General features: G+C 65.0%; 108 protein-coding genes and 1 tRNA gene (1 of these 109 cut by a window edge). 65 read left to right on the top strand and 44 right to left on the bottom strand.

All coding sequences use genetic code 11. The features are described from left to right. A protein-coding gene (gene solA, locus J2W23_RS24660) for an N-methyl-L-tryptophan oxidase (RefSeq protein ID WP_307650618.1) crosses the window boundary here: on the bottom strand, positions 1 to 327 show its beginning. The gene continues 912 nt to the left of window position 1, outside the view; only the first 327 of its 1239 coding nucleotides appear in the window; it begins with the start codon at positions 325 to 327; its stop codon lies beyond the left edge, outside the window. A 133-nt stretch (positions 328 to 460) separates the two neighbouring features. Between solA and J2W23_RS24655 the strand changes: the two genes are divergently transcribed. Next, positions 461 to 1018 (top strand): NADPH-dependent FMN reductase, encoded by a 558-nt coding sequence (locus tag J2W23_RS24655; protein ID WP_307650617.1) that lies wholly within the window; start codon positions 461 to 463, stop codon positions 1016 to 1018. Positions 1019 to 1105: 87 nt separating this feature from the next. On the opposite strand, the gene J2W23_RS24650 is transcribed toward J2W23_RS24655, so the two are convergent. After that, entirely contained in the window at positions 1106 to 1753 is a 648-nt protein-coding gene (locus J2W23_RS24650; protein ID WP_176657224.1) for an FMN-dependent NADH-azoreductase, read from the bottom strand. Between the two features lie 131 nt (positions 1754 to 1884). Between J2W23_RS24650 and J2W23_RS24645 the strand changes: the two genes are divergently transcribed. From J2W23_RS24645 to J2W23_RS24595, 11 genes are all read left to right on the top strand, one after another. Continuing rightward, entirely contained in the window at positions 1885 to 2853 is a 969-nt protein-coding gene (locus J2W23_RS24645; RefSeq protein ID WP_307650616.1) for a LysR family transcriptional regulator, read from the top strand. Between the two features lie 77 nt (positions 2854 to 2930). Continuing rightward, positions 2931 to 3572 carry a peroxiredoxin gene (locus J2W23_RS24640; protein WP_307650615.1) on the top strand — a complete coding sequence of 214 codons (642 nt, stop codon included), beginning with the start codon at positions 2931 to 2933 and terminating at the stop codon, positions 3570 to 3572. A gap of 131 nt (positions 3573 to 3703) precedes the next feature. Continuing rightward, positions 3704 to 4279 carry an RBBP9/YdeN family alpha/beta hydrolase gene (locus J2W23_RS24635; protein WP_176657226.1) on the top strand — a complete coding sequence of 192 codons (576 nt, stop codon included), beginning with the start codon at positions 3704 to 3706 and terminating at the stop codon, positions 4277 to 4279. Then, a complete protein-coding gene (locus J2W23_RS24630; protein WP_176657227.1) occupies positions 4276 to 5292 on the top strand; it encodes a sulfate ABC transporter substrate-binding protein in 1017 nt (338 codons plus the stop codon). The genes J2W23_RS24635 and J2W23_RS24630 overlap by 4 nt, the downstream gene beginning before the upstream one ends. Continuing rightward, a complete protein-coding gene (gene cysT, locus J2W23_RS24625; protein WP_176657228.1) occupies positions 5293 to 6180 on the top strand; it encodes a sulfate ABC transporter permease subunit CysT in 888 nt (295 codons plus the stop codon). 1 nt (position 6181) lies between these two features. Further along, the gene (cysW, locus tag J2W23_RS24620) at positions 6182 to 7084 is read left to right on the top strand and encodes a sulfate ABC transporter permease subunit CysW (RefSeq protein ID WP_307650614.1); all 903 of its coding nucleotides are present in this window, start codon (positions 6182 to 6184) and stop codon (positions 7082 to 7084) included. 24 nt (positions 7085 to 7108) lie between these two features. Continuing rightward, entirely contained in the window at positions 7109 to 8206 is a 1098-nt protein-coding gene (locus tag J2W23_RS24615; protein ID WP_176657230.1) for a sulfate/molybdate ABC transporter ATP-binding protein, read from the top strand. Next, positions 8203 to 8706, top strand: a complete 504-nt coding sequence (locus J2W23_RS24610) for a disulfide bond formation protein B (RefSeq protein ID WP_307650613.1) — start codon at positions 8203 to 8205, stop codon at positions 8704 to 8706. The genes J2W23_RS24615 and J2W23_RS24610 overlap by 4 nt, the downstream gene beginning before the upstream one ends. Positions 8707 to 8907: 201 nt before the next feature. Beyond that, on the top strand, positions 8908 to 10074 hold the full coding sequence (gene macA, locus J2W23_RS24605; protein WP_307650612.1) for a macrolide transporter subunit MacA: 1167 nt from the start codon (positions 8908 to 8910) through the stop codon (positions 10072 to 10074). Further along, positions 10071 to 12053, top strand: a complete 1983-nt coding sequence (gene macB / locus J2W23_RS24600; protein WP_307650611.1) for a macrolide ABC transporter ATP-binding protein/permease MacB — start codon at positions 10071 to 10073, stop codon at positions 12051 to 12053. Before macA ends, macB begins: the two co-directional genes overlap by 4 nt. After that, positions 12046 to 13437, top strand: coding sequence for an efflux transporter outer membrane subunit (locus J2W23_RS24595; protein ID WP_307650610.1), 1392 nt, complete (start codon positions 12046 to 12048; stop codon positions 13435 to 13437). The genes macB and J2W23_RS24595 overlap by 8 nt, the downstream gene beginning before the upstream one ends. Here the strand turns inward: J2W23_RS24595 and J2W23_RS24590 are convergent. The 4 genes from J2W23_RS24590 to J2W23_RS24575 are packed head-to-tail and all read right to left on the bottom strand — an operon-like array spanning position 13428 to position 16850. After that, complete coding sequence (locus J2W23_RS24590; RefSeq protein WP_176657235.1) at positions 13428 to 14204, bottom strand: glycosyltransferase family 2 protein; 777 nt, start codon at positions 14202 to 14204, stop codon at positions 13428 to 13430. The two genes, J2W23_RS24595 and J2W23_RS24590, sit on opposite strands and share 10 nt — an antisense overlap. Beyond that, positions 14171 to 14971 (bottom strand): lysophospholipid acyltransferase family protein, encoded by an 801-nt coding sequence (locus J2W23_RS24585; RefSeq protein ID WP_307650609.1) that lies wholly within the window; start codon positions 14969 to 14971, stop codon positions 14171 to 14173. Before J2W23_RS24585 ends, J2W23_RS24590 begins: the two co-directional genes overlap by 34 nt. A gap of 53 nt (positions 14972 to 15024) precedes the next feature. Beyond that, entirely contained in the window at positions 15025 to 16059 is a 1035-nt protein-coding gene (locus J2W23_RS24580) for a chorismate transformation enzyme, FkbO/Hyg5 family (RefSeq protein ID WP_307650767.1), read from the bottom strand. A gap of 2 nt (positions 16060 to 16061) precedes the next feature. Then, positions 16062 to 16850 (bottom strand): class I SAM-dependent methyltransferase, encoded by a 789-nt coding sequence (locus J2W23_RS24575; protein ID WP_307650608.1) that lies wholly within the window; start codon positions 16848 to 16850, stop codon positions 16062 to 16064. A 117-nt stretch (positions 16851 to 16967) separates the two neighbouring features. Between J2W23_RS24575 and J2W23_RS24570 the strand changes: the two genes are divergently transcribed. The 9 genes from J2W23_RS24570 (at position 16968) to rng (ending at position 24655) form a co-directional block, all read left to right on the top strand. Next, entirely contained in the window at positions 16968 to 17693 is a 726-nt protein-coding gene (locus J2W23_RS24570) for a YebC/PmpR family DNA-binding transcriptional regulator (protein ID WP_307650607.1), read from the top strand. Between the two features lie 34 nt (positions 17694 to 17727). After that, positions 17728 to 19026, top strand: a complete 1299-nt coding sequence (gene purD / locus J2W23_RS24565) for a phosphoribosylamine--glycine ligase (RefSeq protein ID WP_176657239.1) — start codon at positions 17728 to 17730, stop codon at positions 19024 to 19026. Next, positions 19026 to 19943, top strand: a complete 918-nt coding sequence (gene hemF / locus J2W23_RS24560) for an oxygen-dependent coproporphyrinogen oxidase (RefSeq protein ID WP_307650606.1) — start codon at positions 19026 to 19028, stop codon at positions 19941 to 19943. Before purD ends, hemF begins: the two co-directional genes overlap by 1 nt. Further along, entirely contained in the window at positions 19940 to 20566 is a 627-nt protein-coding gene (nadD, locus tag J2W23_RS24555) for a nicotinate (nicotinamide) nucleotide adenylyltransferase (RefSeq protein WP_307650605.1), read from the top strand. The genes hemF and nadD overlap by 4 nt, the downstream gene beginning before the upstream one ends. Next, entirely contained in the window at positions 20566 to 21243 is a 678-nt protein-coding gene (rsfS, locus tag J2W23_RS24550) for a ribosome silencing factor (RefSeq protein ID WP_307650604.1), read from the top strand. The genes nadD and rsfS overlap by 1 nt, the downstream gene beginning before the upstream one ends. Further along, complete coding sequence (rlmH, locus tag J2W23_RS24545) at positions 21240 to 21707, top strand: 23S rRNA (pseudouridine(1915)-N(3))-methyltransferase RlmH (protein ID WP_042579728.1); 468 nt, start codon at positions 21240 to 21242, stop codon at positions 21705 to 21707. Before rsfS ends, rlmH begins: the two co-directional genes overlap by 4 nt. Beyond that, positions 21704 to 22384 carry a phytanoyl-CoA dioxygenase family protein gene (locus J2W23_RS24540; protein WP_307650603.1) on the top strand — a complete coding sequence of 227 codons (681 nt, stop codon included), beginning with the start codon at positions 21704 to 21706 and terminating at the stop codon, positions 22382 to 22384. The genes rlmH and J2W23_RS24540 overlap by 4 nt, the downstream gene beginning before the upstream one ends. Before the next feature lie 2 nt (positions 22385 to 22386). Beyond that, positions 22387 to 22989: a Maf family protein gene (locus J2W23_RS24535; RefSeq protein ID WP_307650602.1), complete on the top strand. Its 603-nt coding sequence runs from the start codon at positions 22387 to 22389 to the stop codon at positions 22987 to 22989. Positions 22990 to 23128: 139 nt separating this feature from the next. Beyond that, positions 23129 to 24655: a ribonuclease G gene (rng, locus tag J2W23_RS24530; RefSeq protein WP_176657245.1), complete on the top strand. Its 1527-nt coding sequence runs from the start codon at positions 23129 to 23131 to the stop codon at positions 24653 to 24655. 15 nt (positions 24656 to 24670) lie between these two features. Here rng and msbA read toward each other — a convergent pair whose 3' ends face one another. Next, complete coding sequence (msbA, locus tag J2W23_RS24525) at positions 24671 to 26455, bottom strand: lipid A export permease/ATP-binding protein MsbA (protein WP_307650601.1); 1785 nt, start codon at positions 26453 to 26455, stop codon at positions 24671 to 24673. Between the two features lie 253 nt (positions 26456 to 26708). On the opposite strand from msbA, the gene tolB reads away from it, so the two are divergent. The 5 genes from tolB (at position 26709) to J2W23_RS24500 (ending at position 30219) form a co-directional block, all read left to right on the top strand. Beyond that, positions 26709 to 27935 carry a Tol-Pal system beta propeller repeat protein TolB gene (tolB, locus tag J2W23_RS24520; protein ID WP_218104374.1) on the top strand — a complete coding sequence of 409 codons (1227 nt, stop codon included), beginning with the start codon at positions 26709 to 26711 and terminating at the stop codon, positions 27933 to 27935. Positions 27936 to 27959: 24 nt separating this feature from the next. Continuing rightward, positions 27960 to 28475, top strand: coding sequence for a peptidoglycan-associated lipoprotein Pal (gene pal, locus J2W23_RS24515; RefSeq protein ID WP_176657248.1), 516 nt, complete (start codon positions 27960 to 27962; stop codon positions 28473 to 28475). Beyond that, entirely contained in the window at positions 28475 to 29224 is a 750-nt protein-coding gene (ybgF, locus tag J2W23_RS24510; protein ID WP_013541146.1) for a tol-pal system protein YbgF, read from the top strand. Before pal ends, ybgF begins: the two co-directional genes overlap by 1 nt. Positions 29225 to 29243: 19 nt before the next feature. Continuing rightward, complete coding sequence (locus tag J2W23_RS24505) at positions 29244 to 30092, top strand: tRNA threonylcarbamoyladenosine dehydratase (protein WP_307650600.1); 849 nt, start codon at positions 29244 to 29246, stop codon at positions 30090 to 30092. A 51-nt stretch (positions 30093 to 30143) separates the two neighbouring features. After that, positions 30144 to 30219: transfer RNA gene (locus J2W23_RS24500), tRNA-Lys, on the top strand. An 82-nt stretch (positions 30220 to 30301) separates the two neighbouring features. Here the strand turns inward: J2W23_RS24500 and J2W23_RS24495 are convergent. Beyond that, positions 30302 to 31186 (bottom strand): LysR family transcriptional regulator, encoded by an 885-nt coding sequence (locus J2W23_RS24495; RefSeq protein WP_307650599.1) that lies wholly within the window; start codon positions 31184 to 31186, stop codon positions 30302 to 30304. Positions 31187 to 31406: 220 nt separating this feature from the next. Here J2W23_RS24495 and J2W23_RS24490 point away from each other — a divergent pair, with 220 nt between their 5' ends. Genes J2W23_RS24490 through J2W23_RS24475 form a run of 4 tightly spaced genes read left to right on the top strand, consistent with a single transcriptional unit; the run spans position 31407 to position 36327 of the window. Continuing rightward, the gene (locus tag J2W23_RS24490) at positions 31407 to 32480 is read left to right on the top strand and encodes a TauD/TfdA family dioxygenase (protein WP_307650598.1); all 1074 of its coding nucleotides are present in this window, start codon (positions 31407 to 31409) and stop codon (positions 32478 to 32480) included. Then, complete coding sequence (locus J2W23_RS24485) at positions 32477 to 33877, top strand: MFS transporter (protein ID WP_307650597.1); 1401 nt, start codon at positions 32477 to 32479, stop codon at positions 33875 to 33877. Before J2W23_RS24490 ends, J2W23_RS24485 begins: the two co-directional genes overlap by 4 nt. Positions 33878 to 33905: 28 nt before the next feature. Then, the gene (locus tag J2W23_RS24480; protein WP_307650596.1) at positions 33906 to 35081 is read left to right on the top strand and encodes an ATP-grasp domain-containing protein; all 1176 of its coding nucleotides are present in this window, start codon (positions 33906 to 33908) and stop codon (positions 35079 to 35081) included. After that, a complete protein-coding gene (locus tag J2W23_RS24475) occupies positions 35062 to 36327 on the top strand; it encodes an ATP-grasp domain-containing protein (RefSeq protein WP_307650595.1) in 1266 nt (421 codons plus the stop codon). The genes J2W23_RS24480 and J2W23_RS24475 overlap by 20 nt, the downstream gene beginning before the upstream one ends. Before the next feature lie 9 nt (positions 36328 to 36336). On the opposite strand, the gene J2W23_RS24470 is transcribed toward J2W23_RS24475, so the two are convergent. Next, the gene (locus J2W23_RS24470; protein WP_307650594.1) at positions 36337 to 36717 is read right to left on the bottom strand and encodes a hypothetical protein; all 381 of its coding nucleotides are present in this window, start codon (positions 36715 to 36717) and stop codon (positions 36337 to 36339) included. Positions 36718 to 36743: 26 nt separating this feature from the next. Then, on the bottom strand, positions 36744 to 38321 hold the full coding sequence (locus J2W23_RS24465) for an ABC transporter substrate-binding protein (RefSeq protein ID WP_307650593.1): 1578 nt from the start codon (positions 38319 to 38321) through the stop codon (positions 36744 to 36746). A 160-nt stretch (positions 38322 to 38481) separates the two neighbouring features. Here J2W23_RS24465 and J2W23_RS24460 point away from each other — a divergent pair, with 160 nt between their 5' ends. Genes J2W23_RS24460 through J2W23_RS24450 form a run of 3 tightly spaced genes read left to right on the top strand, consistent with a single transcriptional unit; the run spans position 38482 to position 42203 of the window. Beyond that, complete coding sequence (locus J2W23_RS24460; protein WP_307650592.1) at positions 38482 to 39465, top strand: ABC transporter permease; 984 nt, start codon at positions 38482 to 38484, stop codon at positions 39463 to 39465. A gap of 34 nt (positions 39466 to 39499) precedes the next feature. After that, the gene (locus J2W23_RS24455) at positions 39500 to 40471 is read left to right on the top strand and encodes an ABC transporter permease (protein ID WP_307650591.1); all 972 of its coding nucleotides are present in this window, start codon (positions 39500 to 39502) and stop codon (positions 40469 to 40471) included. Position 40472: 1 nt separating this feature from the next. Next, positions 40473 to 42203: an ABC transporter ATP-binding protein gene (locus J2W23_RS24450; protein WP_307650590.1), complete on the top strand. Its 1731-nt coding sequence runs from the start codon at positions 40473 to 40475 to the stop codon at positions 42201 to 42203. Positions 42204 to 42333: 130 nt separating this feature from the next. Here J2W23_RS24450 and J2W23_RS24445 read toward each other — a convergent pair whose 3' ends face one another. Both J2W23_RS24445 and J2W23_RS24440 read right to left on the bottom strand, forming a co-directional pair. Then, the gene (locus tag J2W23_RS24445; protein ID WP_307650589.1) at positions 42334 to 43857 is read right to left on the bottom strand and encodes an amidase; all 1524 of its coding nucleotides are present in this window, start codon (positions 43855 to 43857) and stop codon (positions 42334 to 42336) included. A gap of 26 nt (positions 43858 to 43883) precedes the next feature. Continuing rightward, positions 43884 to 45491: an ABC transporter substrate-binding protein gene (locus J2W23_RS24440; protein WP_307650588.1), complete on the bottom strand. Its 1608-nt coding sequence runs from the start codon at positions 45489 to 45491 to the stop codon at positions 43884 to 43886. 248 nt (positions 45492 to 45739) lie between these two features. Here J2W23_RS24440 and J2W23_RS24435 point away from each other — a divergent pair, with 248 nt between their 5' ends. From J2W23_RS24435 to J2W23_RS24425, 3 genes are read left to right on the top strand one after another with little or no spacing between them, the layout of a single operon-like run. Continuing rightward, positions 45740 to 46813: a putative FMN-dependent luciferase-like monooxygenase gene (locus J2W23_RS24435; protein ID WP_307650587.1), complete on the top strand. Its 1074-nt coding sequence runs from the start codon at positions 45740 to 45742 to the stop codon at positions 46811 to 46813. 14 nt (positions 46814 to 46827) lie between these two features. Next, positions 46828 to 47463, top strand: a complete 636-nt coding sequence (locus tag J2W23_RS24430) for a CMD domain protein (protein WP_307650586.1) — start codon at positions 46828 to 46830, stop codon at positions 47461 to 47463. A gap of 19 nt (positions 47464 to 47482) precedes the next feature. After that, the gene (locus tag J2W23_RS24425; protein WP_307650585.1) at positions 47483 to 48094 is read left to right on the top strand and encodes an alkylhydroperoxidase domain protein; all 612 of its coding nucleotides are present in this window, start codon (positions 47483 to 47485) and stop codon (positions 48092 to 48094) included. A gap of 27 nt (positions 48095 to 48121) precedes the next feature. Here J2W23_RS24425 and J2W23_RS24420 read toward each other — a convergent pair whose 3' ends face one another. Beyond that, positions 48122 to 49027, bottom strand: a complete 906-nt coding sequence (locus J2W23_RS24420; RefSeq protein WP_307650584.1) for a LysR family transcriptional regulator — start codon at positions 49025 to 49027, stop codon at positions 48122 to 48124. A 115-nt stretch (positions 49028 to 49142) separates the two neighbouring features. On the opposite strand from J2W23_RS24420, the gene J2W23_RS24415 reads away from it, so the two are divergent. From J2W23_RS24415 to J2W23_RS24395, 5 genes are all read left to right on the top strand, one after another. Beyond that, positions 49143 to 49535, top strand: a complete 393-nt coding sequence (locus tag J2W23_RS24415) for a RidA family protein (RefSeq protein ID WP_307650583.1) — start codon at positions 49143 to 49145, stop codon at positions 49533 to 49535. 174 nt (positions 49536 to 49709) lie between these two features. Then, positions 49710 to 50513 (top strand): MetQ/NlpA family ABC transporter substrate-binding protein, encoded by an 804-nt coding sequence (locus tag J2W23_RS24410; protein ID WP_307650582.1) that lies wholly within the window; start codon positions 49710 to 49712, stop codon positions 50511 to 50513. An 11-nt stretch (positions 50514 to 50524) separates the two neighbouring features. Further along, entirely contained in the window at positions 50525 to 52138 is a 1614-nt protein-coding gene (locus J2W23_RS24405) for an ABC transporter substrate-binding protein (protein WP_444875751.1), read from the top strand. A gap of 130 nt (positions 52139 to 52268) precedes the next feature. Continuing rightward, the gene (locus tag J2W23_RS24400) at positions 52269 to 52592 is read left to right on the top strand and encodes a hypothetical protein (RefSeq protein WP_176657266.1); all 324 of its coding nucleotides are present in this window, start codon (positions 52269 to 52271) and stop codon (positions 52590 to 52592) included. Positions 52593 to 52727: 135 nt separating this feature from the next. After that, the gene (locus J2W23_RS24395) at positions 52728 to 53288 is read left to right on the top strand and encodes a fasciclin domain-containing protein (protein ID WP_307650581.1); all 561 of its coding nucleotides are present in this window, start codon (positions 52728 to 52730) and stop codon (positions 53286 to 53288) included. Positions 53289 to 53299: 11 nt separating this feature from the next. On the opposite strand, the gene J2W23_RS24390 is transcribed toward J2W23_RS24395, so the two are convergent. Further along, a complete protein-coding gene (locus J2W23_RS24390) occupies positions 53300 to 54583 on the bottom strand; it encodes a hypothetical protein (RefSeq protein ID WP_307650580.1) in 1284 nt (427 codons plus the stop codon). Positions 54584 to 54789: 206 nt separating this feature from the next. On the opposite strand from J2W23_RS24390, the gene J2W23_RS24385 reads away from it, so the two are divergent. Beyond that, positions 54790 to 55380 (top strand): GAF domain-containing protein, encoded by a 591-nt coding sequence (locus tag J2W23_RS24385; protein WP_176657269.1) that lies wholly within the window; start codon positions 54790 to 54792, stop codon positions 55378 to 55380. A gap of 21 nt (positions 55381 to 55401) precedes the next feature. On the opposite strand, the gene J2W23_RS24380 is transcribed toward J2W23_RS24385, so the two are convergent. Beyond that, the gene (locus J2W23_RS24380; RefSeq protein ID WP_176657270.1) at positions 55402 to 56112 is read right to left on the bottom strand and encodes a helix-turn-helix domain-containing protein; all 711 of its coding nucleotides are present in this window, start codon (positions 56110 to 56112) and stop codon (positions 55402 to 55404) included. 67 nt (positions 56113 to 56179) lie between these two features. Here J2W23_RS24380 and J2W23_RS24375 point away from each other — a divergent pair, with 67 nt between their 5' ends. Together J2W23_RS24375 and J2W23_RS24370 are read left to right on the top strand one after the other, a co-directional pair. Beyond that, a complete protein-coding gene (locus J2W23_RS24375) occupies positions 56180 to 56422 on the top strand; it encodes a helix-turn-helix domain-containing protein (RefSeq protein WP_176657271.1) in 243 nt (80 codons plus the stop codon). Positions 56423 to 56425: 3 nt separating this feature from the next. Next, positions 56426 to 56659: a hypothetical protein gene (locus tag J2W23_RS24370; RefSeq protein WP_307650579.1), complete on the top strand. Its 234-nt coding sequence runs from the start codon at positions 56426 to 56428 to the stop codon at positions 56657 to 56659. Here J2W23_RS24370 and J2W23_RS24365 read toward each other — a convergent pair. The 10 genes from J2W23_RS24365 to J2W23_RS24320 form a co-directional block, all read right to left on the bottom strand. Continuing rightward, positions 56604 to 57113 carry a hypothetical protein gene (locus tag J2W23_RS24365; protein WP_307650578.1) on the bottom strand — a complete coding sequence of 170 codons (510 nt, stop codon included), beginning with the start codon at positions 57111 to 57113 and terminating at the stop codon, positions 56604 to 56606. The two genes, J2W23_RS24370 and J2W23_RS24365, sit on opposite strands and share 56 nt — an antisense overlap. 58 nt (positions 57114 to 57171) lie before the next feature. After that, on the bottom strand, positions 57172 to 59142 hold the full coding sequence (locus tag J2W23_RS24360; protein ID WP_307650577.1) for an ABC-F family ATP-binding cassette domain-containing protein: 1971 nt from the start codon (positions 59140 to 59142) through the stop codon (positions 57172 to 57174). Positions 59143 to 59286: 144 nt separating this feature from the next. Further along, entirely contained in the window at positions 59287 to 60168 is an 882-nt protein-coding gene (gene prmB, locus J2W23_RS24355) for a 50S ribosomal protein L3 N(5)-glutamine methyltransferase (RefSeq protein ID WP_307650576.1), read from the bottom strand. Further along, positions 60165 to 61340 (bottom strand): succinyl-diaminopimelate desuccinylase, encoded by a 1176-nt coding sequence (dapE, locus tag J2W23_RS24350; protein WP_307650575.1) that lies wholly within the window; start codon positions 61338 to 61340, stop codon positions 60165 to 60167. Before dapE ends, prmB begins: the two co-directional genes overlap by 4 nt. Before the next feature lie 16 nt (positions 61341 to 61356). After that, positions 61357 to 62505 carry a PilT/PilU family type 4a pilus ATPase gene (locus J2W23_RS24345; RefSeq protein WP_176657276.1) on the bottom strand — a complete coding sequence of 383 codons (1149 nt, stop codon included), beginning with the start codon at positions 62503 to 62505 and terminating at the stop codon, positions 61357 to 61359. Between the two features lie 59 nt (positions 62506 to 62564). After that, positions 62565 to 63398: a 2,3,4,5-tetrahydropyridine-2,6-dicarboxylate N-succinyltransferase gene (gene dapD / locus J2W23_RS24340; RefSeq protein ID WP_176657277.1), complete on the bottom strand. Its 834-nt coding sequence runs from the start codon at positions 63396 to 63398 to the stop codon at positions 62565 to 62567. 52 nt (positions 63399 to 63450) lie between these two features. Continuing rightward, positions 63451 to 64671, bottom strand: coding sequence for a succinyldiaminopimelate transaminase (gene dapC / locus J2W23_RS24335; protein WP_307650574.1), 1221 nt, complete (start codon positions 64669 to 64671; stop codon positions 63451 to 63453). Positions 64672 to 64771: 100 nt separating this feature from the next. Next, the gene (locus J2W23_RS24330) at positions 64772 to 65410 is read right to left on the bottom strand and encodes a LysE family translocator (protein ID WP_307650573.1); all 639 of its coding nucleotides are present in this window, start codon (positions 65408 to 65410) and stop codon (positions 64772 to 64774) included. 24 nt (positions 65411 to 65434) lie between these two features. After that, a complete protein-coding gene (gene argA, locus J2W23_RS24325) occupies positions 65435 to 66781 on the bottom strand; it encodes an amino-acid N-acetyltransferase (protein ID WP_176657283.1) in 1347 nt (448 codons plus the stop codon). 40 nt (positions 66782 to 66821) lie between these two features. Continuing rightward, positions 66822 to 68810 carry an AAA family ATPase gene (locus J2W23_RS24320; RefSeq protein ID WP_307650572.1) on the bottom strand — a complete coding sequence of 663 codons (1989 nt, stop codon included), beginning with the start codon at positions 68808 to 68810 and terminating at the stop codon, positions 66822 to 66824. 383 nt (positions 68811 to 69193) lie between these two features. Between J2W23_RS24320 and hrpA the strand changes: the two genes are divergently transcribed. Then, positions 69194 to 73060: an ATP-dependent RNA helicase HrpA gene (hrpA, locus tag J2W23_RS24315; protein ID WP_373423980.1), complete on the top strand. Its 3867-nt coding sequence runs from the start codon at positions 69194 to 69196 to the stop codon at positions 73058 to 73060. A 52-nt stretch (positions 73061 to 73112) separates the two neighbouring features. On the opposite strand, the gene J2W23_RS24310 is transcribed toward hrpA, so the two are convergent. The 8 genes from J2W23_RS24310 to lptF all read right to left on the bottom strand — a co-directional run bounded on the left by J2W23_RS24310 (position 73113) and on the right by lptF (position 79178). Further along, positions 73113 to 73271 carry a DUF3309 family protein gene (locus tag J2W23_RS24310; protein WP_093432360.1) on the bottom strand — a complete coding sequence of 53 codons (159 nt, stop codon included), beginning with the start codon at positions 73269 to 73271 and terminating at the stop codon, positions 73113 to 73115. A 99-nt stretch (positions 73272 to 73370) separates the two neighbouring features. Continuing rightward, positions 73371 to 73823 carry a DUF3592 domain-containing protein gene (locus tag J2W23_RS24305; protein ID WP_307650571.1) on the bottom strand — a complete coding sequence of 151 codons (453 nt, stop codon included), beginning with the start codon at positions 73821 to 73823 and terminating at the stop codon, positions 73371 to 73373. Between the two features lie 12 nt (positions 73824 to 73835). Beyond that, positions 73836 to 74204: a rard protein gene (locus J2W23_RS24300; protein WP_307650570.1), complete on the bottom strand. Its 369-nt coding sequence runs from the start codon at positions 74202 to 74204 to the stop codon at positions 73836 to 73838. Positions 74205 to 74238: 34 nt separating this feature from the next. Then, positions 74239 to 75414, bottom strand: a complete 1176-nt coding sequence (locus J2W23_RS24295) for a pyridoxal phosphate-dependent aminotransferase (protein ID WP_307650569.1) — start codon at positions 75412 to 75414, stop codon at positions 74239 to 74241. Between the two features lie 140 nt (positions 75415 to 75554). Continuing rightward, positions 75555 to 76496: a CysB family HTH-type transcriptional regulator gene (locus J2W23_RS24290; protein WP_007832298.1), complete on the bottom strand. Its 942-nt coding sequence runs from the start codon at positions 76494 to 76496 to the stop codon at positions 75555 to 75557. A gap of 62 nt (positions 76497 to 76558) precedes the next feature. Then, positions 76559 to 76936, bottom strand: a complete 378-nt coding sequence (locus tag J2W23_RS24285; protein ID WP_307650568.1) for a sirohydrochlorin chelatase — start codon at positions 76934 to 76936, stop codon at positions 76559 to 76561. Then, positions 76933 to 78042 carry an LPS export ABC transporter permease LptG gene (lptG, locus tag J2W23_RS24280; RefSeq protein WP_176657290.1) on the bottom strand — a complete coding sequence of 370 codons (1110 nt, stop codon included), beginning with the start codon at positions 78040 to 78042 and terminating at the stop codon, positions 76933 to 76935. Before lptG ends, J2W23_RS24285 begins: the two co-directional genes overlap by 4 nt. Beyond that, positions 78039 to 79178 carry an LPS export ABC transporter permease LptF gene (gene lptF / locus J2W23_RS24275; RefSeq protein WP_176657291.1) on the bottom strand — a complete coding sequence of 380 codons (1140 nt, stop codon included), beginning with the start codon at positions 79176 to 79178 and terminating at the stop codon, positions 78039 to 78041. Before lptF ends, lptG begins: the two co-directional genes overlap by 4 nt. A 21-nt stretch (positions 79179 to 79199) precedes the next feature. Between lptF and J2W23_RS24270 the strand changes: the two genes are divergently transcribed. The 4 genes from J2W23_RS24270 (at position 79200) to J2W23_RS24255 (ending at position 82903) form a co-directional block, all read left to right on the top strand. Continuing rightward, complete coding sequence (locus J2W23_RS24270; protein ID WP_307650567.1) at positions 79200 to 80720, top strand: leucyl aminopeptidase; 1521 nt, start codon at positions 79200 to 79202, stop codon at positions 80718 to 80720. After that, positions 80717 to 81160: a DNA polymerase III subunit chi gene (locus tag J2W23_RS24265; RefSeq protein ID WP_307650566.1), complete on the top strand. Its 444-nt coding sequence runs from the start codon at positions 80717 to 80719 to the stop codon at positions 81158 to 81160. Before J2W23_RS24270 ends, J2W23_RS24265 begins: the two co-directional genes overlap by 4 nt. 1 nt (position 81161) lies before the next feature. After that, complete coding sequence (locus tag J2W23_RS24260) at positions 81162 to 81557, top strand: hypothetical protein (protein ID WP_307650565.1); 396 nt, start codon at positions 81162 to 81164, stop codon at positions 81555 to 81557. Positions 81558 to 81694: 137 nt separating this feature from the next. Beyond that, positions 81695 to 82903 carry a branched-chain amino acid ABC transporter substrate-binding protein gene (locus J2W23_RS24255; protein WP_307650564.1) on the top strand — a complete coding sequence of 403 codons (1209 nt, stop codon included), beginning with the start codon at positions 81695 to 81697 and terminating at the stop codon, positions 82901 to 82903. A 96-nt stretch (positions 82904 to 82999) separates the two neighbouring features. Here the strand turns inward: J2W23_RS24255 and J2W23_RS24250 are convergent, their stop codons facing one another. Further along, positions 83000 to 83389, bottom strand: a complete 390-nt coding sequence (locus J2W23_RS24250) for a response regulator (RefSeq protein WP_176657296.1) — start codon at positions 83387 to 83389, stop codon at positions 83000 to 83002. Positions 83390 to 83493: 104 nt separating this feature from the next. Then, the gene (locus J2W23_RS24245; protein ID WP_307650563.1) at positions 83494 to 83850 is read right to left on the bottom strand and encodes a hypothetical protein; all 357 of its coding nucleotides are present in this window, start codon (positions 83848 to 83850) and stop codon (positions 83494 to 83496) included. 455 nt (positions 83851 to 84305) lie between these two features. Between J2W23_RS24245 and J2W23_RS24240 the strand changes: the two genes are divergently transcribed. Continuing rightward, the gene (locus tag J2W23_RS24240) at positions 84306 to 85586 is read left to right on the top strand and encodes a tyrosine-type recombinase/integrase (RefSeq protein ID WP_307650562.1); all 1281 of its coding nucleotides are present in this window, start codon (positions 84306 to 84308) and stop codon (positions 85584 to 85586) included. A 290-nt stretch (positions 85587 to 85876) separates the two neighbouring features. Next, complete coding sequence (locus tag J2W23_RS24235) at positions 85877 to 86248, top strand: type I restriction endonuclease subunit M (RefSeq protein ID WP_307650561.1); 372 nt, start codon at positions 85877 to 85879, stop codon at positions 86246 to 86248. A gap of 30 nt (positions 86249 to 86278) precedes the next feature. Here J2W23_RS24235 and J2W23_RS24230 read toward each other — a convergent pair whose 3' ends face one another. Next, complete coding sequence (locus tag J2W23_RS24230; RefSeq protein WP_257863624.1) at positions 86279 to 86581, bottom strand: helix-turn-helix domain-containing protein; 303 nt, start codon at positions 86579 to 86581, stop codon at positions 86279 to 86281. A gap of 189 nt (positions 86582 to 86770) precedes the next feature. Between J2W23_RS24230 and J2W23_RS24225 the strand changes: the two genes are divergently transcribed. The 3 genes from J2W23_RS24225 (at position 86771) to J2W23_RS24215 (ending at position 90107) form a co-directional block, all read left to right on the top strand. Beyond that, complete coding sequence (locus J2W23_RS24225) at positions 86771 to 87901, top strand: hypothetical protein (RefSeq protein ID WP_307650560.1); 1131 nt, start codon at positions 86771 to 86773, stop codon at positions 87899 to 87901. Positions 87902 to 88030: 129 nt separating this feature from the next. Further along, on the top strand, positions 88031 to 88906 hold the full coding sequence (locus J2W23_RS24220) for a hypothetical protein (protein WP_307650559.1): 876 nt from the start codon (positions 88031 to 88033) through the stop codon (positions 88904 to 88906). 448 nt (positions 88907 to 89354) lie between these two features. Then, the gene (locus J2W23_RS24215; protein ID WP_307650558.1) at positions 89355 to 90107 is read left to right on the top strand and encodes a hypothetical protein; all 753 of its coding nucleotides are present in this window, start codon (positions 89355 to 89357) and stop codon (positions 90105 to 90107) included. 198 nt (positions 90108 to 90305) lie between these two features. Here J2W23_RS24215 and J2W23_RS24210 read toward each other — a convergent pair whose 3' ends face one another. The 3 genes from J2W23_RS24210 to J2W23_RS24200 form a co-directional block, all read right to left on the bottom strand. Beyond that, positions 90306 to 92603 carry a phage/plasmid primase, P4 family gene (locus J2W23_RS24210; RefSeq protein WP_307650557.1) on the bottom strand — a complete coding sequence of 766 codons (2298 nt, stop codon included), beginning with the start codon at positions 92601 to 92603 and terminating at the stop codon, positions 90306 to 90308. Further along, positions 92600 to 92911, bottom strand: a complete 312-nt coding sequence (locus J2W23_RS24205; protein ID WP_307650556.1) for a helix-turn-helix transcriptional regulator — start codon at positions 92909 to 92911, stop codon at positions 92600 to 92602. Before J2W23_RS24205 ends, J2W23_RS24210 begins: the two co-directional genes overlap by 4 nt. A gap of 120 nt (positions 92912 to 93031) precedes the next feature. Continuing rightward, entirely contained in the window at positions 93032 to 93895 is an 864-nt protein-coding gene (locus J2W23_RS24200; RefSeq protein WP_307650555.1) for a hypothetical protein, read from the bottom strand. A gap of 611 nt (positions 93896 to 94506) precedes the next feature. Between J2W23_RS24200 and J2W23_RS24195 the strand changes: the two genes are divergently transcribed. The 9 genes from J2W23_RS24195 to J2W23_RS24155 all read left to right on the top strand — a co-directional run bounded on the left by J2W23_RS24195 (position 94507) and on the right by J2W23_RS24155 (position 104959). Next, the gene (locus J2W23_RS24195) at positions 94507 to 95340 is read left to right on the top strand and encodes a hypothetical protein (RefSeq protein WP_307650554.1); all 834 of its coding nucleotides are present in this window, start codon (positions 94507 to 94509) and stop codon (positions 95338 to 95340) included. 521 nt (positions 95341 to 95861) lie between these two features. After that, a complete protein-coding gene (gene dndC / locus J2W23_RS24190) occupies positions 95862 to 96989 on the top strand; it encodes a DNA phosphorothioation system sulfurtransferase DndC (protein WP_307650553.1) in 1128 nt (375 codons plus the stop codon). Then, a complete protein-coding gene (locus tag J2W23_RS24185; protein WP_307650552.1) occupies positions 96982 to 97194 on the top strand; it encodes a DNA modification system-associated small protein in 213 nt (70 codons plus the stop codon). Before dndC ends, J2W23_RS24185 begins: the two co-directional genes overlap by 8 nt. A 20-nt stretch (positions 97195 to 97214) precedes the next feature. Further along, the gene (gene dndD / locus J2W23_RS24180) at positions 97215 to 99284 is read left to right on the top strand and encodes a DNA sulfur modification protein DndD (protein ID WP_307650551.1); all 2070 of its coding nucleotides are present in this window, start codon (positions 97215 to 97217) and stop codon (positions 99282 to 99284) included. Continuing rightward, the gene (locus tag J2W23_RS24175; protein ID WP_307650550.1) at positions 99281 to 100825 is read left to right on the top strand and encodes a DNA translocase FtsK; all 1545 of its coding nucleotides are present in this window, start codon (positions 99281 to 99283) and stop codon (positions 100823 to 100825) included. The genes dndD and J2W23_RS24175 overlap by 4 nt, the downstream gene beginning before the upstream one ends. 17 nt (positions 100826 to 100842) lie before the next feature. Further along, a complete protein-coding gene (locus J2W23_RS24170; RefSeq protein ID WP_307650549.1) occupies positions 100843 to 101370 on the top strand; it encodes a hypothetical protein in 528 nt (175 codons plus the stop codon). Between the two features lie 15 nt (positions 101371 to 101385). Further along, positions 101386 to 102597: a DGQHR domain-containing protein gene (locus tag J2W23_RS24165; protein ID WP_307650548.1), complete on the top strand. Its 1212-nt coding sequence runs from the start codon at positions 101386 to 101388 to the stop codon at positions 102595 to 102597. Positions 102598 to 102746: 149 nt separating this feature from the next. Next, positions 102747 to 103544: an NYN domain-containing protein gene (locus tag J2W23_RS24160; protein WP_307650547.1), complete on the top strand. Its 798-nt coding sequence runs from the start codon at positions 102747 to 102749 to the stop codon at positions 103542 to 103544. A gap of 279 nt (positions 103545 to 103823) precedes the next feature. After that, positions 103824 to 104959 (top strand): IS3 family transposase gene (locus J2W23_RS24155; RefSeq protein WP_373423979.1). Its coding sequence is split into 2 segments (ribosomal slippage): positions 103824 to 104079 and positions 104079 to 104959, totalling 1137 coding nucleotides; the frame shifts between segments, so codons are not numbered across the junction. A gap of 44 nt (positions 104960 to 105003) precedes the next feature. On the opposite strand, the gene J2W23_RS24150 is transcribed toward J2W23_RS24155, so the two are convergent. The 4 genes from J2W23_RS24150 to tnpA all read right to left on the bottom strand — a co-directional run bounded on the left by J2W23_RS24150 (position 105004) and on the right by tnpA (position 108041). Further along, entirely contained in the window at positions 105004 to 105507 is a 504-nt protein-coding gene (locus tag J2W23_RS24150) for a hypothetical protein (RefSeq protein WP_307650545.1), read from the bottom strand. Then, a complete protein-coding gene (tnpC, locus tag J2W23_RS24145) occupies positions 105504 to 107219 on the bottom strand; it encodes an IS66 family transposase (RefSeq protein WP_307650544.1) in 1716 nt (571 codons plus the stop codon). Before tnpC ends, J2W23_RS24150 begins: the two co-directional genes overlap by 4 nt. An 85-nt stretch (positions 107220 to 107304) precedes the next feature. Further along, on the bottom strand, positions 107305 to 107643 hold the full coding sequence (gene tnpB, locus J2W23_RS24140; protein WP_307650543.1) for an IS66 family insertion sequence element accessory protein TnpB: 339 nt from the start codon (positions 107641 to 107643) through the stop codon (positions 107305 to 107307). Next, positions 107640 to 108041: an IS66-like element accessory protein TnpA gene (gene tnpA, locus J2W23_RS24135; RefSeq protein WP_256220320.1), complete on the bottom strand. Its 402-nt coding sequence runs from the start codon at positions 108039 to 108041 to the stop codon at positions 107640 to 107642. The genes tnpB and tnpA overlap by 4 nt, the downstream gene beginning before the upstream one ends. A gap of 283 nt (positions 108042 to 108324) precedes the next feature. On the opposite strand from tnpA, the gene J2W23_RS24130 reads away from it, so the two are divergent. Beyond that, entirely contained in the window at positions 108325 to 109464 is a 1140-nt protein-coding gene (locus J2W23_RS24130; RefSeq protein WP_307650542.1) for a hypothetical protein, read from the top strand. Between the two features lie 442 nt (positions 109465 to 109906). Beyond that, positions 109907 to 110335, top strand: coding sequence for a hypothetical protein (locus tag J2W23_RS24125; protein WP_307650541.1), 429 nt, complete (start codon positions 109907 to 109909; stop codon positions 110333 to 110335). Between the two features lie 20 nt (positions 110336 to 110355). On the opposite strand, the gene J2W23_RS24120 is transcribed toward J2W23_RS24125, so the two are convergent. Further along, positions 110356 to 110616 carry a hypothetical protein gene (locus tag J2W23_RS24120; RefSeq protein WP_307650540.1) on the bottom strand — a complete coding sequence of 87 codons (261 nt, stop codon included), beginning with the start codon at positions 110614 to 110616 and terminating at the stop codon, positions 110356 to 110358. Positions 110617 to 110911: the final 295 nt, after the last annotated feature.

The following is a 110911-nucleotide window of genomic DNA, read 5'->3' as shown; positions in this document are numbered from 1 at the left end:
GTGCTCGGCCACGCGGTCGCGCGGGGCTAGGACAAGGCCGCCGGTGGTGGTCATCAGCGGCGTGCCGGTGCGCGCTTCGAGCTCGCGCCAGATGGCGTGCGAGCGCTGCACAAAGGGCACGTACTCGTCGCCTTCGCCGACGGCCAGACGCGTGATGCGCGAATCGCCGTGCGAGGAGCCCTGGTCGTGCGGCGGCGCGAATTGGTCGATGCCCAGCACGCGGGCACCGCGTTGCGACAGTTGGTAGAGCGTGGCCGCGCCGAGGGCGCCGAGGCCGACGACGATGACGTCGTAGTGGGTGGAGGAGGAAGAAGAGGGCTGGGTCATGGCCTCCAGCATCTTTCAGGGCGCGCGACGGCACAAGAGCTTTTCCGGAAAAGGTCATGGGCTATTCGCATAATCGCGTTCGTCTTTCGGACCTTCCCTCCAGACATCTCATTCACACCAAGGAGTTTTACCCATGGCCCAGACCCGGATCGCCGTCGTTGTCGGCAGCCTTCGCAAGGATTCGTTCAACCAGAAGCTCGCGCTCGCGCTGGCCCATCTCGCGCCCTCGGACTTCACCTTCGAACACGTGCGCATCGACGACCTGCCGCTCTACAACCAGGACGACGACGGCAACCAGGCGCCTGCAGTGAAGCGCCTGAAGAGTGAAATCGCCGCCGCGCAGGGCCTGCTGTTCGTCACGCCCGAATACAACCGCTCGATCCCCGGCGTGCTGAAGAACGCCATCGACCACGCCTCGCGCCCCTACGGCCAGAGCGTCTGGGGCGGCAAGCCGGCCGGCGTGCTCGGCGTCTCGGTGGGCGCCATCGGCACGGCGCTCGCGCAGCAGCACCTGCGCAACATCCTGGCGTACCTCGACGTGCCCACGCTGGGCTCGCCGGAAGTGTTCCTGCAGACCAAGGACGACCTGTTCGACGACAAGGGCCACATCGGCAACGAAGGCTCGAAGAAGTTCCTGCAGGGGTGGATGGACAAGTACGTGGCGTGGGTCAAGAGCCATTCGGCTGTCTGATCGACGACGAACCCATGGGGTGCCGACAGGCGCCCATGAAAAAGCCGCCCGAGGGCGGCTTTCTTTTTTTTGGAGCCGAGTTTTGGCTCAGGCCACCTGGGCCACATCCTTCTGGTTCGCGGCTTCAGCCGTCGCCACCAGGATGTCCGAACGCGCAGCGGTCAGCGCGGCGGCCTTGGGCTCGTCACCCATCGCCACGCCCTCGGCACGCACGATGCGCACGTCGGTGATGCCGAAGAAGCCGAAGACCACCTTCAGGTAGCTCTCCTGGTGCTCGGCACCCTGGCCCCAGTCGCTGGTCGAGTAGACGCCGCCGCGGCTCGACGCCACGATCACGGTCTTGCCGCCGGCCAGGCCCACCGGGCCGGTCTCGGTGTACTTGAAGGTGCGGCCGACCTGGCCGAGACGATCGATCCAGGCCTTGAGCTGGGTCGGGATCGAGAAGTTGTAGAGCGGGGCGCCGATGACGACCACGTCCGCTGCCAGGAACTGGCTCACCAGCTTTTCGGACAGCGCGTTCTCGCGTTGCTGGGCTTCGGTCGGCTCGGCCTGCGGGCCGGTCTTGATGGCCAGGGCGTCGGCGGTGAAGTGGCCCGGGGCGTCGACGGCGAGGTCGAGGTATTCAACGGTGGTGTCGGGGTGCGCGGCCTTCCAGGCGGCGACGGTTTCCGCCGTCAGCAGGCGGGAGGTCGAGTAGGCACCGAGGATGCTGGAGTCAACGTGGAGCAGCTTCATATCAATCACTTTCGTGTGGATGGTGTCGGCGCTCAAAGTGGCCGGCGTTGGGAGAATTCTATTTTTGGGTCGAGTTATTGATAAGTAGCCAAAATTTGCATAGATCGTCCTGATTGCAGGACAATCCGGCCATGCAAGACCTCAACGACATGGTTTTTTTCGCCGAAGTGGCCGAGCGGGGCGGGTTTGCCGCGGCCAGCCGGGCGCTCGGCATTCCCAAGTCGCGGCTGTCGCGCCGGGTGGCGGAACTGGAGGAGCGCCTGGGCGTACAGCTGATGCAGCGCAGCACCCGGCGCCTGTCGCTCACGCCGGCGGGCGAGATCTACCTGCGGCACGCTGCCGCCATGCGCGATGCGGCGCAGGCCGCGGCCGAATCGGTGGCACAGGTGCAGAACGAGCCGAGCGGGCTGGTGCGGCTGAGCGTTCCGATCACGATGGCGTACAGCGGGGTGGCGCAGTTGTTGCCGCTTTTCATGGAGCGCTACCCGGCGGTGCGGGTCGACGTGCGGGTCATCAACCGCCCGGTGGACCTGATCGAAGAGGGCTTCGACATCGCGCTGCGCGTGCGGCCCGTGGTCGAGGAAAGCGCCACGCTGGTGGCCAAGATCCTGGGCACCGGCCGCGGGGTGCTGGTGGCCAGCCCGGCGCTGATGGAGCGGCAAGGGCCGGTGGAGGTGCCTGCCGACCTGGCGCGGCTGGACACCATGGCGATGTCGGTCAACGGCGACGGCCGCGCCGAATGGCGCCTCACAGGCCCCAAAGGCAAGGTCTACGTCCACTCGCACACGCCGCGCTACGTGGCGGACGACATCGCGACGCTGCAGATCGCCGCTATCGCCGGCATCGGCGCCACGATGCTGCCGGGCTACATGTGCGCGGCGGACATCGAGGCGGGCAGGCTGGTGAAGGTGCTGTGCGACTGGGGGCCGGAGGAGGCCGTTGCGCACATGGTGTTCCCGCCGCGGCGCGCGCTGGTGCCGGCGGTGCGGCGGCTGATCGACTTCCTGTTCGAGCACCTGCAGGGCATCGAGGGTGAGCCTTTGCTCAGGGCGGATGGGGAACCCTGCAATTCCCACCCCGTTATGCGGAAAGCGACATAACCAAACAAGTAGATATTCGTTTGTCATCCTTGCCGGGCTTCGCACAATCCAGGGCTCCCATCCATTCAGGAGCGACCATGGCTACTCTGCGACTCGGCGATACCGCCCCTAATTTCACCCAGGACTCCAGCGAAGGCCCCCTCGACTTCTATCAGTGGGCCGGTGATTCGTGGGTCGTGTTCTTCTCGCATCCGGCCGATTTCACGCCCGTTTGCACCACCGAACTGGGCAAGACCGCGGCGCTGTCGGGCGAATTCGCCAAGCGCGGCGTCAAGCCCATCGCGCTGAGCGTCGACCCGGCCACCAAGCACAAGGAGTGGATCGGCGACATCAACGAAACGCAGAACACCACGGTCAATTTCCCGATCATTGCGGACGCCGACCGCAAGGTGGCCGACCTGTACGACCTGATCCATCCGAACGCCTCGGCCACGGCCACCGTTCGCAGCGTGTTCATCATCGATCCGAAGAAGGTGATCCGCACCACCATCACCTATCCGGCATCCACCGGCCGCAACTTCGACGAGATCCTGCGCGTGATCGACTCGCTGCAGCTCACCGACAGCCACAAGGTGGCGACCCCTGTGAACTGGAAAGATGGCGACGACGTGGTCATCGTCCCCAGCATCCAGGACCCGGTCGAACTCGCCGAGCGCTTCCCCAAGGGCTTCAAGGCCGTCAAGCCTTACCTGCGCATCACGCCGCAACCCAATAAGTAAGAGCCGTCCGTGAAAGCTTTGACGCTCCTTCCAGGAACACCGTGGAACCGGCTTTGCCGGGCCACCGGTGTTGCCCCCGGTGAGGGGGTTGGCGAAGCGACACGAAGTGCGCGAAGACTGGGGGAGAGCCAATGATGACGCGCGTCGTCATCGTGCCTGGTTGGCGTGACTCCGGGCCCGGCCATTGGCAGAGCCTGTGGGAAGAGCGCATTCCGGGCGCCGCGCGGGTGGTGCAGGACGACTGGGCCTCGCCCAAGCGCGACGCCTGGGTGCCCGCGCTCGCCAAGCTGGTGCTCGAGACGCCGGGCCCTGTGGTGATTGCGGCGCACAGCCTGGGCTGCATCGCCACGGCGCATCTGCCGCCCGAAGCCGCCGCCCGCATCCAGGGCGCGCTGCTGGTGGCACCGGCCGACCCCGAGCGCCGCGCCGTGCTCTCCGACTTCGCGCCCGTGCCGTACGCGACGCTGCCGTACCGCAGCATCGTGGTGGCCAGCAGCAACGACCCCTACTGCCCGATCCGGCTGGCAGGTGCATATTCGCGGGCCTGGGGCAGCGAATTCGTGCGCATGCAGAATGCGGGCCACATCAACATCGATTCGGGGCACGGGGACTGGCCGCTCGGCCTGGCCCTGCTCCAATCCTTGACCGACGAGCCCGCCGCCTGGTCGGCGGGCCGAGATTTTTCAGAAACCTTGGCAACCACATGACCTCCAGAATCAAGACCTTCGTCGCCGTGCTCGCGCTGGCCTCCTCCGCACTCGCCGGCAGCAGCGCCTTCGCACAAGGCACGACGCTGCTGAACGCCTCGTACGACGTGGCCCGCGAGTTCTACAAGGACTACAACGCAGCGTTCGTGGCGCACTACAAGAAGGCCACCGGCAAGGACGTGAAGGTCGACCAGTCGCACGGCGGCTCCAGCGCGCAGGCCCGCGCGGTGGCCGACGGCCTCGATGCCGACGTGGTGACCATGAACACCTCGACCGACATCGACTTCCTCGCCAACGCCGGCGTGGTCGCCAAGGACTGGACCAAGAAATTCCCCGAGAACGCATCGCCGACCACCTCGACCATGCTGTTCCTCGTGCGCAACGGCAACCCCAAGGGCATCAAGGACTGGGACGACCTGGTCAAGCCCGGCATCCAGGTCGTGATCGTCAATCCCAAGACCGGCGGCAATGGGCGCTACGCCTACCTCGCCGCCTGGGGCTACATCAAGAAGAAGGGCGGCACCGACGCGCAGGCTGCCGAGTTCGTGGGCAAGCTCTTCAAGAACACGCCGGTGCTGGCGCGCGGCGGCCGCGATGCCACCACCGCCTTCCTGCAACGCAACATCGGCGATGCGCTGATCACCTTCGAATCGGAAGTGGTCTCGATCGACCGCGAATTCGGCACCGGCAAGGTCGACTCGGTGTACCCGTCGATCAGCATCGTGGCCGAGAACCCGGTTGCCGTGGTCGAGCGCACGGTCAACAAGAAGGGCACGGGCGAACTCGCCAAGGCCTACCTGGATTGGCTGTACTCCGAAGAAGCGCAGGAAATCGCCGCCAAGCACGCGCTGCGCCCGCGTTCGCAAGCTGTGCTCAAGAAGCACGCCGCCACCTTCAAGCCGCTGCAGCTCTTCACGGTGCAGGAGCTGTTCGGCAGCCTCGGCGAAGCGCAGAAGGTGCACTTCAACGACGGCGGCCAGTTCGACAAGCTCTACACGCCTGGCGCGAAGTAAATGAGCGGCGCAGTTTCTTCGGCGCTCCCGTCCGCGGGAGCGCCGCTTTCGCGTGCGAACCGGGCAGGAGGCGCCAAGCGCGTGCTGCCCGGCTTTCACATCACGCTCGGCTTCTCCATCCTGTACCTGAGCCTGATCGTGCTGATCCCGCTGTCGGCGCTGGTCTTCAAGACCTTCACGCTGACCTGGGACCAGTTCTGGGTGGCCGTGACCGCACCGCGCGTGATGGCCTCCTACCGCCTGACCTTCGGCGCCTCGCTGCTCGCGGCCATCGTGAATGCGGTGTTCGGCCTGCTCGTGGCCTGGGTGCTGGTGCGCTACAAGTTTCCGGGCAAGCGCATCGTCGATGCGCTGGTCGACCTGCCGTTCGCGCTGCCGACGGCCGTGGCGGGTATCTCGCTCACGGCGCTGCTCGCGGGCAACGGCTGGATCGGACAACTGCTCGAGCCGCACGGCATCAAGCTGGCCTTCACGCCGGCGGGCATCGTGATTGCGCTGATCTTCATCGGGCTGCCGTTCGTGGTGCGCACGGTGCAGCCGGTGCTGGAAGACGCCGAGAAGGAACTCGAAGAAGCCGCTACATCGCTCGGCGCGACGCGGTTGCAGACCTTCACCAAGGTGATCTTTCCGTCGATCGGGCCCGCGTTGCTCACCGGCTTTGCGATGGCCTTCGCGCGAGCGATCGGCGAATACGGCTCGGTGATCTTCATTGCCGGCAACATGCCGATGATCTCGGAGATCACGCCGCTCATCATCATCGGCAAGCTGGAGCAGTACGACTATGCGGGCGCCACCGCGGTCGCGTTGGTGATGCTGGTCATTTCCTTCCTGCTGCTGCTGGTCATCAACGGCCTGCAAGCCTGGCAACGCCGCAGGGCAGGGGCCTGACATGAGCGCACCTTCCAAAATCATCCGCCGCGCGCAGGCCGGCACCACCGAATCGGCCTGGGTCCGCTGGACGCTGATCGGCGTTGCGCTCGCGTTCATGTTCCTGTTCCTCGTGCTGCCGTTGGCAGCCGTGGCAACCGAGGCGCTGCGCAAGGGCGTCTCGGCGTACCTCGAGGCGCTGAAGGAACCCGACGCCTGGAGCGCCATCCGCCTCACGCTGATCACGGCCGCCATCGCGGTGCCGCTGAACCTCGTGTTCGGCGTGGCCGCGGCCTGGGCCGTCGCCAAGTTCGAGTTCCGCGGCAAGGCCTTTCTCACCACGCTGATCGACCTGCCGTTCGCGGTGTCGCCGGTGGTGGCGGGCCTGATCTACGTGCTGGTGTTCGGTGCGCAGGGCTGGCTCGGCCCGTGGCTTGCCGCGCACGACATCAAGATCATCTTCGCCGTGCCCGGCATCGTGCTGGCGACCGTGTTCGTGACCTTCCCGTTCATCGCGCGCGAACTCATTCCGCTGATGCAGGCGCAGGGCACCGACGAGGAGCAGGCCGCCATCGTGCTCGGCGCGACCGGCTGGCAGACCTTCTGGCGCGTGACCTTGCCCAACATCAAGTGGGGCCTGCTGTACGGCGTGATCCTCTGCAATGCGCGCGCCATGGGCGAGTTCGGCGCGGTGTCGGTGGTGTCGGGCCATATCCGCGGCCAGACCAACACCATGCCGCTGCATGTGGAAGTGCTCTACAACGAATACCAGTCGGTGGCCGCATTCGCCGTGGCCTCGCTGCTGGCGATCCTGGCGCTGGTCACGCTGGTGATCAAGTCGGTCATCGAGTGGCGCCATGAGCGCGAGATGAAGGCCATTGCCGAACTGCCCCCCGAGCGTCCCCCGGAAGCCACGGCCGCCTGAGCGAGAAAGAACCGAGAAGAAATCATGAGCATCGAAATCCGCAACATCAGCAAGCAGTTCGGCGACTTCCGCGCGCTGCGCAACGTGAACCTCGACGTGGAGTCGGGCGAGCTCGTCGCGCTGCTCGGCCCCTCGGGCTGCGGCAAGACCACGCTGCTGCGCATCATCGCGGGGCTGGAGACGGCCGACACCGGCAGCATCCTGTTCTCGGGCGAAGACACCACCGACGTGCATGTGCGCGAACGCCAGGTCGGCTTCGTGTTCCAGCATTACGCGCTGTTCCGCCACATGACCGTGTTTGAGAACGTCGCCTTCGGCCTGCGCGTGAAGCCGCGCAAGGAGCGCCCGAGCGAGTCGCAGATCAAGGCCAAGGTGACCGACCTGCTCAAGCTGGTGCAGCTCGACTGGCTGGCCGATCGCTACCCGTCGCAGCTCTCGGGCGGTCAGCGCCAGCGCATCGCGCTCGCCCGTGCGCTCGCCGTCGAACCCAAGGTGCTTCTGCTGGACGAGCCCTTCGGCGCGCTCGACGCCAAGGTGCGCAAGGAACTGCGCCGGTGGCTTCGCCGGCTGCACGACGAGCTGCACGTCACCTCGATCTTCGTCACGCACGACCAGGAAGAAGCGCTCGAAGTGGCCGACCGCGTGGTGGTCATCAACAAGGGGCAGATCGAGCAGGTCGGCTCGCCGCAGGACGTCTGGGACAAGCCCGCGAGTCCTTTCGTCTACGGTTTCCTCGGCGACGTGAACCTGTTCCACGGCCGCGCCGACAACGGCCAGGTGCAGCTCGATGGCATGCGCCTGGATTCACCCGAGCACAGCGGCGCGCGCGACGCCAAGGCCATGGCCTACGTTCGGCCGCATGACCTGGATGTGACGCGTTATGTGTCCGGCGCCACCGGCATCGTCGCCACGCTGTCGCGTGCGATCGTGGTCGGACCGATCGCGCGGCTGGAACTTGAGCCCACCGAATCGAATCCTGATAATCCGGGCTCCGGAACCATCATCGAGGCGCAACTCCCTGCGCAACAGTTCCGTGACCTGGGCTTGAAGGAGGGCGACACCGTCGTCGCCAATCCGCGCAAGGCCAGGGTGTTCGTAGAAGAAGATTGGGTGTCTCCTTGATCGATTGGTACTTCGGCGCGCCGCGCCGCGCGCTCGGGCTGATCTGCCTGGCCTGTGTCCTCATGCTGGCCTTCGGGCTGTACCTGCAGCACGTGGTGGGGCTGGAGCCCTGTCCCATGTGCATCGTGCAGCGGTATGCGCTGGTGCTGGTGGCCCTCTTCACGGGGCTGGCCGCCATCTTCCGCAGCCGCCCGTTGCAGGTGACCGGCGGGGTGCTGGCGCTGGTGTCGGCGGTGGGCGGCGCCTACACGGCCGCCTCGCAGAGCTGGCTGCAGTGGTACCCGCCGGAAGTCGTGTCCTGCGGGCGCGACCTCTACGGGATGATCGAGACCTTTCCGCTCAAGCGGGCGCTGCCGATGATCTTCCGCGGCGGCGGCGACTGCTCCAAGGTCGATTGGTCGCTCTTCGGCCTGACGCTGGCGAACTGGTCGTTCGTCGCCTTCGTGGTTCTGTCGCTGCTGCTGATCACGCTGCTCTTGCGCCGCCGCACTGCGCGCTGAGCTTCTTTCTCGCTCTCCCGAATGGCGTGGCCCGCTGTCCTGAAAAGGGCGGCGGGCCACGCCGCTTTTCAGGGTGCGCCGCCGAGAACAATGGCGCGAAGCAGCCCTTTCGGGGAACTCCCTCTTTAGCTGGCCTTCAGAAAGCGGGGCTAGGATCGTTTCGCTCCTTTCCCGCAGCCTGTTTCACTTCCACCTCATTGCATGCCTAACACCCCCCCGCGGCGATCGCGCAAAGTCCTTCTCGGTATTGCAGCGCTCGTCGTCCTGGTCGTCGTCGCCTTTTTCTGGCTGAGCCCGGCCAAGAAAACCGAATACCTCACCGCCACCGTGCAGCGCACCGACCTGGAGAACGCGGTGCTCGCCACCGGCGTGCTGCAGGCGCTGCGGCAAGTGGAGGTGGGCGCGCAGGTCAGCGGGCAGTTGAAGTCGCTCAAGGTGGTGCTGGGGCAGACAGTGAAGAAGGGCGACTGGCTCGCCGAGATCGATCCGGTCATCTCGCAGAACACGCTGGCGCAGGAGCAGGCCAAGCTGGAAAACCTGCAGGCCCAGAAGCTTGCGAAGGAAGTGCGCATCAAGCAGGCCGAGCTCACCTGGGCCCGGCAGCGCGAAATGCTGGCGCAGGACGCCGCACCGCGCCAGGACATGGAAAGCGCCGACGCCGAGCTGCGCGCATTGCGTGCCGACGGCGTTTCGCTGGAGGCGCAGATCCGCCAGCAGAAACTGGCCATGGCCTCGGCGCAGACCAATCTTTCGTACACGCGCATCGTCGCGCCCATCGACGGCGACGTGGTGTCCATCAGCACGCTCGAAGGCCAGACCGTGGTGGCCGCCTTCCAGGTGCCCACGCTGATGAAGCTGGCCGATCTCTCGACCATGACGGTGAAGGCGCAGGTGTCCGAAGCCGACGTGGTGCGCGTGAAGGCGGGGCTGCCGGTGTACTTCACCATCCTCGGCGATCCCGACAGGCGCTATCACGGCACGCTGCGCGCAGTGCAGCCCTCGCCCGAGAAGATCAACAACGCGGTGTTCTTCAATGCCCTTTTCGACGTGCCGAATCCCGACCGCACGCTGCGTGTCGACATGACGGCGCAGGTGACGATCCTGCTCGGCGAAGCGAAACAGGCGCTCACGGTGCCGCTCACCGCGCTCGGCGCGCGCGACAAGGACGGCCGGCAGGAAGTGCGCGTGCTCAAGCCCGACCAGAGCGTGGAGAAGCGGCAGGTGCGCGTGGGCATCAGCAACAACTTCCAGGCGCAGGTGCTCGAGGGGCTGAAAGAGGGCGACACCGTCATCACGGGCGATGCCTCCGCGCTCGATCCGGCCAGCGGCAACGAAGGCGGCGGCAACAACCGAGGAAAGCGCCAGTGACCGAGCCGCTGCTGAAGCTGCGCGGCATCGGTCGCAGCTTTCCCTCGGGCGAGCAGGAAGTGCAGGTGCTCAAAGACGTCGACCTGGAGATCGGCAACGGCGAAATGCTGGCCATCGTCGGCGCCTCGGGGTCGGGCAAGTCGACGCTGATGAACATCCTCGGCTGCCTGGACAGGCCGAGCAGCGGCACCTACACCGTCTCGGGCCAGGACGTGGGCACGCTCGACAGCGATGCGCTCGCCCAGCTGCGCCGCGAGCACTTCGGCTTCATCTTCCAGCGCTACCACCTGATGCAGCACCTGACGGCCACGGGCAACGTCGAGGTGCCCGCCGTGTATGCCGGCACCGAGGGCGCGGCGCGCGACACGCGGGCACGGCAGCTGCTCGCGCGCCTGGGCCTCGAAGACCGCACCGAGCACCGGCCGAGCCAGCTTTCGGGTGGCCAGCAACAGCGCGTGAGCATTGCGCGCGCGCTGATGAACGGCGGCCAGGTCATCCTGGCTGACGAGCCGACCGGCGCGCTCGACAGCAAGAGCGGCCAGGAGGTCATCGGCATCCTGCGGGAGCTCCATGCGCAGGGCCACACGATCATCATCGTGACGCACGACATGCAGGTGGCGAGCTGCACCGAACGCATCATCGAGATCGCGGACGGCGTGATCGTGGGCGACCGGCCCAACGTGCCGACCGTCGCGGCGCCTGCGCAGGCGGTCGGCGCCGATGCGTCGGCGCCCGCCGCGATGACCAAACCCAAGCTCGGCATCGCGCGCTTCAGCACCGGCTGGGCCCGCTTCGCCGAAGCCTTTCGCATGGCCTGGCGCTCGATGATGGCGCACCGCATGCGCACGGCACTCACCATGCTGGGCATCATCATCGGCATCACCTCGGTGGTGTCGATCGTGGCCATCGGGGAGGGGGCCAAGCGCTTCGTGCTCTCGGACATCCGCGCCATCGGCACCAACACGCTCGACATCTACCCCGGCCGCGACTTCGGCGACGACAAGGCCGCGAGCATCCGCACGCTGACCCCGCCCGACCTGCAGGCAATCGCGGCGCAGCCCTATGTGCACAGCGTGACGCCCACCACCATGCGCAGCCTGCGCCTGCGCTACCGCAGCGCCGACATCAACGGCAACGTGAACGGCGTGAGCGACGCGTTCTTTCGGGTGCGCGACATCCAGATGGCGAGCGGCGCGGCCTTCACCGCCGAGGACGTGCGCCACCAGTCGCAGGTGGTGGTGATCGACCAGAACACGCGGCGCAAGCTTTTCACCGACGGCACCGAGCCGGTCGGCAAGGTCATCCTGGTGGGCAACCTGCCGTGCACGGTGATCGGCGTGGCGCAGGAGAAGAAGAGCATGTTCGGCGAGAACAAGTCGCTCAACATCTGGCTGCCCTACAGCACCGGTGCGAGCCGTCTCTTCGGGCAGCAGCACTTCGACGGCATCACCGTGCGCATCCGCGACGACCAGCCGACCAAGGCGGCCGAGGACAGCATCGTGCGGCTGCTCACCCTGCGCCACGGCACCAAGGATTTCTTTACCTTCAACATGGACAGCATCGTGAAAACGGCCGAGCGAACGAGCCAGTCGCTCACGCTGCTGCTCTCGCTGATCGCGGTGATTTCACTGGTCGTGGGAGGCATCGGGGTGATGAACATCATGCTGGTGTCGGTGACCGAGCGCACCCGCGAGATCGGCATCCGCATGGCCGTGGGTGCGCGGCAGAGCGACGTGCTGCAGCAATTCCTCACCGAGGCGGTGCTGGTGTGCCTCGTGGGCGGGTTCATCGGCGTGCTGCTGTCCTACGGCATCAGTTTTCTGTTTTCGCTCTTCGTGACGCAATGGCAAATGATCTTTTCGATGGGGGCCGTGGTGTCGGCATTTCTTTGCGCGTCGCTGATCGGCGTGCTGTTCGGCTATCTGCCTGCGCGCAACGCGGCGCGGCTCGACCCGATCGAGGCGCTTGCACGTGAGTAAGCCGAGCCTTGTTCTGGGCGCGCTCGCCGTGGCGCTGGTGCTGGGGGGCTGCACGTTGTTCCAGCCTGAGCGGCGGGAGCAACAGCCGCTGGAAATACCCGCAGCGTGGCAGCAGCCGCAGTCCGGCATGCCGAGCGCGGCCGCGGCGTTTCCGGCCCGCTGGTGGCGCGCGTTCAACGATCCGCAGCTCGATGCATTGATCGACGACGCATTGCGCACCAACAACAACCTCGCCGCCGCCGGCATTCGCGTGCAGCGCGCGCAGTTGCAGGCGGGGCTGGCCAACACCAACCTCACGCCAGGCGTGGTGGGGCAGGCCAGCACCGGCCGCAGCTACGACCTCAAGCGTGGCGGCGTGGCCGGATCGAGTTCGACATCGCTCGTCACGTTGAGCTACGAGCTCGACCTGTGGGGCCGGCTGGCGGCGCAGCGCAGTGCGGCCGACTGGGAGCTGAAGGCCACCGAGTCGGACCGGCAGGCCACGGCGCTTTCGCTGGTGGGCACCACCGCGGGGCTCTACTGGCAGGTGGGCTACCTGAATCAACGGATCGCGCTGAGCGAAGCGGGCATCGAGGACGCGCGGCGAATCCTCGCGCTGGTGCGCGCCAAGTACGCGGCGGGGGCAGTGTCGGGGCTCGATGTCGCGCAGGCCGGGCAGAACCTCGCAAGCCAGGAAGCGGCGCACACGCAGTTGCTGCAGCAGCGCGTCGAGGCGCGCAATGCGCTGGCGATCCTGTTCGACCGGCCGCCGGAAACCGCGGCGCAGGAGCCGACACAGCTGCCGGACACCGCGTTGCCCATGATCGACGCCGGCCTGCCCGCGAGCCTGCTGAGCCGCCGCCCCGACTTGCGCGCCGCGGAGCAGCGCCTGCGTGGATCGCTGGCGAATGTCGATGCGACACGGACCGGCTTCTATCCGGCGCTGAGCCTGACCGGCTCGCTCGGCACGTCGAGCACCGCGCTGGGCGAATTGCTGAAGAACCCGGTCGCCACGCTCGGCGCCGGGCTGGCGCTGCCTTTCCTGCAATGGAATACCGCGCGATTGACCGTGGCCGTCTCGCAGACGCAGTACGAAGAGGCGGTGCTCGGCTTCCGCCAGTCGCTCTACACGGCACTGTCCGAGGTGGAGAACACCTTGTCGTCGCGAACACAGTTGCGCGAGGAGAGCGAAAAGCTGGTGGTTGCGCTGCAGCAGGCGCAGCGTGCGGAGACCTTGTCCGAAGTGCGCTACCGCGCCGGCGCGACCGCGTTGCAGCCGGTGCTAGATGCCAAGGACAGGCGCCGTTCGGCGGAGGTGTCGCTCGCCCTTAATCGGTTGAATCAACTCAACGCGACGATGACGCTCTACAAGGCGTTGGGCGGCGCGGCCGCCGGTCAGTCCTGAAAGGGCGGCGCGCGGCGCAGCTTGCGAAAAATCAACCCGGGCAGCCGCAGGACGAATTCGACCATCAACCGGGTGTGCATCCACGTCAGCAGCACGTTGTCGCGCCCGTACCGGAAGTGCGAAACCCCGCCTTCCTCGGCCGTCAGATATTTCACCGGCGCATCGATGTTCACGGGCTTGACGCCGCGCCAGGCGAGGCGCACGACGGCTTCGGTATCGAAGTCGAAGCGGCGCATCCATGGCTGGCGCGCCATCACCGCGATCAGGTCGGCGACGGGGTACACGCGAAAGCCGTAGAGCGAATCGCCGATCCCCGCGAACAGCGTCTCCAGCTGCGTCCACCCGTTCGACACACGCCGCCCGCGCACCCGCAACAACGGCGCGCTGGCGTCGAACACGGGGCGCCCGAGCACCATCGTCTCTGGCCGTGCGAGCGAGGCTTGCATGAACGAGGGGATCAGGTCGGCGGGATGCTGCCCGTCGGAATCCATCGTCAGCGCATGCGTGAACCCGGCGTCCTTCGCCATCCGCAACCCGTGCAGCACGGCTGCGCCCTTGCCCTGGTTCTGCGGCAGCACCCACACGCGCAGTCCCGGATCGCCGGCCGCCATCTGCTGCAGGCGCTCGCCCGTGCCGTCGTCGCTGCCGTCGACAACCACCCATACCGGGTTCCATTGCGCCCGCGCGCCCTCGACCGTCGAGAACAGGCGTTCGCCCGCGTTGTAGCTGGGAATCAGGACAAGGTGGGTGCGCGAGGCGTCTGGCATTCGGGGGACGCGTCGGTTGCGCGCTGCTCCATGTTTTGGCGGAAGTATTGTTCGAGATCGGCCTGCAGGATGTCGCTGTCGGACGTCGGCAAAAAGCGCTGGCCCAGTCGCAGGGTGAAGACGATCGGCAGCGGCGGCACGCGCCACAGCGGCCAGCCCTTGCTGAGATAGGGCGAGTCGGTGTCGATGAACACCGTCTGGATCGGCGCCTGCGCGAGCTTGGCAATGAGCGTCACGCCGGGGCGGAACGCGTTGAGCGGCGGCGTCACGGTGCGGGTGCCCTCGGGAAAGATCACCAGCTGGCCGCCGTTGCGCAGGTCGTCCACCGCCAGCCGCACCATCATGCGCGCCGATTCGTTGCTGATGTAGCGCGCGAGCCGCGCCCCCGCGCCCAGGAAGATGTTGCGCAGCAGGTCCGCCTTCATGATGCAGGCGCTGCGCGGCAGGCGCGCCACCAGCAGGAGCGCATCGAGCATCGTCGGATGGTTGGCCACGAAGATCACGCCGGGTTCGTTCCGCATCGGGTCCAGGCAGGTGGCATCGATGCGCATCATGCCGGTGATGGAGGCGAGCCACCAGAACATGCGGTAGGCGAAGGCGATCGTCATGCGCCCCAGCGTGCGCGCGGGCGCGACCGGCATCACCGGATAGAGCAGCATCGCGACGAAGTTCCAGACCAGCGAAATCAGGCCGAGGAACAGCAACAGCGCGTAGAGCATCAGTGCGAGCGGGATCGCCCAGAGAATGCGCAGCACGCGGGTCATCATGGCGGAATGAATGGTCGGCCCCGGTCGGTCGGTCGGTCGCGCGAGCGAGCCGCTCAGGCCCGCAGCCGGCCGGCTGCGACCGTGTGGGCCTCGATCTCGACCAGCAGATCGCTGCGGCAGATGTCGGCTTCCAGGTACACCGCGTGACGCACCATCGGTGCGTCGGCGCCCAGCGCGCTTTCGATCACGCCGCGCACCGCCTCGGTGTCCGAAGGATGGCGCACGTACACCACGCAATCGAGCTCGGCCAGCGAAAAGGTTGCGGTGACGCGTTCGTTGGCGGCGGCGATCACGGCGGCGAGGTTACGCAGCGTTTCGCGCGCCTGCTCCTGCACATCGCCGTGGTGCTGCGTCTCGTGGCCGACGATGCTCGCGGTGCCGGAGATGAAGAGCGCGATGTTGCCGTTGCCGATGTCCGACAGCGCTGCACGAGAGAAGGTCGGCGAGCGGGGGCCGTAGGTTTCGGGATAGCGGTAGGCCGAGACCTGCCGCGGGTTTTCGACTGGCAGCGGTGCCGCCTTGCCCGCCAGGAAACGGATCGACAGCATGCCCTGGTGGATGCCCAGCGCACACGCCGCCGGCGCACCTTCGAATGCGGCGCGCCCGGCTTCGAAGAAGGCCTCCTGGCGGCCGAGGTTGAACTGGCGGTAGCGCTCGAGCCCGCCGCCGTCGGCGTTGATCTGCGGCAGGTAGTTCCAGATGCGCTGCAGGTGCGGCGTGCCGGCCTGATTGAGCGTCTTGAAGAGATCGCGGTAGGCGCGGTGCGCCAGTTCGGCGAGGCCCTGTCTCTCGGCCGCTTCATCGAGGTCGATGGCGCCCAGCAGCCAGTGGCCGTCGGTGCGCCAGCGTGCGATGCCGGTGGTGCCCGACTCGATGTGCGTGCCCGTCACATGCCACACATCGGCCACGGCGCCGTGCGACGACAGCACGCGCGCATTGACGGTCGGCATCCATGCCACGCTGTGCGGCGTGCCGTAGCCGAGGGCGGCGAAGGGCGCCTTGCCGGCCGTGGCCAGCGCCAGGCTGTCCGCCAGCGAAAGGCGCTCGACGCGCAGGTGGGAGGAAGAGTTGTCGTCCTGAACTCGCACTGTCAAGTGGCCTTAGCGGTCTGTTCTGGTTTGCGGGCGGTGTAGGAAGAAAAAACGCCCAGGCTCGGGTAGCGGCGCACCTCGGTGAAGCCCGCATCGCCCAGCGCCTGCATCACGCGCTCGGGCGGAATGCAGGCCTCGATGGTGTCCCAGTAGTAGCGCCACAGTTCGGAGGTGTTGCGCTGGCGCCCGACCACGCGGGCGATCAGCGGCACCACGGCGCGCATGTAGCCCTTGAGCAGCGCCGTCGCGATGCGGCCTTCGGGCTTGGTGATTTCGAGCACGATCACGCGCCCGCCCGACCGCAGCACGCGATGGAATTCGCTGAAGGCGGCGGCCACGTCGCTGATGTGGCGCATCGCGTAGCCCATGCTCACGAAATCGCAGCTGGCGTCGGGGCGGGGGAGCGCTTCGGCCACGCCCGTCAGCAGTTCGACGCCGGGCAGCTTGACCTGTTCCATCATGCCGGCGCTCGGGTCGACGCCGGTGAGTTTGCCCGTCGGGCCGATGATCCTGAGCGCCTCGCGCGCCACGAGGCCGGTGCCGATGCCCACGTCGAGCACCTCTGCGCCGGTCGCGAGGCCGGCTTGCTGCAGTGCAGCGCGGCGGTACGAAGGGCCGGTGCCGAAGGCCAGCACGGCCTCGATGCGGTCGTAGTCTGCGGCGGTGCTGTCGAAGATACGGCGAAGGAATGCCTGGTGCTCTACCTCATTGTTGTAATACAGCGGAAGGGGCGCGTGGGGCGCAAGGGTGTCGGGATTCCCGGTTCCGACGGTAGGCGATGGCGTCATCGAAAGATTATCGCCAAAAGCCCCGACCTGAATTCCGGGGCGCCGGCGGGCGTTGTGTGCGCCGGACAGTAAACTCGCACCTTGCTTTGAAAACACAAGACAGCGAGATAGAAAGCCATGGCCGGACACAGCAAATGGGCGAACATCCAGCACCGGAAGGGCCGCCAGGACGAGAAGCGCGGCAAGCTCTGGACCCGTGCCATCCGTGAAATCACCGTGGCCGCCCGCGCCGGCGGCGGCGACCTGAGCGCCAACCCGCGGCTGCGGCTGGCGGTCGAAAAAGCCAAGGCGGTCAACCTGCCGATCGACACGGTCAAGCGCAACATCGACAAGGCCACCGGCAACCTCGAAGGCGTCAACTACGAAGAAATTCGTTACGAGGGGTACGGCATCGGCGGCGCGGCGATCATCGTCGACACCATGACCGACAACCGCGTGCGCACCGTGGCCGAAGTGCGCCACGCCTTCTCCAAGCACGGCGGCAACATGGGCACCGAAGGCTCGGTGGCCTTCCAGTTCAAGCACTGTGGTCAGATCATCTTTGCGCCCGGCACCAACGAAGACAAGGTGATGGAAGTGGCGCTCGAAGCAGGCGCCGAAGATGTCGTCACCGACGACGACGGTGCCATCGAGGTGATCACGGCGCCCCTCGAATTCGAGGCCGTGAAAAACGCGCTCGAAGCTGCCGGCCTGAACCCGGAAGTGGCCGAAGTCACCATGCGTGCCGAGAACACGGTGGACGTGGCCGGCGAGGACGCCGCAAAGATGCAGAAGCTGCTCGACGTGCTCGAGGACCTGGACGATGTGCAGGCGGTCTATCACAACGCCTTACTGTCCGAATGAACATTGATCCACAGCAAATGAAGAAGGCCCGCGAATGAAGGTACTGGTTATTGGGGGAGGGGGCCGTGAACACGCCTTGGCATGGCGACTGGCACAGGCCAACCGTGTCAGCCGCGTATACGTGGCGCCGGGCAACGGCGGTACCGTGAGCGACGAGCGCTACGACTGCATCGACATCACCGAGCCCGCCGCGCTGCGCGAATGGGCCATCCAGGAAAAGATATCGCTCACCGTGGTCGGCCCCGAGGCGCCGCTCGCCGCGGGCGTGGTCGACGAATTCCGCGCGCACGGCCTGCGCATCTTCGGCCCGACGCAGGCGGCTGCGCAGTTGGAGAGTTCCAAGGCGTTCTCCAAGGCGTTCATGAAGCGCCACAAGATCCCGACGGCCGAATACGAAGCCTTCACCGACGCCGCTGCGGCACACGCGTACATCGACGCCAAGGGCGCGCCGATCGTCGTCAAGGCCGACGGCCTGGCCGCCGGCAAGGGCGTGGTGGTTGCCATGACCGCGGAAGAGGCGCACGAGGCTGTCGACTTCATGCTGGTCGACAACAAGTTCGGCGTGTCGCACAACGACGGCGGCGCGCGCGTGGTCATCGAAGAATTCCTGCAGGGCGAAGAGGCCAGCTTCATCGTGCTGTGCGATGGCAAGAACGTCACCGCGCTCGCCACCAGCCAGGACCACAAGCGCCTGCTCGACGGTGACGAAGGCCCCAACACCGGCGGCATGGGCGCGTATTCGCCCGCGCCGGTGGTCACGGCCGAGGTGCACGCCCGCGCAATGCGCGAGATCATCCTGCCGACGATCCGCGGCATGGAAAAGGACGGCATTCCGTACACCGGCTTCCTCTATGCCGGCCTGATGATCGATGCGGCTGGACATCCGAAGACGCTCGAATTCAACTGCCGCATGGGCGATCCCGAGACGCAGCCGATCATGATGCGGCTCAAGTCCGACCTGTTCGAAGTGTTCTGGCACGCCACGGACGGCACGCTCGACCAGGTCGAGCTGCAGTGGGACCGCCGTGTCGCGCTCGGCGTGGTGATGGCGGCGCACGGCTATCCGCTCTCGCCGCGCAAGGGCGACCGCATCACCGGCATTCCGCCTGAGGCGCCCGATGCAGTGGTGTTCCACGCCGGAACAACCATGCAGGACGGCGAACTCAAGACCAGCGGCGGCCGCGTGCTCTGCGTGACCGTGTTGGCCGACAGCGTGAAGCTCGCGCAGCAGCGCGCCTACGAGGTCGCGGCGCGTGTGCGCTTCGACGGCGCGCAATACCGCAAGGACATCGGATTTCGCGCAGTTCATGCGCGCAACGCACCCCAAGCCTGATGCAGCAAGACAACCCCGCGGCAGTCGGCAGCTACCTGCGCGGACTGCAGCAGTCGATCATCGCGGCGGTCGAGAAGGCCGACGGCGGCACCTGCCTGCACGATGCCTGGCACAAGGCGCCGGGCGAGCAACTGCAGGGCAATGGCCTCACCTGCATCCTCGAAGGCGGGGCGCTGTTCGAGCGGGCGGGTTGCGGGTTTTCGCAGGTGCGCGGGCCCAGGCTGCCGCCTTCGGCCACGCAGAATCGGCCTGAACTGGCTGGTGCGCCATTCGAGGCGATGGGCGTGTCGCTGGTGTTCCACCCGCGCAATCCGTACGTGCCGATCGTCCACATGAACGTGCGCATGCTGGCTGCGTTGCCCGAGGGCGGCGAGCCGGTTTGCTGGTTCGGCGGCGGCATGGACCTCACGCCGTGCTACGGCTTCGAGGAAGACGCAGTGCACTTTCACACCGTCTGCCGCGATGCGCTCGCGCCCTTCGGCGACGACAAGTACCCGCGCTTCAAGACCTGGTGCGACGAGTATTTCTTTCTGAAGCACCGCAACGAGCAGCGCGGCATCGGCGGCATCTTCTTCGACGACTTCGCCGAGGGCGGGTTCGAGAACGGCTTTTCGCTGATGCGCTCGGTCGGCGATGCGTTCCTGCCGGCCTACGTGCCGCTGGTCGAGCGCCGCCGCAACACGCACTACGACGAGCGCGAGCGCGAGTTTCAGCTCTACCGGCGCGGGCGCTATGTCGAGTTCAACCTCGTGTGGGACCGTGGCACGCACTTCGGACTGCAGTCGGGCGGACGCACCGAATCGATCCTGCTCTCGATGCCGCCGCTCGCAAGCTGGGCCTATCGCCAGCAGCCCGAACCCGGCAGCCCCGAAGCGGCGCTTTACAGCGACTTCCTCCCGCGGCGCGACTGGTTGTGAATCCTTCCGGCACGGCCCCGCGCATCGGCGTCTTCGGCGGTGCTTTCGATCCGCCGCACAACGCGCACGTTGCGCTCGCTCGGGTGGCGCTCGAACAACTGGGCCTGGCCGCGCTCTATGTCTTCCCGACCGGCCATGCGTGGCACAAAGTGCGAGAACTCACGCCCGCCAAGGATCGCCTCGCGATGGCGCAGCTGGCGTTCGGTGGCATTCCGGGCGTGGTCGTCGATTCGCGCGAGATGCTGCGCGACGGCCCCACCTACACCATCGATACCCTCCATGAACTGCAGCAGGCGTACCCCGACGCCGAGCTGCTGCTGGTCATGGGCGCCGACCAGGCGCGGGCCCTGCCGAGCTGGCACGGCTGGCAGGATATACTCGCGGTCGCTACTATTTCTGTAGCGTATCGCGCACTATCGACGGCCGACACCGCCCGTTTTGATCCGAATACGCTGCCCGGCCTCCCGTCCGGCGCGCGTTTCGAGGCGCTCGAACTGCCTGCCATGGACATCAGCGCCACCGAGATTCGGCGGCGCGCTGCACTGGGCGTGGACATTTCCTCGCTGGTTCCGCCCACGGTTGCACGCTATATTGACCAACACCACCTCTACCGCTCTGCCTGATGACCACTGAAGCCGCCGCCAAGAAAGACACCCAGAAACTCCAGCGAGCCATCATCGATGGACTCGAAGACGTCAAGGCGCAGGACATCCAGGTATTCGACACAGAGCACTTGTCGCCGCTGTTCGAGCGCGTGATCGTCGCCTCGGGCACCTCTAACCGCCAGACCAAGGCGCTCGCCGCCAGCGTGCGCGACGCGGTGCGCGAGGCTGGTTTCGGCAAGCCGCGCATCGAGGGCGAGGACAACGGCGAGTGGATCATCGTGGACTGCGGCGCGGCCGTGGTGCACATCATGCAGCCCGCCATCCGCCAGTACTACCACCTCGAAGAGATCTGGGGCGACAAGCCGGTGCGCGCCAAGCTCGGCGGCGCCAAGCCCGCCGCCAGCACCTCGTCGAGCACGGAAGACGCGGGCGAGAAGAAGAAAAAGCCCGCTGCCAAGGAGCCTTCGCTGCGCCGTGCAAGCGCCGCCAAGACCGCGGTCAAGGCTGCCGAGCAAGAAGCCAGGGAAGAGAAGGCCCGCCGCTCGCCCGCAAGAAAAACGGCTGCGAAGAAGGCTCCCGCCAAGAAGACCTCGACCACTGCGCGCATACCGGTCAAGGTCATCGGCAAGCCCGCCGCGAAGAAACCAGCGGCAAAGAAGGCGCCTGCCAAGAAGGCGCCAGCCCGCCGCGCATGAAGCTCCTGGTGGTCGCCGTCGGGCAGCGCATGCCCGATTGGGCGCAGACTGCCTGGGACGACTACGCCAAGCGCTTCCCGCCCGAGCTCAAGCTCGAACTGCGCGCCGTCAAGACCGAACCCCGCGGCTCCAAGTCACTGGAGACGCTCTATGCTGCCGAACGCGAACGCATCGAGGGCGCCATCGCCCGCGGCATGCGCATCGTGGCGCTCGACGAGCGTGGCACCGCACTCACCACCAAGGCGCTCGCGGCGCGCCTGCAGGCCTGGCAAGGCGAGGGCGACGACGTGGCCCTCGTCATCGGCGGGCCCGATGGCCTTGACCCCGCCTTCAAGGCCGCGGCGCACGAACGCATCCGCCTCTCCGACCTGACCCTGCCGCATGCGATGGCGCGGGTGCTGCTGGTCGAGCAGCTGTACCGGGCGTGGTCGGTCAACGCGGGCCATCCGTACCACCGGGAATGACCGGGCTGGGCGCCTTGCTCGATGGGGCGGGCTTCGCATTTCTGCCCGCGCTGCTGCCGACGGGGCACATGGACAAGGTTGCAGTGTCGCTGGGGCCATGGCTGCAAGGCGCGGTCGGCAGCCGCAATCTGCTGACGCAACCTCAGTGCCGAGACATCGCGGTGCAACTCAAGGCGCGGCTTGTCGAAGCCGACTTGCTGGACCCCGCATCGGTGGCCGTGCAATGCACGCTGTTCGACAAGACCGCCGACAGGAACTGGCTGGTCGCGCTGCACCAGGACACATCGATTCCCGCATCGGCGAGCCCGCCCGACGCGGCACTGCCGGTTTCCATCAAGGAAGGCGAGCCCTATGTTCAGCCACCAGCCGAGGTGCTGGAATCGCTGCTCGCCGTGCGGGTGCATCTGGACGACTGCGGCGTCGACGCGGGCCCCTTGCGCGTCGTGCCTGGCAGCCATCGGGCGGGCCGGCTCGGCGACGCGGAGGCGCGAGCCTTGCGGGACATCCATGGCGAAGTGACCTGTACCGCCGCCCGTGGCGATGCCCTCGCCATGCGCCCGTTGCTGTTGCACGCCTCTTCTCGCGCCTGGGCTCCTGTCCGCCGGCGCGTCCTTCACTTTCTGTTCGGACCTGCGCGCCTGCCGCATGGCTTGGTCTGGAACCTCACGGAGCCTTGAACTTGCCCGAATTCATCTACCTCGCATCGCAAAGCCCGCGCCGCGCACAACTGCTGGGCCAACTCGGCGTTCGCCATGAGTTGCTGCTGGCCAGCCCTGACGAAGACGCCGAATCGCTCGAAGTCGTGTTGCCCAATGAGTCGCCGACGGCGTATGTGCAACGCGTCACGGCCCTCAAGCTCGATGCCGCCGTCGCGCGACGCAAGCGCCTCGGCCTCGCCGACGCACCCGTGCTTTGTGCCGACACCACGGTCGCGCTTGGCTGCACCATCCTCGGCAAGCCCGACGATGCGCGCGACGCCGAACGCATGCTCGCGCTTTTGTCCGGCAGCACCCATCGCGTGCTGACCGCCGTGGCACTGCAGCACGGCCGGCGCCGCCACGCGGCGCTCAGCGTGTCGCGCGTGCGCTTCGCCGCGATCACGAAGAAGCAGATCGCCGGCTATGCCGCCAGCGGCGAACCGCTGGGCAAGGCCGGCGCCTATGCGATCCAGGGTGCTGCGGCGGCCTTCATCGAGCACATCAGCGGGTCCTATTCGGGCATCATGGGACTCCCGATGTTCGAGACCGCGCAGCTTTTGAGGCAGGCGGGGATGATTCAATGAGCATGCCCATGACACTCAAACCACGACGTTTTTTCAGAGCGGCCGCGGAACCGGCTTTGCCGGGCCGCTGGCGGCGCCCCCCGGCAGGGGGGAGGGCGAAGCGACACGTAGTGCGCGCAGCCTGGGGGGCGAGCCTGTAATGCAAGACATCCTGATCAACTGGTCCCCGCAAGAGACCCGTGTGGCGCTGGTCGAGCACGGCGCGGTGCAAGAACTGCACGTCGAACGCACGCTGGAGCGCGGGCTGGTCGGCAACATCTACCTGGGCAAGGTCTCGCGCGTGCTGCCGGGCATGCAGTCGGCGTTCATCGACATCGGCCTGGAGCGCACGGCCTTCCTGCACGTGGCCGACATCGTCGCGCCGTTCACCCCGGGCTCGCGGCCGAGCGCGCCTGCGCCCGAGCGCGACCACCGCAACGGCGGCCCCATGGTGCCGATCGAGAAGCAGGTGTTCGAAGGGCAATCGCTGCTGGTGCAGGTGATCAAGGACCCGATCGGCACCAAGGGCGCGCGGCTCTCGACGCAGATCAGCATTGCCGGACGGCTGCTGGTGTTCCTGCCGCAGGACAACCACATCGGTGTCTCGCAGAAGATTCCTTCGGAGCAGCGCGAGTCGCTGCGCACGCGCATGCTGACGCTGATCGAGGCGGCCGCGGCGGCCGACAGCGGCGGCGTGGTGCCGGCCAACACCGGCGGCTTCATCCTCCGCACCAACGGCGAGGATTCGTCCGACGCCGAGCTGGCAGAAGACATCGGCTACCTGCGCAAGACCTGGTCGCGCATCCGCGATGCGTCGAGCAAGCTGCCGCCGATGTCGCTGCTGCACCAGGACCTGAGCCTGTTGCAGCGCGTGCTGCGCGACATGACCAGCGAAGACACGCAGACCATCCGCATCGATTCGCGCGAGCAGTTCGAGGTGCTGCTCAAGTTCGGTCTCGAATTCATGCCGCAGGCGGCGGGCAAGCTGCAGCACTACAAGGGCGAGCGGCCGATCTTCGACCTGTATTCGGTGGATGAGGAAATCGCCAAGGCGCTGGGCCGGCGCGTGGAGCTCAAGTCGGGCGGCTACCTCGTGGTTGACCAGACCGAGGCGCTGACGACCGTGGACGTGAACACCGGTGGCTTCGTCGGCGCGCGCAATTTCGACGACACGATCTTCAAGACGAACCTGGAAGCGGCGCAGGCGATTGCGCGGCAGCTGCGGCTGCGCAACCTGGGCGGAATCATCATCGTCGACTTCATCGACATGGGGCGCGACGACCACCGCGAGCAGGTGCTGGCGGAGTTTCGCAAGCAACTGGCGCGGGACCGAGTCAAGACCACGGCCGGCGGCTTCTCGCAGCTCGGGCTGGTGGAAATGACGCGCAAGCGCACGCGCGAATCTCTGGCGCACATGCTGTGCGAACCGTGTGCGGCCTGCGGCGGGCAGGGCATCGTGAAGACCGCGCGCAGCGTGGCCTACGACGTGATGCGCGAGATCCTGCGGGAAGCCCGCCAGTTCACGCCGCGCGAATTCCGCATCGTCTCGTCGCCGCAGGTGATCGAGCTTTTCCTCGACGAGGAAAGCCAGCACCTGGCGGGGCTGAGCGACTTCATCGGCAAGCCGATTTCGCTGCAATCCGAGCCTGCCATCGGGCAGGGGCAGTACGACATCGTGCTGCTCTGAGCGAGCAGCGCGGGCTCAGAGCGTCGGGTCTTGTCCCGGCGTGGCGCTGCGCACGGCCAGCGTCTGCAGGCGGGCATAGAGCCCGTCCAGCGCCATGAGCTGTTCATGGCTGCCTTGCTCGGCGATGCGGCCTTGCTCCATCACGATGATGCGGTCCGCATGCTGGATGGTCGAGAGCCGGTGGGCCACGATCAGCGTGGTGCGGTTCTGCATCAGGCGCTGCAGGGCGTCTTGCACCAGCCGTTCCGATTCGGTGTCGAGCGCGGAGGTGGCTTCGTCGAGCAGCAGCACGGGCGCGTTCTTGTAGAGCGCGCGTGCAATGGCAAGCCGCTGGCGCTGTCCGCCCGAGAGCTGTGTGGCGTTGTGGCCCAGCACCGTGTCCATGCCCTGCGGCAGGTTCTCGACGTGGGCGCTCAGGTTGGCGGCGACCAGGCATTCGTCGACGCGCGCGCGGTCGATCTCGGAGCCCAGCGCCACGTTGGCTGCCAGCGTGTCGTTGAGCATGACCACGTCCTGGCTCACCATCGCGAACTGCGCGCGCAGGCTCTTCAGCTTCCATTCACTGGTGTCGTGGCCATCGAGCAGCACCTGCCCGCCGCTGGGCTGCACGAAGCGCGGCAGCAGGTTGACCAGCGTGGTCTTGCCCGACCCCGAAGGCCCGACGAAAGCGACCACCTGGCCGGGCTGGATGGTCAGGCTCACGCCGTCGAGTGCGCGCTGTTCGTCGTCGCCGCGGTAGCTGACCTGCACGTTGCGCAGTTCGATGTGGCCATCGGCGTGCGCCATCTCGAAGCTGCCCTGCGATTCGGGCGCGACCTCGTCGACCAGGATCAGGCCGCGCTCGAGCGCCGCGAGGCCGCGCGTGATCGGGCCAGCCACCTCGGCCAGACGCCGGATCGGCGCGATCAGCATCAGCATGGCCGTGATGTAGGCGACGAACCCGCCCACGGTGAAGCCTTGCTTGCCGCTTTGCCAGAGGGCGATCATCACCACGATCGACAGCGCGAGCGAGGCCATCATCTGCGTGAGCGGCGTGGTCGCGGCCTGGGCGATGGTGGACTTCACGGCCAGGCGGTTGAGGCGCTGGCTCAGTTGCTCGAAGCGGCGCTCCTGGGCCTGTTCGGCGCCGTGCAGCCGCACGACGCGGTGGGCGAGCACGTTTTCCTCGACCACGTAGGCCAGCTCGTCGGTCGCCTGCTGGCCCTGCTGGGTGAGCTTGTAGAGGCGCTTGGAGAACACCTTCATGATCCAGGAGATGCTCGGCACGAGAAACGCGACGATCAGCGTGAGCTTCCAGTTCAGATAGACGAGGTAGCCCAGGAGCGCGATCAGCGTGAAGCCGTCGCGCGACAACCCGAGCAACGCCTGCACCAGCAGCATCGCGCCGGTCTGCACCTCGTACACGACCGTGTTCGACAGGGCGCTCGCCGACTGGCGCGTAAAGAGGGCGAGTTCTGCGCCCAGCAGGCGTTCGAACAACACCCGGCGCAGCTTCTGCATGCCTTCATTGGCGATACGCGACAAGGCATATTGAGAGATGAATTGCGCAATGCCGCGCACCGCGAACAGCATCAGCACGGCGGCGGGCACGAACCACAGCGGCATCTCGCCGCGGGTAAAACCGCGGTCGAGCAGCGGCTTCAGAAGGGCCGCCATCAGCGGCTCGGTGAGCGCCGCCAGCATGGCCCCGCAGAGGCCTACGGCCCACCATTTGCGCGAGCTGCCGAACCAGGTCATCAGGCGCGCCAGACGGCGCATCAGGGGAGGGCGCGCGGTCTCGCTGCCAGGGGATGCTTGCATGGCGGCGGATTCTACGGGTCGCCCCGAGGCCGGCTTTTTGCAGGCGTCGTGTAGGACCGCACCGATGGATAAACGTTTTGTGACGGGGACGGCGGGCCAGTGTGTAACATGTGGCCCCTTGCGTCGGACCGAAACTTTTTGTCCGAAAACCTCTCCGAACCGCATGAACAAGCCGTTGTCAGCTCCTATTCCAACTCCTTCTTCATCGCTATTTGCACGCCGCAGCCTCATTGCGGCCCTTGCTGCTACCCCCATGCTTCCAGCGCTGGCCCAGTTCCGGGTCGAAGTGTCTGGCGTCGGGTTGACGCAATTGCCGATCGCGCTGGTTCCCTTCAAGGGCCAGGATTCATCGCCGCAGAAGATCTCGGACATCGTCCAGGCCGACCTTGAGCGAAGCGGCCAGTTCCGCGGCGTCGATGCCTCGGGCCAGGCGCTGGACGAGGCCTCGCGCCCCGACCTGTCGCTGTGGCGCCAACGCACGGCCGACTCGCTGGTCGTGGGCAGCGTCACCCGCCTTGCCGACGGCCGCTTCGATGTGAGGTTTCGCCTGTGGGACGTGGTCAAGGGGCAGGACCTCGGTGGCCAGAGCTACACCGTGCCTCAGGGCGACCTGCGCCTCGCGTCGCACCGCATCGCCGACTTCGTCTACGAGAAGCTCACCGGCGAAAAGGGCATCTTCTCGACCCGCATTGCCTACGTCACCAAAGGCGGCAGCCGCTATTCGCTGTGGGTGGCCGACGCCGATGGCGAGAACGCGCAGGCGGCACTCGCGAGCCCCGAGCCGATCATCTCGCCCTGCTGGTCGTCCAACGGCCAGCAACTGGCGTACGTTTCCTTCGAATCGCGCAAGCCCGTGGTCTACGTGCACAACGTGGCCAGCGGCCAGCGCCGCCTGCTGGCGAACTTCAAGGGCTCCAACAGCGCGCCCGCGTGGGCACCGGACGGCAACTCGCTCGCCGTCACCCTCAGCCGCGACGGCGGTTCGCAGCTCTACACGATCCCGGCCGGCGGCGGCGAGCCGCGCCGTCTGACCCAGAGCGCGAGTATCGACACCGAGCCGGTGTACTCGGCCGATGGCAGCACGATCTACTTCGTGAGCGACCGCGGCGGCGCTCCCCAGATCTACAAGATGAGTGCCAGCGGCGGAAACCCGACCCGCGTCACCTTCAGCGGCACCTACAACATTTCTCCGTCCGTCAGCGGCGATGGCCGGTGGTTGGCCTACATCTCGCGCATCGGCGGTGCCTTCAAACTCCAGGTGATGGAGTTGGCGACCGGCAATGTGGCGTCCATCACCGACACCAACGCCGACGAGAGCCCGAGTTTTGCCCCCAATAGCAAGCTGATCGTCTACGCCACGCACCTGCAAGGCCGCGAAGCACTGATGACGACTACGCTCGACGGAAAAATAAAGGCACGACTGGCGGGACAGGCGGGAGACATCAGGGAACCGGACTGGGGTCCGTTTCAAAAGCAATGATTAGGTTTATTTGAGGAGTTCGTAATGTTGAAACGCACAATTTATTCGCTGGCCATCGTGGCTCTCATCGCCGGTTGCTCGTCGGGCACGAAGCTCAACGAAACGCCCGTCACCGACGGTCGCGGCACCACGGCTCAGCCGGGCGGCGCCAGCACCGTGACCCCGGTCAACGCCGACCAGAGCGCCGCCACGGCGCAAGGCCCGGTGGGCGTGGCGCGCATCGTGTACTTCGACTACGACAGCTACACGGTCAAGCCCGAGTTCCAGTCGATCATCGACGGCCACGCCCGCTTCCTCAAGAGCGCACCGCAGCGTCGCATCTCGATCGAAGGTCATACCGATGAGCGCGGTGGCCGTGAGTACAACCTGGCCCTCGGCCAGAAGCGCGCAGAAGCCGTTCGTCGCGCACTGACCCTGCTGGGCGTGAACGACAGCCAGATCGAGGCTGTGAGCTTCGGCAAGGAAAAGCCGGCCGTGCAAGGCTCGGGCGAAGAGGCGTGGGCACAGAACCGCCGCGCTGAAATCCGCTACACCCGGTGATGCCACGCGCCCTGCTGCGGGGAGCGGCGCTGGCTGCCGCCCTGCTTTGCGTCTCGATGGGGTCTCAGGCCGCGTTGTTCGAGGATGACGAGGCCCGCAAGGCCATCCTCGACTTGCGCCAGCGCGTCGAGGCCATGCGCCAGCAAACCGACCAGCGGCTGACCGACGAAAACGGCCAGCTGCGCCGCAGCCTGCTCGATCTGCAGAACCAGATCGAGCAGATGCGTGGCGACCTGGCGCGCATGACCGGCCAGAACGAGCAGCTCACACGCACGCTGAGCGAGATGCAGTCGCGCCAGACCACCATCGACGACAAGCTCAGGCAGAACGAGCCGTCCAAGGTGACGGTCGACGGCCGCGAGTTCAACGCCGATCCCAAGGAAAAGGCCGACTTCGAAGCTGCACTGGGCATCTTCCGCGCCGGCCAGTTCGCGCAGTCGCAAACGGCTTTTGCCGAATTCGTCAAGCGCTACCCGCAGAGCGGCTACAACGCCTCGGCGCTGTTCTGGCTCGGCAATGCGCAGTACGCCACGCGCAACTACAACGAGGCCATCGCGAACTTCCGCTCGATGCTTTCGCTCGCGCCCGATCACGCCAAGGCCCCCGAGGCCGTGCTGTCGATCGCGAACTGCCAGATCGAGTTGAAGGACACCCGCTCGGCACGCCGCACGCTGGAAGACCTGGCCAAGGCCTATCCGCAGTCGGAAGCCGCACAGGCAGGCCGCGAGCGTCTCTCGCGCCTGCGCTAATGCCAGCGGAGCACTCCGCTTGAGCGCCACCCTTCCTGCAGCGTTCACACCGGTCGCCGCGGATGTCGTCACCAACGACACCGCGGCGCCTGACTTTGCGCGCCGCTTCGGCGGCCTCGAGCGGCTCTATGGCGTTGCTGGTGCCGCGCGCATCCGCAACGCGCATGTGCTGGTCGCCGGTATCGGCGGCGTGGGCTCGTGGGCGGTGGAGGCATTGGCGCGCAGCGGGGTGGGGCGGCTGACGCTGGTCGATCTCGATCATGTGTCGGAGTCGAACATCAACCGGCAGATCCACGCGCTCGAGGCGACCGTGGGGCAGTCCAAGGTCGAGGCCATGCGCGACCGCATCGCGCAGATCAATCCCGACTGCAAGGTGCTCGCGCTCGATGAATTCGTGGAGCCCGGCAACTGGACTGCCTTGCTCGATGCCGCACAGGCCGCGAACGGCCCGGCCACCGCCGTCATCGATGCCTGCGACCAGGTGAAAGCCAAGCTGACCATGGCCGCGTGGGCACGCGGATCGCGTGATGCTGCGTTCATCACCGTCGGAGCGGCAGGCGGCAAGCGACAGGCGCACAAGGTCGATATCGACGATCTTTCGCTTGTCACGCACGACCCGTTGCTCGCCCAGCTTCGCCAGCGCCTGCGCAAGGACCACGGTGCGCCGCGCGAGGGCAAGAAGATCGGCGTGACCTGCGTCTTCAGCCGTGAAAGCGTTGCGCCGCCCGATGCGTCCTGCGCGATCGAGGAAGGCGACGGTTCGCTCAATTGCCACGGCTACGGTTCGGTGGTGAGCGTCACTGCCACTTTCGGACAATGTGCAGCAGGTTGGGTGCTCGACAAAATCGCGAGCAACGCCGCGCTATAATCTTTGGCTTTGCCGGATTCAACATCGGCAAGAAGCAAAAAAAATGGTTCCGGGACGTTAGCTCAGTTGGTAGAGCAGCGGACTTTTAATCCGTTGGTCACTGGTTCGAATCCAGTACGTCCTACCACCGAACCTTGCGAAATACAAAGAGCCCGCTGTCGAACAGACAGCGGGCTTTTTTTCTTTCCACGCCTCTGCAATTCCAGGCATCAAAGCGGCGCCACCGGCTGCCGCGCAGAGCGCCGCAGCTCCCGCATCAGCGCACGGGCCTCCACGCCGGGCTGCCAGTCCTCGCGAAACACGAAATAGCTTGTGGCCGGCGCCAAGTCGCGAGGGCGATAGACCTTCAGGGGGTAGGACTGCGCCTGGTGCTCAACCAGCCTGCGCGGCACCACCGCCATGCCCATGCCGGCTGAAGCACAGCCCAGCACCGCACCGTAGGTGCTGAACGACAGCACACGGGCGCAGGCGATGCGGCGCGATTCGAGCCAGCGCAGCGCCATGGTGCGGTAAGGGCAGCCCTCGCGAAAGGCGAGCAGCGTCGGTGCATACACGGGCGCCTGTGCCAGCAGTTCCGCCGGATCTTCCTGCGCGACCACCACGAGCGGCTCGTCGAAGCCCGCTTCGTAGACCAGGCCTGCGCGCTCGCTCACACGTGCAGTCACGGCAAGGTCCAGCCGGTGCTGCAGCAGCATCTGCGACAAGGCCGGCTCGGCTTCCACCTCCAGTTGCATCTCCAGCGCCGGGAAGGCCTGACGCAGGCTTCCCAAGGCATGGGGCAGGTGCATCGCGGCCGTGCTCTCCATGGTGCCCAGGCGCAAGCGTTGCGCCGCGGGCAGTTCGGCCCGTGCATCGGCGGCGGCTTCGTCGATCAGCGCGAGGATGCGCGCCGCATAAGGCAGGTAGCGCTCGCCGGCCTCGTTCAGTTGCAGTCGCTTGCCCTGCCGGTTGAAGAGTGGCACCCCGAGGCGTTGTTCCAACTGCTTGAGGCGCGTCGTCACGTTGGACTGCGCACAGCCGAGCACGTTGGCCGCTTTCTGCGCGCCGCCTTCGTCCACCACCGCCTTGAAGGTTTCGAGCAATACACGGTCCATGGTGGTCCTTTCAAGACGGGAAGCAGAAAGTTATAAATCTGATTATCAGATATGAAATATTAAATAGATTCGTTTTTGAGATAAAAAATCGCCCATAGCCTCGCGTCCAGCGTCAGCACACCACCAGCCACTGCCCACCGCGACGCGCACGCAATGCCGCGCGCCTGTAGCCCCACACAAGGAGTTTTCATTCATGTCAGACCATGGTTCAAGCGCCCAAGTGAGCATCACCGCCAGCGAGGCCGAGCAGATCCGTCAGGTGCTCGCAGGCCTCGACTACGACCCGGCGGGGAGCTCGGCGTACATCGGCGAGCTCCGCCGGCGCGTCTATTCCGGGTTTCCGGAGCGCCTCGTGCGCCTTCTGGAAGTCATCAAGTCGTCCAACAGCGCCGCCTACGCCTACCTGGTGGTCGACAACCTGCCGATCGACACCGGTGTGCGCGGCAGCCCGCAGTTCGGCGAAACCGGCCGCGAGTTCAAGGACGGCGTACTCAGCGAGAACCTGCTGGCGGCGCTCGGCGCGGCCATCGGCGAGCCGTATTCGATCTCGCACGAAGGGCTGGAACTGGTCAACAACCTCACGCCGCACAAACACGCGCGCCACGACTACACCGGCCTCGGCTCCGAGGTGGAGTTGGACTTCCACATCGAGAACGCTGCCCAGGCCTTCATGCCCGAGGGAGACACCTCGCCGCTCGCGCTGCTGCTGCTCGGTCTGCGCGGTGCGCCCGAAGGCGAGGACAAGGGGCCGCTCACGCGGGTGGCCGATGCGCGGCTTGCGCTGGCGCGACTGAGCGACGAGGACCTGGAGGCGCTCTACGGCCGCCACTTCATCATCCGCGTGCCGTACCGCTGGCGCGGCGCCACGCCCACGCCGCGCGACAACACCGACCTGAGCCCGGTGCTCTCGGGCCCACTGGAGCTGCCGCGCGTCACCGTCGCGTTCTATCCCGACATGGTGCTGCCGGTGAATCAGCGCGCGAAGGCGGCGCTGGAGAACTTTCATCGCGAGGTGAGGGCGGTCTCGCAGGGCATCGACATCAAGCCCGGCCGGCTGGTCTTCATCAACAACCGCTTCGCGCTGCACTCGCGCGACAGCTTCGTGCCCAGCTTCGATGCCAACGAGCGCGCCTACCGCTGGGTGCAGCGCATCATGGTCACGACCAACCTGTGGAACTTCCGCTCGTTCGGCAAGCGGCACGAGCGGGTGTTCGATCCGTTCCTGCTGCCGCGCGCCAGCGAGCCGGTGCGTGCGCGCAGCGCAGAAACCCGACAGCCCGCGTTGAGCGAATGAGCGCAGCCGGCAGCACCACCACCACACTGGCCGAACTCGCGCCCGGGCCTGCGCCGCGGCGCAGTGCCGGCATCGGCTGGACCCTGGCCGCCACGAGCTTCGGCTTCATCGTGGTGCAGCTGGACGTGACCATCGTCAACGTCGCCATGCCGCAGATCGGCAAGGACCTCGGCGCCGGCGTCACCGGCCTGCAGTGGATCGTCGACGCCTACACGCTCGCCTTCGCCGCGCTCCTGCTCACGGCGGGCTCCTTTGCCGACCGGTTCGGCAGCCGGCGCGTCTTCAGCCTCGGGCTGGTGCTGTTCGGGCTCGCCTCGCTGGCCTGCGCGGTCGCGCCGTCCATCGGCGTGCTGATCGCGGCGCGTGCGGCGCAGGGCATCGGTGCCGCCTTGATCCTGCCCACATCGCTCTCGCTGCTCTCGCACGCCTGTGCCGGCGATGCGACGGCGCGTACGCACGCCATCGGCTGGTGGAGCGCCATCGGAGGCGTGGTCAGCGCCGCGGGGCCGGTGGTCGGCGGCGTGCTCACGAGCGGCCTGGGGTGGCGCTCGATCTTCTTCGTGAACCTGCCGATCTGTGCCATCGGCCTCTGGGCCACCCGCCGCTACGTCGCCGAGACCGTGCGCGTGGCCGCCAGGCGGGTGGACGTCGCCGGGCAGGTGCTGGCCATCTTCGCGCTCTTCTTTCTCACGCACTCGGTGATCGAGGCCGGCGTGCAGGGCTGGACCGCAGGGCCGGTGCTGTCGGGCTTTGCCATCGCGGCGGTGGTCATCGCCGCGTTCGTGTTCACCGAATCGCGCGTGGCGGAGCCGATGATTCCGCTCGGGCTGTTCCGCAACAAGGCCTTCTCCGCGTCGGTCGTGCTGGGCGTGATCATGAACGTCACGTTCTACGGAATGATCTTCGTGCTGAGCCTGTATTTCCAGAACGCCAAGGGCTACACGCCGACGCAGACCGGTTTCGCCTTGCTGCCCTTCGTGGTGATCATGGTAGCGAACCTTGCGAGCGGGCGGCTCGCCAAGCGCTATTCGCCGCGGGTGCCGGTGATCGCGGGCTTCCTGCTGCTGGCCCTGAGTTCGGCGCTGCTGCACGGCATCGACGAGACCACGCCGTACCTGCGCATCTTTCCGAGCCTCTTGCTGATGGCCATCGGCGCGGGCATCGCCACGCCGGCGATCATCTCGCGCACGCTCGCGAGCGTGGCGTCCGAGCGCTCGGCGACCGCCTCCGCCATCCTCGGCGCGGCGCGCCAGGTCGGCAGCGCCATCGGCATCGCGCTCTTCGGCGCGCTGGTGACGGGATTGCCGTCGCAACTGGCCGCGGGGGCGTCGTTCTCTTTCGACCTGTCGACGCTCTTCAGGCTCGCGGGCTTGCTGCTCGCGGCGCTGTGCCTGTGAGCCTTTCTTTCACCGGGGGAATTTCCGAATGACACGACTCATCGTGATCGGCGCGCGCTCGACCGGCACCAGCCTGGCGCTGGTGCGCGCCGCGCTGGATCGCCAACTCGACGTGACCGTGATCAGCGGCCCGAACGATTCGCTGCGCGGCGTGTTCGCGGCACAGGTCGAGCTCGTCAACCTGGAGACGGATGCCGATGTCGTCGTGGCATGGCTTCGGCGCCACTACCCCGACCCCGGCCGGCAACTGCGCGTCACCACCGCGAACGACGTTTATGCGCGCCTTGCCGCGCAGGTGGCCGAAACGCTGGGGCTGCCCGGTCCGGACACCGCCAGCGTGGCGCGCTCCGTCTCCAAGGCCTACCAGAAGTCGCTCCTGGCCACGCACGACTTGCCGACCTCCCGCTTCGTCGTCGGCGCGCTGACCGATCTGCCAGCGTTGTGGGGCAAGCTGCCGCTGGTCCGCTTTCCAGTGGTGGTCAAGCCGTCGGAAGGCTCGGCGAGCCACGGCGTGAAGCTCTGCCGCGACTTCGACCAGGCCAACGCGCACCTCGAGGCGCTGGCCGGCGAACTGCGCGCAAACCTGCGCACCGGCCTCACCGACTGCGTGATCGTCGAGGAGTACCTCGAAGGCGCCGAATACTGCGTCGAGTATTTCGACGGCCGCTACGTGGGCGCCATGCGCAAGTTCAAACGCCACGGCGAAGGCTTTCTCGAACGCGGCTACACCTCCGAGCTCGACCTGGACGACCACGCGCTGCGCCGCCTGATCGACGCCGGCACGCAGGCCGTCGAGCGCGCCGGCCTCACCTGGGGCCCGGTGCACCTGGACTGCATCGTGCGCGACGGCGTTCCCTGCGTGATCGAGCTCAACCCCCGCATCGCCGGCAGCTTCATCTGCGACATCGTGCGCGACGGCTACGGCTTCAGCATGGTCGAGCGCCTGCTCGACAAGCTGCAGGGCCGCCCGGTCGCCGTGCCCGAACTGTTCGCGCCCAGCGCCTATGCACGCGTCGAATTCCTGCTCGACAGCGACCCCAAGCCCTGGGACTTCTCGCAGCCGGGCGAGCTCAAGAACGGCGACCTCCACATCAGCTACGGCCCGCAGCGTGCGGCCGACCGCGAGCGGCGCGCGTACCTCTACGTGCGCCGCACCTTCCAACCCACCGCAGCAGAGATCCTCCATGAAGAAGCAATTGCTTGACACCGTTGCCATCGTCGACGGCATATCGACCAGCGCGCACCTCGCACCCGCGTTCCGTGCCTACGGCGTGAAGTGCGTGCATGTGCTGAGCAGCGAATCGTTTCCGGCGCGCCTGCGCCCCCAGATCAATCCCGCGGACTACGTGCGCAGCGTCGTGCACCGCGGCGACGTGCGGGAAACCGCCGACGCCTTGCGCGACCTGGGCATCAGCGTCGTGCTGCCGGGCGTGGACAGCGGCGTCGAGCTGGCATCGCTGCTGGCCGATGCGCTGGACGCGCCGTTTCGCAACCCGGTCGAGCTCACGGCCGCGCGGCGCGACAAGTTCGAGCAGATCCAGACGCTGCAGCGCGCCGGTGTGCGCACGCCGCAGCAGTTCCAGTCGCGCTCGGCCGAAGAGATCGTCGAATGGGCGCGGGCGCATGCGCGCCTGCCCGTGGTCATCAAGCCCACGCGCAGCGCGGGCGTGAAGGGCGTGAAGATCTGCCGCACGCTCGCGCAGGTGGAGGAGGCCGCGCGCAACGTGCAGGCAATCAAGTCCTGGTACGACGAGGTGCAGGACGAGATCCTGGTGCAGTCGTACAGCGAAGGGCAGGAGTACATCGTCGATGCCGTGTCCTTCGAGGGCCGGCACAAGATCGTGAGCCTCTGGGCGGTCGAGCGCGACCGCAGCCATTCGCCGCGGCTGGAGAAGATGCTCGTGGTCGACCACACCGAGCCGCGCTTTGCCGAGGTGATCGCCTATGCCGCGCAGGTGCTCGATGCCGTGGGCCTGAACTACGGCCCTTCGCACCTGGAGCTGATCGTGACGGCCGAAGGCCCGACCATCGTCGAACTCAACTCGCGCCTGCACGGCAGCCTGGACCCGCGCCTGACCACGGCCGTTTCGGGCGAAAACCAGGTCTCGGTCACCGTCGAGGCCTTCGTCAACCCGACGCGCTTCAAGCAGACACTGGGCGAGCAACCGCGCTTCGAAGGCTTCTGCGGCCACATCCTGCTGGTGTCGCCGAAGGCCGGGGTGCTGAACCGGGATTTCGTCTGGGACTCCATTGAGCAACTGCCGTCCTGCGTGAGCGTGAAGCGCTGGGTCAAGACCGGCGACCGGCTGAACGTGACCACCGATCTGCTGACAGCGCTCGGCATGGTCGGCCTGTTCGATGCCAGGTTCGACCGGCTGCTGGCCGACTGCGAATCGATCCGGCAGATCGAGCACCGCTTCTTCTCGGAGCCCGACGCGCTCGCCGCGTAGCCGAGATACTCAGATGCTCACCAGCGCGGCCTCCACGCGCCGCGCCCGGTGATCGACGTAGTAGCCGCCGAATTCGGTGTAGCGCAGCACCAGCCGCGCGCAGGCTGCGCAGCGGAACAGTTCGCTGCGGTTGAACGGAAAGTGCGGCACCGAGATCGGCGCATCGGCCGAGTCGTAGCGCGTGCCGCCGGGATGGAACTCCTCGAAGCCCGGTTCGGCGAACTCGTCGGCCCGCAGCGTGTCCACGCGCTCCATCAGCCCGGCGGGCCAACGGTCTTCGGTGAAGCTTTCCCAGGCGGCGGCCCGGTGCACCCAGTTGCCGCACACGGGCAGCGGCGATTGTTCGGCGGCTTCGGCGAGCTGCTTGAGCTCCTGGGCATTCAACGGCATCGGGATTCGCGAAAGAGAAGAGGGAGTCAGCGAATATAGACGTCCGCGAAATTCGCCTCCACCCCATCGCCCGTGAGCGAATGGTCGTGCACCCGGCGGTTGTAGATGGTGAAGTAGGTGGGCGAGAGCAGATTCAGGTCCGGCACCTCGATGCCGACGATGCGCTGGAATTCCTTGAAAAGCGCCACGCGCTTGGCTGGGTCGATCTCCACCGCTGCGTCTTCCAGCAGCTTGTCGACCACGGGGTTGTCGTAGAAGGTGCCATTCGAGAAGGGCACGCCCTGGCGGATGTTCTTCGACCAGTACAGGCGCTGCGAGCCCACCGTCGGGTCGAACAGGTTGCTCGTGCCGTTGATCGCCAGGTCGTAGTTCTGCTCGGTGTAGATGCGCTTCACGTACTGCGAGAAATCGGTGGCGCGAATCTCGACCTTGATGCCGATGCGGCCCAGCGCCTGCTTCACGTAGTCGGCCAGCCGCCTGTGCACGTCGCTCGGGTTGAAGTCCAGCGCCAGTGTGAAGCGCGTGCCGTCGGCGCCGCGCGGAAAACCCGCTTCGTCGAGCAGCCGCTCGGCGGTCTTCGGCGCGAAGGGGTAGGGCGTCGGGCGCGTGTCGTGGAACTCCTTGAGCCCCGGCGCGATGGGCGAATGCGAAATCACCCCGTACCCATAGAACACGTTGTCACGCACCACCTCGCGGCTGATGGCGTGCGCAATCGCCTGGCGCACCTTCAATGCCTTCAACTGCGGCTGGCGCAGGTTGAACTCCAGCCGCGTCACGTTGTACGAGTAGGCGTTGCCCTTGGTCTCGAAGCCCAGCTTCGGATTGGCCTTCAGCCGCTCGATGTCGCCGGGCGACACGGGCGTGCGGTGGCCGATGTCCACCTCGCCGGTCTCGAAGGCGATGGAGCGCGAGGCCGCGTCGGGAATGATCTTCACGACGAGCCGGTCGATGTAGGGCTTGGGCTTGTCCCAGTAGTCGGGGTTGCGCTCGTAGACGATGTGGCTGCCGCGCACCCACTCCTTGAACTTGAACGGGCCCGTTCCGATGGGCGCCGAACCGTTCGGGTTGCGCAGCACGTCGCCGCTCTCGTAGAGATGCTTCGGCACGATGGGCGCCTCGGACGCGACGAAGGCCTTCAACAGGTAGGGCGCCGGCCGCGAAAGCTCCAGCACCGCCGTGTACGCATCGGGTGTCTTCACGCGCTCCACCGGCGCGAAGGTGCTGCGGCCGCGCGGATGGTGTTCCTTCAGCAGCAGGATCGAATGCGCCACGTCGGCCGAGGTGAAGTCGCGCCCGTCGTGCCACTTCACGCCGCGGCGCAGGGTGAAGGTGTAGGTCTTGCCGTCGGGGCTCACCTGCCAGGCCGTGGCGAGCTGGGGCAGGGGCCTCAGGTCCTGGTCGTACTTCAGCAGGCCCTCGGTGACCTTGGCGCTCACGGCCAGCGTGGAGGAGTGCGAATGCGCGATCGACACCAGCGTGGGCGGCTCGTTCATCAGCACCAGCGTGACCGTGCCGCCCGACGGGGGTGCTGCATGCAGGGTGTGCAGGTTCAGGAGCAGCGCAAAGGTGGCCAACACCTTGCCGACAGTGGAGAGAAGGGACATCTGTGTGGTTCCGTGGAGCGAGCCGCAATCTAGGGGCGCTCGCGGCCCGGCCCAACGAAGCAAACCGGATATCCGTAGAAGAAAAGCTTCCTTCGCTGCACGCGCCTGCGCACATACGCTGCGAGCCGATCGACTGGCACCACCACAACCACCTCTTCCCATGAACCTGCGCAGCGCAAGCCGCACGCTGGCACGCACCGCGTGGCAGGCCGTGCCCACCGTCATCGGCGTGATCCTTTTGAACTTCGTGCTGATGCAGTGGATACCGGGCGATGCCGCCGATGTGGTGGCCGCCGAATCCGGCTCGGCCACCGCCGAAAGCATGGCGCAGTTGCGCAGCCACTTCGGGCTCGACCTGCCCGTGCTGCACCAGCTGGCCGCCTACCTCAACAACCTGGTGCACTTCAGCCTGGGCACCTCGCCGCGCTACAACATGCCGGTGGTGTCGCTGATCGGCGCGCGGTTGGGCAACACGCTGCTGCTCATGGTCACGGCGCTGGCCTTCGCGCTGGCCATCGGCATCGCGGTGGGCACGGTCATGGCCATCCGCGTGGGCCGCTGGCAGGACCGCACGCTCTCGGTGCTGGCGCTGCTCCTGTATTCCACGCCGGGCTTCTGGCTCGGCCTCATGGCCATCGTGCTGTTCTCGGTGCACCTGGGCTGGCTGCCCACCGGTGGCAGCGAGAGCATCGGCGCGGGCTACACCGGCTGGACGCACGTGGTCGACGTGGCGCGGCACCTGGTGCTGCCGGCGCTGGCCATGTCGGGCTTCTACATCGCGATCTTCTCGCGCCTCACGCGCGCCGCGATGCTCGAGGTGACGCGGCAGGATTTCGTGCGCACCGCCGAAGCCAAGGGCCTGCACCCATGGACGGTCAACCTGCGCCATGTGCTGCGCAACGCGCTGATTCCGGTCACCACCGTCGCGGGCATGCATTTCGGCACGCTGCTGGGCGGTGCGGTGGTGGTCGAAACGGTGTTCAGCTGGCCCGGCCTCGGGCGCCTCGCGTTCGACTCGGTGGCGGGCCGCGACTACACCGTGCTGCTGGGCGTGCTGCTGATGTCGTCGCTGCTGGTCATCGTGGCCAACATGCTGGTCGACCTGCTGCATGCCTGGCTCGATCCGCGCATCCAGGTGCGTTGATCTTTCCCTTTCGATCTCCTGATTGCCATCTCCGATGTCCACACCGTTCCCCCTCGATACCGCGATCGCGCCGCCCGCACCGGCCCCGGTCGTTGCGCGCCGCGCGCAGGCACCGGTCGCCAAGGCGCCTGAAGGCGTCAAGGCCGCCGTAGACGCCAAGCCGCTTTCCAGCCGCCACGCCGCACTGCGCGCGTTTCTCCGCAACCCGGCCGCGATGGCGGGCGTGGTGCTGCTGGCCTTCATGCTCGTGCTGGCGCTGTTCGCACCGCTGCTCTACCCGGGCGACCCGCTGGACATGGTGGCGCCGCCGCTGCTGTGGCCGGGGCAGGATGCGGCCTATCCGCTGGGCAGCGATTCGCTGGGCCGCGACGTGATCGCCGGCATTGCGCACGGCGCGCGCGTCTCGCTCGCGGTCGGTGTGGTGGCCGCCACGCTGAGCCTGCTGATCGGCGTGCTCGTGGGCGCGACGGCGGGCTACTTCGGCGGCCGCATCGACGACGTGCTGGTGCGCATCACCGAGCTGTTCCAGACCATGCCCTCGTTCCTTTTCGTGATCGTGGTGGTCGCGATCGGCCAGCCTTCCGTGCCGGTGATCGTGTTCGCCATTGGCCTGGCGTCGTGGCCGGTGATTGCCCGGCTGGTGCGCGCCGAGTTCCGCGCGCTGCGTGAAACCGAGTTCGTGCTGGCCGCGCGCAGCCAGGGCTTCGGCCATGCGCGGATCATCTTCCAGGAGATCCTTCCCAACGCGCTGCCGCCGGTGATCGTGACGACCTCGGTGCTGGTGGCGAGCGCCATCCTCATCGAATCGGCGCTGTCCTTTCTCGGCATGGGCGACCCGAATGCGGTGTCGTGGGGCAGCATGATCGGGCAGGGGCGCGAGCTGCTGCGCACCGCGTGGTTCCTCACCGCGCTGCCGGGCGCGGCCATCGTGCTCACGGTGCTGGCGCTCAACCTCGTGGGCGATGGCCTGAACGACGCCTTCAACCCGCGCCTGAGGGGGCGTTGAAATGACGCTTGAACAAGTCACCAGCACGCCGCCGCTGCTCGATGTGCGCGGCCTCGATGTCTTCTTCCACGGATCGAACGGCCCCATCCAGGCGGTTCGCAACCTCGATCTGACACTGCAGCGTGGCGAAACGCTGGCACTGGTCGGCGAATCGGGCTGCGGCAAATCGACCACCGCGCTCGCGCTGCTGCGCCTCCTGGCGCCCGGCACCGCGCTGCGCGGCAGCATCCACTTCGACGGGCGCGACATCCTCGCGCTCTCGCCGGCTGCGCTGCGCGAAGTGCGCGGCCGCGAGATCGCGATGATCTTCCAGGAGCCGATGACCTCGCTGAACCCGGTGCACACCATCGGCTCGCAGATCGGGGAAACGCTGCGCCGGCACGAGGAGCTGTCGGCCGTCGCCGCACGCAAGCGCACTGTTGAACTGCTCGACCTCGTGCGCATTCCCGAGCCGCACCGGCGCATCGACGACCACCCGCACAACCTCTCGGGCGGCCAGCGCCAGCGCGTGATGATCGCGATGGCCGTCGCCTGCAAGCCGCGCCTGCTGGTGGCCGACGAACCGACCACCGCGCTGGACGTGACCATCCAGGCGCAGATCCTCGAACTGCTCGACGGCCTGCGCCGCGAGCTCGACATGGCGCTGCTGCTCATCACGCACGACCTCGGGCTGGTCGCCCAATGGGCCGACCGCGTGGCCGTGATGTACGGCGGCGAGAAGGTGGAAGAGGCCTCCACCTCGAAGCTCTTCGCCGCGCCGTCGCATGCCTACACCCGTGGCCTGCTGGGCGCCTCGCTGCACGGCGGCAGCGCGCTGCACTATGCCGATGCGCGCCTGCCCGAAATTCAGACGCGGCTCGACCCGGCCACCGGCGTGCGCGACTTCGCGCTGCACGTGCCCCAGCCTTCATCGACGGTGCGCGCCTTGCCCGTTCGCGCCGCGGCCGGCGAGCCGCTGCTGTCGGTGCAGGACCTGCGCACCGATTACCCGAAGCGCGGCGGCGGCGTGCTGCACGCGGTGGATGGCGTGTCGTTCGATATCCGCGCCGGCGAGACCGTCGGTCTCGTGGGCGAATCGGGCTGCGGCAAGTCGACGCTTTCGCGCACGCTGCTGCGGCTCGTGAACCCGGCGGCCGGCCGCATCGTGTTCGACGGCACCGACATCGCACCGCTCTCCGAGAGGGCGCTCAAGCCCTGGCGGCGGCGCGTGCAGATGGTGTTCCAGGACCCGTATGCCTCGCTCAACCCGCGGCGCAGCGTGTTCGACATCCTCGAGTCGGTGCTCAAGGTGCACGGCGTGGCCGCGCGCGAGGAGCGACACAACCGCATCGCCGCGATCCTGGAGCGCGTGGGCCTGCCGGGCGATGCGGCGCGGCGCTTTCCCAACGAGTTCTCGGGCGGGCAGCGCCAGCGCATCGGCATCGCGCGGGCGCTGGTGGTGCGGCCTTCGCTGGTCGTGCTCGACGAACCCGTGTCGGCGCTCGACGTGTCGGTGCAGGCGCAGATCCTGAACCTGCTGGTGGATCTGAAGGAAGACTTCGGGCTCTCGTACCTCTTCATCTCGCACGACCTCTCGGTGGTGCGCTACATCGCCGACCGTGTGATGGTGATGAACAAGGGGCAGATCGTGGAGACCGGCAGCCACCGCGACATCTGGGAGCGGCCGCAGCACCCGTACACCCGCAGCCTGATTGCGGCGGTGCCGGGGGTGGAGCAGCGCAAGGCGGCCTGAGCTTAATCACCGTCAATCCCACAACCGTTCGGGCTGAGCCTGTCGAAGCCTTGCGCGGCACTTCGACAAGCTCAGTGCGAACGGATGGTTATCGGGTGCGGGACTTCATCGATCAACAGCCGCCCGGGTGCTATGCCCCGGCCGCCAGGTTCGTCTCATACCCCGGCGGCGCGATGAAACCACCGTAGACCTCTTCCAGCAGCGCCGCGAAAGCAATGGTCGTGCGGTCTTCGAGGTACGGGCCCACGGCCTGCGCGCTCACCGGCAATCCCTCGTCATCGAGCCCGACCGGGAAGCTGGTCGCCGGCAAGCCCGGCAGCACCGGCAGGCCCGCCCAATGGAACAGGTCGAGAAATCGGACTTCCCGCGTGCCGTCCTCGAAGCCCACGGGATAGGTGCGCGCATCCTTCGGCTCGCTGTGGTTGTGGCGAAAGGCCGGCAGCGGCGCCACCGGCGTCACCACCACGTCGAAGGCCTCGAAGAGCCGTTCCCACTGGTGGCGCAGCGACACGCGGGTCTCGTTGTCCTTGAGCCAGTCGCTGTGGCGCAGCGTGGGCGCGCGCAGCCACGCGGCATCGGCGCTGTGGTCGTCGGGCGCCAGCGTCTCGAGCCGCTTCTGCGCCGCCTTGCTGAGCGCGGGCGGCGTGGCGAGCGACGAGCCCAGCAGGCTGCGGTAGACGCGGTGCGACTGCGCAAGGTCGGGCAGCAGCCCGGCCGGCAGCTCCGAAGGCCGCGTCACCTTCACGCCCTGCGTACGCAGGCGCTCCACCACGCGCTCGACCACTAGCGCCTCGTGCAGGCTGCGCGCGCTGCCGGGCCACTGGTCGATCACCAGCACGCGGAAGTCCTTGAGGTTCGCGTGCCGTGCCGGCGGCAGCGTTGCCTTCCAGGCCTTGGCGGCGAGCGGTTCGAGGTTCAGCAGCAGGTCGAGCGCCAATTCGAGATCGGACGCGGTGCGCGCGAGCGGCCCCGCCACGCTCAGGTCGCGGTCGGCCAGCCGGCCCGAGGGCACGCTGGTGCCGCGCATCGCGACAAGGCCGGCCGTGGGCTTGTGCCCGTACACGCCGTTGAAGTGCGCGGGAATGCGGATCGAGCCGCCGATGTCGGTGCCCAGCTCCAGCGCCACATAGCCCGCCGCCAACGCCGCGGCCGAGCCGCCCGAGGAGCCGCCCGGCGTGCGCGTGACGTCCCACGGGTTGTTGCTCACGCCGTAGATCACGTTGTAGCTCTGCAGGTCGGCCAGCGCGAGCGGCACGTTGCTCTTGCCGACGATCACCGCGCCGGCGCCGCGCAGCGCGGCCACGGCCAGCGAATCCTGCGGCGCCACGTTGTTCGCGAAGTCGGGGTTGCCGCTGCTCGTGACGAAGCCCGCCACGTCGAACGACTCCTTCACCGTGATCGGCACGCCCAGCAGCGGCCGGCGCTCGCCGCGCGCGAGGGCCGCATCGGCCTCGCGGGCCGCGGCGCGGGCGCCTTCGTCGTTGCGAGCGACCACGGCGTTGATGTCGTTGTCGAAGCGGTTGATGCGCTCCAGCACATGTTCGAGCAGGTCGACGGCCGTCACGCGGCCGGCGGCCAGCGCCTCGGCCTGGGCGCGTGCGCTCGCGAAGGTGAGCGAATCCAGCAGGGTGTGTTGCAGGTCCTGGGTGGTCATGGGTGCTTTCAGGCGGTCTCGGGCGGTCACTTCTTCGGTTCGATCCAGGCGTCGGCGAGGTCGCCGGACATCAGGTCGATGCTGTTGTGAAAGTTGTGCAGGCGCGCGCTGTGCACCACGATCGACGGCACGGCGACGATGGGCAGCACGGGCAGCTCGCGCCCCACGATTTGCTGGATCTGCTTGAACTGTGCGGCGCGCTTGCCCGCATCGACCTCGACGGCGGCCTGGCGGAACAGCTCGTCGACCTGCGGGTTGTCGTAGTGCGCGGCGTTCACCCAGATGAGCGGGTTGCGCACGCCGTCGCCCCAGTAGATGCGCTGCACGCCCACCGTGGGATCGAAGAGGCGGCCCAGGCCGTTGATGTTGATGTCGAAGTCGCGCGTGGTGTAGACGCGCTTGAGGAACGTGGGCAGGTCGCCGTCGACGATCTCGACCTTGATGCTCACCCGCGCGAGCGCCGAGCGCAGGTAGTCGGCGGTGCGCTTGAACTCCGCGCCGGGGATGTAGCTCAGCCGCAGCGCAAAGCGCTGGCCGTTGGCCTGCTTGGGCTGGCCCGCTTCGTCCAGCAGCTTGTTGGCGGCGGCCACATCGAAGGTGTCGCGGAAGGTGCTGTCGTCGTAGTAGTCGGAGAGCACGCGCGGGATCGGCGAATTCACCACCTCCACGCGCTTGTAGTAGATGGTGTTGCGGATGAAGTTGCGGTCGACGGCCTGTGCGATGGCATGGCGCACCTTGGGGTTCGCGAGCACCGGGTTCTCGACATTGAATTCGAGGAACGAGGCGTTGTTGAGGAAGCCGTCGTAGCCGTCGTCCACCTTGAGCTTCGGGTTCGCCGACAGCCGTTCGAGGTCGGCCAGGCTCACGCCTTGCGCGACATCTACCTCGCCGGTCTCGATGGCGGTGGAAATCGCGGCCGGATCGCGCACGAACTTCACGATCACGCGGTCGATGTGCGGCTTGCCATGGCGCCAGTAGCCGGGGTTCTTGCGCAGCACCAGGTGGCTGCCGCGCACCCACTGCTCGAAGATGTACGGGCCGGTGCCCACGGGCGCCGAGATGTTCGCGCTGCCCAGCGGATCGCCGTCGGCATAGCGGTGCGCGGGCACGATCGGCAGCTCCGCCGACGACAGCGACTTGAGGAGGAAGGGCGCCGGCCTGGCCAGCACGATCACCGCGGTGAGCGGATCGGGCGCATCGACGCGCTCCACGTTCGCCAGCGTGATGCGCCCGCGCGGGCCTTGCTTCTTCTGCGTCAGCACCGAGTAGCGCACGTCCTCGGCGGTAAAGTCGCGCCCGTCGTGGAACTTCACGCCGGGGCGCAGCTTGAAGGTGTACTTCAGGCCGTCGGCGCTCACCTGCCACGAGGTGGCCAGCAATGGCTGCGGGTTGAACCTGGCGTCGTAGCGCAGCAGGCCTTCGGTGACCTTGGCGCTGATGTTGCGGTTGTCGGTCTTGGTGTCGAGGAACGACACGAGCGACGTGGGCTCCTGCGACACCGCATAGGTCAGCGTGCCGCCATCCAGCGGCGTGGGCGCCTTGGTTTGCGCGATGGCCGTGAAGGGCAGCGCGGCCAGCGCCAGGTGAAGCAGCCGTTGGCTGAACTTGAATTTGTCAAGCAGGGAGGAAAGCATGGAGTGGGTCACCGTGTCCGCAAGTGGCGCAAAAGGGCAGACGATGGTCTTGGAAAACCGGGGCGGGACTTAGCATTTTTTCGATCTTGGAAATTCGGCTTCGAGAGGCTTCCGGCGTGTCGCGGAGAACGCTTCGCGCTCCGCGGCAGGCGCTCGCAAAGCGCATAAGCAAACGCGAAAACCGGATTTCCCTCCGGCCGGGCCGCAGGCAAGACTCGCAGGCTCTTCGACAACTTCGCCTGATCCGGATGCCCGGCCTTTCCTCTCCTCCACGGCGCCTTCGCCTCGGCTTCTTCAGCCGCTTGCTCGACGACGCCCCGGCCGCCGAGCGTTACCGCCTCGTCGCCGCGCAGATCGCGCATGCCGAGGCCTTCGGCTTCGATTCAGCCTGGGTGGCACAGCATCACTTCCATGAACACGAGGGCGGACTGCCGTCGCCGTTCGTGTTCCTCGCCTATGTGGCCTCGCGCACGAAGCGCATACGCCTGGGCACGGGCATCGTCACGCTGCCGCTGGAAAACGCGGTGCGCGTGGCCGAGGATGCTGTGGTGCTCGACCTGCTTTCGAACGGTCGCCTCGAAGTGGGCGTGGGCACGGGCGGCACGCCTGAATCGTTCGCGGCCTTCGGGCTGGATGGCAACGACCGCTCGGCCATCTTTGCGCGGCAGCTCGCCGCGGTGCGCGCAGCCTGGGCCGGCCAGCCGCTCGCGGGTGGCGACACGCTGTACCCCGCGGGCTCCCGGCTGCTCGACCGCATCTGGCAGGCCACGTTCTCGGTGAGCGGCGGCACGCGCGCGGGGGAGGCCGGCGACGGGCTGATGCTCTCGCGCACGCAGCCGCGCCCCGAGCGCGCGACCGACGCCTCGCTCGCCGACCTGCAGAACCCGATCGTCGATGCGTACCTGGCCGCGCTGCCGCCGGGGAGCGCGCCACGCATCGTGGGTTCGCGCAGCGTGTTCGTGGCGGAAACACGCAAGGAGGCGCTGCGCCTCGCGGACATCGGGCTGCGCCGCTCGGCAGCCCGCTTTGCCGCATCGGGACAGGCCGGTCTCGCGGACCGCGCCGGCCCCGATGCCTCGCTCGAGCAACTGATCGCCGCGTATGACGTGCATGTCGGCTCGCCCGACGACGTGATCACTTCGCTGCGCGCCGACAGCACGCTCGCGCGCGTGACCGACCTGGTGTGCCAGGTGCACTCGGTCGATCCGCCGCACGCGGCGATCCTGCGCTCCATCGAACTGACCGCCACCGTCGTCGCTCCGGCCTTGGGCTGGGCGCGCGGCGAAGGCGTGTCGGACCTTCAATCGCTCGCACTTCTCTAGGTTGAAATTCACCCATGAACGCCACTGTTTCTTCTTCCGTCCCCGACGTCATCGACCGGCTGGCCGGCATCGCGCCGGGCAGCCATCTCGACCAGGTCCGTGCGCAGCGCGAACAGGCGCGCACGAATGCGCAGCAGAGCTATCTCTCGCTGTTCGCTCCGACGCCGCCTGTGTTCGGCAATTTCGAGATCGCGGACCGCTTCGCCGTCGCGGCCTTCGTGGCCGGCCTGCATGGGCAGCCCGAGGTGGCGCGTTTCTATGCCGATGCGCTGGCCGGGCAGGGCGCGCGCGCCGGAGTGGTCGAGGCCATCGCCAACGAAGCGCGGCGAGGTGCGGCAGAAGGGCCTTACGGAAGCTATCCCAGCGGCCCGCTCAGCAAAGAGGACGCACCCGGCCCTTCGTATGCGGTGAGCGCCGCGCAGTACCCGGTGCTCGGCGAGCGGCTGTCGGCCGGCCTCGTGCACGCGCACCTGCTGGTCTTTCACCCGCGCGATGCGAGCGCGGCCGCGCTGCAGGCGCTGCTCGATGCCGGATGGTCGAGCACCGAGGTGGTGACGCTGTCGCAGCTCGTGGCGTTCCTCGCCTTTCAGATTCGCGTCGTCATCGGCCTCAAGGCGCTGGCGCAACGTCCCGTCACCCTGGTCGATTGACCGATCCGAGGCACACGCCATGACCATCGAATCCACGCTGACCTATCCCCACAACACGCATCCGACCGCCTTCACGCAGGCGCAGCTCGAATGGCTGCCCTGGATCGAGCCGCTGCCCGAGGCCGAGCTGACCGAGCGGCATTTCGCCGGGCTGGTGGACGCATCGCGCGCCAAGTCGCCGTACTTCCGCCTGCTGGCGCGCGACCCGGACATCCTGGGCGCACGCACCCGCACCGACAAGGACATCTTCTACAACCCCGAAGCCGGCCTGCCGCGCGCCGAGCGCGAGCTCTCGGCGGCTGCGGCCTCGCGCTACAACGGGTGCATCTACTGCGCCTCGGTGCATGCGCGCTTCGCCTCGCATTTCTCGCAGCGCACGGAGGATGTGCAGCGCCTGCTGGACGAAGGCATCGGGGCCGACCTGGGCGAGCGCTGGAACGCAATCGTCGCGGCCTCGGTCGCGCTGTCGGCCACGCCTTCGGCGTTCGGGCCGGCGCACATCGAGCTGCTGCGCGCGCAGGGGCTGGACGACCTGGCGATTGCCGACGTGATCCACGGCGCAGCCTTCTTCAACTGGGCCAACCGGTTGATGCTGTCGCTGGGCGAGCCACAGGAGCAGGCGGCCGGCTGATGGCGCCGATGCGGCAAGCCGGGGCCGCTAGCGCACGCGTGGCGCGTGCAGTGCCATCAGCTCGACGATCCAGTCGATGAACACCCGAAGCGGCTTGCGCACGTAGCGGTTGGGCGCATACGCCACGTAAAGCGGCATCGGGTCGATCCGCCAGTCGGTGAACAGCCGCACCAGCGCGCCGTTCGCGGCGTGCTCCCTGGCCATGTATGCCGGCAGCCACAGCACGCCGAGCCCCGCCAGCCCGGCGGTCAGGTAGGCGTTTCCGTCGTCGATCGCCAGCAGGTAGCGCCCTGCGATCTTCACGCTCTCGTCGCCCTTGTTCATCACGTACGGCAGCCCGTTGGCCCAGCGGTAGCGGACGATGCGGTGGCGCGGATCGAGCAGTTCATCCGGATGCGAGGGCGTGCCCGCCTGCGCCAGATAGGACGGCGCGGCGTAAACGCCCAATTGCAGGTCGCCGACGTGGCGCGCCACCAGCGAAGCGTCCTTGATCTCGCCGCCGCGCACCACGCAATCGACGTTCTCGCCGATCAGGTCGACCTTGCGGTCGCTCGCACCCATTTCCAGCTGGATATCGGGAAAGCGGGCGTGGAATGCGGGCAGCGCCGGCACCAGGATGATGTTGGCCAGGGGGCTGGGCACATCCACGCGCAACATGCCACGCGGTGCCGTGGAGGCGCCCGGGAGGTTGCTTTCGATGTCGTCCAGCTCGGCCAGGAGGCGCACCACGCGCTCGTAGTAGGCCGCGCCATCGGTCGTGACGTTCACTCTTCGCGTCGTGCGGTTGAGCAGCTTGAGGTGCAGGTGCGCCTCCAGCTGCTGCACCAGCTGGGTGACCGTGGTGCGGCTCATGTCCAGGTGCCCAGCCGCCTTGGTGAAGCTGCCAGCCTCGACCACCCGCACGAATGCCCGCATGCCGTCAAACCTGTCCACGTCGCCACTCCTCGGTATTGGATCGAATAGGCAAACAGTGTTGCAGCAGTTCGCGGGTTTATCCAAACAAATCAAAAAACTACAGTGCCGGGATTCATCCACAAGGAGTATTTCCATGAGCGCACGCGACGCAGTTTTCCCCGCAGGTCGGCATGACCTCTACGCCATGCACGGCTATTCCGCAGCGATCAGGTCCGGCGACCTGCTGTTCGTGTCCGGCCAGGTCGGCAGCCGCATCGATGGCTCGCCCGAGCCGGACTTCGAGACCCAGGTACGCCTGGCATTCGCCAACCTCGAGGCCACCCTGAAGGCGGGTGGGTGCGGCCTCGACGACATCGTCGACGTGACGACCTTCCATACCGATCCGCAAAACCAGTTCGACACGATCATGGCCGTCAAGACCGAGGTCTTCCCGAAAGCGCCTTATCCGAACTGGACGGCGGTCGGCGTCACCTGGCTCGCGGGTTTCGACTTCGAGATCAAGGTCATCGCGCGCATTCCCGGCTGAACCCACGACCCGCGGCTGGACGAACGCCGCATGCGGAAATCAGATATCGAAGCGCTCAACCGTTGTTTGGGTCGCGGGGCTTCGCGTCTAACCTGCGGCGCCCGTGCCTTCTTCGTTCGTGCAGAAGGCAAGCGAACACAACTCATCGACCCATCTTCGAGGGAACCCAGAACCATGTTGCTTTCCATCCGCCGCGCACTTTCCGTGATGACGCTTTCGATCGCCGGCCTCGGCGCCACCGCACACGCGCAAGAAGTTCTGCGCGTAGCCGCCTCGCCGGTGCCGCACGCCGAGATCCTCGAATTCATCCGCCCGCAGTTGAAGGTGCAGGGCGTCGACCTGCAGGTCAAGGTGTTCAACGACTACGTGCAGCCGAACCTTGCGGTGAGCGACAAGCAGCTGGATGCGAACTTCTTCCAGAACCGCCCGTACCTCGAGTCCTTCAACAAGGACCGCAAGACCGACATCGTGGAAGTGCCGGGCAGCGACGTGCACATCGAGCCCTTCGGCGCGTACTCGCAGAAGATCAAGAAGGCTTCCGAGCTGCGCGAAGGCGCCGTCGTCGCGATTCCGAGCGATCCGTCGAACTCGGGCCGGGCGCTGTCGCTGCTGGCGCGCGAAGGGCTCATCAAGCTCAAGGACCCGAGCAACATCAAGTCGACCGCGCGCGACATCGTCGCCAACCCGAAGAAGCTGGTGATCCGCGAGCTCGAATCGGCACAACTGCCGCGCGCGCTGCCCGACGTGGACCTGGCGCTCATCAACACCAATTACGCGCTCGAAGCCAAGCTCGATCCGAGCAAGGACGCGCTCTTCATCGAGGACGGCCGCAAGTCGCCCTACGCGAACTTCATCGCCTCGCGCAAGGACAACGCGGCATCGCCGGCCGTCGCCAAGCTGGTGGCGGCGCTGCACACGCCTGAGGTGCGCAAGTTCATCCAGGACAAGTACAAGGGCGCGGTGATCCCGGCCTTCTGAGCGACCAAGACATGACACGCTGGACTCTCACGCGGTCGATGCCGCACCGCGCGGCATGGGCCGTGGCCGCCGCTTTCGCTTTCGCTTCTTTCACGCTGACCGCCGCGGCCCAGCCGCAGCGCGGCGGCACGCTGAACTGGCTGATCAACCCGTCTCCTTCTTCCATCGTTCCGCTCACCACCACGGCAGGCGGCAACACCGAGATCGGCCCGAAGATCGTCGAGGGGCTCCTGACCTACGACTACGAGCTCAAGCCCAAGCCGCTGCTCGCCACCGCGTGGTCGCAGAGCAAGGACGGCCTGCAATACACCTTCGAGCTGCGCAAGGGCGTGAAGTGGCACGACGGCCGTGACTTCACCTCGGCCGACGTGGCCTTCTCGATCCTCACGCTCAAGCAGGTGCATCCGCGCGGGCGCAGCACCTTCGCCAACGTGGTGGATGTGAAGACGGCGGACCCGTACACCGCGGTCATCGTGCTGAGCAAGCCGGCGCCGTTCCTGCTGACGGCATTGGCTTCCACCGAATCGCCCATCGTGCCCAGGCACCTGTACGAAGGCACCGACATCGCGGCCAGCAAGTACAACAGCGCGCCGGTGGGCACGGGACCCTTCGTGTTCAAGGAGTGGGTGCAGGGCAGCCACATCATCCTGGAGCGAAACCCGAACTACTGGGACAAGCCCAAGCCTTACCTGGACCGCGTGGTGGTGCGCTTCGTGCTCGATGCGGCGGCGCGCGCGGCGGCGCTGGAGTCGGGGGCGGCCGACCTGGCGAACGGCACGGGCGGCATTCCGCTGTCGGACGTGGAGCGCTTCAGGAAGCTGCCCGGCATCCAGGTCGACGCGCGCATCTCGCCCTACCTGGGCAGCCACCAGCAGATCTACTTCAACCTCGACACGCCCGCGCTGCAGAAGCTGGAGGTGCGCAAGGCGATTGCGCAGGCCATCGACGTCAACGCGTTCGCAAAGACGGTGTGGTACGGGTACGGCACGCCGTCGGCGTCGCCCATCGGCAAGGGCATCTCGCGCTATCACGACGCGAGCATCCAGCCGTATCCGTTCAACCCGAAGGAGGCCGAGGCGGCGCTCGATGCGGTCGGCTTCAAGCGCGGTGCGGGCGGAACGCGGCTGAAGCTCAGGGTGCTCTACAACCCGTTCCAGGAGCGTCGCGCGGCGGACTTCGTGCGCCAGTCGCTCGGGCGCATCGGCATCGATGCGGTGGTCGAGAGCTGCGACTTCGCGACCTACGTGAACAAGGCCTATACCGAGCGGGCCTTCGACATCACGCTGGAAAGCCTCGCGAACCTGTTCGATCCCACCGTGGGCGTGCAGCGGGTGTTCTGGTCGAAGAACTTCAAGGTCGGGCTACCGTTCTCCAATGCGGCGCATTACGTGAACCCCGAAGTCGACCGGCTGCTGGAAGCCGCCGCGGTGGAGGTGGACGAGGGCAAGCGCCGCCAGCTCTTCATCGACTTCCAGCGCATCGTGCATCGCGACATTCCATCGATCGAGCTGGGGGCCAATCCGGCGATCACGGTGGCGGCGAAGAAGGTGCGCGACTACGCACCGACGGGCGAGCACATCCGCGGAAGCTTTGCGGACCTGTACTTCCAGCAGCCCCAGCACTGAAAGAGCGTGCAGGTGCGGGCGCACGCGTGCGTCTTCGGCCTACGCGAATCTCCGCCGCTGGCTGAGCGGCCGCGACAGGCGCGCAGGGGAGGCTCTGGTGCAAGATCAACCAGCGAGGAAAGGCTTTCCCATGCACGCCAACAACGACACCCGGCTTTCGGGCCCCATTGCCGAAGAACTGACACCGCTGGAAATTTCCCAGGGCATCCTCGAAGGGGAAGAAAACCCGAGTGCCCTGCGGGCGGTCACTCCGCTGGAGCAGGCGGCTTCGGGCAAGGGGAACGGTGGTGAGCAGCCGCGGTCGCGGATCGGGCGCTTTCTCCTGAGCCCGGTGGTGCTGGGCGGGGCGGCCGCGACGGGCGTCGGCCTGATCCTTGCGCTCGCCTATGCCAAGAAGACACCTCGCTCGGAATTGCGAGCGCACTTGCGGACCCTGGGCTCGTTCCGGTTCTGAGGATCGCTTCCACGGCGCGACCAGGCGCCGTTTTCTTTTTTCGTCGATGAACGAATCTGCTGGGTGCAACGCGCCGTATTGAAGGCAGCCGTCGCGCATTTCGCGGCGTGCCCGTCACACAACAGGAGCACCTTCATGCAGAGCAAACTTCATCGCCTCGCAGCCGTCACCCTTGCCGTCGCCCTTTCGGCCGGCGCGTATTCGGCAATGGCCGCCAGCGTCATGGTCGGCGGCGCGCCGATGCTGCCCACCAAGGACATCATCGACAACGCCGTCAACTCCAAGGACCACACCACGCTGGTGGCGGCCGTGAAGGCGGCGGGCCTCGTCGACACACTCAAGGGCCCGGGTCCGTTCACCGTGTTTGCACCGACCAACGCGGCCTTCGCGAAGCTGCCGGCGGGCACGGTCGACACGCTGCTCAAGCCCGAGAGCAAGGATGCGCTGACGGGTGTGCTGACCTACCACGTGGTGTCGGGCAAGCTCGACGCGGCCGCGCTCAAGAAGGAGATCAAGGCCGGCAAGGGCTCCGCCGAACTGAAGACCGTGGCCGGCGGCACGCTCGTTGCCAAGAGCAAGGGCGGCAAGATCATGCTCACCGACGAGAAGGGCGGCACCGCCACCGTCACGATCCCGAACGTCTACCAGTCGAACGGCGTGATCCACGTGGTCGACAAGGTGCTGCTGCCCAAGTAAAGGCGTCGTCGTCAGGCCGCCGCTGCGTTCCGTGCGGCGGCCGCGCGCAGTTGCTCGCGCACCGCTGCATCGGGGAAGGCCCTGACGCGAAAGCGCGGCGGATAGGTATCGACCGGCTCCATCAGGTGCCCGGCGATCGCATGGGCCGTCTGCCATGGCAGGTCGGCCAGCATCGGCTCCTTCACGGAGCCGTCGGGATTCGTTTCCAGGAAGACCACGCGGTCCGTGCGCGGCAGCAGGGCCTCGACGCCTTCGCTGTAGGTGCAGATGCTGAAGATGCTCGCGTCCTGCCGCTGGTAGGCCATGAAGCTCGCGACGAAGATGTCGCTGCCTTCGGCGGCGTGCGCTTTTTCGAGCACCGGCTTCTGCGTGCCGTAGGCATCGCTCAGGATGATGTTGCACAGCGTGGCCTCGGCCTGGCGCACCGCCGCGTCGGGCGAAGCGTAGGGCTTCCAGTGTTCGCCTTCCAGAACGATCAGGCTGCCGCTGCACCAGCGGTTGTTCACGTCGAGCCGCTCGCGCGCGTGCCGCAGCATCGCCAGTTGCGCCTGCGGGTTGCGGTCGCTGGTCACGAAGATGTCTTGCCGCGCCGACACCACCGCCACGGGGCGGCCGTCGAGCGGCAGCCCGGCGAACACTTCGGGCAGCAGCAAGCGGGAGCAATCGTAGGAGTCGTTCCAGTTGCCGCGGAAGAAGCCGCCTTCCATCGGCTCCCACCGGGGCACCGTGGCCGCGCGCAGGTTGACCAAGGCATCGGAGAGCGCGCGTTCGAAATCGACGCCCCATTCCGCCAGGGACGAGGCCGGCACCTGGGACATCATGTGTTCGGTGTCGAACGCGAGATGGATCGTGCGGTCTTCACCGAGCTGGCGGCCGACGAGAAGGGGCTGGCTCGAGGGCGTGGGCGTGGGCGTGGATGCACCCTCGAGGTAGTCCGCCGGATCGAGCGCCTGGATCGCATAGGCATTCGCGCGGCTGCGCACGATGGGCACGAGATGCGGGCGCACGTCCCTGTCGTAGTCGGCCTCCGCACCGGGCATGGCGGGGGAGGCGGTGCAGCTGATCGCGTGGCGCGTGAGGAGGCCGTCGCGCTCTTCCTGCGGTGCGCGCAGGTAGTCCTTGAACATGTTCCCGAGAAAGATCTTCTGCGCCGGCGCGGACCCGACGGCGAGCATGTGGCTCTTCTCGTCGTAGACCAGCTTCTGGGCCGGCTGGCTCTCGCGGATGCGGGCGATGAGGCGCTGTGCGTACTTGGGCTCCGTGACCTTGTCGCCACGAAAGAAAAAATCGAACATGGAATCCTCCTCGCGCGGCATTCTGCCTGCGGCAGCCTCAAAAAAAACAGCCCGCACGAGGCGGGCTGGAAGGTGACCTGCTGGAGGAGGGAGGATCAGAGAGGATGCAGGCCACGGGAGAGACCCAACTATGCGTCGCGAAACTGAAAACTACCTGACCTCGCCGCAGCGCTTGCGTCATCGCGCCGGAAAAATAAAATTCAGCGATGGTTTTCTACGACCCCGACTACGCGCCGGACGCCTTCGAAGTCCGTGTTTCCGAACTGCTGGTGGCCACGCCCGACGGCGCCGACGATCTCATCGACGCCTCGGTGACCGAGGTTCTGCGCATGGTGCTCGAACACCTGCGGATGGACGTGGTCTTCGTCTCGGAGTTCTGCGAGGGCCGCCGGGTCTTCCGGCGCGTCGAGACGAAGCCCGAGGCGCGGGTGATCGAGCCGGAGCAATCGTCGCCGCTGGAGGAGTCGTTTTGCCAGCGCGTGATCGACGGCCGCCTGCCGCGGCTCGTGCACAACGTGGGCGCGCTGCCCAACTTCGACGAGCTGCCGCCGACCGATTTTTCGATTGGCGCCCACCTGAGCACGCCCATCGTGCTCGCCGATGGCCGCGTCTACGGCACGCTCTGCTGCTTCAGCTTTGCGCCCAATGGGCAACTGACGCAGCGCGACCTGAAGAAGCTCGAGGTATCGGCGCAGCTTGCCGCGAAGAAGATCAACCTGCGCCGCGCTCGCGATGCCGAGCAGGCCATGGCGAACTGGGCGCTGGAGCCCCACGTGCCGCCGCCGCGATTGCGCTGATTTGCGCTGATCAGTCCCGGGTCAGTCTTCGTCTTCCCACTTGCCGATGACGGTGCCGAGCACGACGAACGCGCTGCGGATCGGCTCGTGCTTCGGGTTGAGCGGCAGCAGCCATCGCGGGCCGTCCTCTTCCTTGAATTCCTTGAAGGTGAGCCTCTTGCTCTCCGTGACCAGGGCGATGACTCGCTCGCCATCGGCGGGGGTCTTGAGGTTGGTGTCCACGAAGATGATCGAGCCTTCGGGATAGCTCTTGAGCTCGCCGCTCGCCGCGGCCATGCTGTCGCCTTCCACCCGCAGCGCGTAGGTCTTCTCGGGGCTGTGGTGCGCGATGCAGGGAATCCAGCGGTCGGTCGCGTGCTTGCCCGCCATTTCCCAGTTGGCCGCCTGCGACCAGGAAATGAGCGGCACCGTGTCGGGCGTTCCGGGCTTGAAGTACGGCAGCTCCGGCGGCACGCGCACGACCCGGTAGATGGCTGCGGGCTCGTTGGCCTGGTGCTGCGCCTGGCGAATCTGGATGGGATCCCACGGCGCCGGACCGTCGCCGGTGTCCAGCCAGTTGGGATCGGCCCGGTAGGCGCGCGCCAGGGCCAGCAAGCCCCCGGTGCGGATGGTCGACCCGCGCTCGATCTTCGAGATGCTTGCCTGTTTCACGCCCGAGACAATCTCGGCTTGCTTCTGGGTCAGGTTGGCGTATTCGCGTGCCGCCTTTGCACGTTTGGCAATAGTCTCCATAGCGGGCGATTTAAGCCTGAATGAATATTACAACTAGAATTTGAAAAATAATTCAGGGAGTATTTCAATGAAGCCACGCGAGTTGGTGCAGGCGTTGCGGGCCATGGGCCTCACGCAGAAGCAGATCCAGGAACGCACCGGGATTCCGCAACCCACGGTCAGCAAGATCGGCCTCGGAAGGGTGCGCGACGTGATGTCGCGCCACTACGTGGCGCTGTTGACCGCCTACGAACACCAGATGAAGGTGCAGGCCGCTGCCGCGGTGGCGCCTGCACCGGCCTCGTTCCACTGGCCCCGCGTCAATGACTGAGCGGTGCGTCGTCCTGTATCGCCGGGCCTCTGGCTCGACGGCGCCCTGTGCGCGGTGCTGGCGCTGCTGTCCACGGCGGCGCTGTTCTACGGGGTGCTGAGCGACACCCCCGCAGTGACCGGCATGGCGGCGTTCGGCCTGTCCGGGGCGGCCTGGGTTGCGAGCGTGCTGCTCGACGGCGCTAGGCGCCAACGGGCACGTGCTGTGCGGGAGGCGCTAGACCGAGTGTGGCGCTGACGCGCACGCAGTCCTTGATGTGCTGCTCGCCGAGCGCTCGCAGGGCCGCGTAGCCGAGCGCTGCCGAAACGATCTGCCCTGCGATCGGCACGTACTTGGTGGCCTGCTTGGCCGTGAGGCGCACGCCGGCATGCTTGGCCAGCTTGATCAGCAGGTCGCGCGTCACCAATCGTCCGACCAGCAACGCGCCAACGGTGGTCGCGGCCTTCTGGATGCGTTCGCGCTGGTGCGGCGCGAGCTTTTCGACCTGGGTGACCGAGAGCCCGAATTCGGCGCTGATCTGCGGTACCAGCCGCGAGAGCAGCGCCGCATCGGCCGCCCAATCGATGCCGGGCAGCGGAATCGCGCTGGCCGCCGCCGCCATCAGGGCCTTGCGGCCGATCAGCTTCCGGCTGCGGTGGATGGCCGCGATGATTTTTTCATCGCCATGGGCCAGTTCGATCGCGGACGGCATGCGGCGTGTCTCCTTGATGGGCGGGGTGCCGGCGCGGGGCTGGCGGGTTCATTCAGGTTCAGGCTGCCAGGGCCTCCAGCTGGTCCGAGAGGGCCAGCCAGCGCTCCTCGAGCCTGGCGATTTCGTCGTTCAACGCCTTCAGCCGCTTGCCTGCTTCGGCAATCTCGGCCGGCGCGATGGGCTCGCCCAGGCGGGCCTCCAGCGCAGTGCGTTCGACACCGGCCGCGGCCAGGCGTTCATCGATCTGGGCGATTTCGCGCTTGATCGGCTTGGCCTGGTCGCTGCGCTGCTGGCGCTCCTGCGCGCTGGGCTTGGCCGCGACGGCTGCCGCTGCCGCAGCAACTACCGCGCTCTCGGCCTCGCGCACCGCAATCTTGGCCTCTTCGCGCAGGCGCTTGGCCTCGTCCAGCAGGTAGCGCTGGTAGTCGTCCAGGTCACCGTCGAAGTCGGTGACGACGCCGCGGCCCACGAGCCAGAACTCGTCGCACACCGAGCGCAGCAGCGCGCGGTCGTGGCTCACCAGCATCAGCGTGCCTTCGAACTCGTTGAGCGCCACGGCCAGGGCCTCGCGGGTGGCGAGGTCCAGGTGGTTGGTGGGCTCGTCCAGCAGCAGCAGGTTGGGGCGCTGCCAGACCATCATCGCGAGCACGAGGCGGGCTTTTTCGCCACCGCTCATGGTGCCCACGGGCTGCTTGACCATGTCGCCGCTGAAATTGAAGCTGCCCAGGAACCCGCGCAGCGCCTGCTCGCCGGTGCTTTCCTTCACGGCGCTGCCCAGCTCGCGGGCCATGCGCACCATGTGCTCGAGCGGGTTGTCCTGCGGGCGCAGCACGTCGAGTTCCTGCTGCGCGAAGTAGCCGATGTTCAGGCCCTTGCCCTCGGTGACTTCGCCGCCCAGCGCGCCCATTTCGCGCGCGATGGTCTTCACCAGCGTCGACTTGCCCTGGCCGTTGGCGCCCAGGATGCCGATGCGCTGGCCCGCCAGTACCGAGCGGCTCACGCCGCGCAGGATGGTCTTGGGCGCTTCGTCTTCCACCTCGTAGCCGAAGCTCGCATTGGCGATCGAGAGCATCGGGTTGGGGATGTTGCCCGGCTCCTTGAATTCGAAGGTGAAGTCGGCCTCGGCCAGCAGCGGCGCGACCCGCTCCATGCGCTCCAGTGCCTTGACCCGGCTCTGCGCCTGCTTGGCCTTGCTGGCCTTGGCCTTGAAGCGGTCGATGAACTTCTGCAGGTGGGCGATCTTGTCCTGCTGCTTGGAGAACGCGATCTGCTGCTGCTCCATCTGCAGCGCGCGCATGTCCTCGAACTTGCTGTAGTTGCCGCCGTAGCGCGTGAGCTGGGCGTTGGCGATGTGCAGGGTGACGTCGGTCACGGCATCGAGAAACTCGCGGTCGTGGCTGATGACGATCATGGTGCCGGCGTACTTCTGCAGCCAGGCTTCGAGCCAGACGAGCGCGTCCAGGTCCAGGTGGTTGGTGGGTTCGTCGAGCAGCAGAAGATCGCTCGGGCACATCAGCGCGCGGGCCAGTTGCAGGCGCATGCGCCAGCCGCCCGAGAAGCTGTTGACGGGGCCGTCGAGCTCGTGCGACTTGAAGCCCAGGCCCAGGATGAGTGCCTGCGCGCGCGGCACGGCGTCGTGCTCGCCGGCATCGGCCAGGTCGGTGTAGGCGTGGGCCAGTTCCATGCCGATGTCGGCATCGTCGGGGTTCTCGGCGTAGGCGGCCTCGATGGCTGCGAGCGTGGCGCGCAACTCGGCCAGGCGGGTGTCGCCGCCCACCACGAAGTCGGTGGCCGACTCCTCGGTTTCGGGCATGTCCTGCGCCACCTGGGCCATGCGCCACTGCTTGGGCACGTAGAAATCGCCGCCGTCTTCGTGCAGCGAGCCGTTGAAGAGCGCGAACAGCGTCGACTTGCCTGCGCCGTTGCGCCCGACGAGGCCGACCTTTTCACCGGGGTTGATGGTGACGGTGGCGCCGTCGAGCAGTTTCTTGGCGCTGCGGCGAAGAATGACGTTTTTGAGAGTAATCATGAAATAGGAACCGTAGGGGCGATTATCCCGTCCGGCCCCGGGCGGTCTGGCGCGAAGGGGCAAAAGGCGGGGACATCACCCGATGAAGGGGGACCGCAGCCAGCGCTGCGACAAATCGGCGGAAAGGGGCTTGGGCGGGCGCAGCTAACGCACGCCGGCGCCGGCCAGGAGGGCGGCCCGGGTCACGAGCAGGACCTGGTCCTCGCCCGCCGAGGTTTCGAGCCACACCACCTCGAGCTGCGGGAACGCCGCTTCGAAGTAATCGCGCTCGTTGCCGATTTCCAGCACCAGCACCGCCTGCTCGCTCATGCGGGAAGGCGCGTGGGCGAACAGCGTGCGGATGAAGTCCATGCCGTCCGTGCCCCCGGCCAGCGCCAGTTCGGGCTCGGCCCGGTACTCGGCGGGCAGGGCGGCCATGCTGGCGCTGTTCACGTAGGGCGGGTTGCAGAGCACCAGGTCGTACGGGCCGGGAAGGTTCGCCAGGCCATCGGATTCGACCAGCTTCACGCGCGCATCGAGTTCGTGCCGGGTGACGTTGATGGCCGCGACCTCCAAGGCCTCGACCGACAAGTCGGCGGCGTCCACCGTCACGTCCGGGTACGTCAGCGCCGCGAGCACGGCCAGGCTGCCGTTGCCGGTGCACAGGTCGAGCACGCGCCTTGTGTGTTCGCCGAGCCAGTAGTCGATGCTGCCGTCGGCGATCAGTTCGGCAATGAAGCTGCGCGGCACGATGGCGCGCTCGTCCACGTAGAAGGGCACGCCTTGCAGCCAGGCTTCCTTGGTGAGGTAGGCAGCGGGCTTGCGCGTGGCGATGCGTTCGTCGATGAGCGCTGCAACCTTGCCCGCATCGGCCGGCGAGACGGCGGTGTCGGCCACCGCGTCGATGTCGTCCAGCGGCAGCTTCAGGCGCCACAGCACCAGCCATGCGGCTTCGTCGAAGGCGTTGGCCGTGCCGTGCCCGAAGGCGACGCCGGCGTCTTCCAGCCGCTTCGCGCCGGCCTCGATGAGTTCGATGACCGTGCTCATCGCGCGAGCGAGGCTTCGAGCCGGTCCAGCGTGCGCTTGTAGATGTTCTTCAGCGTCTCGATCTCGGCCACGTCGATGTGCTCGTCGATCTTGTGGATGCTGGCGTTGACCGGGCCGAGTTCGACCACCTGCTTGCAGATCTTGGCGATGAAGCGCGCGTCGCTCGTGCCGCCGCTGGTCGAGAGCTCGGTCGCGATGCCGGTCTCGTCGGCAATGGCCGCTTGCACCGCTGTGACGAGTTCGCCGGGCGTGGTCAGAAAGGGCAGGCCGCCGACCGTCCAGGCGAGCGTGTAGTCGACACCGTGCGCATCGAGCACCGCATGCACGCGCTGCTGCAGCGATTCGGGCGTCGATTCGGTCGAGAAGCGGAAGTTGAAGTCGATCACCGCGTTCCCGGGAATCACATTGCTCGCGCCCGTGCCCGAATGGAAATTGCTGATCTGCCAGCTGGTCGGCTGGAAATAGTCGTTGCCGGCATCCCAGCCGCCGGCCGTGTTGATGGCCACGAGCTCGGCCAGCGCGGGCGCCACCGAATGCACCGGATTCTTTGCCAGGTGCGGATAGGCGATGTGGCCCTGTACGCCCTTGACCGTGAGCTTGCCGCTCATGGTGCCGCGGCGGCCGTTCTTGATCATGTCGCCGCAGCGCTCCACGGCCGTGGGCTCGCCGACGATGCAGTAGTCGATGACCTCGCCGCGCGCAGCGAGCGCGTTGCAGACGATGACCGTGCCATCGACGCCGGGGCCTTCTTCATCGCTCGTGAGCAGCAGGGCCAGCGTGAGCTTCGGGTCGGGCGTGGACTGCAGGAATTCCTCGATGGACACGACGAACGCGGCCACCGAGGTCTTCATGTCGCAGGCGCCGCGCCCATAGAGCTTGCCGTCGCGGTGCGTGGGCGTGAACGGGTGGCTGGTCCATTGCTCGACGGGGCCGGTGGGCACCACGTCGGTGTGGCCAGCGAACACCAGCGTCTTGCTGCCGGTGCCATCGACCGGGCGGCGCACCGCCCAGAGGTTGGTCACGCGGAAGTCGGCCGGTCCGCTCTCGATGGTTTCGAGCGTGAAGCCCAGTGGCGCCAGCCGTTCGCCGAGGATCTGTTGGCAGCCCGCGTCGTCAGGGGTGACCGAGGGACGCGAGATGAGTTGTTCGGCGAGCTGGAGCGTGCGGGACATCGGGAAAAGGGTTCGTTCAGAACTTCACGTCGAGCGTGATGTCGGTAAAGGTCGGTTCGTCGACCTGGTCGGTGAGGTGGCGGTCGTCGACCTGCTGCTTCGGCGCCGCGCGGTTCTGCAGGCGCCACAGCAGGTTGGTGGGCGAATCGGAGTGGGCCAGGCCCTCTTCGCGTGTCACGCGCTCCTCGATGATGAGGCGGGCGATGTCCTCCTCGAAGGTCTGCGAGCCCTCTGCCATCGACTGCTCCATGGCTTCCTTGACGGCGGAGAAGTCGCCCTTTTCGATCAGGTCGGCCACGAGTGCGGTGTTCAGCATCACTTCCAGAGCAGGCACGCGCGCGCCGGCCGGCGTGCGCAGGAGGCGCTGCGACACGATGGCGCGCAGCGCGCCGCCCAGGTCGCCCAGGAGCGTGGGGCGCACTTCCACCGGGAAGAAGCTCAGGATGCGGTTCAGCGCGCGGTAGCTGTTGTTGGCGTGCAGCGTGGCCACGCACAGGTGGCCCGACTGCGCGTAGGCAATGGCGGCCGTCATGGTTTCGCGGTCGCGGATTTCGCCGATCTGGATCACGTCGGGCGCCTGGCGCAGCGCGTTCTTGAGCGCGGTGTGCAGCGAGGTGGTGTCGCTGCCCACGTCGCGCTGGTTCACCAGCGATTTCTTGTTGGTGTAGGTGAACTCGATCGGCTCTTCCACCGTGAGGATGTGGCCGCTGGCGTTCTCGTTGCGGTAGTCCAGCATCGAGGCCAGGGTGGTCGTCTTGCCAGCGCCCGTGGCGCCGACCATCAGGATCAGCCCGCGCTTGTCCATGATCAGCGTCTTCAGGATGTCGGGCAGGTTCAGGTCGGCAAAGCTCGGGATGACCGAGGCGATGTGCCGCACCACCACCGCATAGGTGCCGCGCTGGCGCATGGCGCTGATGCGGTAGTTGCCGGCGCCTTCCAGCGCGACGGCCATGTTCAGTTCGCCCGTGTTCTCCAGCTCCTGGATGCGGGCCTCGGGCACCACCTCGGACAGCAGCGCGAGCGGCGCCGTCGGAGGCAATACCTGCGCATTGATCGGCACGCAGATGCCGTTGATGCGGATCATCACCGGGGAGTGAGCCGAGAGGTAGATGTCGGAGGCCTTGCGCTCGGCCATCAAACGAAGAATTCGCTCCATCATGTTCATCGGTCTCTCTCCTCGGTTCTGTTGTTTTCTAACGGGACAAAAGCAGGGGCGGTGCGTGATCAGTCGCGCAGCAGGTCGTTCAGGCTGGTCTTGGAGCGCGTTTGCGCATCGACCGTCTTCACGATGATCGCGGCGTAGGTGCTGTAGTCCTGGCCCGACTTGGTCTTCTTGGGCAGGTTGCCGCTGATGACCACGCTGCCTGCGGGCACGCGGCCGAAGAGGGTTTCGCCGGTGTCGCGGTTGAAGATGGGGGTGCTCTGGCCGATGTACACGCCCATGCCGAGCACCGAGTTCTCTTCGATCACCACGCCTTCGACCACTTCGGAGCGCGCGCCGATGAAGCAGTTGTCTTCGATGATGGTCGGGCCGGCCTGCAGCGGCTCGAGCACGCCGCCGATGCCGACGCCGCCCGAGAGGTGCACGTTGGCGCCGATCTGCGCGCACGAACCCACGGTGGCCCAGGTGTCGACCATGGTGCCTTCGCCCACGTAGGCGCCGATGTTCACGTACGAGGGCATCAGGATCGCGCCCTTGGCGATGTAGCTGCCGCGGCGGGCCACGGCCGGCGGCACGATGCGAACGCCCGATTCCTTCAGCTCGCCGGCCGACAGGTGCGAGAACTTGGTCGGCACCTTGTCGTAGAAGCCGAGCGAGCCGGCCTGGATCTGCTCGTTGTCCTTCAGGCGGAACGACAGCAGCACGGCCTTCTTGATCCACTGGTGCACGGTCCACTTGCCGACGCTTTCGCGGGTGGCTACGCGCAGCTTGCCGTTGTTGAGCTCGGTGATCACGTGCTCGACGGCATCGCGCACTTCGGCCGGGGAGCCGGCGGGCGAGATGTTGGCGCGGTCTTCCCACGCGGCGTCGATGATTTGTTGCAGTTGCTGGGTCATGGAGAAAGTCTCGGGTGAAAAATCGGGGCCAGGGGCCTGGGGAAGCGATGCGTCAGTGCCGGCCGTCCTGCACGAAGCGGACGATGCGTCCGGCGGCTTCCACGCACTCGGCCGTTTCGGCCACCAGGGCCATGCGGATGCGGCCTCTACCAGGGTTCGTGGGCTTTGCGCCGTATGTCGTGTTTCGCGCCAGATAGCTCCCCGGCAGAACCGTGACATTGTATTGAGCGTAGAGCGCGCGGGCGAAGGCTTCGTCGTCGCCAGCCCACACTTCGGGCACGCCGGCCCAGAGGTAGAAACTGGCATCGGGCAGCCGCACGTCGAGCACGGGTTCGAGCAGCGGCGTGACGGCGGCGAACTTGGCGCGGTACTTGGCGCGGTTCTCGACCACATGCGCCTCGTCGCCCCAGGCCGCGATGCTGGCGGCGGCCACGGTGCCGCTCATGGCGCTCCCGTGGTAGGTGCGGTAGAGCAGAAACTTCTTGATGATGGCTGCGTCGCCCGCCACAAAGCCGCTGCGCAGGCCCGGCACGTTGCTGCGCTTCGAAAGCGAGGTGAGGGCGATCAGGTTCCTGAAGTCGGGCCGGCCGAGCTTTACCGACGCTTCGAGGCCGCTGAGCGGGGGCTCGTCGCGAAAGTAGATCTCGCTGTAGCACTCGTCGGCCGCGATCACGAAGCCGTGGCGGTCCGACAGGGCAAAGAGCTTCTGCCATTCGTCGAGCGGCATGACGGCGCCCGTCGGATTGCCCGGCGAGCAGACGAACACCAGCTGCGTGCGGGCCCAGATGTCGTCGGGCACGCTGTCCCAGTCGACCGCGAAATTGCGCGACGGCACGCTCGGCACGTAGTACGGCTCGGCGCCCGAGAGCAGCGCCGCGCCCTCGTAGATTTGATAGAACGGATTGGGCGACAGCACCACCGGCTGCGGCGAGACGGTGGCATCGATCACCGTTTGCGCCAGCGAGAACAGCGCCTCGCGCGAGCCGTTGACCGGCAGCACCTGCGTGGCCGGATCGAGCGCGAGGCTGTAGCGCGTCTGGAGCCAGTCGGTGAAGGCGGTGCGCAGTTTCAGGTCGCCGGCGGTGGCGGGGTAGGCGGCCAGCGCGCCGAGGCTGTCGCTCAGCGCTTCCTTGATGAAGGCCGGCGTCGCATGCTTGGGTTCGCCGATGCCGAGGCTGATGGGTGCGTATTCGGGAACGGGCGTGACGCCCGCGAACAGTTGCTTCAGCCGCTCGAAGGGGTACGGCTGCAACCTGGAAAGCAAGGGATTCATGCCCGGGATTATCGGTGACACCTGTTACCGCCGCCCCGGCGAAGCGGGGACAGATGTCACTACCGCGGTCCCGGTTATCTGTCGTCCGCGCGGGCGGGCGTCAGTTCGCGCTACGCCGGTAAAAGGCCAGCGAGCCCGCCAGCGCCAGCAGCATGCCGCCGCAGGCGCGGTCGATCCAGCGCGTGGCCGAGATGGTCAGGAGGCGGATCGCGCGGGCGCCGACGAAGGCGTAGGCCAGCATCACCAGCGTGTCGAGGCCCGCGAAGATCAACGCGATGATCAGGTACTGCGGCGCCTGTGCGGCCGTCGGGTCGATGAACTGCGGCAGCAACGCCGAGCAGAAGATGTAGCCCTTGGGGTTGGTCACCGCCACGAGGAAAGACTTGAAGAAGATGCGCCGGCTTTCACCCGCCGAAACCGTTGCCGCGGCGTCGGCGTCCGGCAGCTGGAAACCGCCCTTGGAGCGCAGCATGCGCAGCCCGAGCCAGGCCAGGTAGACCGCACCGACCCACTTGAGCATCGAGAACCAGAACTCCGACGCCGCCAACAGCGCGCCGAGCCCGAGTGCCACGGCGCCGACCAGCACGAAGTCCGACAGCACCGCGCCCAGCATGCCCGGCAGCGCGCGGCGCACGCCGTGGCGCGAGCCGTTGCTGAGCGCCAGCAGCACGGTGGGGCCGGGCGTGGCGATGGCCGCGAAGGCCACGATGGCGAACAACAGGGCGGTGGCGAGCGTCATCGTGGTGTCTCCTCGGGATGTGTCTTAGATCTTCTTGACCAGGACCATGCTCTTGCGGTCCCAGTTGTACTTGCGCTTGCGGGCCTCGGGCAGCCAGTCGGGGTTGACCTGCTGGAAGCCGCGCTTGAGGAACCAGTGCATGGTGCGCGTGGTGAGCACGAAGATACTTTCCAGGCCCATCGACTTGGCCCGATGCTCGATGCGCTTCAAGATGCGTTCGCCGTCGCCTTGCGACTGCGACAGCGGCGAGACGGTCAGCGCGGCCATCTCGGCCGTCTTCGCCTCGGGGTACGGGTAGAGCGCCGCGCAGCCGAAGATCACGCCGTCGTGCTCGATCACCGTGTAGTGGCCCACGTCGCGTTCGATCTCGGTGCGGTCGCGCTTGACCAGCGTGCCGTCGCGCTCGAAGGGCTCGATGAGCTGCAGGATGCCGCCGATGTCGTCCACCGTGGCTTCGCGCAGGCTCTCGAGCTTTTCATCGATCACCATGGTGCCGACGCCGTCGTGCACGTACACCTCCAGCAGCAGCGAGCCGTCGAGCGCGAACGGCAGGATGTGGTTGCGCTCCACGCCGCCCTTGCAGGCCTTCACGCAGTGCTGCAGGTAGAAGGCGGTGTCGGTGGGTTTCTGAGCGGGGGGGAGGGAGGCGAGCAGCTTCTCGGCGGCGTCCAGCGGCAGTTCGGTGTCGATCGGATTGTCTTCGCTCTCGGGCAGCTCGCTGTCCATGCGGATGCCCGGAATCTCGGTCAGGAAGATCAGCTTGTCGGCCTGGATCGAGATGGCCACGCTGGTGGCGACTTCTTCCATCGTGAGGTTGAAGGCCTCGCCGGTCGGCGAGAAGCCGAAGGGCGACATGAGCACCATCGCGCCGAAATCGAGCGTGCGGCGGATGCCGGCCGCATCGACCTTGCGCACGAGGCCCGAATGCTTGAAATCCACGCCATCGACCACGCCCACGGGCCGCGCGGTGATGAAGTTGCCCGAGATCACCCGCACCGTCGAGCCGGCCATCGGCGTGTTCGGCAGGCCCTGGCTGAAGGCCGCTTCGATCTCGTAGCGCAGCTGGCCGGCGGCTTCCTGGGCCGAGTCGAGCGCCACCGCATCGGTGATGCGGATGCCATGCGAGTACTGCGCCTCGTGGCCCTTGGCCGCCAGCTGTTCGTTGACCTGCGGGCGGAAGCCGTGCACCAGCACGATCTTCACGCCCATGCTCTGGATCAGTGCCAGGTCTTGCGCGATGTTCTGCAGCTTGCCCGCCGCGATCGCCTCGCCCGCGAGCCCGACCACGAAAGTCTTACCGCGGTGCGTGTGGATGTAGGGCGCGACCGAGCGGAACCAGGGCACGAAGGTGAAATTGAAGACGGTGGACATGGGGCGTGATTGTGCATTCTTGGAAGGGATTTCGTGCCGATCAGGCCAACGCGCGCAGCACGCGGGCCGCGGCGGCGGGCGGACCCGCGCCGCGGCCTCGGCCTGCGCCGGTCTCCGGCTGCAGCAGATCCGCCTTGCGGGCGCGGAAGGTCGCGAGCAGCGCCGCATAGGCGTCGGTCGATTCGCCCGCCGGGGTGGCGGGCAGGCCGAGCAGGCGGGCCAGTTCGGCCGGAGCGATCGAGCCTTCGCGCACGAGCGCATCGACCACCGCCATCAGCGCGGCCGTGTGCGTTTCGAGCAGCGCGAGCGCGCGGGCGTGCTCTTGCGCGAGCAGCGCCTCGATCTCCGGGTTCGTCGCCTCGACGTCGGTATTCAGGTCGTCGTTGGCGTCGTTCGCGACGTCGGTGCGGCTCAGGCGCGAGCCGAAGGCGTAGTGGCGCACGTACTGTGCGGCGTTGGCCGTGGCCTGCATGAAGTCCTGCGAGGCGCCCGAGGTGCAGGCTTCGCTGCCGAACACCATCTGCTCGGCGGCGCGGCCGGCGAGGCTCACGCAGATGCGATCGCGCAGGTTCTCCTTGGACCAGGCCTTGCGCTGCTCGTAGCTGTTGTAGCCGCCCTCGAACGAGGCCACGTTGATCTTGATCTCCTGAGGCGCGCGGCCGAAGAGCACGCCGTAGACCACGCCATGGCCCGCTTCGTGCACCGCGAGCAGGGCACGGAAGTTCTCGCTCGAGCGCTGCTTCAGGCGGTTGAGCTCGAGCGTGACCGGGAACTGGCGATGCGCCTTGCGGTACTTCGCCACGATGCAGGGCGCGCTCGCGTCCAGCGAGAGCCACACCGGATCGCCGCCGTCGGCGCCGCGCTCCAGCGCCCACAGCGCCGCGTTGACCAGCGTCGCGCTCAGGATCGCGTGGATCGAGGAGAACAGCGGGCGCGTGCCCTGCGCCGGGAACACGGCGTTGGCATAGATCTGCTCGTACACGCCCGCATCGAGCACGAAGCGCACGCCGGAGCTTTCCTGGATCTCGCTCACGTAGCGGTCGCAGATCGACAGGATCAGGCGCACGTAGGTCGCGCGGTTGAACGACGGATAGATCACATGGTTGTTGCCCAGGCGCGCGATCTGCTCGGGACGGAAGCGATTGGCCAGCGCCTTCTTCACGTCGATGACCGAGAGCTTCTTCGTCAGCGCATGGAAGATGTCGGCATCGGTGTCGCAGTCCTCGACGCGCTGGGCGGTCTCGGCGTACATCTCGTCCAGGTTGCCCGAGACGAACACCAGCAGCTTGCTGTAGTCGGTTTCCCAGCCCTGCTGCGTGTCGCGGAAGGCACGCAGGCGCGCATGCACCTCGGCGGGCTTCCACGCCATGATCTGCAGCAGGGTCTCGGGCAGCTTCAGGCAGCGCTTGACCTCGCGCGCCTCCCAGGGCGAGAGGTGCAGCTTGCGCTTCTTGAGCTTCTTCTTGTCGGCGGGGCCGTCGCGGTCCTGCTCGTATTCGGCATAGGCGAGCGAAGACTCGATCTCGCCGAGCATCGTCAGCGCGGGCGGCAGGCGGCCGTCGGAGAGCAGCGCCCACACGTCCTGGTAGCGCTCGACCTTGGCGTCGTGGCCGTTGCCGTCGACCGTACGGAAACGCTGGAACTCGTCCAGCACCAGGATGCCTGGTGTGCCCTCGGCAATGCCCGATTGCGCCAGCATCGCCGAGATCGAGCCCGAGCTGCCGTAGCCCGAGCCGTGGCTGAAGCCGTCCATCTGCACTTCGATGAAGCGGTCGTAGAAGCCCAGGTGCTGGGCGAGCTTGCGCACCAGCTGCGTCTTGCCGGTGCCGGTCAGGCCCCAGAGGCAGACGATGACCGGGCGGCTGATGAGCTGCGGCAGCACATACCAGGCGCGCAGCGATTCGATCACGCGATCGATGATGTCGTCGATGCCGAAGAGTTCTTCCTTCAGCGATCGGGCGATGGTCTGCAGGTGCTTCGTGCGCTCGGCGAGCTCGGCATGCAGTTCGGAGTGGATGTCGGTGGACATGGAATGATTTCTTTGAATGGAACAGGTACGAAAAAGCGGCCACCCCCTCGCAACGAGGGAGCGGCAGGCAGACGCTGTGAAGGGGCGGTTGCTGCGCTTCTGAGGCTGAAGCGCGCGACTCGGAAAAGTGGCGCGGGCCTCAGGCCGGGCGGAGCAACCTGACCCGGCCATGCGTTGGGAGCGCATGGCGTGCGCAGCGGCTGCGCAGCGGGGTGAGGGCAAGGAAGGACATGGACGCGATCCTAGCGAGGAGCCGAGGCGGAGTAAAGATTATTTACGCCGCGCGTTGCGCGAAGGCCGCCGCTCTGTGGAAGCCGTGCAACAGCTGCGCTGCGCGTCGATAATCCGTGGTTTGCCCGCCGCGTGCCGACGACTGCTTTCCCTTGACGACCACGACACCCTCCGCTCCCTTGCGCATCGAGTTCCCCGAATCGCTTCCTGTCTCCGGCAGGCGCGACGAAATCATGGCCGCCATCCAGGCGAACCAGGTCGTGATCGTGTGCGGCGAAACCGGCTCGGGCAAGACCACGCAGTTGCCCAAGATCGCGCTGGCGCTCGGCCGCGGCAAGATCAATGCCGAGCCGGGCAAGGGCCGGCTCATCGGCCACACGCAGCCGCGACGCATCGCCGCGAGTTCGGTGGCCAAGCGCATCGCCGAAGAGCTGAAGACGCCGCTGGGCGACGTGGTCGGCTTCAAGGTGCGTTTCCAGGACCGCCTGAGCCGCGATGCCTCGGTCAAGCTCATGACCGACGGCATCCTGCTCGCCGAGACGCAGACCGATCCGCTGCTCAAGGCCTACGACACGCTCATCATCGACGAGGCCCACGAGCGCTCGCTGAACATCGACTTCCTGCTCGGCTACCTGCGCGAGATTCTTCCGCGCCGCCCGGATCTGAAGGTGATCGTGACCTCGGCGACCATCGACGCCGACCGCTTCGCGCAGCACTTCGCATCCTCGAAGGGCCCGGCGCCGATCATCTATGTCTCGGGCCGTACCTTTCCCGTCGAGCAGCGTTACCGCCCCTTCGAGGAATCGCGCGAGCACGACTTGAACGACGCGATCGCCGATGGCGTCGACGAGCTTTGGCGCGATCCGCACAACGCGGGCGACATCCTCGTGTTCCTGCCTGGCGAGCGCGAGATCCGCGAAGCCGCCGACCACCTGCGCCGCCACCTGAGTCACCAGCCGCTCTTCCGCAACGCCGAGGTGCTGCCGCTGTTCGCACGGCTCTCGGGTCCCGAGCAGGACCGCATCTTCGACAGCCACACCGGCCGGCGCATCGTGCTCGCCACCAACGTGGCCGAAACCTCGCTCACGGTGCCGGGCACCCGCTACGTGATCGACACCGGCACGGCGCGCGTCAAGCGCTACAGCTTCCGCAGCAAGGTCGAGCAGCTGCTGGTCGAGCCGATCAGTCAGGCCGCGGCCAACCAGCGCGCGGGCCGTTGCGGCCGCGTGGCGAACGGCATCTGCATCCGGCTCTACGACGAGAAGGATTTCGACGGCCGCCCGCGTTTCACCGACCCGGAAATCCTGCGTTCCTCGCTCGCGGGCGTGATCCTGCGGATGAAATCGCTGCGCCTGGGCGATGTGGCGCGCTTTCCATTCCTCGAAGCACCGTCGCCGCGCGCGATTGCCGACGGCTACCAGTTGCTCAACGAGCTCGGCGCCGTCGACGATGCGAACGAGCTCACCGCCACCGGCGCCGAACTCGCCAAGCTGCCGCTCGACCCGCGCGTCGGCCGGATGATTCTCGAAGCCCGCACGCGCGGCGCGCTCGAAGAAGTGCTGGTCATCGCCTCCGCCCTCAGCGTGCAGGACGTGCGAGACCGGCCGATGGAAGCGCAGCAGCAGGCCGACCAGGCCCATTCGAAGTTCGACGACGAGAAGAGCGAGTTCAGCGGCTACCTGCGCCTGTGGAAATGGATCGCCGACGCGCGCGGCGGCCACGGCGACACGCACAAGCTCAGCAACCGCCAGTACGAGCAACTGCTGCGCCAGAATTTCATCAACATCCGCCGCGTGCGCGAATGGCGCGACATCCATTCGCAGCTGCTCACGGTCGTCACCGAGCACAAATGGCGGATCAACGCCGAGCCGGCCGGCTACGAGCCGCTGCATTTGTCGATGCTCGCTGGCCTGCTGGGCAACGTCGGCTGGAAGCTCGAGGACGACGAGGCTTATCTCGGCGCGCGCGGCATCAAGTTCTACAAGCACCCGGGCGCGCATCTGAAGAAGAAGCCGGGCCGCTGGATCGTCGCGGCCGAACTGGTCGAGACAACGCGCCTTTTCGGCCGCGGCATCGCCAACATCGAGCCGCAGTGGCTCGAGCAGGTGGCGGGGCATTTGCTGAAGAAGCAACTGCTCGATCCGCACTGGGAGAAGAAGGGCGCGCAGGTCTCGGCACTGGAGCGCGCGACGCTGTACGGCCTTGTGGTCTACAACGGCCGGCGCGTCGACTTCACCAAGGTCGATCCGGTCGCGGCGCGCGAGATCTTCATCCGCGAAGCGCTGGTCGGCGGCCAATGGGAAAGCAAGTTCCCGTTCCTCACCGCCAATCGCAAGCTGGTGCGCGAGGTCGAAGGCCTGGAACACAAGGCGCGCCGGCAGGACGTGCTGGTCGATGAAGAACTGATCTTCGCGTTCTACGACGCGCAACTGCCCGCCGATGTGGCGAGCGGCATCAGCTTCGAGAACTGGTATCGCCATGCCTCGAAGGAGCAGCCGCGCCTCTTGTACCTCACGCGCGACGAGCTGATGCGCCACCAGGCGGCCGGCATCACGACGCAATCGTTCCCGCCGACGCTGCGGCTGGGCGGCGTCGATTGCGCCGCGGCCTACCTGCACGAACCCGGCGATGCAAAGGACGGCTTGACGGTCAGCGTGCCGCTCTTCGTGCTCAACCAGGTGAGTGAAGAGCGCTGCGAGTGGCTGGTGACCGGCATGCTCAAGGACAAGATCCAGGCGCTGCTCAAGAGCCTGCCGCAGCGCCCGCGCTCGCGGCTGGTGCCGCTGCCCGAATCGGCGGCGAAGCTGGCGGAGGCGCTGTCGGTGCCCGAGCTGTTCGGCAGCGGCTCCCTCACCGACGTGCTGCTCAAGCGCGTGCGCGACATGACCAGCATCGACGTGAAGCGCGCCGACTTCAAGCTCGACATGCTGCCGCCGCACCTGTTCATGAACCTGCGCATCGTCGACGAGCACGGCCGTCAGTTGGGCATGGGGCGCAATCTTGGTGCGCTGAAGGCCGAGCTGGGTGCGCAGGCGCGCGGCGCTTTCCAGGCGCTGGCGGGGCTGAATGTGAAGGCATCGCCCGGGCCGAAGGCTTCTTCGGCCTCAGACGAAGGCAAGGCGCCTGCGAAGAGCACGGCGCCCGAAAAGGCCACACCCGCATTGCCCGCCGGCCAGCGCTACACGGCCTGGACTTTCGGCGAACTGCCGGAACTGATGGAGGTGCGGCGGGGCTCGCAGTCGCTGATCGGCTTCCCGGCCCTGCGCGACGAAGGCGATGCCGTGACGATCGAAGTGTTCGACGAGCCTGCCGTGGCCGCCGCGAAGCATCGCGCGGGCCTGCGCCGCCTGTTCGCGCTGCAGCTGAAGGACGCGCTCAAGTACCTCGAGAAAAACATCCCCGACCTGCAGAAGATGGCTGTGGCCTACATGCCGCTCGGCACCTCCGAGGAACTGCGCGCGCAGATCATCGACGTGGCGATCGACCGCGCCTTCCTGCAGGAGCCGCTGCCCACCGACGAGTTCGCCTTCAAGCGCCGGCTGGAAGAGGGGCGAGGGCGGCTCACGCTGATCGCCAACGAGGTGGCGCGGCTCGCGTCGACCATCCTCGTCGAGTACGCCGCCGCCGCACGGAAGATCAAGGACACCAAGATCCAGCCCGAAGCCGTGCAGGACGCGGCGCAACAGCTGCAGAAGCTCGTCGGCAAGCGCTTCATCGCCGATTCGCCGTGGACGCAGTTGCAGCACTTCGCGCGCTACCTGAAAGCCATCGTGCTGCGCCTGGACAAGCTGCGTGCCGACCCCGCTCGCGATGCGTCCAAGCTCGCCGAACTGCGCCCTCAGGAGCAGCGCTACTGGCGGCTGGTGGCCGAACGCAAGGGCGTGGTGGACGACCGCATGCTCGAATTCCGCTGGCTGCTCGAGGAGCTTCGCGTGAGCTTCTTCGCCCAGGAGTTGCGTACGCCGCAGCCAGTGAGCGTCAAGCGGCTGGACAAGGCCTGGGCCCAATTGCAGGCTTAAAAAAAGCCCCGCCGTTTCCGGTGGGGCTTTCTTCATTGCGGTGCGGGTGCTGCTATATGCGGCCCATGAGCACCAGGATGACGACGATCAGCACGATGAGGCCGACGCCGCCGCTGGGTCCGTAGCCCCAGGACCGGCTATAGCCCCAGCTCGGCAGCGCGCCGACCAGTATCAGGATCAGGACGATGAGCAGAATGAACGAGAGGGACATGGTTTTCTCCTGGGACATTTGTTGTGACGAGCCTTCATGCTCATCGTCCCGGGGTGCGCGAGGGGCCGGAGAGCCGCCCCTTCGGCGGTCAGGGCTGTCCTACCGTGGGCGTCGGCGCCTGGCGCCTGCGGCGTCGGAGAGCAGGAAATGCATGCCGATGGCGAATGCCAGGAACACGGCGCCCAGCCCGCCGGCGATGGCCGCGCCGCCCCAGAGATCGAAGAAGCCGTCGAGCCGGGCATCCTGCGGGTTGGAGGGGTTGAAGAACACCCCCACGATCTCTCCCTTGTCGTAGGCAGGCGGACTGCTGCTGCTCGAGGGCGTGAACTCGACGATTTCACCGGACGGCAGCTTGAAGTGCACCATCGGGCGCCATGTGTCGGAGCTGTTGCGGCGCGAACTTTCCACGCGCAGCAGATCGATCACCTCGCCTTGCGCCCGGCTGGCCGAGGCGATGAATTTCATGGTGTTCTGGTACAGGAGCCCTGCACCGACGAGCATCAGCACGCCGACAAGGCCGAAGACGAACTTGATGATGCGCGTGGATTTCATTGGAGGCGGCTTTCAGCTTCGCATCGACTCGGCCAGCAGGGTGCCCATGGCGGCAAGCACGAGGCCCATCGCCAGGAAGCCCACTGCCCACAGCGTGGACATCAGCGCCCGTCGCCAGGGACGGGTGCGAAAGAAATAGACCGGGATGCCCAGCAGCGGAAACACGCCCGCGAGCAACGCCGAGCGGCCGGGCGGGATCACGCCGCGCGCGAGCCCCTCGGCGCGGCACCACGTATAGCAAAGTGCCGAGATGAGAAATGCATGCGCCACATCGAGCACGCTGTAGTCCTTGCCGCGAAGCGGCGGCATGAAGGCGTCGGCCACGCCCACGGCCAGGAACGAGAGGCCCAGGGCCAGCAGGATCCAACGGGGCCGGTTCATCGTCATCGCGGCGCCTAGGTCCTGGTGGCCGCCGTCAGAGCTTCGCGAGCCGGTCCAGCGCCGAGACCAGCGTCTCGTCCTTCTTGGCGAAGCAGAAGCGCACCACGCGTTGATCGAAGCCGTTGCCGTAGAACGCGGACAGCGGAATCGCGGCCACGCCGATCTCGCGGGTGAGCCACAGGCAGAAGTCGGCTTCGGAGAGATCGCTCACGGCCGAGATGTCCACGCACTGGAAGTAGCTGCCTTCGCTGCGCAGCAGCTTGAACCGCGTCTTCTCGGCCAGGCCCGCGGCGAACAGGTCGCGCTTGCGCTGATAGAACGCTGGCAGTTCGAGATACGGCTTCGGTTCGGCCATGTACTGCGCGAGCGCATGCTGCATCGGCGTGTTGACGGTGAACACGTTGAACTGGTGCACCTTGCGGAACTCGGCCATCAGCGGCGCGGGCGCGGCCACGTAGCCGACCTTCCAGCCGGTCACGTGGTAGGTCTTGCCGAAGCTGCTGACGATGAAGCTGCGCGCCGCCAGGCCCGGAAAGCGGGCCACGCTTTCGTGGCGAGCGGCATCGAACACCATGTGCTCGTAGACCTCGTCGGCGATCACGAACACATCGGTGGGGGCGAGCAGCTCTTCGAGCTTGCGCATCTCGGCTTCGGTCCAGACCGTGGCGCTCGGGTTGTGCGGCGTGTTGATGATGATCGCGCGGGTGCGCGGGCTCATGGCCGCGGCGATCTTGTCGAAGTCGGGGCGGAAGGTGCCGGGCACGAGCGGCACGCGCACCACGCTGCCGCCGGCCAGCTCGATGTTGGGCACGTAGCTGTCGTAGCAGGGCTCCAGCACAATCACCTCGTCGCCCGGCCGCACGATGGCGAGGATGGCGGTGATGATGGCCTGCGTCGCGCCCGCGGTGACGGTGATGTCGGTGGCGGCGCTGTAGTCGTGGCCGTAGAGCGCGGAAATCTTGGCCGCGATGGCATCGCGCAGCGCCGGAATGCCCGGCATCGGCGGGTACTGGTTGTGGCCCGCGGCCATGGCGGCCGTCACGTCTTCGAGCAGCTTCGGATCGCAATGGAAATCCGGAAAGCCTTGCCCGAGGTTGACCGCGTTCTTCTCGGCGGCCAGCGCCGACATGACGGTGAAGATGGTGGTGCCGACGGCCGGCAGCTTGGTCGTGATCTCGGGCGTGCGTGGAGAAGAAAGAACAGTGCTCATGGTGATCGTGGGTTCAGTGATTCCGCCGCGCGACTCTCCTTCGTGGAACACCGCAGAACCGGCTCCGCCGGGCTGCTGGTGTTGCCCCCTGGAAGGGGGTTGGCGAAGCGACACGAAGTACGCGAAGACTGGGGGTGATCCTATAACTCGTAGTCTTGTTGATGGCCGCTCAAGGCCTTGGCGATCAGGTTGCGGTCGAGCCGGTCGGACAGCAGCTCGGCGAACTTGAAGACGAAGTTGCGCAGGTAGGCGCTGCGCTTGAACGCGACCCGGGCAATATTCTGGCCGAACACATGGCCCATCGGGCGCACCACGAGGTCGGCGTTCGACTCGTCGCGCACCGCCATTTCGGCCACGATGCCCACGCCGAGGCCCAGGCGCACGTAGGTCTTGATCACGTCGGAGTCGATCGCTTCGAGCGCGATGCGCGGCGTGAGCTTCTTCTGTGCGAAGGCGTGGTCGATGCGCGTGCGGCCGGTGAACGACGGGTGGTAGGTGATGATCGGCTCGCTCGCCAGGTCTTCCAGCGAAATGCGCTCCTTGGCTGCCAGCGGATGGTCCTTGGGCAGCACCAGCACGTGCTGCCATTCGTAGCAGGGCAGGGTCACGAGCTCGGCGTAGCCGTCGAGCGATTCGGTGGCGATGCCGATCTCGGCGATCTCGTCGATCACCATGCGCGCCACCTGGTCGGGCGAGCCCTGGTGCAGGCTCACGTTGACCTTCGGGTAGGCCTCGCGCAGATTGGCCACGGGCACCGGCAGCACGTAGCGCGCCTGGGTGTGGGTGGTGGCGATGGAGAGGGTGCCGCTGTCCTGCGCGCTGAACTGCTCGCCGATGCGCTTCAGGTTGCCGACCTCGCGCATGATCAGTTCGATGCTGGCGATGACGTGCTGCCCCGGCTCGGTCACGCGCTTGAGGCGCTTGCCGTGGCGCGCAAAAATCTCGACGCCCAACTCTTCTTCGAGTTCGATGATCGCCTTGGAGACGCCCGGCTGCGAGGTATGGAGCGCCTTGGCGGCCTCGGTGAGGTTCAGGTTGCGCCGCACGGCTTCCTGAACAAACTTGAATTGGTGCAGATTCATATCAAATTCCGTCTTATTGCGGAATTCATTATGCCTTCGCAATCTATCGAAATTGCCGGGTCTCAGGATTTGGCCGCAATTCTGGCCAGCAATTCGACCAGTTCGGGCTCCTCGCCGACGATGCGGGCCAGCGAGAAATCGACCTGCGGCCAGGTCTTGCGAAGGGCATCGAGCTGAAGCGGCAGGTCTTCGCGGGCATGTTTGCCCATGCCGAGGAACAGGGGAACGACGCGGATGGCGCTGGCACCGCCGGCAATCAGGCCTGCTGCGGCCGAATGAAGGTCCGGTGCGGCGAGCTCCATGTACGCGCACACGACGCGGGCCGCGGGGTCGTCGTGCAGGACTCGCGCGGCCACCGCCTCGATGGGATCGCGCCAGCGCTCGTCGCGTGAACCATGCGCCAACAACACGATGCCCCGCATCTCCACGGCCATGGTCATCTTCGAAGAACCAGCCAGCTGAAGGCCGTCAACGACATCACCGAGTAGATGAGTCCCGGCGCTGCGGCCGTGAGCCAGGGTGACCAGTTGCTGAGGTTGCCGAGGTAGCCGAACACGTTGTTCAGCAGGAAGAAGCTGATGCCGATCATCACGCCGCCGAAAACGTAGGTCGTGATGCCGGCTTGCCGGAAATGCAGGTAGGCGAAGGGCAGGGCGAGCACCACCATCACCAGGCACGACAGCGGATAGAACACCTTGCGCCAGAACTCGATCTCGTAGCGCTGCGCGGTCTGGCCGTTGGCGTCCAGGTGGCGAATGTAGTCGAACAGGTCGATCGTGCTCATGCGGTCCGGCCGCAGCAGCGCCACTGACACCATTTCGGCCGTGAGCGAAGTCGGCCAGTCCATCTGCGGAATCTCGGTGGTGACGATGCGGGCCTTGTCGGCAGCGCTGCGCGTGTCGTAGTCCTGCTTCTCGATGTCCGAGAGCGCCCAGTGCCCGTCGAGGATGCGGGCAGACTTGACGACCAACTGCTTGCTCACGTAGCCGTTGGCATCGAATTCGAAGATGCGCGCGTTCTTGAGCGAACCGTCGCGCGAGATCGACAGCACGTTCACGGCATACGACACGTTGTCGCGCTTTTCCTTGAGCCAGGCGCCGGTGTTGCCCACCAGCGAGTAGGTGCCCTGGTAGCGCGACTTGAGCAGTTGCCCGGTGCGCTCGGACAGCGGCGCGATGTAGTCGCCCACGGCGAAGGTGAGGATGACGAAGCCCACGCCCAGCAGCAGCAGCGTGCGCAGCGCCCGCCACGGGCCGAGGCCACTGGTGCGCAGGATGGTGTATTCGGAGCTCTGCGCGAGACGCGCCATCACGAAGATGCAGCCGATCAGCACGGTGATGGGCAGCAGCTCGTACAGGTGGCTTGGAACCAGCAGCGCCACGTAGATCAGCGCCTGCATCGGCCCGTAGGCGAGGCTCTCGGGCTTGCCGACGGATTGCAGTTCGTCGACGAAGTCGAAGAAGAAGAACAGGCACAGGAAGCCGAGCGTCACGAAGGCCACCGCCTTCAGTGCCTCGACATAGATCAGGCGTCGGATGGTTTTCACGTGGTCGGGTCGATCTTGGAAGGCTGCGGGGTCGCCAGGCCGCCGGCGATCACGCGGCCGGGCCTGCTGCGACGGGCCCAGTTGTTGTTGCGCAGGCCCAGCCATGCCACGGCGATGAGGAACACGCCGCCGTGCAGCATGAGCATGAAGGTGCCCATGCCGTAGCGGCCGGAGCTGATCCAGCTCTGCCCCAGGTTCAGCAGGTTGTAGTAGATGACGAAGGCGAACAGCGCGAACAGCAGGTTGCCACTGCGGCCCACGCGCGGATTCACGCTGGAGACGGTCAGCGCCAGCAGCACGAAGTTGATGGCGGCCAACAGCATGCCGATGCGCCAGCCCAGTTCGCCGAGCGCCGCAGTGCTGCGGTCGCGCAGCAGCGACAGGGTAGTCCGGGCGCGCGGCGGCGTGGTGTTGGCGGTGGCATCGGAGCTGCCACCGGCGCGGGTGCCGTAGGTCTTGAATTCGCTGATCTTGAGGCCCGATGTCGGCAGCAGCGGGCGTTCCAGGCGCTGGCCGTTGCTGAGCATCAGGAAGCGGTTGGGGCCCACATCCTCGATGCGGCCGCTGCGCGCGGAGGTGGTGATCTGCAGGCCGCGCTCGATCGCCCAGATGAAGACGTTGGTGGCGGTGGCGCCGTCCGGCGTGTCCTTGTCGATGAAGAAGACGCGCATGCGGCCCGACGATTCACGGAACTCGCCGGGCGTGACGCGTTCGATGTCGCTGCGCTGCTCGTACTGCTGGCGCATGCCCATGGTCTGCGAGTTGGCCCAAGGCCAGCCCACCAGCGCCATCACGGCGATCAGGATCAGCACCGGCCAGGCGAAGCGGAACAGCGGCTCCACGAAGTCGGCCAGACCCCGGCCGCTGGAAAACCAGATGACCATCTCGCTGTCGCGATACATGCGCGAAAGGGTGCCGACGATGGCGATGAACAGGCTCAGACTCAGGATGGTCGGCATGTAGCCGAGCACCGTATAGGTCATCACCAGGAACACCTCTTGCGGGTTCACACTGCCCTTGGAGGCGAGCCCGAGGGTACGGATGAGCATCATGGTCATCACGATGGTGACCAGAACCACGAGGGTCGCTCCGAAGCTGCGCGACAGCTCCTTGCGTAGGGAAGAATGGAATAACATCGTTCGAGGAAAAAAAGGATTATGGACTTTCAACTCAAGCCCCTCACCATCGCCCAGGCCGCAGCCGAAAAATCCGACGTCCTCATCGTGCTCGTCGGCAGCGCGCCCATCACCTCCAAAGACTCCCTTTCCGTGCTGGCCGCCAGCGCGCGCAAGGCCGGCGACCTGCCCGACAAGGCCGGCAAGCTCCTCTCACTCTACCGCCCCGACGACGTCGTGGCCTCCCGCGTCGTGCTCGCCGCCATTGGCGACGGCAAGCCCGCGTCGGTGCGCAGCGGCGTGATCGCGGCGGTCAACGCAGCCAAGGCCCATCGGCCCAAGCGGGCCGTTGTCGTGTTCGCCCAGCCGGCCGATGGTGCCGCAGTGGCTTCCGCCGTTACCGCCGCGGCCGATGCCAGCTATGTCTACACGACCACCAAGCCGAAGGCCGAGGCGCGCAGCATCCGCCACCTGACCGTCGGCGTGGCCGATGCGACCGGCGCGAACAAGGCTTTCGACGAGGCCCGCGCCACCGTGCTGGGCATCGAACTGGCCAAGGAATGGGGCAACCGCCCGGCCAACCACGCCACGCCCACGCTGCTGGCCGAAGCCGCCAAGGGACTGGCCAAGCTCGACAACATCAAGTGCGAGGTGCTCGGGCCCAAGGAAGTCGAGAAGCTGGGCATGGGCTCCTTCGCCGCGGTGGCGCAGGGTTCGGCCGAGCCGCTGCGTTTCATCGTGCTGCGCTACCAGGGCGCGTCCAAGGACCAGGCGCCCGTGGTGCTGGTCGGCAAGGGCATCACCTTCGACACCGGCGGCGTCTCGCTCAAGCCCGCGGCCGAGATGGACGAGATGAAGTTCGACATGTGCGGCGCTGCGAGCGTGCTGGGCACCTTCCGCGCGCTCGGCGAGATCCAGCCGGCGATCAACGTGGTCGGCCTCATTCCCTCGTGCGAGAACATGAACGACGGCAAGGCCGTGAAGCCCGGCGACGTGGTCACCAGCATGAGCGGGCAGACCATCGAGGTGCTCAACACCGACGCCGAGGGCCGGCTCATCCTGTGCGATGCGCTGACCTATGCCAAGCGTTTCGAGCCGGCGGCGGTGATCGACATCGCCACGCTCACCGGCGCCTGCGTGATCGCGCTCGGTGGCGTGCGCAGCGGCCTCTTCGCGAGCGACGAGACGCTGGCCGGGGCGCTGCAGGCGGCCGGTGAGCAATCGCAGGATCGCTGCTGGCGCATGCCACTCGACGACGACTATGCCGAAGGCCTCAAGAGCAACTTTGCCGACGTGGCCAACATCGGCGGGCGAGCCGGCGGCGCGGTGGTCGCGGCCAAGTTCCTGCAGCGCTTCGTCGGCGACTTTCCCTGGGCGCATCTGGACATCGCTGGCACCGCATGGAAGAGCGGGGCGGCCAAGGGCTCGACGGGCCGGCCGGTGGGGCTGCTGGTGTCCTACCTGACGACGCGCGCGGCCGACAAGGCTGCCATCGCCACGCCCAAGGCCAGGACGAAGGCAGAGCCGAAGGCCTCGGCACGCAAGGCCAAGTCCCCGAAGTGACGGAAATCGGCTTTCACTTCAACGCGCCCGACAAGCTGAACTACGCTTGCCGGCTCGTTCGCAAGGCCGTGAATGCACGCGGCCTGCGGGTGGTGGTGGTCGGCGATGCCGAGGCGCTCGACGTGGTCGATGCGGCGCTCTGGCAGCTGTCGCCCGTCGATTTCGTCGCGCATTGCCGCAGCGATGCGCAGGCCCACGTGGTGGCCCGCTCGCCGGTGATCCTTTCGTCGGGAAGCGCCGATGCGGCATCGCTGCCGCACCGCGAGATGCTCGTGAACCTGGGCCTCGAAGTGCCCGCCGGTTTCGAGCGCTTCGAGCGCCTGATCGACATCGTGAGCGATGAGGCCAACGACCGGCAGGTCGGCCGCTCGCGCTGGCGCCATTACGCCGATCGCGGCTACACCATCCAGCCGCACGACTTCGCAAGGAGCGCTTCCTGACATGGCCAGCACGCTGCGCACGCCGCCCCGGTTCGTCCCCACATTGACCACGGTGCTCGATATCCCCGCGGAGCCCGCGAGCCCCGAGCCGGCCGATGCGCCGGTGCCACAGCCCGACCCCGCCAGCGCGGTCGCACTGCCGCCCGCGGCGCAGCTCACGCAGGCTGAAATCGTCAGTCTCGAGGAGCAGCTTTTGCATCGCGTGCTGCAGCGCGTGGACCTCTCTCTCGAGGAGCGATTGAGCGATGCCGTGTCCGCCGCGGTCCAGCAGCAACTCGACGACATGGTGCCGCGCCTGCGCGGTGAAATCGAGGCCGTTCTGCGTGCTTTGGTGATCGAATCCATGGCCGCCGAACTCTCCGAAAACACAGGGTCTACGCCAGCTTCCGGCGCATAAATCCTCGGCTAAACTGCGCCGCAGGTCGGAATGGCGTGAGGGTGCCGCTGGTCTGCGGCGCGAAACTTGCGAGGTCTGCGCGCCCGGATCACACGACCGGTTTTTTATTGTTTTCATCCAAGTTCTGGAGGTTTCCCATGCAATTGAAATGGACTGCGGTCGCACTGGCTGCACTCACGCTGGTGGCTTGCGGCAAGAAAGAAGAAGCTGCTGCACCCGCTGCAACGCCGGCGCCCACGGCGGCTGCCCCCGCACCCGCAGCACCTCCTGCCGATGCACTGGTCGTCAAGATCGGTCACGTCGGCCCGAGCAGCGGTCCCATTGCCCACCTTGGGAAGGACAACGAGTTCGGCGCCAAGATGGCCATCGAAGACCTGAACGCCAAGGGCGTGAAGATCGGCGACAAGGTTGCCAAGTTCGTGCTGATCGCCGAAGACGACGCAGGCGATCCGAAGCAAGGCACCGCAGTCGCCCAGAAGCTGGTCGACGAAAAGGTCAACGGCGTGGTCGGTCACCTGAACTCGGGCACGACTATTCCCGCCTCCAAGCTGTACAGCGACGCCGGCATTCCGCAGATCTCGCCATCGGCAACCAACCCCAAGTACACGCGCCAAGGCTTCAAGACCGCGTTCCGCGTGGTGGCCGACGACACGCAACTGGGCGGCACGCTGGGCAAGTACGCAGTCGAAACGCTCAAGGGCAAGAACATCGCCGTGATCGACGACCGCACGGCCTACGGCCAAGGCGTTGCCGAAGAATTCGAGAAGGCAGCCAAGGCAGCCGGCGCCACCATCGTGGGCCACGAATTCACCACCGACAAGTCGACCGACTTCAACGCCATCCTGACCAAGCTGAAGGCTGCCAAGCCCGACGTCCTGTTCTTCGGCGGCATGGATGCCGTCGGCGGCCCGATGCTCAAGCAGGTCAAGCAGCTCGGCCTGAACGTCAAGTTCATGGGCGGCGACGGCCTGTGCACCGCTGAACTGCCGAAGCTCGCTGGCGATGCCATCGGCGAAGACATGGTGGTGTGTGCCGAAGCCGGCGGTGTCGACGGCGACTTCAAGCAGCCGCTGGAAGACTTCAAGGCCAAGTTCAAGACCAAGAACGGCGTCGATGTGCAGATCTATGCACCGTACGTCTACGACGCGGTCAACGTGCTGGCCGAAGCCATGGTCAAGGCCGGTTCGTCCGACCCGGAAAAGTACCTGCCTGAAGTCGGCAAGGTGCAATACAAGGGCGTGACCGGCCCGATCGCCTTCGACGAAAAGGGCGACATCAAGAACGGCGCGCTGACCTTGTTCACGTACAAGGGTGGTGCCCGTACGCAGATCGCCGTGGTGCGCTGAGGCGCATCGGCAGCCGCGCAGTTCGCGCGGCTTGTCTGCTGAAAAAGAAAAGGGCCTTCGGGCCCTTTTTTCATGTGCTCGGCAATCGCGGCAAATTCAAAGTTCGGCGAGGCCCGAGGGACGGTCGGTGTTGCAGTACTCGATGAAGGCGTCTAGATCTCGGGACTTGTCGAACACGGCGTCGGCACCCAGCGCTTCGCAGCGGGCCCGGATGTCCACTGTCACGTAGTTGCTCAGCACCACGACCCGTTGGCCCGCCGAGCGGGTCTTGCAGCCGGCCAGCACGCCCAGGCCGGAGCCTTCTTTCAGGAACAGGTCGACGATCAGGAGCTGCCAGTCATGGGGATGGGCCGCGAGCCAGGCCAGCGCATCCGACTCCGTCTCGGCAAAGCCGACCACCCGTCCGTTCACCAGGTCTTCGAGTGCCGGGACCAGGTTGTCTCTGATGGTCTTGTTGTCCTCGACGAGGAACGTGATGAGGGCCATGCCTTGGTTTCGCTGTGAGAACCAATAGCGTAGCGTGCCGAACGGAGCCGCAGCGTAGGAGAAGGGAGACGACGGACCGGCGAAAGACGGTTCCCGAGGCTGCGTCAGTTCGAACCGTTGGTCTGGATCTTTGCCTTGAGCTTCTCGGCCAGGGCTTGGCTCTCGTCGCGCTCGGCGGTCACTTCGAGGCGCTTCTCGATCTCTTCGCTCAGCGCGGCATTCACCTCGGCCAGTTTCTCCGCCGACTTGGCCAGCTTTTCTTCGAGTTGGCTCGTGTGTTCGATGGCCTGCGCCACCTCGCCGACCTGGATCTCGTCAGGCAGTTCCTGCTCGAGCACCGTGCTCACCACGGCCAGGTTGTCCGATGCCCGCTGCACGTCGGCAGCGACTTCTTCGCTCTTTTGGAGCGTCCTGTCGAGGGAGGTCTTGTTACGCGGCGGCGTTGAGGTCTGTCCGGCCATCGAGGCTCCTTGCGAAATTTTCGCGCTTGAAAGTAAAACCTTTGGATCGTACCGCTGGACGAAGGTCTCGGTGGCTTGACCCTTGTGGCTGTGAAGCAACGTGTCATATGACACTCTGGAAAACAAAAAAGCCCAAGTGCTTGTGGCGACTTGGGCTTCTTGCTATCTGCATGTTCGCGAACGGTTACGAACAATCAATCTCTGGCGGAGCAGGCGGCCGCCATATTATAAGTGCAGTGCCACCCAATGGCAACCAGCAAAGTACAAAAAGCCTTTGGCCGCACGCACTTGCAAAAAACATACAGCCCAATAGCGGGTAACCACGTTTATTGACGGCCAGCTCAAAGAATGGGCAAAAGCATAGGCATGTTTTTAGGGCGGTTTTTGGTAAAATTGGTCTACCAAATTGCACCGTAAAAAGCCGGCACCCAACAAGGTGTAGCTACAGCCAAAACATGACCCGCCATAACCTATTAACTATTACCAGCATCCGAAACAAAGCAAAAAAGCCCGGCTACCACCTCGACGGCCGAGGCCTGTATCTCAGAGTGGCCCCAGGGGGCAGTCAAGCCTGGATTTTGCGCTACTCCTTCCTCGGCAGAACCCGCGACATGGGGCTGGGCTCCCTGGCTGACGTGAGCCTGGCGCGAGCCCGCGAGCGTGCCCAAGAACATCGAATCCAGATCGCAGAGGGTATTGACCCCATTCAGCATCGCGAGCAAAAGAATATCGAACTCAAGACTACCGCAATTCAATTAGAACAGGCCAGCGTGACGTTCAAGGCCTGCGCCGAGGAATACCACAAGGAGCACGCCGACGATTGGAAAAACGCCAAGCACAAGGATCAATGGATCAATACGCTGACCACCTACGCTTTCCCGCATTTCGGGAAGCTTCCTGTCCGTGAAGTCGGCAAGCGCGAAATTCTGAAGGCATTGACGCCTATCTGGAAAGAAAAAGCAGAGACGGCTGACCGCCTTTTGCAAAGAATTCGCAAGGTGATCAATTACGGTGCGGCCAAAGATTATTGCCGTGGCGTTGACAGTGAGTTCTGGGAACAGGTCAGGATCGCGCTGGGTGCCAACGAGAAGGCGCGGAAGGTGGAGCACCACCCGTCCTGCCCGCACCCACAGATCGGCGAGCTGTTGGCCCAGGTCCATGCCAGCACGGCCACCGCCACGGTGCAGCTGGCGTTCGAGTTCGGTGTGCTGACGGCCACCCGCTCAGGCGAGATTCGGGGTGCCCGCTGGTCAGAGTTCGATACGTCGCTCCGCAACTGGACGATCCCGGCGGAGCGCATGAAGGCTGGACGCGAGCATCGTGTGCCGTTGTCGAACCGGGCCACCGAATTGTTGTGGGCGGCGCGCGCCCTGCAGGCCGAGCGGGACGCAGAAGGCGGCGTTTCCGCAGACGCTGCTCGCGCCAGCGATCTGGTGTTCCCCTCGCCTCGGGGCAAGAAGTACAGCGATATGGTGTTCACGCAGTTGCTGCGCCGCCTTGGACAGCCGCACACCATGCACGGCTTCCGAGCGACCTTTCGCACCTGGGGCATGGACAACACGCAGTACGCCGCCGAGATGCTGGAGTTCGCGCTGGCCCACTTGGTGGGCGATCAAACGGTACGTGCCTACGCCCGCAGCGACATGGTGGAGAAGCGCCGGCAGCTGATGGAAGACTGGGCTACCTACATCAAGGGACAAACAGGCGAAATGCGTTCTAAGGGATCCGCGCCCTAGGCTCTTCGTGCTCGTATACGGGGCTCACACACCGTACCGGCCAGTTTGATTTGTTGTTTTTATGATACAATATACCCACGGGTAGAAACCTGCCGGCGAAAGCTAGGTAAGACCATGCCCGTACGCAAGCGCTTGCCGCTTGCAGCAAGCAGTCGCAGTAGGAGCCGGTCCACCCGGTAGCCGCTGCGGCTGTTTTTCTTTCTCCAACCCTTTCGCCCTTCGTCGGCGCGCCTTGCCTCCACAGGTCTAGGCGCGCCGCCGCATGGGCGTTTCACTGTGAGCAAACAACCATGAAGAACCTTCTCTCCGACTACATCAAGCCCGACCGTGCGCCGCGTTTCGAACTTGGCCGCGTCGTTGCCACCCCTGGTGCTCTCGCGCTTATGCACCGCACGAACAGCAACCCCTTCACGCTTCTGGCGCGCCACGTTGCCGGGGATTGGGGTGAATGCTGTGCCGAAGACGCGCAGACCAACGAAGACGCTCTTGCGCACGACTCGCGCGTGCTATCGGTCTATCGACTGCCGCTTCAGAGCGCGCCGGTGGAGGGGGCAGAAGTTGCACAGGACCCATCGCGGTCAGATGAGGACGACGACCGCATCTGGGTGATCACCGAAGCGGATCGCAGTGTGACCACGTTGTTGTTGCCGGAGGAATACTGAAATGAGCCTCGTTGCTCGGTGGGGAGGCATCTACTTGTTCAAGCCGACAACGAACTCGACAGCTTGTGACCGCTTGGCCTTCGGCAGCTTGCCGAATGCCAGCAGGAGCTGAGCTTCGTCTTCGGCCACCGCATAGAAATATGCAGTCGGTACCCCAAGCACTTTCGCGAATCTTTCAACCAACTCATACGCGGGCGCGCGTTTGCCCAACTCGTAGCGGTTCATTCGCGTGCTGGCAGACATCGGATCAAGGTCGGCTTCAATGCCAACTTGTTCTTGTGACAAGCCAGCCAACTGCCTCGCCTGCTTGAGGCGTCTCCCCAGAACGGTCATTTAGATCTTTGGGTCCAAAGATCAAGATAGTCCCGACAATGCGCACCTCAAATACTACCGATTTGGTAGCATTTGGACGGCGTGCATTTATCGGGGGGACGTGCAGTGAGGAAGCGGGCGATCCGCTATGAGACATAGGCAGCCCGAGTGCTCAAACCAATCAACAGCTCGAACGAAGAGAACCCAACCATGTTCCATTACATTCGCAAGGCCAAATCCAGACTGTTCCTGGTCGGTCTAGCCATTTCGACTTCCGCACTGCTCGTCGGCTGCGGCCCCGAAGCCCCTCCTTGCAATGACCCCCAGCGCATCGAGGCCGTGCTGAGAATGGTCGCCAAAGGGCACGACGAAGACCTGGGCAGCTACAAGCTCAAGACTGCGGATACCGTATCCCTTGAAGCCGGCACGCCAGTTGTGACGTCCTATGACGAATCGATCAAGCGCCGCTCGTGCGAGGTCAACCTGACGTTCGCGTTCAAGCCCACCGTGGTCCAGAAGATGAACTTCTTTATGGATTGGATGGGCAACCCGCTGGGCTCAGCCCTTGAGTACGGGATTCCAGTTGAGCTTTACTGGAACATCGACAGGCCACAGCAATATCAGAACGATGCTACGGTGATACGGGTGGTGACCGGCGACAAGGTCAGCGATGCGCCTCTGCAACTGTCCGTCGCGTACAAAATCGTGAAGGACGAAGGGGCGAACACCTTCAGCACGTCCGTCAGCTACAGCACCGCGACCACGACGCCGTATCTGAAAGTCGCATCCGACGCCCTGGCCTTTGACGAGCACATGCGCAGTGTCCTGCGGGCCCACGGCAAGGCCATCCCGCCGTCGATGCAGTACGGGCAGCCGGCAGCGCCTTCGGCTGGCGCGCAGCCAACTACCTCCGCTCCAGCCTCCACCCCCGCATCGGCGGCGGCTCAACCTGTCGCCGCTGTCCCGGTTGCACCCCCCACTTCGGCCGAGCAGGCGGAGCAGGCCAAGTTGCAGAAAGCAGCGGACATGATCGCGGCCGGCAATCCCCAGCGCGGCGTCAATGCTTCGGCATCTGCACCTCCGGCGTCGGCCACCTCTGTTAGCGGCAGCCCCGAGAACCTCATGTCGCTGATCACGAAGTACGAGCCCTGCGGCGAAGAGGCCGTGTGCCTGCACACCGGCAAAGGCAATACGGTCTGGATGCAGGCCGGGCAGATGCGCCGCATGGACTACGCATTGCTCGACCGGGCCATCAGCAGCAAGACGCCGGTGTGCCTGCGCGAACTGACCCGCACCGAAGGCAAGAACTTCGCGGCCGAGAGCCTGGACAGCCAGTGCTGATGTAGCAACCCTTCCGCGCGCGCAAAAGCGCCGCACTGGCTGAGAGGCTGGTGCGGCGCTTTTCTTTTTCCCCTTTTCCATTTCTTCGCCGTGCGTGTAAGCCGCGCACGGCCATACAGGTGACACCCTATGAATGTTCTCCATACTTCGGCCGCAGACGACGGGGTCAGCCCCGTGCGCATGATCGGCATCGGCGCTGCAGGGCGGCGCTTCGTGCAACAGTTCTTCGCCAGGCCCAATCAGCCTCCGATGGGGCCGTCAGAAGACCTCATTGATGAAGAGCCCATCTACTTCGAAATCGAGCATGGTGGTGTGCCGACCGTCGTCGAGGAACTGAACTTGAACCACGTCCGGATTCTTTGTCTGGTGGTTGGAGTGGATGTGCGGCCTGTTGAGGTCGAGGCGGCCATGTTCTTGATCTGGCGCGCTTGGGAGCAAGACTCCCAAGTCGTCGGCGTTGTGCTGGGCGCCGAGACGCGGGGGAGGGTGGACGGCGATTCGATGCTCGGCATCCTGTTCAAGTCCATCGAAGCGCGAATCGATGTTTCGGCGTCTTGGGAGCCGGACGACCTGGCTGCGGTGCAATGGTTCTATGCGGCGATACGGCGGTCTGTGGTGGACGGTGATCCGTTCCTGGAGCCTGCCTGGGATCAGTCCGACGTGATCGAAGTGCTGGACTTCCGCGAGGTGCAGTTAACCTTGGTAACGCAGTGTCTGGACCGGGCCGATCAACTCGACACGGCGATGGAACAGGCGCTGCAAGTGGTGGATGGGCGGGGCATCGAGATCGAGCAGGCCCACGGAGTCATCATCGTGCTATGGGCGCAGCCCGGCTGCAAGGTGACAGGGCAGGCGGTGCGCAACCTGGGCCGCATGGTTGGCAATGCGCTGGGGGCAGGAGGCATGCACCTGACCGTGCGGCTGCGAAGCCGCGTGACCGCCTCTCGCGCGGCGGCATGTCTGACCCTGATCGTCAGTTCTTCGCGCCCAAGTGCCGAATGTTAGGGAGAGGGTGGTCCGTCGGCACCTTTGTTCGCTTGGGCATGGCGACCCGGTAGGGAGAGTGCTGTGCATTGCAGCTCGTCCTGGATGGGGGGGCGCGCCCGCTTGGCAATGCATTTGATAGCCCGCAGCGCAAGATGGCGGCGTCGACAACCCCTCGTTTGGGCCCGGCGGCTGGGCTGCGTGTGTGGTCGGTGCCCGCCGCAAGGCCTTGTGTTTTAGAGGCGGGCAGATTCAAAAAACCGAGCGCGGCGATGGCTGAGCCCGGTCTTTGTGTGTGCAGAACACTGTGTCCAGTGTGATGGGCATGCAGTATGATGAATCTCACAGCCGCGTCACGCTGAACCTACTGCCGGGTTAAACGACGTTTCTCTCTCCTCTCGCTGACCGTGCCTATTCCCCGGTCGATGCGTAATCGGCAGACATCGACCAGTCCAAAGGAATATCTGGCATGTCCATGTCGACGTTTTTCGTTTCCGAAGCTGCCCTGCGCACCCTCAAGCAGAGAGCGCAGCGAGGCGTGAGCGGTGTCTCTTCATCCCACATGAGCGAAGCCGTCGCTGCGGCTTTGGGTTTCAAGACTCATGCGGCACTGCGCGCGGCGCTCACGGCTCATCCCACCACCGAGGCGCAGAAGCCGAGCAATGCCCGTCTGGTGAAGCGCCTGCGGCAGTTCGGCTACGCCGCGCCCGATGATCTGCGGTTGCTGCCTGAATTCGAGCACTCCTACACGCCCTTCAAGGCGATCCCGTTGCGCAAGCAACGTAGCGCGCGCTGGAGTGTCTGGCGAAATCTCATGGTGGCAGCGATCAACGCCGGCCTCGAACAACGGCTGTTCGGGCTGTCGGAAGGCGAAAACTGGTGGCCTGGCGCCGACGAGGACAGCCATCTCTGTGCGCGCAGCATCTATCGGTTCGTTTTCGATGAAGATCTGCCGGCGGTCGCCAGTGTGGATGCCATCAGCGGGGGAGAGCTTTCCATCAATGTCATCCTTCAACCCCGCAAGGCAGACGTTGTGCCTGAGTGGTATTGCGACTTGAGCGATGGGGATGCCGTAGCTTGTGGCTGGGTAGAGCGTCGCCTGGGGGCCTGGCTTCAGGATGGTGGGGAGAACGTCCGATGCAAACGTGCCTTGCAGTCACGCATCGTGGATGTGGCAATTGAGCCTATCGGCTACTCTGATCAAGGCAGCTTCTTCATGTAGCAGGTCGGCGGCGCTGTAGTAGCCAAGGCGCGTGGAATCGGCTGAACGGCGATTCATGTTCCCTGCGGCGCGGGCTGCCGGCGGTTGGGGCCGTGCATGGCTGTCGCGACTCGATAGGCGCTACGTGGGGCTCGCCTTGCGGCTCGCGCCCGCGCGGTTGGCATTGCACCAACCGCGCGGGAGCAGGCCTACCAGCCCTTAGCCGTTGCCTCGGCCCGGAACCGAAGTCACGAGGCGCAGGCCCTCGAAGAAGCTGCCGCTGCTGCGGCGCTTGTGCGCGAAGCCCTTCTTCTCCATGCGTTGCGGAAACTCCTTGTTCGACAGCGGCTTGCGCTTGGCCCCTCGCGTGTACCGGGTGTAGCTGTCGTAGGCATCGCCAGCAGGGATGCAACCATCGTCATCGCAGCGGCAGCATTCATTGATCCACGTCTGCACCGAGTCGGCCCTCTTCTTGAGGGTCTTGCGGCAGTCACGCACGGCCTCGCAAGTGCCCAGGCCCTCGCGGGCATAGGCTTGCGCCCCGCGCAGCAACCACATCAAGATGCCTGCATGCTCCTTCTCCAGCTTGGCTTCCAAGTCGGGGTCAGCCTTCCTGCCGCGGAAGTTGGCCTTGAACGGCACCGGAACTAAGCGACGCCACATCGCTTGGTCACCAGCTTCAATTTCGGGCATCCTGTTCGCCGACAACCACAACTTGCCCGGTGGCGTGAACGTTACCAGTTCGCTATAGGTCGGTCGGGCCGACAGCTGGTCGCCGCCCGAAAACTGCTTCACGAAGGCCTCGTCCAGACCGCCGCTCGACAGCTCCGTGCAGGCCACGAAGCGTGCCCGCTGCAGCGGCGCCAGCGCCGGGCTCGGCGAGTTGGGGTTGCCCGAATACGCCCGCGACAGCACGTTCGGTGCGATCGCGTGCGCATACTGGTCCAGCACGCCCTTGATCGTGCGCATCAGCACGCCCTTGCCGTTGCCGCCCCGGCCGATCACCAGGAAAAAGACCTGCTCCTTCGCATGCCCGAACAGCGAGTAGCCCAGGGCGCGCTGCAGGTAGTGTCCGAACTCCTCGTCATCGCGGACCACCCCTCGGATGAAGCTGTCCCATGTCGGGCAAGTGGCGTCGGGGTCGTAGGCGATGGGGGAGCGGAACGACAGGCCATCGGCGGGCGTGGCCGGACGCCACTGGCCGCTGGGCAGCTCGATCACACCTACCTTGACGGCCAGCAGGTCGGGGTTGCCATTGAAGGTGCTGGCATCGCAGTGCATGCCGGCCAGCAACTCTGCATGCTTTACGATGGCCTTCAGGTTCGACGCGCTGCGGAAACCGCGCAGTCCCTCGGCGAAGCTGCTGCCGCGCGCCAGGCTCAATGTCGCCACCATCTCCCGCGCGGCCATCTGCGGTCGGTGCGGTGCGGCCGCCCATACGGTGCCGTCGAACTCGAACCACTGTCCGACCATGGGGTCGTAGCGCAAGGTGTTGCTGTACAACTGGCAGAACTGCTCGGCCAGCGACGACTCGTCGAAGCTGCGCTTCTCGTCGGCCGTATCTCCCTGTTCCAGTTTCGCCAAGTAGAACAGCGTGCCCAGACTCACGCCACCCCCGGGCTTGAAGGCATCCCACGTGCTGCGCTGGGTTTCAAGATCGTGCTTGGGCGACTTGCGCGACCATTCGTCCCAGATGGCAAAGCCGGCTTCAGAGGCATCCCAGTCGTGCAGGGCCATGCCCACATGCAGCCAGGTATTGCGTTCGTCGGCAGGGATCGCGGCAAGCGCAACGGCGATGCGCTTGCGTTTCAGGTCGTACAGGGCAGTTGCATCAGATTGCGGCGCCAACCGGGTCTCGGTCGTTTCGGCTTTCGTTTCGGCGAGGCGCTTCAACGTCTTGGCGTCGAGCTTCAGGTCCAGGCCGTCGATGAGCTTGCGCAGCTTCAGCGGCTTCGGATTCTTCGCCATGTACGCAATCTCCACCGGCTCAGTATCGGGATACTTCGGGTTGAGGGTGCCTGCAACCCGCATCACACGGCCGATGTCGTTCACGCTGACGTCGGTACCCAAGAGCTTGGCAAGTGCCTTCTGTACGGCAGAGAAGGCCCAGACCGGGCAATCCTCGATCAGCCAGTAGGCGTGGAACTTGTCCTTCGAACTGCGCACGATCAAGTGCGGCGTCACGGGTAAGGCGAGCAGGTCTTCGACCGTCAGTTCGCCTTCGTCCTTGTCGATGAAGACGGCGTTGACCTTGAAGAAGTTGTCCTTGACGCGCTTGCCCTTGCGGCTGCTATTGATGGCCATGCACACGTTCATGCCATCAGCGTTGGCTTCGATGATGCGTTCCTGGAGGGCCTTGGTCAACGGGCCGAAGTGCGTCTGCGCTGTCTCGGGCTCGCCCTTGCGGAAGAACACGAAGTGCGTGGGACCTGCCCCGTGGATGAGGCGCTTGAACTGGCGGCGCGTGTCCTTGACCTCGGGGTCGCGCAGCACCTTGAGACGGGATGCTCGGCTCATGCTTGTGCACCTCGCGCGCCTTGGGCGTTCTGGTCGCAGGTCTGCTGCTTTTCGAGGCGCATATCGCGCTCGCGAATGCGCGCGGCCACCCACGCGGCAACCTCGGCTTCGACCCAGGCGACGGTGCGTGGGCCGCTGGAAACGGGGGCAGGGAAATTGCCATCGGCGACGCGATTTGCGAGCGTGGACTTGCTCCAGCCGGTCAGGGCCAGCACCTTAGGGCGGCGCATGAGCGCCAGTGTCGCGTCGGTTACGACGAGACCAGAAGACATCACATGCTGAGATGCCGCAGGGGAGGGAATTGCCATTGAGGGACTCCAGGGGTTGTTGAAAACCAGCAAGTGCTGGCAACCCGGAGCTTGTTTTTTGCCCTCCAAAAAACGAATCGGAGCCGCCTGGGGTCCGATTGACGTGCGTTTTCCGATCTGCTAAGAATCGCCCTCGTACCCTCTAAGAATCAGGTCAAGCTGCTTCTGAATCACGTTCCGCGTCAAGCCTGATCTTTTCATGTCTGTCGCCATTGCGGCCGCAATGCCGTCTCTTGTTTTAGCCATGAGAGTTCCGTATTTTTCTTGAATAAGTTCAGCGAGAAGTTTTTGCATATTTGCGTTCAAGCCCGCAGTAATTCTGTTGCTAATGTCTCGCTTGGCAGTCTCATCTTCAATGGCCTCGTCGAACGAGCCCGGTGGAAGAGGAATGTTGACTACGGAAGCTTCCAATGCCTCTACCTCTATAGGAAGCTGATCGGGGTATTTCTGGCGAAGAACGCTGAAGGCGCTGAGCACATCTAGATAATGGTCTTCGGCTTTTGCGTCGATCGCCGTTGCGGGATGGCGTGAAAGCAACAGAGCCAAGCCATTTTTAGGACTTGGAGTCAGCATGCCCTTCAAGTATCGAATGCGACGCTTGTAGTCATTTTTGAATTTCTTGCTGTCTTCTTTCAGCGAATCACGCAAATCACTAAAAGGTAAATAGCCCAAGCTGATCATCACGATGCTCCACATCTTCATACAGCGTGAGTTGTGGAAATTCACTATTCGAGTGCTGAAATCTGCTTGATAGTCCTTTTGAGTCTCCTCTTTCTTGTGGACTTTTGTTGCAGGTTGAGAAGGCGTGTTCTTGTTCTTTTCTTTGCCTTGATTTTTGGTTGCTAACGGTGTCGAAGTGGACTCTTGTTCAACGAGGTGGTTAGTTTGGGCGGTTGCTGTCATTGGGAGGATGATCGTGCACAGGGTCTTGTGATCGGGATAATTGAGGTGACCAAATCCAGCAAAGCGATTTAACTGGATCATGATTTTGCTTTCCCTTTCCCGAGGAGAGGGGGAACCCGTGTGGTGTGTAGGCAGTGTAGGCTTTTTTTGTAATTCTTTAAAAAAGCATACAACCCTAGCCATGGCTGCCACAACACCTCTGCGTTTGCCTACACACCCTACACTGGCTACACACCTGCGGCATCACAGTGAGAGGGGAGGTAGCTCCAGAATCCACAGAACCACTGTGTTTTTGCTGTGTTTTCACAGTCTTTTCGCTGTGTACTTGGCCTGTCTCTGCTGTACCTCTATTTCGCTTCTGCTCTAGAGGTTTCTCGGCTCTACTATGCTACCTATGTCGGGTATGCAACATCTTTTGATAGTCTTGGTGGTCGTCTCACAGAGTCCCTGCTCCTTGAAAAGGAGTCAAAATCCGATAAGGCAGGTAACTCGCATCTTAAACAGTGCCGGGAGCTAAAAGGTCGTCAACAACCGTAGACATGGAGGTTGATTTTGAATGAGAGAAATAGAGGCTAATTGTCTAAGGACTAGGGTGTGATCTTTAGCCGGTTTGGCCTCTCTTTTTGATGACGTTGTCCCATGGCTCCTGGTTTTTCTTCTTTCATTTGCTTTTTAGCCACTGGGGGATTTGATTGCTGGTATCCATATTAAGTCAATTGGAGTCCCGCGCGCGGACGCTTGCTAATCAGTCGGAAGGTCATCTCGCGGTTGATGCCGAAAAAATTCCCGATACTCCAAAAGATGAGCAGATTGAGAACTTTCATTTATGGAGCGGCATGGCCGATGTGGGCGACAGCCTATTCGCCGCAGCAAAGCCTCTAGTCCCCGCACGACTGCTCAAAGAGTCAAAATGCGAGTTGCTAATGTCCACTGCACCCGTTGTGGTAGTCGGTGAGTACCGGCTGCGCCCTCTCGATGCGTATTTTCTGCAAATGGGCAGCCTGGTGCCACTGCCAGCCAATCCCAGCGGGCCAGATGCATGCGGAATCGAGTTGAGCCTGATGTTTTGTCGCGGGTATCCGCAGGCATTTCCGGGGCGTGAGCCTATTCGCTCAAATCCGCATCTGGTGATCGAATTTTCGATATGGGGATGGCGAGAAAGGCTGGCGCTACTCAGCCTATTGGCAGACCACCGCCGACTGATCGCGCGCTTGCTGGCGGTGCGAGGCCTACAGGTAACGACCGCGACCGGGGTGGTCGAATCCAGATCCGGTCGGGTAGGTGCGGCCTTCGAGTGCCTGAGCCGGTATGCCGAAGTTGCCATCGACGGCGAGAACAACATATCGATTGGCAGGGAGTTTCCGGCGGATGCGACTCAGGAGGAACTGCTAGAGGCGTTGGTGCCGCTTTCGATCCTCTGGGATGCGTGCTATGGCTACTGCAAGCCACGGAAGGCCAAGGACCGCCTGTTTGCTTATGCGGCCAGCCTGGTAACGCAAGCCGGAAGCAGGGTTGCTGATATATAACGAATCGCTGGGGTGCAGGATTCGGGTGAGCGCACCGGGTGACGGCTGACTTGAACGATGTCCGTGAGGAGGTAGGGCAACGCGCCGATGGAAAGAGCTTTCAAGACTCGAAAGGCCGAGCGCAATTTACAAAGTACGTCCTACGAGACGTGGGCGGAGGCTAGACTAGACGTGATCGATCTAGGGGCAGTCGTCCGGTACACGTCGCCTGCGGGCACTTTGATGTCAGCCAAGCTGACTTCCGGTACTGCCCCGAAATCTTCATTCGCTCATGCCCGCAAACTGACTGCCAACGACGCATCCGCTGGCATCATGCACCGCAGAGTTGACGGGGCTTCGGATGCCTCCAGGCAGCGTGTTTGTCCTCGGCCAACACCGAGCAGCTCCAGTAAGATGTCAGCATTCAGCAAAATTAGACGTGGCCTTCAGCTTTGCTCGCCCATTGGTCGATGGTCTTCCGCTGCGCCCGGGTGGTGCGTGTTGTTTTGCTATCCGAACTGGATGCATTTTAGGAAGATTCCGTGAGTTTTGAAGACACAAGTAGACCCATCCAAGAGCGATGGGCTGAGATTGTCCAGCACGTCAAGGACGAGTACCTTTCGACGGCGCAATCCTATCCGTGGATTGTTGGTTTTTCAGGGGGCAAGGATTCAACGGTTGTCGCGCACGCTGTATTCGAGGCTCTCCAAGCCATCCCGCCCAGCCACCGTACACGTCCAGTGCACATCGTCTCAAACGACACGATGGTCGAGAGTCCACTGGTGATGGCGCACTTAGACGATGTGTCCAGACAAATTCGGGCTGCTGTGGACAGCTTGAGCCTGCCTCTTACAGTAGCCAGAACTCGTCCGGATCTGGATAAGACCTTCTGGGTCCTACTTATTGGCAAGGGCTATCCGAGCCCGAACCAGCAAATGCGTTGGTGCACCGACCGCCTGAAAATCCAGCCAACGAGCACCTACATCAAGGACAACGTTTCGAAGCACGGTGCAGCGGTCGTCGTCCTCGGCGTGCGTCGGACCGAGAGTGTCCGCCGCATGCGCACGGTAGACAAATACGAAAACGACCGGGGCTCGAACCTCAATCCGCACTCGAGCATTGCCGGCGCCTATATTTTCCGGCCCATTGTCGAGCTGACCACAGACGATGTGTGGGAAATCCTCGGCTCGTTCCCTGCTCCCTGGGGCGGTACTCACACAAAGCTGTTCCAGCTTTACCGAGATGCTGAGGGCGGCGAGTGCCCGGTAGTGCTCAGCAAGGACGAAGCTCCCGGCTGTGGCACAAAGAACAGCCGATTCGGCTGCTGGACCTGCACGGTCGTCGAGAAGGACAAGAGCCTCCAGGGCTTTGTGGACTCCGGTCAGCATGCATACAAGCCGCTCATCGCCTTTCGCGATTGGCTCGTCTCCATTCGCAACGACAAGACCAAACGTAGCGCCATCCGGCGCAACGGGCGCTTGACCTTCGACGTCTCGGGCAAGCATATCCCCGGGCCATTCACCATCCAGGCTCGGCAGGAAATCTTGGACCGCCTGTTAGCAGTGCAGGCCGAGTTTGGTACCCAACTGATTACTGACGACGAGCTTGACCTGATTCACAAGTATTGGGCAATGGACCTGCAGCAAGAGGAGACGCTGGCAAATGCTTGATCCCTACGAAGAGAGTGGCGTTGCGGACCTGCCGCTATGGGCAGATGCAGACGCCAATGCGGTTCTGCAGGTGGTTTGCGCCAAGCACAAGGTTCCTGTACATGTCATCACAGACTTGGTGGCGCTGCAGCGAGAGCGGCAACACCAAGAACGAGCGGCAGGCATTAACGCACGCTTTGAGGAAATTCTCGGCGGTATGGAATAAAAATAAAGGAAGGCCGCACTTTGTGGATTTCAAAAATTGAGCTGACAAACTTTAAGAGTTATCGGCACGCAGAATTCAGTTTCCCCGAGCCCGAAGGCGAACAGAATATCGTTCTGATTGGGGGGATCAACGGATATGGCAAAACCTCTGTGCTGGAGGCGCTGTATTTGTGTCTCTACGGCAAGGACGCCATTGTGCACTTGGCGCGTGCCGGCCTTAAAACTGATGCGTTCAAGGGCTATCCGTCTTTTCTGGAGCGTGCCTTCAACGGTGAAGCCCGTCGCGATAGCGAGGACGTCATGTCCGTGCGTGTCGTCGTCCAGAAGACGAAGACCAAGGGCATCGACATCCTGCGCCGCTGGTATTTCCGTACGTCCACAGGCTCTTGGCTAGAAGATGAGACCGTCGTTCGCGAAGTGACGCGCGGTGTGCCTGGCCTGCCTAAGACTGACGGCAAGTCTGGCTTCCTGCTTTCCGAGATGTTGGACGACCACTTCGTGCCAGCACACGTAGCCCCGTTCTTCTTTTTCGACGGTGAAGAGGTCAAAAAACTAGCGGACCAGAACCGCGTCGAGCAGGTCAAGCAAGGCCTGGAAGGCCTGTTGGGCGTGATGCTGCTGCGGAACTTGTCCGAGCGGCTCAAGGGCTTTGAGGCGGCTAAACGCTCAGGCATTGCCAATGTCGATGACGAGAATATCGACCGAATGCTGGAGGCGTTGACTGCTGACGAGGTCAAGCTGGAAGCACTGAAGGCCGATGCAGAGCAAAGCAGGGAGCGACTTGACGAGCTCAAGGCCGAACGAAGCTCATTCTTCGAACGCATTACGGCCGCGGGCGGTGGCGGCGGAGACATCGCGACTGTCAAAGACTTGGTTGAGGAGCGGGAGCAGCTGCGCAATGGCTATAGAGATGTGCAGAAGGCTTTGGAGAGCATCCTGGCGGACAAGCTGCCGTTCCACCTGATGCCCAAGAGCCTGCTGGGAGACTTCCGGAGCCAACTGCAGCGCGAGATGGCCCTGACGGAGTGGCAAGCCGAGTGCCGGGCTTTGCAGCCCAAGCGCGCTAAGTTCGAGAATGCATTCCTGGGTGCCAGCACGCCGGAAATCTCTCCGAACCTGACCGATGCACAGGTAGCAGCCATTAAGGGTCGCATTGAGACCGCCTGGGCTTCTCTATTCCACCCGCCGCCGTCGAACTGCGCTGATGAAATCACTCACGGCTACTTGCATGAAAGTTTGCGTGAGCGTGCGTTGTCGTTCCTCGACTCCATCGATGTAGGGCAGCAAGACGTTCTTGAACTCCTCGGCAACCAGCGAGACCTAACCGCTCGTATTGAAGAACTCAATCGCAAAATTTCACGAGTTGAAGGCATTGACCGTGACGGCACCTTGGCTGAACTGAAGAAAAACCTGAACCGTGTCTCGAAGGAAATCGATGACATGGAGGCGCACATCCGTGAGGACGACCGCGAAGTCATTGGCCTAGAAGTCGCGGTAAACAACACCCGCGCCCGGTATCAACAAGAGACCAAGCGCCGTGATGAAACCAGCCCCGTGCGTCAGTTGCTCAGCAAGTCTGAACGGGTACGCGCGGTCATCGACGAGGTCATTCCAGCGCTGTTCCCACTCAAAGTCAAAGCTCTCTCCGATGCGATGACCCGGGTTTACAAGCAGTTGGCCCACAAGACGCAGGTGTCCCGCATCGTCATTGATGGCGATGGTTCAACCCGTGTACTTAGCAAGACCAACACTGAGATTTCGTTTGACCGCTCCGCTGGCGAAAACCAAATCTTTGCCACAGCTTTGATTGCCGGGTTGGCGGAGGTGTCGAAGGTGAAGGCGCCGTTGGTTGTTGACACTCCGCTGGGCCGTTTAGACAGCAAGCATCGCCAGAACATCCTTAATTTCTGGATCGGCAGCAAAAACCGGCAGGTCATCTTGTTGTCCCAGGACGAGGAAATAGATGCCGACTTCTTCAAGCGCATCAAAAAACATGTCAGCGCGACCTTCCTGCTTACGCACGAGGACGTTGGAGACGGCATGGGAAGAACGACGGTTATTCCGAACAAATACTTCGGAGGAGCTCTATGAGCGAGTTGGACCTTCAACAAGCACTGAGCACTCGACACAAGACCAGTCTGGAGGCCGATGGGTACACCGACCAGCTTCGACAGCACTTAGCCCTTGAAACAAGGGCGCAAGTTGTGCGGCTGGCGATTGGGCGATCATTGGCGATGGGCAGGCTACCTGATGTCACCGTTGACGGACAAGGTCGTGATGTCCCCACAATGTCATTGTTCACAGCCGAAAATATCGGCGCATGGGTCGGCTTGCTGGTAGCCCAGTCCCTCGCCCATGGCGGGCCGGTGATTGACTCGTTGGAAGGCCTTCGTCTGGCCATTCGGGCTCATTGGCATCGAGGCGCTCTGTCTCTGTGGTCCGATTGGATGGCGAGCAATGAGAACTACGACAAGTTCATCGAAACACTGATTGGTCGACGTTCGGAGATGCCGGAAGTGTCCGGCCGGAGGAATGCCCCCAAGATGCGTGACGATACGGATGCTGGCGGCCGTAAGGCGCCCGAAGACGCTTCAGCAACGCTTGTGAAAGCGCTGGAAGAGCTGGGCATCAAGGTTCAAGTCAAAGAGGCTATTCACGGGCCTCGTATCACGCGCTATCGTGTGCTATTGCTAAATCTGGCTGACTCCGCCAAGCTCAAGCGCAGCATGTCGCAGCTAGGACTGGCCATGAACTTGGGTGAGGCCCTGCCGACCGTTGCGAACGGCGACGAGGCGAAAACCGTCTTCATCGACCTGCCTCGCTCGAAGGAAACCTGGAAGGCCGTTGGCATCGAGCGGCTGCGCGAATGGGCGCACTCTGGCTCTCGCGACCCGAACCAGTTGATGGTGTATGCCGGTGTGTCAGTCACCGGGGAAGACCTCAGCTTCGACCTGGCTGTTGCACCGCACCTGCTGGTCGGCGGCACGACGGGCTCCGGCAAGAGTGTTTGTCTGCACTCATTGTTGCTGTCTCTGTTACTGCGCCATACGTTGGATACCTTGCAGCTTGCGCTGATTGACCCGAAGCAAGTGGAGTTCAGGCCGTATGCGAAGCTGCCGAACCTCTATCGCAACGAAATCGCGATTGAGGTGACTACCGCAAGGGGAATGCTAGAGGAGCTGGTCGTTGAGATGGACGCGCGCTATAGCATGTTCAACCGTCTTGGCGTTAACAACATCGGTGAAGCGCGTCGTAAGGGGCAGGCGCTGCCTTACATCGTCGTATGCATTGAAGAGATGGCCGACCTGGTCATGCAAGATCAGAACATCGAACCGTTGATTGCTCGTTTGGCGCAGAAGGCCCGAGCCGCTGGCATCCACCTAGTGCTCGCCACGCAGCGACCGGACGCGAAAACCTTCACGGGTCTCATTCGCAGCAATATCCCTGGACGGATTGCACTGACGGTTCAGAAGGGTACGGAATCCACCATCATTTTGGACGAGACTGGCGCGGAGAACTTGTTGGGGCAAGGCGATATGCTCTTGAAGCTTCCAGGTGAACCGCTGCGTCGCACTCATGGAGTCTTCCTGAGGCCAGAGCAGGTTTTGGCCGCAATTGGAAAAAAGATCTAGAAGCATGAGGGGACGCCATGACAACGGAATCGAAGGCTTGGACTCGGCGATGGGCTGCGCTGCGACGTGAGTTGGCGCTACGCGCAGTTGAGCCTATTGAGCACCCTACTTTTGTTATCTTCTTCCTAGCGATAGTTATCGGGGTCGGAGGTGTTGGCGCGTGGGTTGAGCTTTTCAAGCTCACTCGACCACAGGGAACGCCAGATCCTCTTGACGGACTGATCACTTCCCTCATTACCTTCTTCTTTGCGCTCGTGGGCACGTCGTGCACCCAGCTCATCATCGAAGAGTCGGAAAGCAAGGCCCTACGCGCGCTGGCTCAATTTGTTCTGTTTCTAGCCTTCGTCGGTGCTGTCCTTGCGACCGCTGGCGTGGGTTCTGGTAAGGCGGGCATTTGGCCCTGGACACTGGCATCTGTTGCTGCCTTAGTGGTTTGGTGGTTAGCCAACGCCAAGTCTCCAGGACTGAGGGATCCCGACGCACCGACCGGAGGCGCAGTGACGAAGAAGCTGCCGGGCAACCTTGCCGACTACAAGACAAAGTGATGCTGGGAGGATGACATGGTCACGTTTCCGTTGAGTGTGCCGGCTCTTCGAGTTGTCCAGCCCATTGGGGTGTACTACGTTGCGGTGATGCCTGCCGAGGTTTTGCTGCAAGTTTCGTACAGCGACAAGCTAACCGCTAAGTGGGACGCAAGACGCAACATCTATGTTCTTGAGGGCACGCAGCGTCCGTTGCAGGAGAAACGCTTTCAGCAAATAGCAGAGTACATAGCTCGCGCGGACTCAGCATTTCCCAACACTATTATCCTGGCGGCGAACTTTCGTCAGGAGGATGGTCTGCTTGAGACGGGGCCTGACGAAACAGCACAGCTTGGCACACCTGATCCACGTTGGAGCATTGCCGATGGTGCCGATGGACGCGCGGTCCTCACTATTCCGACAAAGGAAAAACTGGCCGCAATCATCGATGGGCAACACCGACTGCTTGGTTTCACACAGGTCAAAGATCCTGACCGTCTGAAGATGCAGTTGATTTGCTCAGTATTCCTTGGCTTGCCAAAGCCGTTTCAAGCCCAGCTGTTCGCCACGATCAACTCCACGCAGAAGGCGGTTGACAAAAGTCAGACATACGAATTGTTTGGCTATAACCTTGAGGACGAAGACCCGGAGGAATGGAGCCCAGACAAGCTCGCTGTTTTCATCGCTCGCAGGCTTGGCACGGACTCCGAATCGCCTCTGAAGGGGCGCGTCGTAATCGCGGCGGAGACGGATGAAGAGCTCAAGGCCTTGGGGGCAGGCGCGGACTGGCGAGTATCCACCGCTGTAATCGTTGATGGAGTTCTTCGTCTGATAAGCAGCAACCCGAAGCGCGACACGGCAGCCATGTTGGAAGGCAGCCGTAAACCTCGCGCAGTTCTTGGGCAAGGGCGTGTTGATCGCTCGGTGCTACGAGATCTATATCTTGCCGGACAGGATGAGGTGCTCTACATCATGACCCGCAACTATCTGAATGCATGCGAGAACGTCTTCTGGCGGGATGCGCCCCAAGACTCCTACATCACGAAGACTGTCGGGGTGCAGGCGCTCTTGGATATTCTGAAGCTCGTGGCCAAGAAGGCGAATGAAGATCGAGACATATCGGTACCTCGCTTCGAGGGGATTCTTAAGCCGGCGGCAAACATCGACTTTGCCACTGACGCGTTCAGGAATGCAAGCGGCGCCGGCAGGACAACCATAAAGCGTGCCATAGCGACAGCCTGCGGGCTCTAACGCGGTATCGAGTCGTTGGAGTTGGCCCGCGAGCAAGCGATAGGCGGCGGCGTTGTGTGTCTCTGAGGTCGGTGTACTCCCTCTGTTGCCTTTGACTCTGAAGCGCGGCGCGTGGACGTGAAGATGAACGCCAAACATTGGATCTGTGAATGAATATTTCATCTGCAAGTGGCGAGACTCGCGTCGCGGTTCTTGTGGATTGCGACAACGTCACTCCGGAGATTTTGGAGTACGCATTGCGTGTGATCGCACAGTTTGGACGTGTCGTCCTGCGCCGTGGCTACGGGAACCACGCCACCCTAGCCAACAAATGGCAGGAGGCGCTGGTTCGTTTGGCGTTCACCCCTTGCCTGCAGTATCAGTACGCGGCCGGCAAGAACACCGCAGACATCGCACTGGCTCTCGACGCGATGGAAGCCATGTTCGATCACCGGGCCGATACCTTCTGCTTGGTCACCAGCGATTCCGACTTCGCTTATCTGTGTCGCAAGCTGCGTGAGCGCGGTGCGACGGTCTGTATCGTCGGCGAAGCCAAGACCCCCGACGCGCTGCGCAACGCCAGCGATCAGTTCTTTGAGTGGGTGCGAACGGAAGCACCCGAGCTAGCGGTGGACGCGCCCGAAAAGGCTGTCTTAAAACCGGAGATGGCGAAGCCAGAAGTGGCCAAGCCAGCGATCAAGCGCAGGCCTCGGTTCCTCATTGATGCCGTCAGCTTGCTTGCCAGCGACACCTCCGAGGGCAAGGTTGGTCTAGGTGCCCTTGGTCAGTACCTCAAGCGCACCGACCCGGCGTTTTCGCCGAAGTCCTACGGACACTCCGGCTTGCTCGACATGGTCCGGACCTACGATTTGCTCGTATCCAAGCAGGAGGCGGAAGGGCTTTGGTCCGTGAGTTTGGCGGCCCAAGTGCCGGTAGGCTCAGACATGTCGGTTTCAATGCCGAACTGAGGGTGAGCGAAGTCGAGATCCATCCACTTTTCTCAATTCGTTGTCCGACAGTCAATAGCTCGCTTACCAATGTTCCGTATCAACCACGCATCGAACCGCATCATCAAGGTGAAGGAAGTCAGTTTCTCGGAACTGGGTTTCACTGAGCGGCACCACCTTCAAGAGTGGTTGGCAAACCAGCCTGACGCCCTCGGAGAAGAGCTGCTCGTCATGACCTGCCCCCTCCCGGCCGTACCAGCGTAATGGCAGTGAAGTCCGTCAACTTGGAGAATGACGGACATGAGAAAGAGCAGATACACCGAGGAGCAGATCATCGGTTTCATCAAGCAGGCCGAGTCCGGCTTGCCGATCAAGGATCTGTGCCGCAAAGGCGGCTTCAGCGACACGACCTTCTACAAATGGCGCGCCAAATACGGCGGGATGGATGTGCCTGACGCCAGGCGACTGCGTGAACTCGAGGCGGAGAACAACAAGCTCAAGAAGCTGTTGGCAGAGGCCCACCTGGACATCCACGCACTGAGCACTGCCTTCGGGGTAAAGTGTTAGCCCCACAGGCCAAGCGTGCCGCCGTCGCCACCATGATCGAGCAATGCGATCTGAGCGAACGACGCGCCTGCAGGCTTGTGGGGCTCTCCCGCGACAGCTATCGCAATCCACCCGAGGCCGATGCCATGACGCAAGAGCTCAGCAGCAAGATCGTCGAGATCGCGCATGCACGCTGGCGCTTCGGCTATCGGCGGATCCACGACATGCTGCGCCCGCACTTCCCGGGCGTGAACCACAAGCGCGTCTACCGCCTGTACAGCGCGGCCAACCTGGCGGTGCGCAAGCGCAAGAAGGCCAAGCGGCCCGTCAGCGAGCGCGTTCCGCTGCAACTGGCCAGCACGGTCAACGAGGTGTGGAGCATGGACTTCGTCAGCGACAGCCTGAGCACCGGGCGGCGCATCAAGTGCCTGACGGTGGCCGACGACTTCAGCCACGAGTGCGTGAGCATCTCGGTGGACTGGGCAATCTCGGGGCAATACGTCACGCGACTGCTGGATCAAGCCGCTGTCTTCAGAGGCTACCCGCTGGCTGTGCGCACCGACAACGGGCCGGAGTTCACCAGTCGCGCCTTCATGGGCTGGGCGCAGGCCCACGGCATCCGTCACATCCTGATCGAGCCGGGACGGCCCATGCAGAACGGCTACATCGAGAGCTTCAACGGCAAGTTCAGGGACGAGTGCCTGAACGAACAGTGGTTCGAGACGCTGCAGCAGGCCAGATCGGCTATCACGCTCTGGCGCCAGGACTACAACGAGGTCAGGCCGCACAGCAGTTGCCAGCGAATGCCTCCGTCGAAGTTCGCCCAGCTGCATCGCCAGCGCGCTGGCGATGCAGCTCGATCCAGCTCAACAACCACCGAGATCAATTAATCTGTGAGCGTCCAGTCATCCCATCTTGACCGGCCCCACGCGGTTCACTTGGACTGCAACTGCGCTCCGACGTAGGCCACGCACTCCACGAGGTTGAGGGCGGCCAGCAGCAAGAACTTCTCGGCGTCAGTTCTCACGCGCAGCAGGTCGTGCTGGCCAAGGTGGCCGTACACGAACGCCAACAAGTAGCGCTCGGGGTGGTCGACGCAGAACTTCGTGATCATCTGCGCAACGAGGTCTGGCGGCACGCCCTCGGTGAACTGCATCGTCGCCGTCAGCCGCTGCAAGCAGGTTTCCTGGACGTCTTCAGAGATCGTCGGCACGGCGTGCCCGCAGTGCTTCATGGCCTGGAAGGCGACCAGCAGAACGTGGATGGGCACCTCAAGCTGCAGCATGTCGACACCGTAGCGAGGCAACACAAGGATGGAGGCCAGCAGGTTGGGCTGCTGGACGTAGATTTCGTCAGCCAGCTCAACCTTCTGCTGCGCGCTCATGCGGTCGACGTCGATGTTCGCCCGGACCATCACGGCCTGCGTGAGCAAGGTCATGGTCGCGCGTCGGACGCTGGCTGCCATCGGTGCGGCAGCAAGTCCTCGATCTGGCTGGCGCGCTGCGTCGGCAGGCGCTGCAACACGTCGCGCAGGTAGGCCCAGGGGTCATGGCCGTTCAGGCGCGCCGACTGCACCAGGCTCATCACGATGGCGGCGCGTTGGCCAGCGAGTTCACTGCCCACGAACATCCATGCCTTGCGGCCCATCGCCCACGGCTTGATTTGGCGCTCCAGGTGGTTGTTGTCGATGGCGACCGCGCCGTCGTCCAAGTGACGCGTCAGCGCGGCCCAGTGCCCCAGCGTGTAGTCGATGGCCTTGGCCGTCGGGCCGCCGTCGGCTACCAGCCGGCGCTCCAGTTGTAGCCAGTGCTTGAGCTCTTCCCACAGCGGCCTGGCGAGCTGCTGGCGTTGCGCCCGGCGCTCGTCATCGCTGAGCTCTTTGAACTGTGCCTCGACCCCGTAGATGCGCGCGAAGCGACGCACCGCCTCCAGGCCCACCACGCTGGTGCCGTCGTGCGTCAACTCTTCGAAGTTGCGGCGCGCGTGCGCGGCGCAGGCTGCGCCCAGGCGGTCCGGATACAGCCGGGGATCGACCACGGTCTCGTAGGCGCTGTAGCGGTCGGTCAGCAACGTGCCCGACCATCGTCGGCCGTGTCTCCCTCGGCCTCCCAGGAATGCCAGCGGGTACTGCGCCCCGCGTCCCGGGCAGAACTCGTAAATCACACCAGGCACCTTGTCGTGCCAGCTTCTGGCGTAGGCCCAGACGTAGGCTCGGCGCGTCTTGCCCGCGCCGGGGTCCAGCAGGGCCACTGGGGTCTCGTCGGCGTGCAGCACCGCGCAGCTGAGGATGAAGCGCCTGTGCGCCTCGTGCAGCGGCTCCAGCGCCGCACCTGCCTGGCCGGTGATGGACGCCAGCGTCGAGCGCGGTGTGTGCACGCCGCTGCGGGCGTTGATGGTCGCTTGCCGGTAGTACGGCATGTGGTCCACGAAGCGGCTGATCAGCGTGTGCGCGACGAAGCCGCTGGCAGCGATACCGCCCTCGATGACTTCTGCCACGCTGGGCGCCTGGCGCAGCACCTGGCAGCAGCGGCAGGCCCACTTGCCATAGATGTGGCGGTGCACGAAGAACTCGGCCGGCACGATGTCCAGGCGCTCGCTGACCTCCTGGCCGATGCGCGTCATCGGGCGCCCGCAGCCGGGCTCCAGGCAGTCGGTGCGCTCGGGCTCGTGGTGGTGTTCGACACGGCGCAAGTGATCGGGGAACGGGTTGCGGCGCGGCCGGCGCGGGGGCGCCTTGGTCGTTGTGTCCAAGGCGGTTGCGCCGGCTGCGGCCGCGGCGGCTTCACGCCGAAGCCGCTCGAGCTGCTCGCGCAGGCCCGCCTCGTCCTCGGCCAGTGTCTCCTCGAACAGGCGGTGCTGCTCGGCATTCATGGCCTCGGACTTGGCGCCGAACTTCCAGCGCTTGAGCCTGGCCAGCTCGAAGGTGATCTTCTCGATCTTGGCCTCGCGCAGTGCGATCTCGCGGTCCTTGCGCTGCAGCAGCGCGTCGCGCTCGGCGAGCGCCTGGTCGCGTTGCGCAAGGACACGGCCATGCTCGGCCAGCTGCTGCTCCTGGTCTTGCAGCCGCTGGAGCAACTGGCCAACCAGCGCAGCTGTCTCGGCGGACAGTCCCGAAGGATTCGCTGCAGGAAGATCACGCGCACCAAGCATGCGTTGAATGATGCCAGTGCACGGCAAGGCCAACCTCGGCACATCCACTGTCAACGCATGGGCAGATGGCGTGGGCGCCGGCTCCTCAGGCTCGCGTGATGACGCTCAGCTCGGGAAGGCGCTGCCAGGGCAGGCCCAGGACCAATGCGTCGAACTGCGCAGGTGTGAGCGACAGCAAGGGCGTCGTGTGGGTCGTGCCCGGCCAGACGAAGCGCCCCGCGTTGAGCCGGCGCGCCGCGCACCACACGCCGAAGCCGTCGTGCACCAGCAGCTTGACACGCGTGCCGCGGGCGTTCGCGAACAGGTAGCCATGGTGCGCCTGCGCTGCACCGAAGACTTGCACGACGCGCGCCAACAGGCGGTCGGCGCCGGCGCGCATGTCGATAGGGTCTGCGGCCAGCCACATCGCGTCGATGCGGATCATCGAAGCAGCTCGCGCATCCAGGCCGCGCACTCGCTGGCGGCGCTCGCCGGCCAGGTCACGGTGACCACTATCGGCCCACGTCGCAGCTCGATGCGAACGTCCGGGACATGAGCCGGCTGCCCTGGTGGCGGCAAGCTGACCGGGACGAACACTGTCTTGGCTTCTTGCGCCTTCGGGGTCTCGGCGGTGGTCGCGCTGACGACGGTGGTTGCCGAGTTCATCTCTGCGTCGCGAACCCATCGGCGCAGCAGATTCGCGTTGACGCCGTGGGCCATTGCCACAGCCGCCATCGACATGCCCGGCTGCATGCAGCTGGCCACGGCGTTCGCCTTGAATTCGTCGCTGTGAATGCGACGTCGCCGACGTGTGCCGGCTTGTTGATCGGGGATAGTGCTCACGTGTCCACCAAGAGTTGTTGATGGGGACTAGGCTCCTATGCTCCGCGCAGGCTTTCAAGATGGTTGGACTGGACGCTCACCCTGCTTATGGTGGGTTGGCGGACGCAGGGCCAACAGTGCGCCCATCAGGCGTCTGGTCTTGCAAGGGGGCCCAAACCACTACGTCACGCTCTCAGCGCTTTCGGTACGGGGCCGCTCGCCCGCCAACGCGTTGATGTCGGTTAGGCTCCTTGACTCCTTTTTTGTGTGTGGGGTTGCAGGAGCCCCCGAGCTGGAAGACCAATTGACAGTTTTGATTCACTTTGAAGAGCTGCGCGTCGCCGTCAGCGACGTGTTGATGTCCGTCGCGGTCAAGGGCGGTGGCATATGGCTGCCAAGTATTGGTCTGCCTCACGTCGCGAATCCGGACCTACCTATTCGGCCAACTAGCCTGGTCCGCAAGTTCTTCAGAGTTCAGCGACCCGGCAGTGCCGGAATGTTCCTGGTCTGCGGGACGCGTTCGCACATCCAAGAGGTTGTCGACAATGTGGAAGGTCTGATCTCCGGCACGCGTCGCCCGCCCGCTGCGTTGGCGCACCAGCTCTTTCCGGACAACGTGGCGAGTCTTGTCGATGTTGCATCGAAGATGGCCGAGGACCACGAGAAGGCGGAGTTCGAACTGCTTGGGCGGGTGGATGGAGCCGACTACTCGCGACACCTTCGGCAGACCATCCCTCGCCGCCTGCCATACTGGGGCAGCGTGGTGGCGATGGGGTCGGGCGCGCGCGACGCGCTTGAGTGGCTGGATGCGAAGGGACGATCGTATGAAGCGCACGGCCTCATGGATGACGATGCCGACATGAAATGCTTGCGTGCACTGAATGCCGTGCCGTCGCTGCTTCTTGAAGAAGACACCCGGGCGATGAGAACGGTTAAAGAGGGTGTTGGTGGCTACTACGAAAGCTTCGCGATTGGGCACGACACCCTGCGGCCGTCGGACAATGTCCTCACGATCTTTGGTCGGTTCAAGGCCGGTGGTACGGGGCCATTGTTTGAGCTTCGTCGAGTTTTCTTTCACATCTACGATGTTGACACCCTAGTGATTGGGTCCGTCACAGAGCTTCCGCGCGATATCAGTGTGGGGCAACCGCTTAGGGTGCCGCTGGAGGATCTGGCGGTGACTCACGTGGGGCCGTTCGGTGACGCACCTGCGATGACCTGGAACTCCTCTCGGCTTGCGATCAAGATGAACTCGCCTGAGGCGATGCGTTTGACAACATACCGAGGACCCAACGACAGGGCTGTCCAACGGTTTTACGAGGGGCTGGGCGAGCGACGTTTGCTGAACTTCAAGGTGGCCGGGGGCTTCTTGCATGTTCAACTCAACCCGGAAGCGTTTACTCATTACTTGGGCCGTTCGGACATCAAGACGCCATTGGCCTAGAGGTTGAAGTAAGCGCGCGGGCCAGATCGGGAGTCCGGAGGTATGTCTGCGCAAGCATCGGGCCTGTTCAAATCAACCTCGGCGAATTGGGAATTGCCCCCGAAGCACCGCGAGACCATGCTCCACATCAGTTAACTTTGGCGTAGTCATGTCGTTGCCCAAGTTACTGCTCGGGCTGCGCGCATTCGGCGGGACGTCGGAGCCTATAGCAGCGAGATTTTTCGCCCTTAAGGCGAGGGTACCAAGGAATGTCCAAATTGTTCTGGTGGTCGATGCTAGCGGCACCGAGAGGCAACATCAAGTTGAGCGAGTGGGTTTCTTCCGCTGGGCACCTTTTCGCGCGCGTTGGTCGGGAAGTGATTTCAGCGGTGCGCGTGCGGCCGTTTGCTCAACCAACGGTAATAGGGTGTTTACGTGCCTTTGGTTTTCGTCGGTTGACTAAATGAACAAGGCTGATCTCGAGCGGGAATTCTGGCGACTGTGTCAGGTCGTCGACTCTGCGGACACCGTGGAAGCCAGCGTCCCCGATCTCGAGTCGCATCTTCTCAACGTCTTTAACTTCGTCAAGGCAAATCTCGATCAGCGAGAAGTGCTTGTTCGGTGCTTCTGTGCGCAGGTCGATGGCTCGCGAACCTACACAGATTGGATCGTGTTGTTCTGCATGCGCGAGCTCAGGTGGCAAGAGGTTCATGACGCCGCGAATCGCCGGTTCGAACTCGCAGGCGGCACAAATGCCCCGAGGCTAATGAACTGGATCAGCCATATCAACTGGGCGTACGACGAGGCTCCTTGGGAGGACGCGGCCTTCTTCCTCTACTTCTGGCAGAAAGAGCATCCGGGTGAACCCTGGCCGTGTCAGCCTCTCGGTTGATCCTCTCAAGGGCGCCCGATTCATCCTGACTTTGTCGGCCGCTTACGTACTTCCGACCCATCGGCGGCGACCATCACACCAGACGCGCTCTCGGCGACTTCCACGCGCACCCCCATGTGCTCGTGGACGTTGGTATTTGTGCCGGCGATGCCTTCGCGTCGGGTCTCTGCATAGCCCGCGTGCTGTGCGGGGGTGAGGATGAATTTCTGCGGGTAGGCGTTGTTGTTCGCCTTCCAGTGGTTGATGACTCCTTCGGTCATCGAAAGATAGAGACTTGCCATCGTCTGATGGCAGCGGCCGCGCCGCAGGCGCCTTATTGCATCGCGTCGCTACAGTGACGCTGCAACCGAGGCGGCAGCCGCGTCCTTGATCTTCCGCAGGACGTTTGTGACCGTCTGCGGGCTAACGCCCACGGCTTTTGCCGCTTCGCCGGGACGCATTTCGTCGGTGAGGACCATTCGTGCGGCGTCGAGGGTTGCAGGTAATAGTCCGCTCGAGGCCGTTGTTGACGGCTGGGTGGTTTAAGGCGTGATGTCGGTGACGTGTTGAAGCAGAGCGAACGCCACGCGCCATGCA

Source organism: Variovorax boronicumulans, from assembly GCF_030812215.1.
In the GTDB taxonomy this organism is placed as follows: Bacteria; Pseudomonadota; Gammaproteobacteria; order Burkholderiales; family Burkholderiaceae_C; genus Variovorax; species Variovorax boronicumulans_C.
Note: the sequence above shows the minus strand (reverse complement) of the source record. Positions and strands in the feature narration are given on the sequence as shown.

What these genes read in the sequence shown, in the direction of transcription:
- J2W23_RS24655 (WP_307650617.1), top strand. Translation starts at nt 461, where the DNA reads ATGGCCCAGACCCGGATCGCCGTCGTTGTCGGCAGCCTTCGCAAGGAT.
- J2W23_RS24650 (WP_176657224.1), bottom strand. Translation starts at nt 1,753, where the DNA reads ATGAAGCTGCTCCACGTTGACTCCAGCATCCTCGGTGCCTACTCGACC.
- J2W23_RS24645 (WP_307650616.1), top strand. Translation starts at nt 1,885, where the DNA reads ATGCAAGACCTCAACGACATGGTTTTTTTCGCCGAAGTGGCCGAGCGG.
- J2W23_RS24640 (WP_307650615.1), top strand. Translation starts at nt 2,931, where the DNA reads ATGGCTACTCTGCGACTCGGCGATACCGCCCCTAATTTCACCCAGGAC.
- J2W23_RS24635 (WP_176657226.1), top strand. Translation starts at nt 3,704, where the DNA reads ATGATGACGCGCGTCGTCATCGTGCCTGGTTGGCGTGACTCCGGGCCC.
- J2W23_RS24630 (WP_176657227.1), top strand. Translation starts at nt 4,276, where the DNA reads ATGACCTCCAGAATCAAGACCTTCGTCGCCGTGCTCGCGCTGGCCTCC.
- cysT (WP_176657228.1), top strand. Translation starts at nt 5,293, where the DNA reads ATGAGCGGCGCAGTTTCTTCGGCGCTCCCGTCCGCGGGAGCGCCGCTT.
- cysW (WP_307650614.1), top strand. Translation starts at nt 6,182, where the DNA reads ATGAGCGCACCTTCCAAAATCATCCGCCGCGCGCAGGCCGGCACCACC.
- J2W23_RS24615 (WP_176657230.1), top strand. Translation starts at nt 7,109, where the DNA reads ATGAGCATCGAAATCCGCAACATCAGCAAGCAGTTCGGCGACTTCCGC.
- macA (WP_307650612.1), top strand. Translation starts at nt 8,908, where the DNA reads ATGCCTAACACCCCCCCGCGGCGATCGCGCAAAGTCCTTCTCGGTATT.
- J2W23_RS24590 (WP_176657235.1), bottom strand. Translation starts at nt 14,204, where the DNA reads ATGCCAGACGCCTCGCGCACCCACCTTGTCCTGATTCCCAGCTACAAC.
- J2W23_RS24585 (WP_307650609.1), bottom strand. Translation starts at nt 14,971, where the DNA reads ATGATGACCCGCGTGCTGCGCATTCTCTGGGCGATCCCGCTCGCACTG.
- J2W23_RS24575 (WP_307650608.1), bottom strand. Translation starts at nt 16,850, where the DNA reads ATGACGCCATCGCCTACCGTCGGAACCGGGAATCCCGACACCCTTGCG.
- J2W23_RS24570 (WP_307650607.1), top strand. Translation starts at nt 16,968, where the DNA reads ATGGCCGGACACAGCAAATGGGCGAACATCCAGCACCGGAAGGGCCGC.
- purD (WP_176657239.1), top strand. Translation starts at nt 17,728, where the DNA reads ATGAAGGTACTGGTTATTGGGGGAGGGGGCCGTGAACACGCCTTGGCA.
- hemF (WP_307650606.1), top strand. Translation starts at nt 19,026, where the DNA reads ATGCAGCAAGACAACCCCGCGGCAGTCGGCAGCTACCTGCGCGGACTG.
- rsfS (WP_307650604.1), top strand. Translation starts at nt 20,566, where the DNA reads ATGACCACTGAAGCCGCCGCCAAGAAAGACACCCAGAAACTCCAGCGA.
- rlmH (WP_042579728.1), top strand. Translation starts at nt 21,240, where the DNA reads ATGAAGCTCCTGGTGGTCGCCGTCGGGCAGCGCATGCCCGATTGGGCG.
- J2W23_RS24540 (WP_307650603.1), top strand. Translation starts at nt 21,704, where the DNA reads ATGACCGGGCTGGGCGCCTTGCTCGATGGGGCGGGCTTCGCATTTCTG.
- rng (WP_176657245.1), top strand. Translation starts at nt 23,129, where the DNA reads ATGCAAGACATCCTGATCAACTGGTCCCCGCAAGAGACCCGTGTGGCG.
- msbA (WP_307650601.1), bottom strand. Translation starts at nt 26,455, where the DNA reads ATGCAAGCATCCCCTGGCAGCGAGACCGCGCGCCCTCCCCTGATGCGC.
- tolB (WP_218104374.1), top strand. Translation starts at nt 26,709, where the DNA reads ATGCTTCCAGCGCTGGCCCAGTTCCGGGTCGAAGTGTCTGGCGTCGGG.
- pal (WP_176657248.1), top strand. Translation starts at nt 27,960, where the DNA reads ATGTTGAAACGCACAATTTATTCGCTGGCCATCGTGGCTCTCATCGCC.
- ybgF (WP_013541146.1), top strand. Translation starts at nt 28,475, where the DNA reads ATGCCACGCGCCCTGCTGCGGGGAGCGGCGCTGGCTGCCGCCCTGCTT.
- J2W23_RS24495 (WP_307650599.1), bottom strand. Translation starts at nt 31,186, where the DNA reads ATGGACCGTGTATTGCTCGAAACCTTCAAGGCGGTGGTGGACGAAGGC.
- J2W23_RS24485 (WP_307650597.1), top strand. Translation starts at nt 32,477, where the DNA reads ATGAGCGCAGCCGGCAGCACCACCACCACACTGGCCGAACTCGCGCCC.
- J2W23_RS24480 (WP_307650596.1), top strand. Translation starts at nt 33,906, where the DNA reads ATGACACGACTCATCGTGATCGGCGCGCGCTCGACCGGCACCAGCCTG.
- J2W23_RS24475 (WP_307650595.1), top strand. Translation starts at nt 35,062, where the DNA reads ATGAAGAAGCAATTGCTTGACACCGTTGCCATCGTCGACGGCATATCG.
- J2W23_RS24470 (WP_307650594.1), bottom strand. Translation starts at nt 36,717, where the DNA reads ATGCCGTTGAATGCCCAGGAGCTCAAGCAGCTCGCCGAAGCCGCCGAA.
- J2W23_RS24465 (WP_307650593.1), bottom strand. Translation starts at nt 38,321, where the DNA reads ATGTCCCTTCTCTCCACTGTCGGCAAGGTGTTGGCCACCTTTGCGCTG.
- J2W23_RS24460 (WP_307650592.1), top strand. Translation starts at nt 38,482, where the DNA reads ATGAACCTGCGCAGCGCAAGCCGCACGCTGGCACGCACCGCGTGGCAG.
- J2W23_RS24455 (WP_307650591.1), top strand. Translation starts at nt 39,500, where the DNA reads ATGTCCACACCGTTCCCCCTCGATACCGCGATCGCGCCGCCCGCACCG.
- J2W23_RS24450 (WP_307650590.1), top strand. Translation starts at nt 40,473, where the DNA reads ATGACGCTTGAACAAGTCACCAGCACGCCGCCGCTGCTCGATGTGCGC.
- J2W23_RS24445 (WP_307650589.1), bottom strand. Translation starts at nt 43,857, where the DNA reads ATGACCACCCAGGACCTGCAACACACCCTGCTGGATTCGCTCACCTTC.
- J2W23_RS24440 (WP_307650588.1), bottom strand. Translation starts at nt 45,491, where the DNA reads ATGCTTTCCTCCCTGCTTGACAAATTCAAGTTCAGCCAACGGCTGCTT.
- J2W23_RS24435 (WP_307650587.1), top strand. Translation starts at nt 45,740, where the DNA reads ATGCCCGGCCTTTCCTCTCCTCCACGGCGCCTTCGCCTCGGCTTCTTC.
- J2W23_RS24430 (WP_307650586.1), top strand. Translation starts at nt 46,828, where the DNA reads ATGAACGCCACTGTTTCTTCTTCCGTCCCCGACGTCATCGACCGGCTG.
- J2W23_RS24425 (WP_307650585.1), top strand. Translation starts at nt 47,483, where the DNA reads ATGACCATCGAATCCACGCTGACCTATCCCCACAACACGCATCCGACC.
- J2W23_RS24415 (WP_307650583.1), top strand. Translation starts at nt 49,143, where the DNA reads ATGAGCGCACGCGACGCAGTTTTCCCCGCAGGTCGGCATGACCTCTAC.
- J2W23_RS24410 (WP_307650582.1), top strand. Translation starts at nt 49,710, where the DNA reads ATGTTGCTTTCCATCCGCCGCGCACTTTCCGTGATGACGCTTTCGATC.
- J2W23_RS24405 (WP_444875751.1), top strand. Translation starts at nt 50,525, where the DNA reads ATGACACGCTGGACTCTCACGCGGTCGATGCCGCACCGCGCGGCATGG.
- J2W23_RS24400 (WP_176657266.1), top strand. Translation starts at nt 52,269, where the DNA reads ATGCACGCCAACAACGACACCCGGCTTTCGGGCCCCATTGCCGAAGAA.
- J2W23_RS24395 (WP_307650581.1), top strand. Translation starts at nt 52,728, where the DNA reads ATGCAGAGCAAACTTCATCGCCTCGCAGCCGTCACCCTTGCCGTCGCC.
- J2W23_RS24390 (WP_307650580.1), bottom strand. Translation starts at nt 54,583, where the DNA reads ATGTTCGATTTTTTCTTTCGTGGCGACAAGGTCACGGAGCCCAAGTAC.
- J2W23_RS24385 (WP_176657269.1), top strand. Translation starts at nt 54,790, where the DNA reads ATGGTTTTCTACGACCCCGACTACGCGCCGGACGCCTTCGAAGTCCGT.
- J2W23_RS24380 (WP_176657270.1), bottom strand. Translation starts at nt 56,112, where the DNA reads ATGGAGACTATTGCCAAACGTGCAAAGGCGGCACGCGAATACGCCAAC.
- J2W23_RS24375 (WP_176657271.1), top strand. Translation starts at nt 56,180, where the DNA reads ATGAAGCCACGCGAGTTGGTGCAGGCGTTGCGGGCCATGGGCCTCACG.
- J2W23_RS24365 (WP_307650578.1), bottom strand. Translation starts at nt 57,113, where the DNA reads ATGCCGTCCGCGATCGAACTGGCCCATGGCGATGAAAAAATCATCGCG.
- J2W23_RS24360 (WP_307650577.1), bottom strand. Translation starts at nt 59,142, where the DNA reads ATGATTACTCTCAAAAACGTCATTCTTCGCCGCAGCGCCAAGAAACTG.
- prmB (WP_307650576.1), bottom strand. Translation starts at nt 60,168, where the DNA reads ATGAGCACGGTCATCGAACTCATCGAGGCCGGCGCGAAGCGGCTGGAA.
- dapE (WP_307650575.1), bottom strand. Translation starts at nt 61,340, where the DNA reads ATGTCCCGCACGCTCCAGCTCGCCGAACAACTCATCTCGCGTCCCTCG.
- J2W23_RS24345 (WP_176657276.1), bottom strand. Translation starts at nt 62,505, where the DNA reads ATGAACATGATGGAGCGAATTCTTCGTTTGATGGCCGAGCGCAAGGCC.
- dapD (WP_176657277.1), bottom strand. Translation starts at nt 63,398, where the DNA reads ATGACCCAGCAACTGCAACAAATCATCGACGCCGCGTGGGAAGACCGC.
- dapC (WP_307650574.1), bottom strand. Translation starts at nt 64,671, where the DNA reads ATGAATCCCTTGCTTTCCAGGTTGCAGCCGTACCCCTTCGAGCGGCTG.
- J2W23_RS24330 (WP_307650573.1), bottom strand. Translation starts at nt 65,410, where the DNA reads ATGACGCTCGCCACCGCCCTGTTGTTCGCCATCGTGGCCTTCGCGGCC.
- argA (WP_176657283.1), bottom strand. Translation starts at nt 66,781, where the DNA reads ATGTCCACCGTCTTCAATTTCACCTTCGTGCCCTGGTTCCGCTCGGTC.
- J2W23_RS24320 (WP_307650572.1), bottom strand. Translation starts at nt 68,810, where the DNA reads ATGTCCACCGACATCCACTCCGAACTGCATGCCGAGCTCGCCGAGCGC.
- J2W23_RS24310 (WP_093432360.1), bottom strand. Translation starts at nt 73,271, where the DNA reads ATGTCCCTCTCGTTCATTCTGCTCATCGTCCTGATCCTGATACTGGTC.
- J2W23_RS24305 (WP_307650571.1), bottom strand. Translation starts at nt 73,823, where the DNA reads ATGAAATCCACGCGCATCATCAAGTTCGTCTTCGGCCTTGTCGGCGTG.
- J2W23_RS24300 (WP_307650570.1), bottom strand. Translation starts at nt 74,204, where the DNA reads ATGAACCGGCCCCGTTGGATCCTGCTGGCCCTGGGCCTCTCGTTCCTG.
- J2W23_RS24295 (WP_307650569.1), bottom strand. Translation starts at nt 75,414, where the DNA reads ATGAGCACTGTTCTTTCTTCTCCACGCACGCCCGAGATCACGACCAAG.
- J2W23_RS24290 (WP_007832298.1), bottom strand. Translation starts at nt 76,496, where the DNA reads ATGAATCTGCACCAATTCAAGTTTGTTCAGGAAGCCGTGCGGCGCAAC.
- J2W23_RS24285 (WP_307650568.1), bottom strand. Translation starts at nt 76,936, where the DNA reads ATGACCATGGCCGTGGAGATGCGGGGCATCGTGTTGTTGGCGCATGGT.
- lptF (WP_176657291.1), bottom strand. Translation starts at nt 79,178, where the DNA reads ATGTTATTCCATTCTTCCCTACGCAAGGAGCTGTCGCGCAGCTTCGGA.
- J2W23_RS24270 (WP_307650567.1), top strand. Translation starts at nt 79,200, where the DNA reads ATGGACTTTCAACTCAAGCCCCTCACCATCGCCCAGGCCGCAGCCGAA.
- J2W23_RS24260 (WP_307650565.1), top strand. Translation starts at nt 81,162, where the DNA reads ATGGCCAGCACGCTGCGCACGCCGCCCCGGTTCGTCCCCACATTGACC.
- J2W23_RS24255 (WP_307650564.1), top strand. Translation starts at nt 81,695, where the DNA reads ATGCAATTGAAATGGACTGCGGTCGCACTGGCTGCACTCACGCTGGTG.
- J2W23_RS24250 (WP_176657296.1), bottom strand. Translation starts at nt 83,389, where the DNA reads ATGGCCCTCATCACGTTCCTCGTCGAGGACAACAAGACCATCAGAGAC.
- J2W23_RS24245 (WP_307650563.1), bottom strand. Translation starts at nt 83,850, where the DNA reads ATGGCCGGACAGACCTCAACGCCGCCGCGTAACAAGACCTCCCTCGAC.
- J2W23_RS24240 (WP_307650562.1), top strand. Translation starts at nt 84,306, where the DNA reads ATGACCCGCCATAACCTATTAACTATTACCAGCATCCGAAACAAAGCA.
- J2W23_RS24235 (WP_307650561.1), top strand. Translation starts at nt 85,877, where the DNA reads ATGAAGAACCTTCTCTCCGACTACATCAAGCCCGACCGTGCGCCGCGT.
- J2W23_RS24230 (WP_257863624.1), bottom strand. Translation starts at nt 86,581, where the DNA reads ATGACCGTTCTGGGGAGACGCCTCAAGCAGGCGAGGCAGTTGGCTGGC.
- J2W23_RS24225 (WP_307650560.1), top strand. Translation starts at nt 86,771, where the DNA reads ATGTTCCATTACATTCGCAAGGCCAAATCCAGACTGTTCCTGGTCGGT.
- J2W23_RS24220 (WP_307650559.1), top strand. Translation starts at nt 88,031, where the DNA reads ATGAATGTTCTCCATACTTCGGCCGCAGACGACGGGGTCAGCCCCGTG.
- J2W23_RS24215 (WP_307650558.1), top strand. Translation starts at nt 89,355, where the DNA reads ATGTCCATGTCGACGTTTTTCGTTTCCGAAGCTGCCCTGCGCACCCTC.
- J2W23_RS24210 (WP_307650557.1), bottom strand. Translation starts at nt 92,603, where the DNA reads ATGAGCCGAGCATCCCGTCTCAAGGTGCTGCGCGACCCCGAGGTCAAG.
- J2W23_RS24205 (WP_307650556.1), bottom strand. Translation starts at nt 92,911, where the DNA reads ATGGCAATTCCCTCCCCTGCGGCATCTCAGCATGTGATGTCTTCTGGT.
- J2W23_RS24200 (WP_307650555.1), bottom strand. Translation starts at nt 93,895, where the DNA reads ATGATCCAGTTAAATCGCTTTGCTGGATTTGGTCACCTCAATTATCCC.
- J2W23_RS24185 (WP_307650552.1), top strand. Translation starts at nt 96,982, where the DNA reads ATGCTTGATCCCTACGAAGAGAGTGGCGTTGCGGACCTGCCGCTATGG.
- J2W23_RS24175 (WP_307650550.1), top strand. Translation starts at nt 99,281, where the DNA reads ATGAGCGAGTTGGACCTTCAACAAGCACTGAGCACTCGACACAAGACC.
- J2W23_RS24170 (WP_307650549.1), top strand. Translation starts at nt 100,843, where the DNA reads ATGACAACGGAATCGAAGGCTTGGACTCGGCGATGGGCTGCGCTGCGA.
- J2W23_RS24165 (WP_307650548.1), top strand. Translation starts at nt 101,386, where the DNA reads ATGGTCACGTTTCCGTTGAGTGTGCCGGCTCTTCGAGTTGTCCAGCCC.
- J2W23_RS24160 (WP_307650547.1), top strand. Translation starts at nt 102,747, where the DNA reads ATGAATATTTCATCTGCAAGTGGCGAGACTCGCGTCGCGGTTCTTGTG.
- J2W23_RS24150 (WP_307650545.1), bottom strand. Translation starts at nt 105,507, where the DNA reads ATGACCTTGCTCACGCAGGCCGTGATGGTCCGGGCGAACATCGACGTC.
- tnpC (WP_307650544.1), bottom strand. Translation starts at nt 107,219, where the DNA reads ATGCTTGGTGCGCGTGATCTTCCTGCAGCGAATCCTTCGGGACTGTCC.
- tnpB (WP_307650543.1), bottom strand. Translation starts at nt 107,643, where the DNA reads ATGATCCGCATCGACGCGATGTGGCTGGCCGCAGACCCTATCGACATG.
- J2W23_RS24125 (WP_307650541.1), top strand. Translation starts at nt 109,907, where the DNA reads ATGAACAAGGCTGATCTCGAGCGGGAATTCTGGCGACTGTGTCAGGTC.
- J2W23_RS24120 (WP_307650540.1), bottom strand. Translation starts at nt 110,616, where the DNA reads ATGGCAAGTCTCTATCTTTCGATGACCGAAGGAGTCATCAACCACTGG.